Origin of the sequence: Mucilaginibacter achroorhodeus (assembly GCF_007846095.1) — a bacterium.
GTDB lineage: Bacteria > Bacteroidota > Bacteroidia > Sphingobacteriales > Sphingobacteriaceae > Mucilaginibacter > Mucilaginibacter achroorhodeus.
Genome location: NZ_VOEI01000003.1, coordinates 1 through 115343 on the forward strand (window position 1 = coordinate 1; position 115343 = coordinate 115343).

Here is a 115343-nt window from a genome sequence, read left to right on the forward strand (position 1 = left end):
GCAAGAACCGAATGAGCGCATTGAACGCTGTCAGGAACAAGATCGTTCACAGAATATTTGCCGTCATTAAAAAACAGCAACCCTATCAAATCAGTTTGCTTTTGTCATAGAAATCAGACTGACAATAAGTGGCTACTCCAATACCACTTTCTTCAAATACCAGCTATCAGGATCTATTACCGGAATAGTTTTACTGGCAACTGTTTGGCCTTGCGGCGATAACATCATGCGTTGTTTGCCTTTGTCTGTAACCACATCTACCGGCAAAGTCATGCTGATGTTTTGTAGCTTGATTAGGTAGCTGTCGCCGGGGCGGGCTTTCACATCTACTTCTAACTTATCTGTGGTACGCAGGTACATATCAAACAAGGGTTTTAATGATTGGCCGTAGGCTTTGCTAAAGTATTGTTCAACATCATCAGTAACGTTCTGATGGTCGTAAGTGAATTGCGGGTCGGTGGCCAGGCCTTTTAACGTTTTAAAGAATAAGGTATCGCCCATTACATAGTGGAGTGTATGCATAAAGAAACCGCCCTTGCTGTAAATATCACCATTGTAAGCTGATGCTTCATCAATGTCCTTACCTAAGACTATTGGTTGTTTATTTTGGATACCATAGGCCGACCTTTTAAAACGATCTATATACGCTTGTCGGCCTTCCAGATCTAATATAGGCAGGGCATCAGCATAGGTGTCAATACCCTCGTGGATCCAGTAATCGGCCCAGTCTCGGGCGGTAACTTTATTGCCCCACCACTCGTGTCCAAATTCATGAAACATCAGCCAGTCAAAGTCCTGTCCACCAACTTTTGTGTACCTGAATTTATTACCGTAAGCGTTCATGCTCTGATGTTCCATACCCAAGTGAGGTGTTTCAACAATACCCAGTTTTTCTTTAGCCCAAGGATATTCGCCAAAATACTTTTCTTTAGCCTGCGCCGCTTTTATCACCATTTCAACCAGGTGAGGCCCTTGTGCCGCATGTTCTTTTAAGACATAAAATTGCACAGGTACTGTGTTGCCTGCAACAGACCTGTATGAACCTTTAGCGACTGTATAATCGCCTGCATTAAAAACCAGGCTGTAATTGTTAATAGAATATTTGGTTTGCCAATGATAGGTAGCTGTACCACCTTTTTTACTTACGCCTTTAAGCAAACCCGGGCCGGCAACTACAAGGTCTGCCGGTACGGTTATGTACATATCAGCGCCTTCGTTAGGTTCATCGCTTGGATGATCTTTGCAAGGGAAGTAGATCTTGCCGCCGGTTTGCTCGGCAGTAACCGCCAACCAGGGGTGACCGGTTGAGTCCTGAGTCCAAGTGAAACCATCGTCCCATGGTGGTCTTTTAGCAATGCGTGGCTTGCCGCTGTAAATTACTTTTATAGCCGCTTTGCCTGCAGGAAGTTCTTTATTAAGGTTGATGGTGATGAGGCCGTTCTTATGTTCAAACGGTTCTTTGTTGCCATTAACCGCTACATCGCTTACACGGAGGGAGTCCAGCAGATCAAGTACCAGCGTTTTTGTTGGCTGTTTCATGATCACATCAACAGTGGTATTTCCATCGATAGATTTCTCCTGGAAGTTGCAATTGATCGCTATGTTGTAATGGCGAACATCCATGATAGCTTGCTCCGGTTTTAGTTTACCGCCGGAGGTTTGGGCGTTTACCTTAAAACAAAAAATGCTTAAGCATAAAGCAAAAGCGTATGTAAACAGATTTTTTTTCATTGTGATTATAATATCAATATTCCCTTACCAACAACCCATCAGCAAAATCGCGCAGGTATTGCTTGTTTTCTTCGGGGAGGTTTAATTTGTCTAAGGCAGCAAAAGCTTTATCGGCATAAGCATGCATTTCAGTTTCTGCATAGTGGCGTATGTTGGCTTTGTTGTAGATAGCGGTAACTGCTGCAACTTTCTCCGCGGCGTCAAATTGTTTGTAAGTAACCCATTGATCGAGTTCCTGGGCATCTGTGCCTTCGACCAGTTCAAGCGCCTTGATCAATAGATACGTTTTTTTGTTAGAGATAATATCGCCGCCCACTTGTTTGCCAAATTTCTCCGGGTCGCCGTAAACGTCAAGGATATCATCCTGTAACTGGAATGCGATACCTAAATTAATGCCAAAATCGGAAAGCAGTTCCGCATCCCTAACATCCGCATTGCCTATCAAAGCACCAATTTTAAGTGCTCCGCCGAGTACAACGGCCGTTTTCAGTCGGATCATGTTGATGTACTCCTTAATGCTGATATCGATCTTTGTTTCAAAGGTCATGTCCAACTGCTGGCCTTCGCAAACGCCAACAGCTGTGTCATTAAAAATATCAAGCACAGTACGCAGGATATTTTCGCGTACCTGCATCATCAGCTTATAACCTTCAATAAGCATCACATCGCCCGAAAGGATGGCTACGTTACTGTTCCATTTTTCATGTACGGTTGTTTTACCTCGGCGTTTTGGTGCATTGTCCATAATGTCATCATGCATCAGCGTGAAGTTATGGAACACCTCAATGGCAAGGGCAGGAGGGAGCGCTTCGTTAACATCGCCCCCGAAAAGGTCGCAAGCCATTAACAGCAAAGCAGGGCGCATACGCTTTCCGCCTAATGCAAGTATGTATTGGATAGGCTCATATAACTCCGCCGGGTATGTGGGGAATTTAAGATCGGCTACGGAATTGGCAATCAGCGATTGCAGTTCGTCGAGTTGTCTCATTCAGGGCGTGATTGGTGAGTAGTTAGCGGAGGAGATAGATCTTTCACCGCTAAGTCACTAAATCATTATAAAATGTTATTCGTTTAACAGGGTAAAGTCTATCTGCTTTTTGGTCAGATCAACATTTTTTACTCTAATTTTTACCTCATCGCCCAGTTGGTATATCTTCTTTTTACGCTGGCCGATAATGGCGTAATTCTTTTCATCTAAGGTATAAAAATCGTCTGTAATATCGCGCAGGCGAATCATTCCCTCGCACTTATTTTCAATCAATTCTACGTACATACCCCATTCTGTTACGCCCGAGATAATGCCGGTAAACACATTGCCCACCTGGTCGCGAAGATATTCTGCCTGTTTGTATTTAACAGATGCGCGTTCTGCATCGGCAGCACGTTTCTCCATTGCCGAGCTATGTTTACAAAGCTCTTCGTAATGGTCGGCATTAGCGCTTTTGCCACCATTAAGGTAGTGGAATAATAGCCTGTGAACCATCACATCGGGGTATCGCCTAATCGGCGAGGTGAAATGCGTGTAGTGAGAAAATGCCAGGCCATAATGGCTGGTAGTTTTAGTTGTGTAGATAGCCTTAGCCATTGACCTGATAGCCAAATGCGTAAGTACATTCTGCTCTTTTTTACCCTCAACATCCTCCATCAGGTAGTTAAGGGACTTAGCTATCTCTTTATCTGATTTAGTGTTGATCTTGTAACCGAACCTTGCTGCAAACTGCGCGAAATTGTTCAATGCATCCGGCTTAGGCGAATCGTGTGCACGGTAAACAAAGGTGTATTTATTTTTGCCCTTGCCCATTTTGCTCACATGTTCGGCAACCTTACGATTGGCCAATAGCATAAAGTCTTCTATCAGTTTATGTGCATCTTTACGTTCCTTTACATAAACGCCAATGGGCTTGCTGTTTTCATCCAGCTTAAACTTAACTTCCGTAGTTTCAAAACTTATGGCGCCGGCTTTAAATTTGCGGTCGCGAAGTTTATGAGCCAACGCATTCAGCTTTAATATTTCTTCAGTATAGTCGCCTTGTTGGGTTTCTATTACATCCTGTACTTCCTCGTACGTGAAACGCCTGTTAGAGTGTATCACCGTTTTGCCAAACCACTCATTGTGAATATTCGCTTCTTCGTCAAGCTCAAAAACAGCTGCAAAACAAAGTTTATCTTCATTAGGGCGCAACGAGCATAATCCGTTTGATAATCGCTCCGGTAACATGGGTATAACGCGGTCGACGAGGTAAACGGATGTACCACGCTCGTAAGCTTCTTTATCCAAAGCAGAATCGGGGATAATGTAGTGAGCCACGTCTGCAATGTGCACGCCAACTTCGTAATTGCCGTTGTTCAGTTTTTTAAAGGATAGCGCATCATCAAAGTCTTTGGCATCGAACGGGTCAATAGTAAAGGTAAGTACATCCCTAAAATCGCGGCGGCGAGCTATTTCTTCTTCAGAGATCACGTCCGGGATTTCTTCGGCCTCATGTTCAACTTCTGCCGGGAAAGTAAGTGGAAAACCATACTCAGCCAATATGGCGTTCATCTCGGTATCGTTCTCGCCCTGCTGGCCCAATACGTGTTTAATACGCCCAACCGGGTTTTTAGCACCGGCAGGCCAGTCTGTTATCTCTGCAACAGCTTTTATGCCGTTTTTGGCGCCATTTAGTTCGCTTAGCGGGATAAAGATATCGTGCATCATCTTCCTGTCGTCTGCAAGGAAGAAGGCATAATGCTCTGATAAACGCACCACACCGGTAAACTCCATTTTGTGGCGCTTCAGTATTTCTATGATCTCACCCTCTTTACGTTTACCACGGCTTTTGGCATAAACGTAAACCTTAACCCTGTCGCCATTTAATGCATTACGCAATTTGCGTGGGGCAACGTAGATATCGCTTTCAAACTCGTCGTCGGTAACAATAAAGGCAGAGCCGTCGTTGGTAAGATCAACTTTACCCTCTACAAAGGTTTTAAGCTCGAGTAATTGGAATTTGCCCGGAGATATTTCCTTAAGCACACCTTTAAAGGTCTCTTCATCGAGGATGTCATTTATAACCGTTCGGGCTTCGGGGTCACGGACGTTTAGTTTTGCGGATACTTGCTTATAGTTAAGTGGCGTGTTGCCGTTCTGTTCAAATATGTCTAAAACCATTTGCGTTAGCACCTGGTCAATAGACGATTTATTTTTCTTTTTCTTTTTTAACATAGATAGTTGTTGCGCTAAGATACTAATCGTATCCGCTAAAAATTACAATGCAAACATAACAGTTTTGAAATGTCTGTTGTTAGCGGAAAAGGCAACTTAATATGACCTGCCGAGATGCTATAAGTACTGATATTTTGTAAAAGCCGAAAATTGCATACTTTTAAAAAGCAATGGAAGCAAAAAATAACCCTAAAACCATCCGCGCCTGGGCCATGTTTGATTGGGCCAACTCTGCGTATAATCTTGTTATCACATCAACTATTTTCCCTGCGTATTATGTAGCTATCACCCAAAATGAAGCCACGGGTAATAAAGTCAATTTTTTTGGATTGAGCTTTGTAAACACCGCGCTCACTGATTACGCCCTTGCTGCCGCTTACCTGATAATGGTTATCCTGCTGCCTGTTTTAAGCGCAGTTGCCGACTACCGGGGCAACAAAAAGATATTTATGCAATTCTTCACTTTGCTGGGCTCCCTGGCTTGCTGCGGATTATTCTTTTTTAAGGCATCAACTTTGGAAGTAGGCGTAATTTGCTTTGCCCTGGCGGCCATAGGTTACAGCGGCGGGTTTGTTTTTTATAACTCCTACCTGCCGGAGATAGCCACCATTGATATGCAGGATAAGGTAAGTGCCAAGGGTTTTACCTTTGGGTACATTGGCAGCGTTTTGTTGCAACTGGTATGCTTCGCGTTTGTATTAAAGCCTGAAATTTTTGGTATAACAGATAAATCGTTACCTGCCCGGATATCGTTTTTATTGGTTGGTATCTGGTGGATAGGTTTTGCCCTTATTCCGTTTAGTATACTGCCAAAGGGCAGTCCTAACGCGCAATCACACCATAAAAATATCATCAAAGGCGGATTTGAGGAGTTAGGTAAAGTATGGCAAAAGGTAAAAACCATGCCTTTACTAAAACGCTTTTTGCCAGCGTTTTTCTTTTACTCCATGGGGGGACAAACCATTATGCTGGTTGCTACAGGCTTTGCCGCTAAAGAATTGAAAATGGAAACCTCTGCATTAATATCTATAATTCTTATTATCCAGTTAGTAGCTATTGTTGGTGCAACACTGATGTCCCGCTTGTCTGATAAATATGGCAACGTACGGATATTGATCTTTGTGGTTTTTATATGGATAGGTGTTTGTGTAGCCGCTTATTTTACTACGAGCTCAACACAATTTTACGTAGTAGCCGTAGTGGTGGGTTTAGTGATGGGAGGGATCCAATCACTTTCGAGATCAACTTACTCAAAATTTTTACCGGAGAATATCACAGATACAGCGTCATTTTTCAGCTTTTATGATGTGACCGAAAAATTGGCAATTGTAGGTGGTTTGTTCAGCTTTGGATTTATAGAAGAGATGACCGGCAGCATGCGAAATTCAACCCTGGTATTAGGGACTTTCTTTGTTGTGGGTTTGTTAATATTGTTTTCGTTGTTGAAGACTGAAAGGATTTTAAAGAAAAATACGGACTTTAGCGCGAGATAATTTCTGCCGATGACCATTGATCTGTTTATTCCGTGTTTTATAGACCAGTTGTACCCCGAAACTGCTTTTAATACTGTTAAGGTGTTAGAGAAGGCGGGTTGCCGGGTAAATTATAACCCCGAACAAACCTGTTGCGGCCAACCTGCTTTCAATGCGGGTTTTTGGGACGATGCCAAAACTGTGGCCAGCAAATTCCTTAATGATTTTAAAGAAGATAGTGTTATCGTATCACCGTCGGCCTCATGTACAGGGATGGTTCGTAATTACTATAACGATCTGTTTACTAACACTACATCGCATAATAAATGCCGCAATATCCAAAGCAATATTTACGAGCTAAGCGATTTCCTGGTCAACATTCTGCAGGTAGATTATTTTGGTGCCGAACTGGATGGCAGGGCAGTATATCACGATAGCTGCGCGGGCCTACGCGAGTGCCACATTAAGGCAGAACCGCGTCAGCTACTGGAAAAGGTACACGGATTGGAAGTAGTTGACCTGCCCGCCGGGGAAACTTGCTGTGGCTTCGGTGGCACCTTCTCTGTAAAGTTTGATGCAATTGCTTCTGCTATGGCGCAGCAAAAAGTAGATAATGCGCTATCTGTTGGTGCTGATTACATTATATCAACCGATGCCTCTTGCTTGTTGCATTTGCAGGGTTATATAGATAAGAATAACATCGCCTTAAAAACAATGCATATTGCAGATGTATTGGCAAACGGCTGGGGAAACATATAAGAGATTTGTACCTCGGCTGATCGCTTACAGATTAGCCCTCATTAACTTAGCGCCTCGAAAGTATTGATCTTGCTCATGTCCAATACGATCCTGCCTTCTTCATCGCGTTGAAACATGGGCACAAATTTAGCGCCCCAGACCATTTCGTTAGCCTGGTAGGCAGTACGCGAATGTACTGTTTGTGAAAAGGTATCATCAAACGCCTTAAGCAGAACTGAAAAGCTTGCTTCGCCTCTTTCAAAATCTTCCCGGGTAATATCTATCAGCGGGCTATCCTGATCCAATGGGTGCACAACCGTCCAGTTAAGCGAGAGCATACTTACATTTTTACGTTCCAGGCTTAGTGGAAAAAATCGCCTCAATGGTTTGCCATCTACCAGTTCGTTATAGGAGAAAACCACTTCAATCTCCAGATCTATCAGCACATTTTTACGGATGTTACAAAGCCTGAACATCAATCCGCGGCGGCCACCATGATAAGGGGCCACCAAAAGATTTTCGCTATACACTATCTTGGCAGTAGGCCTGGAGAAGCGCCCGTAAAGCAAACCTGTTGCCAGCGCAAATGCCAGTAAACCTAACATCGATTCAAATGCGGCAACACTGTTTGCAACAACACCCTGCGGGCTGATATGCCCGTAACCCACCGTAGAAATGGTTTGTGCCGAAAAAAAGAAAGCATCTAAAAAATGGCTCATGCCGTTACCGCCTGAGGTACCATCAAGGCTGCTGTGGCCAATGGCTACATAAATACATGCAAATACGAGATTGGTAAATAAATAGCCGCTGAGTACTACCAACCAGAATTTAGTCCAGCTCATGGTGATAAGCGTATGATAAGTATCAGCCGTATTAAACCGCGACATGCCCTTGCGTTTTACATTCACGGTACCATTTTTATTAAGCAAAGGCTGATTTTTGATCACCGGTTGCGGCCCAAAACCAAGGTCGTTCTCAGGATTTATTTTTTGTTCGCGGATCATTTAATATTTGATGAAAAGACTGATTACAAAGATGCGAATGAATAGCTCAATAATAAAGATAATCGCTCATCCGATATAGCACTCATTCACACATTGTAAAATACCTCTTGCATTTGGTAAAAACAATTTCCATATTTGCCTCACAATAACATGAAAGTACAATTAAACAATAACTGGTGGTGGCTTAACGAATTATCGTAAGGCAACCTCATTTTTTGTTTTTTATAAAGATATTCAGGAAGGGTTGCCACATGGCAACCCTTTTTTTATTACCCAATGAAACAGATACTCAATCATTTATTCGAACATAAGACGTTCACCCGTGAGCAGTCGAGAGATATATTGAAAGACATCGCCACCGGCAAGTTCAACAACTCGCAAATGGCTGCTTTTATGACTGCATATTGCATGCGCAGCATTACCGTTAACGAACTGGAAGGCTTTCGTGATGCCATGCTGGAGCTTTGCTTGCCTATAGACCTGGAAAACGGCGAATTGATCGACCTTTGTGGTACAGGTGGCGACGGTAAAGACACTTTTAATATCTCAACACTTGCATCATTTGTAGTTGCAGGCGCAGGTTATAAAGTGGCTAAGCACGGCAATTATGGTGTATCGTCAGGGTGTGGTTCATCAAATGTGATGGAGCATTTGGGCTACGCTTTTACTAATGATGGAGATAAACTGAAACATAGTATCGATAAAGCAAATATCTGTTTTCTGCACGCGCCATTGTTTCACCCCGCCATGAAAACTGTGGCACCTATTCGCCGGGAGCTGGGTGTAAAAACTTTCTTCAATATGCTTGGCCCGGTGGCAAATCCGGCAAAGCCGCAAAACCAGATGGTAGGCGTGTTTAACCTGGAGCTTGCCCGTATCTATGCATACCTGTACCAAAAATCTGGCGTAAAATACACCATTTTGAATGCCCTTGACGGTTATGACGAGATATCATTAACATGCGATTTCAAAACTTTTTCATCAGAAGGTGAAAGGGTTACGAGTGTGGAATCGCTGGGTTTCGAGAAGCTAAAAGAAGATCAGATAACCGGTGGGCATACGGTTGGTGAATCGGCTGATATTTTTATGAAAGTACTTAATGATGAAGCAACGAGTGCACAAACCAGCGTGGTGTTAAGCAATGCCGCCATGGCCATCAAAACTATTAAACCTGATACCAGCTTTGCTGATTGTTTTTACGAAGCCGAAGAATCATTGGTAAGCAAAAAAGCGCTGAACAGTTTTAAAACACTTTTAGCTAATTAAAATGCACATCAAGGTTTGTGGCTTAAAATTCGAAGATAACATTAAAGCGATAGGCGCTTTAGACCCTGATTATATGGGGTTTATATGTTATGATAGATCACACAGGTTTATCGGTGACCTTAATGAAGAGATCTTATATCACATACCTGCAGATATTATTAAAACCGGTGTTTTTGTTAATGAAGCTGCTGATGTAATAAGCAAACTGATCTATAAATATAAATTTGATGCTATTCAGTTACACGGAAATGAATCGCCTGATTTTTGCGCTTTGTTCAAACACGAAGTTGAGGTTATCAAAGCTTTTGGTATAGATAACGACTTTGATTTTGGGCAGTTGGAAGCATACAAAGAAAGTGTCGATCTCTTTCTTTTCGATACTAAAACATCCGCCCATGGTGGTTCAGGTAAAACATTCGATTGGGACATATTAACTCAGTACAAACTGGATGTGCCTTTCTTTTTATCAGGCGGCTTGAGCCCAGAGAACATCGCCAAGGTAGCAAAAATTAAACACCCAGCGTTCTATGGCGTAGATCTAAACAGCAGGTTCGAGCTATCGCCAGGACTTAAAGATATTGATAAACTAAAACAAGTTTTTTTTGAGGTGAAAAGTAGAAGCTAACATTCACTCAATCACTAATTCAACAATTAAACATGAAGTACGGAGTAAACGAACAAGGATATTACGGAGATTTTGGTGGAGCATACATACCTGAGATGTTGTATCCCAATGTTGAAGAATTACGCCGCGAATACCTGAAAATATTGGATGACCCTGATTTTAAAGCGGAGTTCGACCAATTGATGAAGGATTACGTTGGCCGTCCTTCGCCGTTGTACCACGCCAAGCGCTACTCTGAAAAATATGGTGCAAATATTTTCTTCAAGCGAGAAGATCTGAACCATACCGGCTCGCATAAAATAAATAACGCCATTGGGCAAATATTGCTTGCTAAACGCCTTGGCAAAAAACGCATTATTGCTGAAACAGGTGCCGGCCAGCACGGGGTTGCAACAGCGACAGTTTGCGCATTAATGGGCATCGAGTGCATTGTGTACATGGGCGAGATAGATATGGAGCGCCAGGCACCAAACGTTGCCCGCATGAAAATGTTAGGAGCAACAGTTGTACCTGCTACATCCGGCAGTAAGACGCTGAAGGATGCAACTAACGAGGCTCTGCGGGATTGGATAGCCAACCCTGTGGATACGCATTACATCATCGGCTCGGTGGTGGGGCCGTACCCTTATCCTGAGATGGTGGCCAAATTTCAGTCCATCATATCTGCTGAAACTAAAGTACAGCTGAAAGAACACACCGGCAGCGAACTGCCACAATACGTACTTGCGTGTGTTGGTGGCGGCAGCAATGCAATGGGCATGTTCTATAATTTTCTGGATGACGATGATGTTAAGTTGGTAGCTGTAGAAGCTGCAGGCAAAGGTGTGAACAGCGGGCACTCTGCCGCTACTACTGCGCTTGGGAAAGAGGGTGTATTGCACGGCAGTCGTACTATTTTAATGCAAAGCGATGACGGCCAGGTTATAGAGCCTTATTCTATATCAGCCGGTTTGGATTACCCAGGCATTGGCCCGCAGCACGCGCATTTGTATAAAGTTAATCGTGCCCAATACGTAAGCATTACCGATGAGGAATCATTAAATGCCGGGCTGCTTTGCTGCCAGTTAGAAGGCATTATACCGGCCATAGAGACAGCCCATGCCTTGGCATACCTCGAAAAAATGACCTTTAAGAAAGATGATAACGTAGTTATCTGTATCTCCGGCCGCGGTGATAAAGACCTGAACACATACATCAAGCATTTTGGATTTTAGAGGCTGAAGGATTGGAAATAAGTTGATTACAGACTGTTAGTAAGTTCCTGATCTCTGATCTTAAACCATTGATTAATTGATGCCATTGTATCATAACCGTACACATGCTGTTACACTTGCGTACAGCGTGTACGTTGGATATGTAACATAAATATCTGTAAATCAATTTTTTAAACTTTTGGTATGGCTTTTAACTTCTTTAAGCAAATACCATCACAATGCTGAAAAATTATTTCAAGATCGCGTGGAGAAACATCCTTCGTCATAAGGCTTACTCATTTATCAATATTTCAGGTTTAACAGTAGGCATCGCCGCCTGCCTGATGATCTTCGTAATTCTGCAGTTTGAAACCAGTTACGATAAATTTAATACCAGTTACAAGAACATTTACCACATTATAACCGAGCAAAAGCAGGAAGGTAATGTAAATTATAACCCAGGTGTATCGGTGCCTGGTTTAGAAGGGTTTCGTTTAGATATGCCGCAGGTAAAATTCGCCGCGGTAAATTCAAGCAATGGCAGCCAATTCACTGTGTTAGGTAATGGCGGCAGCGTGTCTGCCAGCGACAAAAAATTCATTGAGCCGATTGGTGTGATGTTCACTGAGCCGCAGTTCTTCGACATTTTTACTGCAAAATGGCTTAGCGGAGATAAAAACGTTTTGTCTCAGCCAAATATGGCAGTATTATCAAAAGCTACTGCTGATAAATATTTTGGCGATTGGAAAGAGGCAAACGGAAAATCCATCAAAATAGATAATTCGATAACCTTGCGCGTGGCGGGGGTTATTGAGGATGTACCAAGCAACACGGACATACCGCTTAAAGTACTGGTATCTTACATCACCTGGAAAAACGCAGGCGACCTATATGGCTACACAACTGAATGGGGATCTCTGAGCAGCAACCACCAGATATTCGCGCTGCTACCTCAAACCATGTCGCAGGATGCTTTTCAAAAGCAGATAGATATTTTTACCAAAAAAGCAACAGAGAAAAAGACAAACAGTACCCGCATACATATAGCGCAGCCGCTTGGCGAACTGCATTTTGATACCAAAGTAGGCAATACCCTTGGCGATCATTTAACCAGTAAAGCAACACTTAAAACCTTAGGTTTCATTGGTATCCTTATTATTTTAATGGCGTCTATCAACTTCATTAATTTGTCAACCGCGCAGTCAGTTGGTCGCTCAAAAGAGGTTGGTATCCGCAAAGTATTAGGCAGTACGCGCTCACAACTAATAGCACAGGTTTTAGGCGAAACTATGCTGGTAATATTATTCTCCATATTACTTGCTTTGGCCCTGGCTAAAATTGCTTTACCACACCTAAAAAACATTGCCAGTGTGCCTGATGATATTGCTTTGCTAAGCACCGGCACAGTATTGTTTTTGGTTACAACATTTATTGTTGTTGTTCTGCTATCAGGTATTTATCCTGCGTTGGTGGTATCGGGCTTTAAACCGGTGCTGGCTTTAAAAAACAAGATCACAGCAGCATCAATTGGGGGTATCCCGTTGCGCAGGGCATTAGTAGTGGCACAGTTTGCCATTGCACAATTGTTGATCATCGGTACTATAGTTGCCGTTAACCAGATGAACTTTGTGAATGAAGCCGACCTCGGTTTTAATAAAGAAGCGGTACTGGTGCTACCAGGGTATACTGATAGCATCAGCTTGAGTAAGATGGAATCATTTAAAGCCAATTTGCTTCAAAATCCTAATGTAAAGTCGGTAAGTTTTGCTTCTGATGCACCATCATCTGAAAACAACTCGGGATCGAACTTTTACTATAATAATTCTATGAAAGATCCCGACTTCAATACTTTCCTGAAGTTTGGAGATAATGATTATTTTAAAACTTTTGGGTTAAAGTTTGCTGCAGGCAAAGGGTTTGATAAAAGTGATACTACAAACCAGTTTGTTGTAAATGAGACCTTTATACACAAGCTTGGTATAAAGAGGGCAGAAGATGCTATTGGTAAAACCATGAAATTGGGCAGCGCCAAAACCTTCTCGCCAATTGTAGGTGTGGTTAAAGATTTTAAAACCAACTCGTTACGCGATGAGGTGAAACCGATAGCAATCTCATCAAAAAGATCAGTTCTATCGCAAGTTGCGGTCAAGATAGAAACGAAAAATTTAAGCAGCACTGCTAAAACAATCCAAAGCCTTTGGGAAAAAACCTATCCTGAGTACGCTTACAATGGCTACTTTCTTGATGAAACCATTGCTCAGTTCTATAAACAAGAAAATCAGCTGGCATTGGTTTATAAGTTGTTTGCTTTTATAGCTGTTTTTATTTCATGCCTTGGTTTGTATGGGTTGGTGTCGTATATGGCCGTACAGCGCACCAAAGAAGTTGGCGTGCGTAAAGTTCTCGGCGCTTCAGTATTCAATATAGTGTTGCTGTTCTCAAAAGAGTTTATGATACTGATAGGTATTTCTTTTGTGCTGGCAATGCCAACCGCCTGGTATATGATGAGCCAGTGGTTGCAAAACTTTGCTTATCGTATTCCTTTAACTGCAGGGGTATTCATCTTAGCGATGGCAACATCCATCATGATAGCATGGCTAACGGTTGGCTATAAAGCAACAAAAGCAGCATTGGTTAACCCCGTTAAAAGTTTAAGAAGCGAGTAATCATGCACAAGTCTTTCTTGAAATTGGGAAATGACTTGTTTATTTAACATTACTTCCATGATAAAAAACTACTTTAAGATTGCCTGGCGCAGCCTGGCTAAGCAAAAGGCTTACTCACTTATCAACGTAATTGGTTTGAGTGTAGGCCTAACGGCTTGTCTGATCGTTTCCACCGTTGTTGTTGATGAGTTGTCTTATGACAAACAATGGTCAAAGGGCAATCGCATTTACCGTGTGCTTTCTGTAAGTAATGTTATCAAAGGCGAGGCACCGCAACCTGCTACTTTCTCAGGGCTTGGGCCTTCATTAAAACGTGACCTGCCTGAAACGGAAGATTATTGCAGGATATCTGTTATTCATAGCCGGCTTAAGCTTACCGCTGATGAAGAAGAAATAAACCTTAAGGTGCTACGTGCCGAACCTACCTTTTGGAATATGTTTGATGTAAAAGCACTTCAAGGGAATCCTGAAAAATTTATAAAGGGCTATACCAATATCGTCATAACCGAAAAGGTGCGCAAGCAATATTTTAAGGATAAGGAAGTGATAGGTAAAGTGATCGTGAATGTTCCTGAGTTCGGAGATCCGCAGAAATACCTTGTTACCGGCGTAATTGAAAACCTGCCGCAAAACTCACATCTACAGGCCGACGTGATCGCGCTTAACGAATATCGGGCTCAGGATAATCGCATACCGGGCATTAATGAAGGTTACACGTTTGAGCCACAATATGTGCTATTAAAGCACGGAACAAACATTGAAGCTTTTACTAAAAAAGTTAATCAGTGGTACGCTGCGAACTACAAGGGCAAGGTGTTAGACTATTTATTCAGATTTCAGCCTTTAAAAGATATTTATTTAAGATCTGATTTCCCTGCAGTGCAGGAAGTGCATGGCAACATCCGTAACGTTTACATTTTTGCGGTAATTGCTGCTTTACTATTAATTATAGCCTGCATTAACTTTGTTAACCTAACCATTTCAAGGGTGTTCACACGTGCACGGGAGACAGGTGTTAGAAAAGTACTTGGCGCGGGTACCGCTCAGATCATCGCCCGTTTTTTAGCAGAATCAATTTTGTTTTTTGCGTTATCTTTTGCAATTGCAGTAATACTATATCCTATTCTGATCAAATACGTTGAGGTTTATCTCGGTCATCCTTTGGTTATCAATCTTTTCAACGGGGCATTTCTGTTTATAGCTATCGCTGGTGTTGCAATGGTAAGTTTGCTAACCGGATTATATCCAGCTTGGTACTTATCCAAACCCAAGCCAACTGTGATTTTTAGGGACAAGCTACCAACAAGCGGTGGTTTAAACTTGCTTAAAAGATCATTGATAGTTGGCCAATTTACCATATCAGCTACTATTATCATTGCCACTCTTGTGGTACGTTATCAAGTTAATTTTATGAGCCAGCGCGATCTGGGTTTCGATAAAAGCAACCTTGTTAATATAGATTTTACAGACTGGGGCAAAACAGGAGAAGGCTTTAAAAATGCGGTAAAACAAATACCAGGTGTTACAGGTGCCAGTATCACCAATTGGTATCCTTCATCAGGGTCGGGTTCAATGTCGCGTGGTGTAAAACTTGACAAAAAAAACGTAACGCTTTATTTTATTCAAGGTGATGCCGATTTGCCTTACATTATGGGCTTCAGGCTCCAGAAAGGTCGACTGTTTGATAGAACTTCAAATGCCGATGCGCTAAGTCAGGATTCGTTAATGGGAGGGGTTATTGATCCTGAAACCAAAAGACTGATAAACAGCCAACCAATTTTAGCAACAGCGTATACAGCCAAATTAATGGGCCTTAAGATCAATGCTCTTGCCGGTAAGTTTGAAGGTATGCCGGTAGGTGTTGTTTCTGATTTTTACAGTGAATCGCTCCACAACAAGATCAAGCCGACCGTGATACAGGCCATAAAGGATCAGCGTTACGGGGCAATGCTTATCAAAACAATCCCGGGTAGCGGCAAGCATGTGCTGGAAGCTGTGAATAAACTCTATAAAAGTTATTACCCTGCAAGACCCTTCAAATACAATTGGGTAAGCGATCTGATTGACAGGCAATACCGCGCTGATTTCAAATTACAGCAACTGTTTACTTGTTTCAGCTTACTCATCATTTTCCTGGCTTGTATAGGTTTGTTTGGGGTTGTTGCTTTTGCCACTGAACAGCGTGTGAAAGAGATCGGGATAAGAAAGGTGTTGGGTGCAAGCGTACAAGATATCGTTACATTAATATCAGTCGACTTCATCAAGCTGGTACTCGTAGCGTTTTTAATAGCTTCCCCGATAACTTGGTACGCTATGAACGCCTGGCTGCAGAATTATGCATACCGTGTTAGTATACCGGTATGGGCATTTGGCTTAGGCGGGGCAAGCATTGTGGTACTTGCATTAATAACCATCAGTTTCAAGTCGGTACGAGCAGCTTTCACCAACCCGGCAGAGAGCTTACGCGCTGATTAAAGATTATAAATTATAGATAGCAATTGCTAAACGCACTTTTAGGATCTAATTATTTTACGATTTACCTCTATGATAAAAAACTACTTTAAGATCGCCTGGCGAAACCTTTGGAAAAACAAGGTATCGTCGGTAATAAACATTGTTGGCTTGGCCGTGGGAATGGCCGCCTGCATTGTGATATTGCTGTTTGTTGCCTACGAAAAAAGCTTCGATAATTTTCATGGTGATAACATTGTAAGAATAAGTGAAGTACAAAAATTTCCGGGCATGGCCGCTTCACAAAAAGTAGGCCTGTCAATGTTTCCAATGGGGCCATCTTTAAAAGCCGATTTCCCGGAAGTGCAGCAATTTACAAGGGTAAAGTGGGATAAAAAATACCAGATGACCAACCGCGACAAGCGGGTGTTTTTACCACAGGTATTTGCGGTTGATTCCTCGTTCCTAAAAATATTCAATTTTAAAGTATTGAAAGGCAACGCGCAGGATGCCCTGGAAAAACCAAACAGCATTGCTATTACACAAGAGACCGCCCAAAAATTATTCGGTAATGAAAACCCGATAGGCAAAACCATAAATCATTACGGCGGCGATACCATAAACTTTATGGTAACTGCTGTTATGGCCAACTGCCCTAAAAATTCTCAATTGCAATTTGATGCGCTTTACTCTTTAGCAGGTATACACCAGAAATGGATGGATAACTGGGGAGGTAACTGGTTAAATACCTATCTGAAATTAACGCCCGGCACCAAACTGACGGCTTTTGAAGGAAAGATGCCGGCATTTTTAAAGAAACACATGAAGGGCGACGGATGGAAATATTATGAACTATTTTACCTGCCGTTAAAAGATATACATGCTGCATCAGCAGATATTGGTTTGGATTATCTCAACTATCAGAAGTTTGATAGAAAAGCTACTAATCTGTTTGCATTGATTGCTTTAATAGTGCTGGCTATTGCATGTGTTAATTCCATGAACCTATCCACCGCCCGTTCTGCTGATAGGGCCAGGGAGGTTGGCATCCGAAAATCGATAGGTGCCAACAGGCCACAATTGGCTATCCAGTTTTTGGCAGAAACGGTATTGCTTTCGTTGCTGGCACTTGTTTTAGCAATTGTACTTGTAGAGATTTCTTTGCCGCTTGTGAATAATTTAAGCCAGCGGGAACTCAGTCTTAATATCACAGGTAATCCCGGCTTTATCTTTTTGCTTATTGCAGGAGCCTTGTTTGTGGGTATTATTTCCGGCATCTATCCTGCGGTTTTCCTGTCATCTTTTCAACCGGTAAAGGTTTTAAAAGGTTCTGTTGAAACTGGCAAAAATAAAGGCGCTTTGCGCAATGTGTTGGTAGTGGCCCAATTTACAAGTGCAGTATTTCTGATGATTGCCACCGTGTTTGTGATTAAGCAGTTGCGCTTTATGCAGGATAAAGATCCCGGCTTCACGCGCGACCAGATTGTGAACATTCCGCTTGACAATATTTCCGGCCGTAATTATGAATTATTTAAGCAGCAGTTACTGGGTAATACTCTTGTAGCAGATGTTACAGGTTCGCAAGATCAGTTAGGTAGCCACCTTGATCAAAATGGCGTTTCCTTTAAATACAACAATGATGCTTTGCGCGAATTAGCTGCTACTCAATTGGTTGTCGATGATAATTATCTGCGCACTTATAACATCAAAATGGTAGAAGGTAAAAATTTCTCCTCTGAGAAATCAGCCAACGGCCACCAATACATTGTGAACGAATCAATGGCGAAAGAATTGCTGAAAGATCATCCCAAAGCGCCTTTATCATCACTGATAGGGCAGCGGTTTGGGTATGACTCTTTGGGCGTTATAACAGGTATTGCCAAAGATTTTAACTTTAACTCGTTGCATTATAAAGTTGAGAACCTTTTTATAGTTAATCAGGATCAATGGGGATTTAATACGGTATCAGTAAAGTTAAAAGCAGGTAAATCAAAAGAAGCTCTTGAGTATATCAAAGCCACCTGGAAAAAGATCAATCCCGATTACCCTTTTGAATACCAGTTTCTTGACGACCACTTTGCTGAAGTGTACCAGGCTGATACACAGGTAAGTAAAATAGTAGGTGTACTGGCCGTGTTAGCCATCATGATATCGTGCCTCGGCTTATTTGGCCTAGCATCATTCTCTGCCGAGAAACGAATCAAGGAGATTGGCGTCCGTAAGGTGCTGGGTGCATCGGTAAAAAGTATTGTGGTATTACTTACCAGCCATTTTGTAAAACTGGTGCTAATTGCTAACCTTATCGCCTGGCCGCTTGCCTGGTACGCTGTAAATCACTGGTTGCAAAGCTTCGCATTCCGCATCAATGTAACCTGGGGTGCATTTGCAATTGTAGCGTTATCGTCCCTGTTTATCGCGGTTGCAACTATCAGTTATCAATCCATAAAAGCAGCTATAGTTAATCCTGTTAAAAGCCTACGAAACGAATAATCACATGTTAAAGAACCATTTTAAAATCGCCTTGCGCAATCTTTGGAAACACAAGGTGTTTTCATTTATCAATATTACAGGTCTTTCGGTAGGTATTACCGCCTGTTTCTTCATTTTTATGTATGTAGCCTTTGAATTGAGCTATGATAAGTTCCATACTAAGGTAGATAATATCTACCGCCTGGTTACGGATATTAAAACCCCGTCAGAAACCATTAATACCGATGCTACATCATGGGCGTTTGCCCCAAATCTTAAACCTGAATTTCCAGAAATAGAGGCATTTGTACGTGTGCAACGAAGCGGTTATCTGATTCGTAAGGATAATATTAAATTTCAGGAAGACAACGCCATGCTGGCCGATTCTAACTTTTTTAAAGTATTCGATTTTAAGCTTTTGAAAGGTGATGTAAATACTGCTTTAACTGCGCCTGCCAGTATTGTATTCAGTGAAACTACAGCTAAGAAGTATTTTGGAGATGCTGACCCGATCGGAAAAACGGTTTTGATGTCTGGTGATGCCGTGCCGGCAGTAGTAACCGGCGTGATGAAAGATATGCCAGGCAATTCGCAAATTCATGCGGATCTTTTGATTTCCATGACTTCACTTACCCAAAAATTTCGTCCGGATATTGATAAACAATGGGGGAACTATGGTGCAAATACTTACTTGTTATTAAAGCCCGGTTCTAATTATAAAGCATTGGAAGCAAAGTTTCCACCGTTCATGGAAAAACATAACGGTAAGGATGCACGTGAAAGTAAGATGTTTGCTAAGCTTTTATTAGAGCCGATGAAAGATGTGTACTTACACACCACCCGCGGCGGGCAGGAAGTAGGTAGCATGAGTAACGTTTATATTTTTAGCATTGTTGCAGTATTTATCTTATTGATAGCTTGTATAAACTTTATTAACCTTACTACAGCGAGGTCTGTTGAGCGGGCTAAGGAGGTGGGTATACGCAAGGTTGTGGGTGCTGCAAAGGGCGAATTGGCCGCACAATTTATCGGCGAATCTGTGGTTCTGTGTATGATAGCCTTTTTCATAACAATAGCCTTATCTGCATTGCTGCTGCCTTTATTTAACCAGCTGGCGGGTAAAACTGTAAGTGAGGGTATCTTTACTACACCTGGATATATTGCCGGTTTGTTTGGCTTATCGGTGGTGATAGGTTTATTAGCCGGAGTTTATCCCGCGCTGGTGTTATCATCATTTAGGCCGGTATCTGTTCTTAAGGGGAGGTTCTCTACCGGCACAAAGGGTAACATACTGCGAAAAACACTTGTGGTTGCACAGTTCAGTATTTCCATTGCACTTATCATCGGCACCATTGTGGTATACGATCAAATGAATTACATGCGCAACCAGGATCTTGGTTTTTCTAAAGACCAGACACTGGTATTGGAAACCGATAACGACCCTGGCCAGGATGCTTTTAGGCAGGCAATCAGCGGTTTGCCCGGCGTAAAGGGAGCTACGTTGTCCTCGAGTGTGCCTGGTGGTGGTGAAAACGGTGCTTATTCCGAGATAGAGAATAGCAAAGGCGACCTGCAGGTAGCTAACCTTGCACTTTATTTTGTTGACTTTGATTACATCAAAAACTACGGCATCAAAATACTTGCCGGAAGGCCCTTCTCCCGTGATTTTATGAATACCGATACTGCCCAGGCCATGATCATCAATGAGGAGGCAGCAAAGCTGTTTGGCTATGCCACGCCCGAAAAAGCGATCGGACGCAGGTTTAAACAATGGGGCCGTGAAGGTAAGATAGTGGGCGTAATGAAGAATTTTCACTATCGATCATTACAGGAAAAAATTGACCCGCTGACCATGCGTGTGGAGATGAAGGCCCTAAACAAGGTATCTGTAAAATTAAGCGCAGCTAACCTACCTTCAACCTTATCTCAAATTGAGTCCAAGTGGAAGCAATACGTACCTAACAAGCCTTACACCTATTATTTTCTTGACGAATTTTTTGACCGCCAATACCGGAGCGAACAACGTTTTGGGAAGTTGTTCTTCAACTTTGCCATCTTAGCAATTGCAATATCTTGTTTGGGTTTATTAGGGCTGGCATCATACGCAACCTACCAGCGTACCCGAGAGATCGGTATTCGCAAAGTATTAGGCGCATCTACAACTGGCATCGTAAATATGCTATCGATAGATTTTATGAAGCTGGTAATAATATCATTCTTAATTGCTACGCCAATAGCATGGTATTTTATGCATAAGTGGCTGGCTGATTTCGCCTACAGGATTGAGATACAATGGTGGGTGTTTGCTTTGGCCGGCACCCTCGCGGTAGTAGTGGCATTAACAACCATCAGCTTTCAGGCCATACGCGCCGCGTTAACTAACCCGGTGAAGAGTCTTCGCTCCGAATAGAGATTGTTGATTAAAGATCAGAGATCAGTTAATTGGAGGTTAGACTTAAAAGTCTAACCTCTTTTAATTTATACGCGCCCCAACTAATCTCTGATCACGCAATCTCTGATCACTACGCTCAACGCGCGCAATACTGTATCATAACCGTACGCATCATGTACATAAGCGTACAGTTAGATGTTAATAAATTCAATATAAAGTATTGAAATACAATTAATTATAACTTTGGTATATAATTCACTTATCAATACCAAAACAGTTTAAGAAATTGCGGGACAAATAACCCATTAATTCATCAATCACAATTAATCAAAAATGTTATCACTGCAGCACATTTCAAAGTATTACCAGGTAGGCGGAAATAAAAACTATGTTATTAACGACATCAGCCTTGACGTTGAAGAGGGCGAGTTTGTTTCGATCATGGGCCCATCAGGCTCAGGCAAATCTACATTGCTTAACATCATAGGCATGTTAGATGAGCCATCAGGCGGCTACCATTACTTTGTAGAACAACCCGTACATCAGCTTAAAGAGAAGCAACGCTCGGCCCTATACAAACAATACATCGGCTTTGTATTTCAGGCATACCATCTTATTGATGAACTTACCGTAGCCGAGAATATCGAAACACCTTTGATCTATCAGGATGTAAAAGGCAGCGAGCGTAAAGCCATGGTTGCCGATATGCTTGACAGGTTCCAAATAGTGGGCAAAAAGGACCTCTTCCCGGCGCAGCTTTCAGGAGGACAACAACAATTGGTTGGCATAGCCCGCGCTTTAATAGCTAAACCGAAATTGATATTGGCTGATGAGCCTACCGGTAACCTTAACTCAAAACAGGGTGAGGAGATAATGGAATTGTTCCGTAAGCTGAATAAAGAAGACGGCGTTACCATCATCCAGGTTACGCACTCTGAAAAAAACGCTGAATATGGCTCGCGTATCATAAACCTGCTGGATGGAAGGGTAGAGTCCATCAAAAACCTCTGAACTATAACACAAAATGCGATACTCTAAATTTTTACTTGTTACCTTAATAGCACTTTCGCCGGCGGTTGTAAAAGCACAAACTGCTGATAGCGTACTTAATCTGCAGCAATGCATAGATATTGCTATCAAAAATAATCTTGATGTTAAGAAAAGCAATATACTGGCCCAATCAGCTAAAATTGATAACAACCAGGCAAAAGAATATTTACTGCCTTCTGTAAACGCACAGGTTGATCATGGTATCAACAATGGTCGTAACATCAACCCGTTTACTAACACCTATGTCAATCAATCGTTAACCTACGGAAACTACAGCCTTAGCGGTGATCTTACCCTGTTTAGTGGTTTGCAAAACCTTAACCGTATCAAGCAGGCATCTTTAGCTTACGAAGCAGGTAAAATGGATTTCCAACAGGCTAAAGATCTGGTAACCATCAATGTTATTACTGCTTACTTGCAGGTGTTGGATAATAATGAATTGTTATCGCAAGCCAAAAAACAACTGGCGGTAGCTAAACAACAGGTAGACCGCCTTGAGATATTAGAGAAGAAGGGTGCTAACAAAACACCATCAGACCTTTACGATCTTAAAGGAACTTATGGCGATAACCAACTATCTTATGTAAATGCGGTATCAACCCTTGAAACCTCGAAGCTTAATTTACTGCAGATATTGAATATACCATATCGCAGAGGTATTACGCTGGCACCTGTTGATGCGCAAAATCTGTCTAAACAAACCGATGCAAGTTCTGAGACTATATATTCAACAGCTTTAAATCAACTGGCTTTGGTTAAAGCAGCCACACTGCGACGCAAAAGTGCAGAAAAAGCAGTTAGTGTTGCCAAAGGTGTTCTATATCCAACAGTATCGTTATTTGGCGGTATATACACTAATTATTCGAGCGCTGCACAGCGCTCTGTATTTAGAGACTCCAGCGTGGTTAACACCGGACAGTATATTAACACGGCAGCCGGTCAGCAACCAGTATTGTCAACGCAGGCAAACTTTGATAACCGCAGCATTGGCTACTATGATCAGTTTAAAAACAACTATAGTACTCAAGTTGGAATAAGCGTCAGGATCCCGATCTTAAATTATTTCCAAAATCGCAATAAAGTAGCTAAGGCTAAACTTGATCTTGAAACTTACAAAGCCGTTGAGGAAAATACACGGATCAAACTTAGGCAGGATGTTGAACAGGCTTACTTGAACATGGAATCAGCATACAACAGGTTTAATGCTTTGCAGGAGCAGGTGAAGGCTTATGCGGAGTCCTTCCGTATTGCCGAGATACGTTTCAATGCCGGTGTGCTTAACTCCGTAGACTATGTGTTAGCTAAAAATTACCTTGACCGTGCAAACTTTAACTTAATAAATGCACGTTACGATTGCTATATCTACAACAAGATATTAGATTACTACCAGGGCCGATTATCACTGTAAACTTAAATAACCTAATAACAATATCGTCCGGATGAGAGATTCACTTGTCCGGACTTTTATATTTATCACAAAAATATTTTATAAATAAAATTGCAACAACAACACAAAATGTTGCAAACTATGTTAAACCCTAAAATCCATAAAACCGATGAAAAAATTATTACTTACCCTCAGCTTATTTGCTGCATTTACCACAATAAGCAAAGCACAATTGCTGCCTAAGGTGCAATTTGGTGCCAAAGCCGGTGTTAACTTATCGAGCCTATCAAACAATAATGGTACTTTTAGTTCTGATAACCGTGCAGGTTACCTTGCCGGTTTCTGGGCGCGTTTTGGTGCTATTGGTTTTAACTTCCAACCGGAGTTATACATTACCAGCAAAAACGTTGACATCAATAACAGTAATGTTAAAATAGGTTCTGCGAAATTCACCAGTATCGACGTTCCTTTATTGTTAGGCGGCAAAGTTGGTGCATTTGGTTTAGGTGGCCGTTTCTACGCAGGTCCGCTATTGTCGTTCGCCATTAATAAAGACAATAACTTTGGTACCGCTGTAAGCCAGGCAACTGCTTTCCGTTATAAAGATTCAAACTTCGCATTAACTGCTGGTGCAGGTGTTGACATCAGAAAGTTTTCGATCGACTTACGTTACGAGGCAGGTTTAACCAAGCAAGAGTACACATATGATGGTTCTACCAACTATAAAACCCGTGTGAGCTTATTTAACCTGAGCTTAGGTTACGCATTCTTGTAAGACATTTACAATCATAAAAAAAGCCGGTGTATTTAATACACCGGCTTTTTTATTATATAAATTTTATGCGTGCTCTATAGCGTGTTTTAAAGCTGCGTTATGCTTGTATTTAAAAACAAATGGAAAAACTACTGAAATGGCCAGGGCATAAAGCGCAAATGTGATCCAGATGCCGTGCCAGTCTTTAGTGTTGTTGGCAAGTGTAAAATACTTATCTATGATAACACCACTTGCAAAGCTGCCGAACAGTGCACCGAACCCATTCACCATCATCATAAATAGCCCTTGTGCGCTGCCGCGTATCTCAGGTGAAGCTTGTGTTTCTACGAACAGGGAGCCGGATATATTAAAGAAATCGAATGCCATACCGTAAACGATACATGACAGGATGATCATCCACAAGCCATTAGCAGGGTCGCCGAAGGCAAAAAGACCGAAGCGAAGCACCCATGCCAGCATGCTGAAGAGCATTACATACTTAATACCAAATTTGCGCAGGAAGAAAGGAATGGCCAGGATAAATAACGTCTCAGAGATCTGGCTGATAGACATGATAATTGCCGGATACTTTACAGCGATAGTATTCTGATATGCCGGTACATTTTTAAAATCATGAATGTAAGTGTCGCCATATGCATTGGTTAATTGCAAAGCAGCGCCTAACAAAAGCGAAAAGGCAAAGAAAATAGCAAAGCGGGGTGATTTGAATAAAGCGAATGCGTTTAAGCCTAATACATCTACCAGCGTTTTTTTGTCTGCTTTTTTGTTAAGCGGCGGGCACTTCGGTAAAGTGAAGGCATAGATCCCTAATGCAAAAGCCACCGCTGCAGATATATAGAATTGATTAGCCGATGTTTCGTTATGGGTTAGGCTTACTGTCCACAATGCAACAATAAAACCAACCGTTCCCCATGTACGGATAGGCGGGAAGGTTTTAACGATATCAATACCCTGGCTTTTTAAAGCCGAATAACCAACGGTAATTGATAAAGATAGTGTAGGCATATAGAAAGCCATATTAACCAGCATCACCCAGAAAAAAGTTACCGGGTTTGTTATCATGGGCAGAATACATAATGTTAAACCGCCTAAGAAGTGCATGATGCCGTATAACTTTTCGGCATTTATGAATTTGTCAGAAAGGATTCCGGTAAGGGTAGGCATTAGGATAGAGGAGATGCCCATAGTAGAAAATATTGCGCCAAATTGCGCACCAGACCATTGTTTATTTTGAAACCAATATGCACCAATGGTTAGCAGCCAGGCTCCCCAAATAAAGAATTGCATAAAGTTCATCAGTATTAAGCGAAACTTAATATTCATAGAGCTCAGGCGGTAAAGTCAGTAATAATCAATGTTTAAACAAAGGCGAAAATTAACGAAATATTATGAAACTGTAATTAACTAATTTTCGATTTACAGATCTGATACTTTATAATTTAAGATGAGAATGTAAGGCAATAAAAAAGGGAAGTGTAAACTTCCCTTTTTTATTTATGATGCTTTACGCTTATTCAATTCGTCCCTTATTTTTGCGGCTTTTTCATAAGCCTCCTCAGCCAGTGCGTCCTGTAACTTTGTCTTAAGTTCTTCTTCACTTAAAGTAGTATAAGATCCTGTTGCAGAGTGTGTTGCGGTCTTATCTTCCGGTGTTTCATTAATGTTTTCAAGGTAAACAAAATCGTTACCCTCTATCACAATGCCTGCCGTTGACAGGATAAACTCGTATGTATAGATAGGACAGTCAAACCGCACAGATACCGCGATGGCATCAGATGTGCGAGCATCTATCTCAACTGTTTTTTTGCCATCAAAGCAAACCAGTTTAGCATAAAAGATACCATCAACCAGGTTGTAGATAATGATCTCCTGTATGTTGATGTTAAACGCCTGGCCAAAGCTTTTAAAAAGATCATGTGTAAGCGGGCGGCTTGGCGTCATCTTCTCAATTTCAATAGCAATAGCCTGCGCCTCAAAACTGCCTATAATAATTGGTAACCGTCTGCGGCCGTTTACCTCGCCCAAAACCAAAGCGTAAGCGCCGGATTGTGTTTGGCTGTAAGATAGCCCAACAATGTCCAGCTCGATCTTTTTCATGTCGTTACCCATCACTGCAAATATACACTTTAAGCTGATGCTTTATACTCCTTTACGGCAGCAATAAGTTTGGGCAATACATCAAAAGCATCGCCTACAATGCCGTAATCAGCTACTTTGAAGAACGGCGCTTCGGCATCTTTGTTTATCACAACAATAACTTTTGACGAGCTGATACCAGCCAGGTGCTGTATTGCCCCCGAGATACCAATGGCAATATAAAGATTAGGGCTTACAGCGATCCCCGTTTGACCAACGTGTTCGCTATGGGGGCGCCAGCCTGCATCTGATACCGGTTTGGAACACGCTGTGGCTGCGCCAAGCAGATCAGCCAGTTCTTCAACCATGCCCCAGTTCTCAGGGCCTTTTAAGCCACGGCCGGCTGAAACAACAATTTCTGCATCAGGTAAGGAAACTTTATCTGTAGATCGAACGATCTCTTTAAGCATCTGCTTAAAATCGGATTCTTTAGTTTCAACGGTAAAATCCTCAACCTGCGCGGTGCCACCTGTTTCTACAACCTTGTAAGAGTTTGGGGTAAGTGCAATAACCTTATTGGCTGAGGTAAGTTCTACCACGGCAAAAGCTTTACCGGAGAAAGCGGTCTTTTTAATTGTGAACTTGCCACCGTTTTGCTCCGGTAAGGCAACAGCGCCATCGGCAACACCGGCTTGTAGTTTAACAGCAACCCGGGGAGCAAGGCCACGGCCACTAAAAGAGTTTGACAAAACAACTATGTCTGCACCTTGCGCTTTCGCTGCTTCTGCAATTACCGATGCATAAGCCTGGTTTACAAAGTTCTTAAGTTTATCGTTGCTTACATTCAACACTTTTTCTGCGCCATATTTGCCAAGTGCGGCCAGCTCATCGGCAGCAACATCACCAATGGAAATGGCTACAAGGTTGGTCCTCTTTTGGTCGGCAATGGCTTTGGCATAAGACACAGCCTCGAATATCGATTTTTTGAATTTGCCATCGGCATTTTCAGCATATATTAAAACTGACATATTGATCTGTTGGTAGTTATAAATAAATTAAATAACGCGGGCTTCGCTGTGAAGTAACTCAATCAGTTTGGCTGTATCATCGGCTGGTACCAAAGTAACCTGTCCGCGTGGCGCAGGCGTTTCATAGCTGATGATCTCCGAAGTTGTAGGCACTTCTACCGGCTCAACAACGGTAAGCGGTTTGGTGCGCGCACTCATTATTCCGCGCATGTTAGGAATCTTTGGCTCGGCAACGCCTTCAGCTGTGCCGGCTACAAAAGGCAGGGGGAGGGTTATTACCTCTTTGCCACCTTCTATTTCGCGCTCAACGGTGGCTTCGCTATCAGTAGCATCCAATTTTTTAATGATGGAAACTGATGGAATGTCAAGTAATTCGGCCAGCATACCTGCAACTTTAGAACCATTGTAGTCAATGGATTCGCGGCCGGTCAGGATCAGGTCAAAAGGATTTTGTTTAACATACTCAGCTATCTGGTAAGCAACGTACCAGGCATCATGCGGTTTGGCGTTGATCCGCACGGCATCAGTTGCGCCAATGGCCAGGGCTTTGCGAATAGTGGCTTCGGTTGAAGCATCACCAACGTTTATCACAGTTACCGAACCTTTACCGCCGTCTGTGAGCTCAATAGCACGCGCAAGCGCAATCTCATCGTATGGGTTAAGAATAAATTGAACGCCGTTGGTATTAAATTGCGTGTTGTTATCGGTAAAGGTTATTTTTGTCGTGGTATCCGGAACGTTACTGATACATACCAATACTTTCATAATATATAATTGGTTTTATAGGTATTTGATTAGGGTTACGGGCAAATTTAGTTAAAAAAGAACGAGTTTGAAATGGACACAAGCAGATTAGAGAAGCTGTTGGCCTTCATAGAAAATGAGCCGAATGATGAGTTTTTAAAATACGCACTGGCAACAGAATATCTGCGTCTAAATGATACGCAGAAGGCTCTGGCTTATTATGAAGACCTGGTACACAACCACCCAAATTATACAGGAACGTATTATCATTTAGGCAAATTGTATGAGGCGCTAAACCGCCGTGATGATGCGATAGCCATCTACCAAAAAGGGATTGAGGTTACCCGTGCTAAACGTGATATGCATGCGTTATCAGAGCTACAGGGAGTTTATAATAACCTCGTGGGCTTCGATGATGATGACGACGATTATTAATCCTGAGTAACAATAAATCTTTTGTTTAAGCTGGCAGATGCATCCACTTAAATAACAAAGTAATAATGCTATTTTACAGCTTTTGAAGCTATATATTGTTGAATATAAAGTTTAACCTCATCCCTTTTTGCACTGTTATCGATAAACTTATCAAGTGATGTCAATCCATTACCAAAGGTGCCTATGAACCTCGATTTATCCATAGTAGTGGTAGAACGCCATTCAGATATATTGACTATAACCTTATTATTAATTGTTTGAGGTTTTAATTTACTTGCATCGCCACCTATTGATTTATAATAAATTTGAACCGATTTATTTGCGTTAAGTTCTTTAAGATTTATGTCATCCAAAAAACCGCTCATTAAACCAAATGTTTTTAATAACGCATAACGAAAACCTTCTCTAACTATATTACTCCTGTTTAATTCAGGTGCTTCTGCTTGATAAAATACGTCAAATGTTGAGCCTATTTTTATCTGATTGAGAACGTGCGTACCATATTTGGCAACAAGTGCCTGAGCACTCAATGTTAAGGCGTCGCACTTAAATTCAGCTGTTAAAAAATTATTTACATTTTGATCGTAAAAGAATTTATATCGCTTATTTATCCAGTAATTGGAATAGTAGCCGTAAACATATTTTTTATCTTCTACTGTAGCATTTGGAAATAAATCTTTTATTGTATTTCCAAATACTTTTAAACCCTGAGTTTGTTCAATAGAGGAAGAAAGCTTCTCTGATAAATCCACAGCACTTTCGGCCTCAATTATATTCCAAGAGCCTTCTGTGTTAGTACCGATATCAACTCTATAAGGATTACCGGTATCATAAGCAGACATATTAACAACGCTTGCCCTTACAGATGCTTCATCCTGAAATTTATCAGTGACATCATATCCAAACCCCAAAAAATTATATTTTTCAGACCAGGGATACATTGGTGCTTTTACTTCGTTCGTTCCGTTAACAATAACTGTTATGTCCTTTGGAAGATTCTCCGCAACGTTGATAGGTTTGGTCTCGTTTTGATTTTTTTCGCAGGAAGTAAGGAGGGCTAAAGCAGCAATAATTAGTAGAGTTTTCTTCATGAGAAAGACGTGATACTGGTTTAGGTATCTAAGCGCTTCAAATTTACAACAATTACTTTATAGTATTAACTTTTAGATAACTTAATTAGGTAACGCGTTCTTGTAAGGTAAACCTTAAAATGGTGCTTCATCCTCCATATCGTCCATGCGTGACGGGCGGATGATGAAGTTGCTTGGTTTATCAAAATCCTGGTTTGGTGTTAAGCCTGAGAACGCTGCATTCATAGGAGGGAAGCCGTCCATGTTTGTTTCCAGGTCGGTAAACTTAACGTATTTACCAACGAACTTCAACCTTACGCGACCAGTTTCGCCGTTACGGTGTTTTGCGATGATAACTTCACCAACACCTTGGGTAGGATTGTTGTCTTCATCCACATCTAAACCATAGTACTCTGGGCGGTACAGGAACAATACCATGTCCGCATCCTGTTCAATTGAACCGGATTCACGTAAGTCAGATAACATCGGGCGTTTCGATCCGCCTGGGCGGCTCTCTACGGCACGGCTTAACTGCGATAGTGCAATTACAGGTACATTAAGCTCTTTTGCTACGGTTTTAAGCGCACGTGAAATACTACCTATTTCCTGCTCGCGATTACCACCTTTTCCATCGCTTTTACCATGCATCAGCTGCAGGTAGTCAATAATGATCAGTTGGATATCGTGCTGAGATTTTAAACGACGACATTTAGCGCGGAACTCAAATATGTTAAGGGATGGGGTATCATCTATGATAAGCGGGGCCTGCTCCAACCTGCCTATCTTTGAGTGCAGTTGCTGCCATTCCCACTCTTCTAACGTACCCTTGCGGATCTTTTCCTGCTCAATTTCCGTTTCTCCGGAAATTAAACGATTCACCAACTGTACAGACGACATCTCGAGCGAAAACACTACAACAGGCTTATCAAAGTCAACCGCTGCGTTACGGGCACAACTAAGTACGAAAGCCGTTTTACCCATAGCAGGGCGGGCCGCAATGATCACAAGGTCGGATTTTTGCCAGCCAGAGGTCATACGGTCAAGCTCCGTAAAGCCAGAGGCAACACCGGTAAGGCCATCTTGCTTGTCTTTAAGCGCCTCGATGTCACGTAGCGCCTCCTGCATCAGGTCATCCATCTTGCGCGAATCGCGACGCAGGTTATTCTGCGCTATTTCAAAAAGATTTTTCTCAGCCTTGTCAAGCAGGTCGAACACGTCGCTGGTATCTTCGTAAGCATTGGTTACAATGTCAGTTGATATACGTATCAGTTCGCGCTGGATAAACTTTTGAATAATAATACGTGAGTGATACTCAATATTTGCAGCAGAAGCAACCCTGTTGGTTAATTCGGTGATGTAATAAGCTCCGCCTACCATTTCCAACTCACCCGTTTGGCGAAGCTGTGCAGTAACCGTAAGAATATCAACGGGAGACGTTTTTTCGAAAAGATGGGCTATTACAGCAAATATTTTTTGGTGCCTTATATCATAAAACACTTCGGGTTTAAGAACGTCAATTACTGATGAAAGAGCATCTTTCTCCAACATCAAAGCACCCAACACAGCCTCTTCCAGATCAAGGGCTTGCGGCGGTATTTTGCCCATATTATTCTGCGGAAGCGCATTGGTAAAACGTGCTCTGCGCTCGCCGGTGTTGGCTTTGTGATTAGGGGAATCGTTCTCAAAAATCATAGCAAACAAAAATATACAAATTTCATTGGCGCATGCTCATAATTCATCCACATAGTGTATTTAGGTTTTAACAAAAACATTATCAGCGCTATAATTTTCGCGGTTAATAGTTAACACCAAATGTTTAAAACGTGTTAATAACGCCGCAAGTATCTGGTTATTAATTGTGTTGATAATTGTTGGATCATGTTAACAACTCTGCACCTTATGGAAAGGCACGGTTCATTAATGTACTGGTTTAATCAGTTAATATGAGTACTTTTGACGAAATTTTTTTACAGATAATGACGTATAATTCTAAACCTGCACGAGAAAGTAACCAATTGGTTTTTGGCATCAGAGCCGTAATTGAAGCCATAAATGCAGGTAAAGAAATCGAGTCGCTTTACATACAGCGTGGTCTTGGCGGGCCATTGTTAAACGAGCTTAAGGCAGTACTTCAGGAACATCACATTATAGCCCTGCAGGTGCCGGTAGAGAAACTCAACCGCATCACCATGAAGAACCACCAGGGAGCTATTGCATTTATATCGCCGATAACGTATCAAAAGATAGAAGACATAATTCCTCAGATATTTGAAAAAGGAGAGGTGCCACTGCTACTTATACTTGACAGCATTACTGATGTGCGCAACATGGGTGCTATAGCACGTACGGCAGAATGTGCGGGTGTGCATGCCATTGTAATGCCGGCACGTGGTTCTGCGCAGATAAATCCCGACGCTATCAAAACTTCAGCAGGGGCATTGTATAAAATTCCGGTTTGCCGCCATGATAATTTTATGCAAACGGTAAAATTTATACAAGAATCGGGCTTGCAACTGGTTTGCTGTACCGAGAAAACTACCGATTATCTTTACACGCCTGATTATACCGCGCCAACTGCTATCGTAATGGGTTCTGAGGAGGACGGCATCCGAAATGAGATCATCCGTATTAGCGACCATCTTGCCAAAATACCGATGTACGGCGAAATAGAATCTCTTAATGTATCGGTATCAACGGGAATAATTTTATATGAGGCTATAAGGCAGCGCTGCTTCGCCGCAGCTAATTAGATATCTGTGATAAGAGATCAGTTGCATTTTTAACTGATCTCTTGTCACATATCTCTGATCATTATTTATGTAAAGCTATAAGGCAGCGCTTTGCCGCTAAATAGAAACAGGGAATTAAGATTGTGAAACAAGATAAAATAAGAAGGCCCGATCATTAAATTGTCGGGCCTTTATCTTGGTTCTTGATTCTAAAAGTCTTGATTCGCTTATCAAACGTATTTCGTTCCAAACTGCTGTTTCACGTCAGCAACTACTTGCTTTACGCCTTGTTCTTCAGATCTTGGGCTGATCATTAGTATGTTATCAGACTCTACTACAATAAAATCATGCAGCCCTTTGATAATCACCAATTTACCTTCCGGAACATTTACCATACAGTTAGATGAATCGTACATGATCACTTTATCGGCAGGGATAACAGCATTGCCAACGTAATCCTTATCGGCCAGTTGATAGATAGATGCCCAGGTACCCAGGTCGCTCCAACCAAATTCTGAAGGTAGTACGTAAACGTTAGGTGCTTTCTCCATAATTCCGTAGTCAATAGAAATATTGATGCAACGTTGGTAAACCTTATGCACAAATGTTTTCTCTTCATCGGTATTGTAAACAGAACGGGCCTCTGCAAATATTTCGTGCATCTCTGGCAAGTGCTGGTTAAAAGAATCTACAATGGCCTTAGCCGACCATACGAAGATACCAGCATTCCATAAAAAGTCGCCGCTTTGGATAAAGGTTTTAGCCAGTTCCAAGGTCGGCTTTTCTGTAAAGGTCTTTACCTTATGGAAATCATCATTAAGTGTTTGGTCTGTATATTGGATATATCCGTAACCGGTATCAGGGCGAGATGGCTTTATCCCCAAAGTGATCAACAGATCGTTCTCTGAAGCCGTCTTTAACGATTTTTCTATGGCCGTTATAAAAGCTGCTTCATCCAATATCAGGTGGTCTGATGGTGCTACCACAATGGCAGCATCAGGGTTCATGCTTTCAATTTTGAAACAACCGTATGCTACGCAGGGCGCAGTGTTACGCATAACAGGTTCGGTGAGTATCTGGTTATCTGCCATATCCGGCAATTGTTGTTTCACCAGGTCGGTATAGTTTTCGTTGGTAACAACGTAGATGTTCTCTTTCGGACAGACTTTTAAAAAGCGATCGTAGGTATTTTGTATAAGGGTTTTCCCTGTACCTAAAATATCAATAAACTGCTTAGGGTGTGAGGTGCGGCTTATAGGCCAAAAACGGCTGCCGATGCCGCCTGCCATAATGATGGCGTAGTAGTTGTTATTCATTCTAAACGATAGATTTTAATTTGGCAAAATCCGGGCTAAAGATGTACATTAATTTGAGATTTCAAAACATCGAAAAACTAAATAATTTCAGCCGTTTTTTTACTTTTCATTAAATGTTTAAATCAGTAAATTGTTTTCAAAAAGAATAATCATTTCAGTATAATTTTTTGAAATGAACAGCCGTTTATACTTAGAATTTTGTATTTTCAACCGTATTTCCAAAACGCGCAATCAAGCAATGATCGAGACAAAAAAGTCGCTCTTTGATAATCTCCAAAATTTTTTCGGTTTTGATAATTTTAAGGGAGAACAGGAAGCGATAATCACCAATATTTTAGCAGGGAACGATACATTTGTGATTATGCCTACCGGTGGTGGCAAATCTATGTGTTACCAGTTACCCGCACTTATGAGCGAGGGCACAGCGATTGTGATCTCTCCGCTAATAGCACTAATGAAAAACCAGGTAGACCAGCTACGAGCTTTCGGCGGGTCTGATAGTATTGCACACTTCCTCAATTCTTCATTAACCAAATCAGATATATTAAAAGTTAAAGACGATGTATTAAGCGGCAAAACAAAACTGCTTTATGTTGCACCGGAGTCTTTAACCAAGCAGGAGAATATTGATTTCCTGAGATTGAACCATGTGTCTTTCGTTGCCGTAGACGAGGCTCACTGTATATCTGAATGGGGGCATGACTTTAGGCCCGAGTATCGTAAGATACGCCAGGTGATCAGCAATATTGGCGATGACATTCCAATCATCGCTTTAACCGCTACCGCAACGCCTAAAGTACAGCAGGATATTCAGAAAAACCTGCAGATGAATAACGCCACGGTGTTTAAATCATCTTTTAACCGCTCAAATCTATTTTATGAGGTTAGGGCTAAACGCACGGTACTTAAAGAGATTGTAAAGTTTGTAAAGCAAAACCAGGGTAAATCTGGCATTATATATTGCCTTAGCCGTAAAAAGGTGGAGGAAGTTGCTGAAGCGCTTAACCTTAACGGCGTTCGGGCTTTGCCGTACCATGCCGGTTTAGACCCTAAGGTACGTGCCGATACGCAGGATAAATTCCTGATGGAGGATGTGGAAGTTATTGTAGCTACCATAGCCTTTGGTATGGGTATAGATAAACCCGATGTAAGATACGTAATACATCACGATATGCCTAAGAGCATGGAAGGTTATTACCAAGAGACCGGCCGTGCCGGCCGTGATGGTGGCGAGGGCGTTTGCGTTGCTTTCTACTCTGAAAAGGATATTGATAAGCTGCAGAAGTTTATGAAAGATAAACCTGTAGCCGAACGTGAAATAGGCACCCAGATACTTAAGGAAGTTATCGACTATGCCGAATCATCAGTATGCCGCCGTAAGCAGTTACTGCACTATTTTGGTGAGAACTTTAACGAAGCTGGTTGCAACAACATGTGCGATAACTGCTGTGCACCTAAAACTCATTTCGACGGCGAAGAGCATTTGCATTGTGTTTTAAGCCTGATCAAAGCAACAGGAGAAAAGTTTGATGATGCGCACATCATCAACATCCTGATGGGCAAAGATGATGCGCAGGTAAAAAGTTACGAGCACGATAAACTGCAGGCCTTTGGTTGCGGTAAAGAGCGTGGCGAAAACCTTTGGAACTCATTACTTCGCCAGGCTTTATTGAATAACTTTGTTTCTAAAGATATAGATAATTACGGGTTGCTGCATTTAACAAAAGCAGGCAATTCGTTCATTGAAAATCCTTACAGCATCAGGTTCCTGCTTAACCGTGATATGGGCCCTACAGATGCTGATGAAGGCGATGAAGGCCCTAAACATGGAGGTGCAGCGCTTGATACGCAGCTGTTGCAGATGCTTAAAGATCTGCGTAAAAAAGTAGCTAAGCAAAAAGGTTTACCTCCTTTTGTTATCTTCCAGGATCCGTCGTTAGAGGAAATGTGTACGCATTACCCTATCAGTACGGATGAGATGAAGCAAATATCAGGAGTTGGTGCCGGTAAGGCCATGAAGTTTGGCGCGCCTTTCATCGATCTTATCAAGAAATATGTTGAGGATAATGATATTGACCGCCCGGTTGATATGGTGATCAAAAGTGCAGCTAATAAATCGGCACTTAAGGTATTCATTATCCAAAATATTGACCGCCATTTGGCTCTTGAGGATATTGCTGCTTCAAAAGGCCTTACTTATGAGGAGATATTGAAAGAGGTTGAAACCATCGTAAACTCGGGTACCAAGCTTAACCTTAACTATTATATAGACGAAGTGATAGATGAAGACAAGCAGGACGAAGTATTTGATTACTTTAAAACTGCCGAGTGCGATTCCATAGATTCTGCACTTGCCGAGTTAGGCTCTGACGACTACACCCGCGAAGAAGTTCAGCTAATGCGTATCAAGTTCATGAGCGAGTTAGGGAATTAAGTTCTAAATATCAGATAAAAGTAAAAAGCCCGAAGTATTAATGCTTCGGGCTTTTTTAGGTATAAAATGGCCGGTCAGATTAATCCTTCGAAATGATAGTTAAGTATTGTACCGCCCTTTAAAATAACTGTTAATGTTGCTCCAAGCAAAAGGAGTGTCACTGGCCATAATGCAGTCAATAAATACAACAAGCCTACATTCATTGGGTTGTTCTTGTATTTATCCACCAACGAATATATCAGGCCCCTTTTAATATATCGGATATACGCAATATATGTCAAGCCAATCATGGAACCCAACACCGCTATAGTAAGGTAAAACCGATTATAATGGAGATCGTTGTTATAGTACAGTTTATTAATTATCTCACTTATTGGCAAAGTGATAATGAATAACAAGAAAAAATATATTAAACCAATATAGTAAGTAATACTGATATCTGCAGACACACTTCTTTTCTTTTGGTAGTCTTCAAATAGTTTGGCAAAAAAGAAATTCATATTCTATCAAAATGCAATATAAGGTTTGTACTACACTGTTTAAATCTAATTACTTAGCAATTATCATAAACTCTGTTCTACGATTTAACGCACGGTTTTCTTCTGTTGCATTATCTGTTATAGGCTGTGTTTCACCATAACCTTTATAAACCAGACGATCAGCTTTTACTTTTGCTGAGACAAGATATTGGTATACTGAGTTAGCTCGTTTCTCTGAGAGGGTTTGATTAGCGTCTTTGTTACCCACGTTATCTGTAAAACCTGAGATCTCAATTTTGATGGTAGGGTTAACTTCCATAAATTCTACCAGCTTCTGAAGTTCTGCCTTTGACTCCGGTTTAAGATCGAATTTATTGGTATCAAAGAAAATGTTCTTCAAGATCACTTTATTACCCACTTCAATAGGAGATAACGATACGGTTATGTTAAAAGCTTTTTTATCCTTTAAACCAATAAGCGAGAAATTATCCGAATAGAACAGATAGCCCTCCCGCGAAATATTTAAACCATAATTTTTACCGGTTGGCAGCGTAGCTAAAAATTCGCCGGCATCTTCAGAACTGTAATCCTGGTAAACAGGAGAGTCCTTTTGCAGATCAATAATCTCAACGGCAGCTTCCAGTGGCGCTTTTGTCTTTTTGTCCAGTACAGTACCTTTAACGTAAGTGACCACTTTAGGGCGAATACGCTCAGGCATTTCAAAGGTATAGATATCGAAACCACCGTAACCTTTTAACGCATTTGAGGCAAAGAAGGCGTAACTGCCATTTGCAGTGAGTGTTAAACCGTTCTCATCACCAGATGAATTAATAGGATAGCCCAGGTTCTCAGGCTTCTGCCATTTGCCGTCTTTACCTAATCTGCTAACGAAAAGATCCTTAGCACCCAAACCAGGCCAGCCACTGCTGCAAAAGTAAAACGTGCTGTCGTCCGGGTGAATAAATGGCGATTGCTCATCATAAGCCGTATTGATCCCGGGGCCCATGTTCTCAGGCTCGCTCCAGCCTTTATCTGTAAGGTGAGATTTCCAGATATCATAACCCCCGTAGCCGCCTTTGCGGTTACTTACAAAATACATGGTTCGTCCATCTGCACTTATGGATGGCTGCGCTTCCCATCCGCTGGTATTTAATGGCGCACCAATACTAAAAGGCTTGGCCCAATCGTCACCACGTTTTTGGGCAATATAGATATCACACCTGCCTAAACCATCGGGGCGGTTACATCCTGTAAAGAAAAGGTACTTACCATCCTGCGAGATAGATTGCGCGCCCTCGTTATACATTGGCGTATTGATAATATTGCTGAGATAAGTGGCCTTTTGCCATTTATTGTCAGCTTTCATGCTTTTGTAAAAGTCCTCGTTGTTGTTGATTTTACGGGTAAATATCAATTCAGCTTCGTCTGCAGTGGCAACGGGCAGGTACTCATCATCAGCAGTATTGATCTCGGGCCCCATGTTAATCGGCTTAAAAGCTACCGGATGGGCAATGGCCTGTATGCTGAACTTGCAATCTGCAATTAGCTTTTGTGCATAAGAAATATTTTGCGGAGTATTAGTGGTATAGGTTACATACTTTTCGAGGTGATGTAAGGCTGGCTCATACATGGCAAGCGGAATCTCACTATCAGCGATTTTTAGATAGATACCTTTGTTAAACTCCGGATCAAGGGTGATAACTTTCTGGAATTGCTCTACCGCCGGTTTGTACATCCTTCGCATCCGCAGAACATCTCCAAGTTGCGCATGTGCTTCAATAAATTTACTATCGGCATCAACGGCCTTTTGTAGTAAGGAGATAGCTTCATCGTACAGATGGTCATCTATACTTTGGTTAGCAAGCGCAAAATTTTTAATGGCCTCCTGATTGTTGGTGCTATAACGTTTATCCTGCGCAAAAACAGAAACAGCAACCAGGCAAAAAGTGAATATAAGAAAGCAGAATTTTTGCATCATCAACCTATACGTTAATTGATGCGCTATGTTTCAAAAAGACTATGGAATGTTGAGGTATTTATGTGTTTGCAACGAAATTTCCCATTGGGGGTTTGCCATTACGTAATCTACGATCAACGGCGTCATTTCCTGGTGTTTTGACCATTCAGGCTGCAGGTACAATTTACAATCAGGCCCAACCAGGCTGGCATGATGCTCTGCAAAAGCAAAATCAGATTTATTAAAGATGATGACCTTTAGCTCATTGGCCTTGTTGGCAACCTGTTGGGTAGGTGCCTTAAACTTTTTAGGCGAAAGACAGATCCAGTCCCAACTACCTGAAAGGGGATAAGCACCCGATGTTTCTATAAACGTTTTGATGCCGTTCTGTTGTAGTTGGCCGGTAAGATAATCAAGATTATATATCAGCGGCTCGCCGCCAGTAACCACCACAGCTTTGGATGGGTGCTGCATGGCATTTTTAACTATCGTATCTGAGAGCGTAAGCGGATGCAGCTCAGCATCCCAGCTTTCCTTAACATCGCACCAATGGCAACCTACATCGCACCCGCCGAGGCGGATAAAATACGCTGCCTTACCGGTGTTGTATCCTTCGCCCTGTATCGTGTAAAACTCTTCCATTAAAGGAAGCAATGTGCCATCTTCCGGAACCTGGTGTGCCATAATTAAGGGTGCAAAGGTAAGTTTTTTGAAGGTAAAAGGTTAAAGGCGAAGGGTAAAAGCTTTAAAATGATATTATGCAGATAATTTTAAGCTTACACTTGGGCTTTTACCTTTCAGCTAAAATATTTATAATTACAAAAAATACTGCGTATGAGAAAGTTGTACATCCCAATGTTGCTTGTTGCGTTGTTAGGATTAAGCTCATGCGTTGATATTGAGGAACATTACGATTTCCAGGCAGATGGATCATGCAAGGTTGTTTATGGCTTTGATATGAGTAAAGCGGTTTCTATCCTAATGAACCTGGTTACTGATTCGGTAAGGGCTACACCACAGTTCAGCCTTGCTAAAGATACCACGCTTAATTTTTATGATGCACTGCCTGATAGCTCGGCAGCCAAGCTAAATGCGGAAGAGGCTTCTATGGCCAAAAGCAGCGACCTTTCGGTAAAGATGGAGCTAAACAAAGGCCTTATGCAGGTTAGTATGAGCCACGTTGCTAAAACGCCTGCCGAACTGCAATATTATCTTCAGCATATCTCTACAGTTTCCGTAAATACGCCGGCGGTTGATCTGATAGATCCTAAAAAGGCATCTAAAAATACCAATGCTTTTTCTGTACAGCGCTTTGTTGCCGGGCAGGATTATTATGTTTATGAAGTTACGCCGCACAGTTTCTCACGCATAATAGATAAGATCAAATTTGGAAAGTTTTTACAGAAAACTAAATCGACATTCGCTGCTGCAAAGGCTATGCTAATTGATATGCCCTATAAGGTGGTGATGAATTTTGCACATCCTGTAAAAAAGGTAAGCAATCCTAAAGCCATCCTCTCTGCCGACCGGAAGCAGGTAACGCTTATCACCAACATGGACGACATCATGAAAGACCCTTCATTGATGAACCTTAAAGTTGATTATTAGGGGGATGAAGTGGTACGTAGTTCCTAATATAAAACAATCATCTGAGCCATTTATTAAGAAGGTTAAAGTCGGCGGTAAAAACATCTGTATTGTCAATTACCAAGATTCTCTTTACTGTGTTGGTGCCATTTGCCCACATGCCGGCGCTGAACTAAGCGGTGGCTGGTGTAAGGATGGCAAGATCATTTGTCCGTTTCACCGCTATGGTTATGATTTGCAAACGGGCAAGGGTAATCCAGGGCAGAATGATTTTATTGAAACTTATCCTATTGAAGTTAGAGATGGTCAACTATACGTTGGCATCGAATCTTTCTGGAACAAAGTGTTCGGAAAATGAATTCTATCAAAATAGATTCAAAAAATGATTTGCCTTTTTCTTAGGAAGTAATGACCCAAACCACTAATTGGCAACATTAATAGAGACAAATAATCATCTATAGGGCATTTGTAATAATTCTGAGCGAATACACCACCGTACCAAACATAATTAGATGAAGAGGTGCCACCTCTAACAGCGCATTCTCTTTTTGAAGTAGGATTTGGATTAATATAACATGCGTAGTTTCCGGGCGGGCTTGAAATATTTCCATTGTAAACCGGCTTGCCTTGTATATCAGCAGCTTGGGTTGTTGGTACAGAGACACCGGTCAGCAAAGTGCCATAAACATTTGGATAAGCCGGTACTGTGCCATAAGGGTATACGATGATGCAACCCTGAGGAGTTTGAGCGAAAGCATTAAAAACAAATAGAACGAATAGAAAAGGAAGAACAATTTTCATGTAACGATTTGATGGGGGATTATCGACCGATAGGTCAAATCATCACTTCGTTTTACGGAAAAACAACTTAAACGGATACAAAAAAAGGCGGATTATATACAACCAAAGCGGTTTTTTATCCCAAAACTCAGTAAATCAAAAGTTTATCAACTTACGCATAACTTCTACTACAACAGTCGCGAGCCGGTTATCACAGGCAGTAATTTATCGATAAACTTCCTTATTCGCAGAAGCCAATGTGTTTTTAAGCAAACCGATGATCGTCATTAAACCAACGCCGCCCGGAACCGGGGTAATCCATGAAGCTTTCGGTGCTACATTTTCAAAATCGACGTCGCCATAAAGTTTAAAGCCTGACTTTGTAGTGGTTGAGGTTTCTCGGTTCATGCCTACGTCAACAATTACTGCTCCGTCTTTCACCATATCGGCAGTGATAAAATTCTTTTTACCGATAGCAACTATAAGTATGTCTGCATCAAGCGTGAACTTTTTAATATCAGGGGTGCGACTGTGGCAAATGGTTACCGTGCAATTACCGGGCGTAGTGTTACGCGCCATCAAAATGCTCATAGGCGAACCTACGATATTGCTGCGGCCAACTACCACACAGTGTTTGCCTGCGGTTTCAATACCATATTCCTTAAGCATTAAGGTAATGCCATAAGGTGTAGCGGGGATAAACGAAGGCAGATTGCGTTGCATACGGCCAAGGTTCACAGGATGAAAACCGTCTACATCCTTTTTCGGATCAATGCGTTCGGTTACCTTTTCAGGGTCGATATGTTTTGGAAGCGGAAGTTGAACAATGATACCATCGATATCGGCATCTGCGTTAAGCTCTGCTACTTTTACAAGCAGCTCTTCTTCAGATACCGTATCCTCGTAACGCACTAAAGTAGATTTAAAACCTACTTTTTCGCAATTTTTCATTTTGCTGGCAACGTAGGTTTCGCTTCCGCCATCATGGCCTACTAAAACCGCCACCAAGTGAGGCTTACGGCCGGTACGCTCTAAAATTTTAGCTGCCTCTTCGGCTATTTCACCTTTAAGTTTTTCCGATACGTATTTCCCGTCAAGTAATTGCATTTTGTGAATATTGATAAAAGACGAAGGACAAAAGAAAATCCTTTGTCCTTCGTCGATAAGTTCTTAGTCTAATTTCAGTACCGCCATAAACGCGCTTTGTGGTATCTCTACGTTACCTACCTGGCGCATGCGTTTTTTACCGGCTTTTTGTTTCTCTAATAATTTACGTTTACGCGAGATATCACCACCGTAACATTTGGCAGTTACGTCTTTACGCATAGCTTTTACCGTTTCCCGGGCTATGATCTTTGCACCGATAGATGCCTGTATAATGATCTCGAATTGTTGGCGGGGCAGAAGCTCCTTTAACTTTTCGCAGATCTTTTTACCAAAATCATATGAGTTACTACGGTGTATCAATGATGATAATGCATCAACCGGTTCGGCATTCAAACGGATATCCAGTTTCACCAGGTCACTCTGGCGGTAACCTATCTGATGATAATCAAACGAAGCATAACCTTTAGAGATAGTTTTTAATTTATCATAAAAATCAAATACGATCTCGCCCATTGGCATCTCAAAAACAAGCTCAACCCGATCTGAGGTCAGGTACGACTGATTGATGATCATACCACGTTTCTGTATACACAATGACATTACCGGGCCAACAAACTCCGATTTAGTGATAATAGTAGCCTTAATGTAAGGTTCCTCTACAAAATCCATTTTGGATGGATCCGGAAGATCGCTTGGGTTATTTACAAGCAGTTCTTCACCCTTAGTAGTATAAGCAATGTAAGATACGTTGGGAACGGTTGTAATAACCGTCATGTTAAACTCGCGCTCTAAACGCTCCTGGATGATCTCCATGTGTAGCATACCCAGGAAACCGCATCGGAAACCAAAGCCTAAGGCTGCAGATGATTCCGGTTCAAAAACCAGTGAAGCATCATTAAGCTGCAACTTCGCCATCGACTCGCGAAGCTCTTCGTAATCTTCTGTATCAACGGGATAAATGCCCGCGAATACCATAGGCTTTACCTCCTCGAAACCTTGTATCCCGGCAGCGCAAGGGCGATCAACATTGGTAATGGTATCACCAACTTTTACTTCTTTGGCTTCTTTGATGCCTGAGATGATATAGCCTACATCGCCGGTTTTGATAACATCTTTGGCAAGTTGATTCAGTTTTAAAGTACCGATCTCGTCAGCGTTATATTGGCGCTCGGTAGCAACAAATTTAACTTTATCTCCTTTGCGGATCTCGCCATTAACTACTTTGAAGTATGCAATGATGCCGCGGAATGAGTTGAAAACCGAATCAAAGATCAAGGCCTGCAGCGGCGCATCCGGGTCGCCGACAGGGGCAGGGACACGCTCAACAACGGCACGCAGAATATCATGCACTCCCATGCCTGTTTTGCCGGATGCCGCAAGGATATCCTCGCGTTTGCAACCGATCAAATCAACTATCTGGTCTTTAACTTCCTCGGGCATAGCACCGGGAAGGTCCATTTTATTGAGAACAGGAATGATCTCAAGATCATTTTCTAAAGCAAGATAAAGGTTAGATATGGTTTGCGCCTGTATACCTTGTGATGCATCAACAATCAACAATGCACCTTCGCAGGCTGCAATTGAGCGTGATACCTCGTAAGAAAAGTCTACGTGGCCAGGTGTATCAATTAAATTTAAAACATATTTCTGCCCATTAAGCTCGTAATCCATTTGTATGGCGTGGCTTTTAATGGTGATACCACGTTCGCGCTCAAGGTCCATATCATCAAGTAGTTGAGCCTGTGCTTCGCGCTGGGTAATGGTATTGGTGTATTCTAATAACCTATCGGCAAGGGTACTTTTACCGTGGTCAATATGTGCAATAATACAAAAGTTACGGATGTGCTTCATTCAGCCGCAAAAGTACGTTTTTAAGCGGAGAAAATGGCATACCTCTAAGCAGATTTAATTGGTGCTAAATTGAACAAACTGCGGCGTTTCTGTTACCGTAATCTTTAGCTTCCCATCAAGAACGTTTATTTCCTTGCTGTCCATTTTGTCAGCGCCGGGCATTAGTGTATAAAAGTTGATTTTCGAAGCTTTTGCAACAGGCAGAATGTAATCGACAGTTCTGCCTTTTTGATCTGGCACGGTAAGTACATAAATAATGCTCTTATCTGATATGTATTTATCTACCAAAGGATCGGCGTTAATTGTACCAACGTATTTGTAATTGCCCATAAGCTTGCCCGCTTGTAAAATGTAATCGGCCGCAGGGCGACGTTTGGGGCTCTCTGCAAGGCCGGATGTCATGTACTGGCCGGAGTTATTCGGTGCAGCATCAAATAGCTGGTAAAAGAATAAACAATCAATGCCATGTCGCATGTAAAGTAATGCACTGCGTAAAGTCCAATCGGCTTGAGTAAGCAAAGCTGATTTTTTGCCAATTGCCGGTGCGTGCTGGTAACTTTCAGGGTTAATATCATACCCCGTTTCGGTTAACCAAACCGGGCGCTTAACTTCGTTGCCCAGTTTCACAAATCCATCTGCCACACGGCCGGATTCTGTAAGTTCGGGCGCCATACCAGTACTTGCGCGTTGGTGTGTAAAAACACTCCCATTATTGGCGTACAAGTGGTAGTTAATTACATCAAAGCAAAGGTCAACGCTGCCATCCGACTTTACACCACGAAACTTTTTGCACCAGGCGATCATCCGTTTTACATAATTAATGTCGGCAGTAGCTAATCCACCCATTACTACCTTCATATTAGGGTCTGCGGTCTTTACGCCTGCATCTGCGCCAAGCGTGTGTTTATGCCCATCGTAAAAGGCTGAAAGGTTAGCAGCATACTCTTCCGGTGTTTGGGTTGCTTTGTCACCTTTCCACCAGCGGTCGGGCTCGTTGTTGCATTCAATGTATTTGATCAAGCCCAACCCAATCTTAACGGTATTAACTACGTCATTAGTCCAGCGCGGCTTACTATCAACTTTAACTAATTTAGGGTCAACAGCTGTGTTTGAGCCATATCTTGCCGCAAACTGAAACGCTGTGCGCGCCTGATCGATGTAGGACGCAGGCTTACTTCGATCAGCCTTGTAATAAGCCGGTACATTCTCATCGTCGCGATCATCCTCGGGATATGTATTCATCATCCAAACCGGCAGGTTCTTAAGGTCCGCCAAAACCAATATCCCACTGTTCTTGCAGCGCTCATACATTACATCGTAATACCAACTGCCATTGTTTGTTGGATTGTAGGTGTAATTGCCCATCGTGTTTTCTAACTTATTCCAGTTTAAGTAATGCCGCACAGCGCTAAAGCTTTTAATGATGGCCATATTCTCTTCGTAAATATGGTTACGATCGTTTGGCGCTTTGGGATTCTCCTCAAAATTCCATTCGTAAGCGTTAATGCCGAACATGTTTTTTAACGGTGGCTTACCTGCAGTATCTGATGCCGCTATCGGTTTATCGTTGATAACTGTAACGGTATCCTTTACCAATTTAACAGGCTGCTGCGATCGGCATCGCGAGAAGCTCATGAGTGTAACAGATAGCGGGAAAAGATATTTGCAGCAAACAGAAAATGTCATCATTAGGATTTGTTAATTAGCCGGAAAATGCAAATAAAAAGCCATGTGCTGTTTAAGAACATGGCTTTCAAATATTAGTTTATGCTTTAATTTAAAACAACATCTCGTTAGGAGGAGTAACGCCCTTTAAACGCAGGTAAGGCGTCGTTTGGCCACGGTGGTGTGTTTGGTGTTCAAAGGCTTTGGCCAGTAAAACACCCTTTGTGGTTTTTATTTTACCCATGCTAACTTCTTGTTTAAATTGATCCTCCGTCATGCCCTGTATGGCGTTGACAGCAAAATCATAGCTATCATTAACTGCTTTGGTAACCGCCTCTTTAGTAGGTTGGGTGTTTTTCTCAAGATCATTTTTCATATCTACAGGTTTACCTGCAATAGTGCTTAAGAAAAAATAATTGGCGTTTGCCAGGTGCAGCATCTGGCCTGCGAATGAGCGTACCTCAGGCGTTGGTTTAAATGTGTAACCATCTGCGGGCATAGCATCCAGATAGGCTTGGGTGTATTTTTTAGCGCGCTGCCACTCAGCCACTATCTGGTCTTTGGTCATTTGCGCAAACGAGGTGCAGGCAAAGCATAGCATTACCAGCACAAGCGATAATTTTTTCATGATCGTTGGTTTGTTAGGTGAATTTAGTTTTCGTTTACTAAGATAACAACAATCCCCTGAAACTTATTCGTTTTTTGTGCCGTAGCCAAACAGGTTTCTCATTTTTATCATGGCCGAAACTTCTACCGGCATGAAATCTTCCCAACCTGCCTGATTGGCTTTAACCATCTCCAATACGCTATCTGTTTCTACCTGCAAATTATTCTTATTATAATTTTCAATGTCCTCAATTTTATTGTTGACAAGCAGATATTCGTAAAGATCTATGAGGTGTGGCGGTAAGGAGAATTTTTTACTATTCCATATCTCGCCATCGCGAAGGGTGGGATAGATGAACAATTTAACATCCCGACTGAATAATGTTGCGAATGCCTGTAAAATACCGCCTGGGAGGTTTTTGTAATGGTTTTCTGAAAAGATATATTCAAGGTTGGGGTAACCTAAAACTACGCCCAACTTCAGCTTTGTAATTTTCGATAGATAAGAAACCAGCTTGTAATATTGATGAAAGTTGGAGATCAATACCGTTTGTCCCAAAGAACAAAGGATGTCTACACGATCAAGAAAGTCTTTTTCGTCAATTTCAGCACTATCATCTGCGTCGCGCTCTTTTAGGGCCTGCAGCGTAAGTTCAGTTATCAAGGTAACTTTATCCCTGTCTATGTCCGGCTCTGACATGAATTTTTCTACTCCGGTGTTAATCATATCCAGATGCACGTTGATCAAAGGCCTGAAACGGCCGCGAACAACTACCACATGTTTTTTGTACAGTACTTCTGATGGTTGCAGGTTTTTACCATCCGGGCCAAACAATGCAGCATCAGTATAACCTAATGTAACTAAATGCAAGCTCATCAGGCGGTTATCTATCTTATTAAAGCCAGGCCCCTCAAAGCGGATCATATCGATCTGTATACGATCCCTGCTCAAATCATCCATCAATGATTCAAGGAAAACGGTTGGGTGGTCTTTATAATAAAAGCAGGCGTACATTAAGTTAACGCCTAATATCCCGGCTGCCTGCTGCTGCAGATTGTTGTCGTTATCTAACAAATTAACGTGGATGATCACATCATGAAAATCACCATTTGACTCCATCTGGAAGCGCAGACCCATCCACCCGTGGCCATCATTAGTTTTATGATAATTGAGCGCAGCAAAGGTTGCCGCAAAGGCAAAAAAGGTAGTGGTTTCGCCACGCATGGCAGATAGCCTTTCCATCACCAGGCTATATTCATGGTTAAGCATCGATATCAGGCGAGATTCGCTTACATACCTGCGGGCCTGCTGAACCCCATAAATGGAGTCGGAAAATATCATGTCATAAGCTGACATGGTTTTGGCGATGGTGCCTGCTGCAGCACCCGCTTTAAAAAAATGCGCAGCAACGTCCTGCCCTGCGCCTATCTCCGCAAAGGAGCCATATATTTTGGGGTCGAGGTTAATGGTTAGCGCTTTTTGCTTCGTACTGATGTCTTTTCTGTGGATATCGTTTGTAGCGGATGTAGCCATAATGCAAAGTTACCAAAATAAAAAAGCCCGATATTACTACCGGGCTTCGCAGCCAAATGTTTTATTTATTCGCCTCGTTTTAAACCAAACTTCTCTATCTTGCTATACAGGTGGCTCCGTTGTATATCAATATCATCAGCGGTTTTGGATACGTTCCAGTTGTTTTTCTCCAGCTTAAATTTGATGTATTCGCGTTCTGCGTAATCTTTATATTCCTGGAAGTTAGTGAACTTATCATAATCTGTCTGCGGTGCAGCTGCAGCAGATTCGGCAGCGGCAGAAGCGGTGACCGGGGCAGAAGGGTTAGCAAAAGCCCTAACGTCGCCATCAGTAATGGTCTTATCGCTAAGGATAATTAAACGCTCTACCATGTTCCTTAACTCGCGTATGTTACCTGTCCAAGGCAATCTCTTCATCTCCTCAAGGGCAGCTTCCGAGATCTTTTTAGTAGGCATGCCGTACTCGTTACATATTTCGTCAAGGAAGCTTTGCGTAAGCAATGGGATATCATCTTTACGCTCCACCAATGGCGGTACGTGTATAAGAATAACGCTTAAACGGTGATACAAGTCCATACGGAAATTACCGTCTTCAATCTCCTTAAGCAGGTCTTTGTTAGTTGCCGCAACAACGCGTACATCTACATCTATTTCTTTTTCGCCACCCACACGGGTTATTTTGCTTTCCTGCAAAGCGCGCAATACTTTCGCCTGTGCAGATTGGCTCATGTCGCCAATTTCATCGAGGAATAGCGTTCCACCGTTTGCAGATTCAAATTTACCAATGCGTTGCTTGATAGCTGACGTGAACGAACCTTTCTCGTGTCCAAATAATTCACTCTCGATCAATTCTGATGGAATAGCAGCACAATTTACTTCGATGATAGGCCCGTTTGAACGGTTCGATTTTTCGTGCAGCCAACGGGCTACAAGCTCTTTACCACTACCATTGGCACCGGTAACCAGTACCCGTGCATCTGTAGGGCCAACACGTTCAATAGTTTCTTTGATGCGTAATATAGCCTGAGATTCGCCAAGGATAGGGCGGACCTTTGATACACGGCGTTTTAACGTTTTGGTCTCAACAACCAAACTACCGCGGTCTAATGCATTGCGTACGGTGATTAAAAGACGGTTAAGATCTGGTGGTTTAGAAATAAAGTCAAACGCACCTTTTTTGCTGGCTTCAACAGCAGTTTCAACCGTGCCATGGCCTGATATCATTATAAAAGGCAGATCTGGTTTAATGAGCAGGCCTTCGGTCAATACCTCCATGCCGTCCATCCGGTTCATTTTAATATCGCACAGTACAAGGTCGTAGTCATTCTTGCGGATCAGCTCAAGACCATCAATCCCGTTGTCTATATCTTCAACTGTGTAGTCTTCGTATTCAAGTATCTCGCGAAGGGTGCTGCGGATAGCCCTTTCATCATCGATGATTAAGATTTTAGCCATGTGTTGTAAACTGTTTTTTAGGCGTAATGTTTTGCGGCTAATATAAAAAATGTATAGTTTTTTAAACACCGTTTATTTTACGGCTTAAAAACAAAAAAGCACCGCAAAAATGCAGTGCTTTTTATGAAGATAATCCAAATCTTAAGTGGTATAACCTAATATCTTCAATACTTGTTTGCTGTTCTGTTCTTCGCCAAAAACCTCAAAATTAAAGGTTTCATCACGATTGCGGCGTATAATTACATGCTTAGGAGATGGCAGCAGGCAATGGTGTATACCACCATAACCGCTCAATACTTCCTGGTAGGCACCGGTGTTAAAGAAACCAAGGTACTGCACCTTACGTGTCTTAGGCATGTACACGCTGTTCATATGTGCTTCCTGGTTATAATAATCCTGCCCGTCGCAGGTTATACCACCGAGGTTAACGCGCTCGTATTCACTATCCCAATTGTTGATTGGTAACAGAATGTATTTTTGATTTAACGCCCAAACATCAGGCAGGTTGGTAATGAACGAGCCATCCAGCATCAGCCATTTCTCTCTGTCGTTCTGTTGTTTACGACCAAGCACTTTATATAAAATGCCGGAAGCCTCTGCAACAGTATATTTACCGAACTCAGTAATAATATCCGGTTCAATAGTGTCATGTTCGGCGCAGATCTCTTTAATACGGCTCACGATCTCGTTGATCATGTACTCGTAATCAAAATCAAACACCAGCGAGTCTTTAAAAGGCATGCCGCCACCAATATCCAAAGTATCCAAATGCGGATTAACCTTTTTGAATTTACAGTAAAGCGTTACATATTTCTCCAGCTCGTTCCAGTAATAAGGTGTATCTGAAATACCTGAGTTGATAAAGAAGTGCAGCAACTTAACCTGGAAATTTGGGTTGTTTTCTATTTTGTTGTGATAGAAATCTATCACATCTTCCATACGCACACCAAGGCGCGAAGTGTAAAACTGCGAATCAGGTTGTTCCTCAGCCGCTATGCGTATACCCAGGTTACATGGCGTATCTAATTCGACTTCATCATCGTAGAGATTAAATTCTTCCTTGTTGTCCAAAACAGGTATAATGTTATGGAAACCATCGTGGAGCATATCAATAATGTACTGCTTGTATTGGAAAGTTTTAAAGCCGTTACAAATAACAGTCATGTCTTTTGTTAAGGCGCCTTTCTTCTCCAAAGCATCTATCATCGGCATATCAAAAGCTGATGATGTTTCCAGGTGGATATCATTGCGCAGCGCTTCTTCTACGATATGCTTAAAGTGCGAGCTTTTGGTACAGTAGCAATACTTATAGCTACCGCGATAGTTGTTTTTTATGATAGCCTGCTGAAAAAGCAGTTTAGCCTGCTGTATCTTCTTGCTGATCATGGGCAGGTAAGTGAAGCGCAGGGGAGTGCCGTACGTTTCAATCATCTCCATCAAATTGAGGTCGTTAAAGTATAATTCGTCCTCTATTATCTCAAAACCTTCCTGTGGAAAACCAACACTCAGATCAAGAAATTCCTGGTAACTCTGCATTCTCTGATTTTTTTGGCAAAAATGTAATTTTTTAACGGATTATTTGCCAAAAAATTTGCGACAAATTATAGGTACAATGTAATTTATTAAGGATGGAAATTTACGTTATTAGTTTAGTAACCTGGCGCCTTAATAAAGGTATTGCGAACGCAAAGGCGCAATTTTTTTTACAGACTTATAATAACCTTATTCAATTGAAGGCAAATGCACCTCTGCCATCATACACCTGGCGCTTCCGCCACCATTGGTTTCAATGGTACTGATATCAGCATAAACCAACTTGCCATATTTTTCAAGAGCGCTTTTTTGTTCCAAAGTCAACGAATCAAATGCAGCCTTTGACATCACGACAAGCGTATCGCCGGATGTGTTTTTCACTTCCAGCATATTACCGGCAAAGTGGTTCATCTGGTCGAAAGTAATATTGATAATTTCCTTTCCCGCATCTTGTAGTGATTTTATAACAAGTTCTTTTTCAGAGGTATCACTGATGCTATCTAAACAAATAACTGCGAACGTTGATCCCAAGGCCATAAGCACATTGGTGTGGTAAATGGCTTGTCCATTCTGGTCAAAGGCGTCAAAAGTTACCGCTTTATAGCCAGTATAATCACAATATGCTGTTAGCACTTCCGCGTTAGTACGTGGCGATAAACAGGCGTAAGCAATTTTATTTGGCCTGTCTAACACCATGCTGCCCGTGCCTTCTAAAAACTCATTCTTTTGTTCAAAACGACTAAGATCTATCACGTGTTTAGCTGCAAAGCTTTCCTCTAATTGCCCGATGATATCCTCGCGGCGCTCCAACCTCCGATTTTCGGCTTGCATTGGGTAAAGGATAATATCGCCATTATCGTGAAACGAGACCCAGTTGTTGGGAAATATGGAATCAGGTGTATGCGGTTCAGGCGTATCATTTATCACAATAACATTTACGCGGTTGTCTTGAAGTATCTGTACGAAGTTGTCAAACTCAGCTATCGCTTTTTGCTGTACTGCCTGCTGGTCATCATCCCTATTTTGGAAGGCGTTACTTTCTGCCGTTTGAGCATTAAAACCGAATGCTACCGGACGGATCATCAATATGTTGGATGTACTTTGGCTCATTACTTCATTTGTTTATTGGTGTATTAGGTTAATAGCATTTTGAAAAGACCAATGAACTATTGAACCAGTGAACCAATTATTAAATTGCTTCTCTCGTTAATGGCATACTCATACAATGGAAACCACCGCGTGCACGCGAAAGTTCTGCAGAGGGCATTAGTATCAGCGTGTCTTTCATTGTAGTAGGATCAAGCTCATCGTTCTCCAGCTTTTGTAAAACTGATTTTACATTGAGCACTTTAAAGCCATTCTTTTTAAAAGCTTCAACAGTTTTGTTATTACGATCGTAGCCTAATACAACGCCGTCTTTTAACGCCAGCAAATTACAGCTATCTGTCCATTGCTCACGGGCATCAAAAGGAAACTCGTTGTTACCGGAATAAATAAATTTCACATCGCCGGCGCAGCCCAGGTCATTTTTACTGATGTCGATCAAAAGCTCTTCGAGGGTGTCGAAAGTGTGTGGCTTTTGGCCGTTCTCAAATTGCACTATTTCCGGCTTATCTTTATCTTTTTTGTCGGCAAACCAATTGATCGGTTCATGTTCTGATTGTGCAGGCTCAGTAATAGATAAAGATTTTAGCATTACCCATGTGTTACGTTTAACCTGAGTAAACACCGTATCAATATGCATGTAATCGCGTTTGTGCGGTATTTTTACAACGGTAACCTTGTTTACCACGTTATTCGCAAATAGCAGTTTTATAGCTTCATTGGCACCGCTTATTGAGGTACGCTCGCTACAGCCTATCAACAAATGCTGCGGACTAACCATCATTACGTCGCCACCCTCAAGTGTGGTTTTTTGCTCTTGTTCTTCGCCCGGGCGTAAAAAATGCTGCACGGTGTCAGGTATTTCCAGTATGTTATCACGATATGCTGCAAACAACGGGTGGTTAAAGAAAATATAGCGTACCAGCAAAGTTTCTCGTGAGCGGGCCTTTTTCGCCGGCTTGTTCAGCAACATAAAATTGTTGATGGCAATGCCAATGTCCCGTGTAAATATCAAGTTAGGGATAGGCGCAAAGATCATGGTATCATCGTTTAACGAACCGGAGATAAATATCTTGGCCAATTCAACGGGATCGGTATCTATTAATTGCAATTGCAAACGATAGGTGCAATTCTCTATCGCGCAGACCGAAGCCACCAATTTCTTGCGGATATCAACCTGTTGCAGTATATCGCTCAGCAAGGTTTGTATCTCGATCACCTTATCAGAATTGTGAAAACCGGCATTGTCCGGCTTAAAAAAGGCCCTATCGCTCGCAGCGCTGTCGATTTCGCTCAGTTTGCCTTTAATCTTATCTGGGTCAAGGAAATACATCAATAACTTAATGTAATAATCGTACTCCTTGCGGCGCATAGTTTCCAGGTGAACAATGTCTTCAAACAGCCAATCCTGTGCTTTAGACGGTACCACTTTACCAAGGCCGCTATCAGGGCTGTGTACAAGCAATGCTTTAAGGTTACCAATTTCAGAAGTTACATCAAGTTTAAAGTCGTTATTTACAGGCAGCATAAATAGGTTATGTTCACTAACAAAGTTAGGAAATTTTGCCGAGAGGATAGTTGTTTATAGTTGATGGTTCGTTGTTCATAGCAATGCATTGTCACGTTATCTTAGCCATGAACTATTATCAATGAACCATGAACCAAACAAATTATTAATTTTGCGCGATGGATTTTATTATTGAGGCCGTTATTAAAGCCGTTAAGGACCTGTATCAAACCGATATTGATGCTAATGCTGTAAACCTACAGGAAACCCGCAAGGAGTTTGAAGGGCAGGTGACCGTAGTTACTTTTCCATTTACAAAAGTATCGCGCAAAGGACCTGAGCAAACCGGTACCGAGATAGGTGAATATCTAAAAGCTAACGTTAACGAAGTAGCATCTTTCAACGTTATAAAAGGTTTCCTTAATATTTCCGTAGCCGATGAGTACTGGCTGGCACAGCTAAACAATACTATCCTTACCAAAGATTTTGCAGTTGCAAAACCGAACGGCAGAAAGGTAATGGTTGAGTATTCATCGCCAAATACCAATAAACCGCTGCACCTTGGGCACATACGTAATAACCTGTTAGGTTTCTCTCTTTCTGAGATACTGGCTGCGGCTGGTTACGAGGTGGTGAAAGCTAACCTGGTTAATGACAGGGGTATCCATATCTGTAAAAGTATGTTGGCCTGGCAGCAGTTCGGGAATGGTGAAACGCCACAAAGCTCGGGCTTAAAAGGTGATCATCTTGCCGGTAAATATTACGTATGGTTCGATAAGGCTTATAAACAACAAATAATCGAGCTGATTGAAGAAGGGCAGACTGAAGAGGAAGCTAAGAAAAATGCCCCTTTGATAAAGCAAGCGCAGGAAATGTTGCAAAAATGGGAGGCTGGAGACGAAGAAGTGATCAGCCTTTGGAAAACGATGAATGGCTGGGTTTACGATGGTTTTGCTGAAACCTACAAAGCCTTAGGCGTAAGCTTTGATAAATATTATTACGAAAGCGATACTTACCTTTTAGGTAAAGATATAGTTGAAGAAGGCCTCCAAAAAGGTGTTTTCTTTAAAAAGGAAGATGGCTCTGTTTGGATAGATCTTACAGCGGATGGCCTTGATCAAAAGCTGGTTCTTCGTGCTGACGGTACTTCGGTTTATATTACCCAGGATCTGGGCACCGCACAACTTAAATACAACGACTTCCATATGGATGAGTCTATTTACGTGGTGGGCAACGAGCAGGATTACCATTTTAAAGTACTGTTCCTCATCCTTGATAAATTAGGTAAGAGCTGGGCAAAAGGGTTGTACCATCTGTCATACGGCATGGTCGATCTTCCGTCAGGAAAAATGAAATCCAGGGAGGGAACAGTTGTTGATGCAGACGACCTGATGGCTGATATGTACAGCACGGCCAAAGAACAAACGGATGCAGCAGGCAAAGTTGAAGGTTTATCAGACAGTGAAAAAGATGCCTTGTACCATACCATAGGTATGGGTGCTCTAAAATATTTCCTGCTAAAGGTAGATCCTAAAAAGCGCCTGTTATTTGATCCTAATGAGTCTGTGGATTTTCAAGGTCATACAGGGCCATTTATCCAATATACGCACGCACGTATCAAGTCTGTTTTGGCTAAAGCAGGTTACACCGGGGCAACGCCTACGCTAACCAACGAGTTAGATGGTGTAGAGCGTGATCTGATCGTTAGCTTAACAAAGTTCCCGGAAACTATAATAGAGGCAGCTAAGGGGCATAGTCCGGCTGTAATTGCTAACTATGTTTATGAGGTGGCTAAAAACTATAATAAGTTTTACCATGAAAAATCAATAAACCAGGCCGAAACAGAAGATCTTAAACAATTTAGGATGCAATTATCTGCAGCAACGGCAACCGTTATTAATCGAAGTATGAAACTTTTAGGAATAGAAGTACCAGAACGAATGTGATTTTATAGATTCAAGAAAAATAAGACAATAAAAAAGTCCTTCGCGGTAAGCAAGGGACTTTTTTTTAAAAGTTAAAATTTTGACTCTAACTCTTTATCTCGTACAAATTATCTCCAGTGTCCTCTGCGCCAGGCATAACCACGATTGCTGCGGTACCAACTGCCTTGTACATAAACACGGTTAGGGTGTGGGCGGGTGTAGTAACCGTTTACGTATACATACCTGTTACGGCGGTATGCCCATTCTCCGGGTACCCAATAAGCACCGGCATAAGGTGGAGCGGGGCGTACATAAACTGGCTCAACAGGCTGATCGGCTACATAATAGTCGCTGGCACATGATGACAAGAACAGCGACCCCGCTATTGCTGCCACAAATCCAAATTTTTCTATCGTCTTCATCTGTGATGTAATTTGAATGTAAGACGTTTAAGAAATAAAATGGTTTAAATTGATAGCTGGGATTTAAAGTTAACAAGCAGGAATCAAAAATAGCCAGCAATTTGTTACGGGAGGCATCATTAAAACGGCAATTATCGATTTAAGATACTTTGAATTTTGTTATCACCGCGCGGTTAATGCTACTTATGCAAATTTCTCAGCTACTACAAGTTCTTTACTACCTGCGATATATCCGTAAAAACCGCTTCCACTTTTAACACCAAGGTGGCCAGCGGTAACCATGTTCACAAGAAGGGGACAAGGCGCATATTTTGGATTGCCAAAACCGTTGTACAACACTTTCAATATGGCAAGGCAAACATCGAGGCCAATAAAATCAGCCAGTTGCAGCGGGCCCATAGGGTGAGCCATACCCAATTTCATTACTGTATCTATCTCATTTACGCCAGCCACGCCTTCAAATAAGGTGTAGACGGCCTCGTTTATCATCGGCATCAATATCCGGTTGGCCACAAAGCCGGGGTAATCATTCACCTCAACAGGGTCTTTACCCAGTTGGCGCGATAATTCCATTATGGTTTTGGTCACAGCATCAGTTGTAGCATAGCCGCGTATCACCTCTACCAGTTTCATCACAGGCACCGGGTTCATAAAGTGCATACCAATTACATTAGCAGGATTGCTGGTAACTGCAGCTATTTCGGTAATTGATATGGATGATGTATTTGACGCCAGGATAGCTTCGGGCTTACAAGTTTCACTAAGCTGTTTAAAAAGTTTGAGTTTTATATCCCGATTTTCGGTTGCAGCTTCAACAACTAGATCGGCATGAGCAGCGCCTTCTGCCACATCAGTATAGGTTTTGATGTTAGCGAGTGTAGTGGTTTTTACTCGTTCATCTATAGTCCCTTTTTTAATCTGGCGATCAAGGTTACCGGCAATGGTTTGCAGCGCTCTTTGCAGGGCAACTTCATTGATATCTACAAGCGACACGCTGAAGCCATTTTGCGCAAATGTATGCGCAATGCCGTTACCCATAGTGCCCGATCCGATAACTGTAATGTTTTTCATGCTCATCATTGGTTTACACAAACATCCTTAATTTATAACGAAATGTAGTTCCCTGCATCAATTATTGTAAGCTTATCGATGGTTTCCAACGAAGGCACACGACCAAGATGGGGCAGACCCGTGTAATCAATGATGTAATCTTCCGTAGATGCATTTTCTTCACCATTAAAAATAATGCCTTTTATGTTGATATTTCTGTTTTTCAATGCCTCGACAGACAATAAAGTGTGGTTAATGCTGCCCAGGTAATTTTGAGAAATCAGTATCACTGATGCATCCAATTGTTTTATCAGATCAATGATCATGACATGGCCATTCAGCGGCACCATTAAACCGCCCGCGCCTTCTATCAGCAAGGGGTTTTCAGTTTGGGGGGCAATAATAGTTTTTTCGTCAATAGTTATCCCATCCAAAGCCGCAGATTTATGGGGTGAATAGGGTTGCGTTAAGCGATAAGCCTCGTTATGAAAAATCGTTTTATCATTACTTACCAGGCTTTTTACTTTTAGCGTGTCTGAGTCATGCAGATCGCCGGATTGTATCGGTTTCCAATAGTCTGCCTTTAGTTTCTCAACTAAAATGGCAGAGATCAACGTTTTACCGATCCCGGTGCCAATGCCGGTCACAAATATTTTATTGCTCATTTATAATAATATTTATAGCTGATGCTAACTGGATTATCTCTTCTGCAGTGTTGAAGGCATGTAGACAAATACGTATGCGTTCTGCGCCAACTGCTACGGTTGGGCTCACGATTGCCCTCACATCAAAGCCTTCGTTTTGTAAAGACATTGCGGCTGCTTTTGCCTTATCATTACTGTACAAAACAATACATTGTATCGCACTATTACTTTCTATAAGTGCCGAAGAAAAAACATGTTGTTTAAACAAAGCAATGTTAGCTTTTAAACGCTCCACCGTTTCTTCTGATCGATTTAAAAGCTCATAGGCCATTTTTATAGACGCTACCTGATGAAAAGAAGCGGCAGTTGTGTAAATAAAAGATCGTGCAAAGTTGATCAAATAGTTTCGCATCAGATCACTCCCTAATACAACGGCTCCGTGTACACCCATTGCTTTACCAAATGTTATGACACGTGCGAATACTTTATCATCCAAACCCAGATGGCTTACTAAACCGGCAGGATAAATACCAAAGGCATGCGCCTCATCAACAATTAAATTGGCTTGGTATTTAGCTGTCAATTCAATAATCTCTTGTACTGGCGGCTCATCACCATCCATAGAATAAACGCTCTCGACTACAACATAGCAATTTCCTTTGGCCACCTTAAGCTTTGCTTCAAGGCTATCAACATCATTATGCTTAAAGCTGTACCGATTGGCCAAACTTAAGCGGGCACCATCAATTATAGAAGCGTGGATAAGCTCGTCATGTATAATGGTATCACCCTTTTGAGGCAGGGAAGAGAATAACCCTAAATTGGCATCATAACCTGAATTAAAAATTAAGCCGGCTTCAGCGTTATGAAATTCTGCGATCTCCTTTTCGAGGTCTTGGGTATATTTTAAATTACCGGATATTAAACGAGAACCCGTTGAACCGTTTAAAGCGTTATTAGCGTCTGTCTCTTTTCTGATCAACTCCTTTAATTCTAAGGAGCGTGCAAAACCCAGGTAATCATTAGAGCAAAAATCTATCAGACTGCTTTCGGACTTTAGCGAACGTAATGAACCCATGGCAGCGCGCTGCTCCAATTTGGACTGCATATATGTTAACGCTTTAGACAAAATCTTTTTAAAATTTGTGCTAAAATAAAAAAAGCGGCACTAAGGCCGCTCTTTATAAGCTAATTTAATATTAGTTGGACTGACCGCCACCATTTTGCATACGGGCTCGGCGCTCATCCATTTCTTTTTGCCATGCTGCAGCTTGCTCCGGGGTTAAAATGGCTTTCACTTTATCGTTAGTAGCCTGCATCATTGGGCGCATTTGGCTGCGCATATCACCACCCGCATTACGCAAGCTATCCATTGATTTTGCCTGTGCCTGATAAATGGCGGTAATTTTAGTTGTCTGGTCGTCAGTAAGGTTTAATTTTTCTTTCATTTGCTTAACACGCTCCTCAGGGCTCATTCTCATACGGCCTTGAGCGTGGCTAACTGCTGATACACCTAATACCAGCAAGCAAATCATCATAATCTTTTTCATCTCTATGTTTTTTGTTTTAAATGATAGTATGATAAAGATAGCGGGCATTAGTCTAACCTGTGCTGTTGTAACTTAATTGTTGCTGTAATTAGTTAACATCCTTATTGTTAAGATTTGCTATTGAGCGTTGCATCTGCGCCATCATGCTGGTGAGGCTTTCCATGGTTGGCTCCGGCGTAGGCTGAGGCAAATGGGTAGAGATATAGGCTTTGGCTTTCCAAACCTCCAGCAGGTCTTCTGCATCTATCTCGTAAGGATCATACACAGTGTTATCTGATATCAGCTTCAGCTTGCGGCCTTCCTTATATTTATTACCCGCACGTTTGTAAACCACACCATCACTTTTAGTAATGAATACATAGGTTTCGCCAACCTTTACATCAGACCAGTTCTCCTGGTATTCGCCGACGATAATAGTGCCTGACTGTAAAGGCAGCATTGAATCACCTTTTATTTCAAAAGCCCGGTACGTGCCTTGCTTAAACATTGGCAGGTAGAACTTAGGCAGCTGCGCTACAAATTCCGGATCGGCATAGCCATTAAGGTAGCCGGCGCTCGCCTTCATAGGCACAAGCTCTATGTTCTCATTGTCATCTTTATCTACAGAAATGCTTAGCACTCTTAGGTTTGCGGGATTGCCTTTTGGTTTTGGCGCCCACTTATCATCGATGGTTTCGTTGATAAAATCATCAATTGATACGTCAAAAAATATTGCTAATTGTTTTAGTAATTCATATTTAGGCTCTGCACGCTCTTCTTCATAAGCACCTACTAATGAACGTTTTATACCCACCTGATCAGCAAATTGCTGTTGTGTTAGCCCTTTCTTTTTCCTAAGAAATTTAATATTTGATGAAATTTTTGACATAAAAATTTGGAAATGCTAAAATGTTTAGTAATTTTATGCTCATAAAGTTAGCAATTATTTTACAACCAGCAAATTTTTTTATCAAATGAAGAGGTTCGTATATATCATCACAGACAGAAACCGTAAGAATTTACACGTAGGAATGTGCACAGATCTTTTAAAAACCATTAAATTTTACGGTGATATGCCAACCTTGTTTTTTGACAGCGCTCAACAGCTAAATAGATTAGTATATTTTGAAGAGATAAACACCGAAGAACAGGCTATGGAGCGCTTTAAGGTAGTAAGTACTTTTACACGCCCGCAAAAAGAGAAAATGATCCGCGCTGTAAATACTGATTGGATAGATCTTACTGCAGGCCTTAAATACGAAAGCGGACAAAGAACAAGGCCAACGCTTTACAGCCGCCCCTCTATACAACCGAGCAGAAGAGCGGTAGCGTAATTCAATAATTTATTGATCTACACGGTACCTAAAATAAAAAAGGCGATCATGATGAACGCCTTAACTATATAAAATGCTTTATAACTTTCTACCAACCAGGTGTGAAGTTTAAGCCGAATACGCCACCTTTAATATCGGTACGGTTAAATGGTATGGCATAATAAGGTTCAAGTATTATTGCGCCAAACAAATTCACCCTTAGTGAGATACCTGCGCTTAATGCGGGCACACGCTGATTAGTATTGTATATAGTCTGCGTTAATACATTACCATTGGCGTCTTTTACCGGATTACCATTTTGATCAGTAAGCGGCTGTTGACCTATCGCATCTGGCCCGCGCTGAAACTTGATCTCGTTACCACCATTCCATGCTAAACCTGCATCAAAGAACAGGTTAAGGTCAGTCAATAAAAATTTGGATTTTATTGCTGCCAATTTCTCCGGACCTGTAAAAGGCAAACGCATTTCAAAGTTTGCAACTGCAATTCTACTACCAGATAATTGATCTATCGTAAATCCGTTGGTATTTGGTTTGTTTGAGTTATAAAATGTCTGCGATTCATAACCTCGTATCAAAAAAGGATAACCTAAATACAGCGGATACAAATTATTGCTTGTGTTTCCAAAGCGCCCATAGCCGTACAGCCTTGCAGCAAAGGTAACCGGCGCTACCCGCACATATTCTCTCAGGTCTACGGTAGGCGAGAAGAATTTGTAAGTACCTACGTTATATTCAGCCTCAAGCCGGAAACGGTGGCCACCCAGCGGCGCGGCTATGCCGAAATAGGAATTATCGCCAACTAATGCAGCACTTGCAGCATAGATCTGGAAAGCCCTTAGATCAATCCCATTTTCTGACAGGAACTCTTCGCGGGAAATTTTTCGCTTTTGGAAATCTACCTGGTTGCCGATGGTGGTGAACTGATTGCCATTAGCATCCTGACCGGTCACGTAGCTGTAGTAGCTGCTGTACCTGTCAACACGGTATGAATAACGTGATGCGGTTGCACCAAATTCGGCTCGTAAAGTTCTCGAGAAAGGGTAGGAGGCCACACCTTGCACCGCATCTTCAAATGTGCGAATGATATCTGTTTTTTCTTCGTAAACAGGAACGTCCTTACCATTTATGGAACGGGTTGTAAAATCATAACCGTAAAAGCCGGATTGATACGGGATGTGTGACACGCCCGCACCAAATGTCCAGCGGCCTTTTTGGTGTAAGTATAAAAATGAAGCTCCAAAATCATATATGGTACCATTAACGGCAGCACCTGCGTAGATCTGGTTCCTCCCTAAAATATCACTGAACACACCTTGTATGCCGCTTGATAGACCGGCGCCGTAAACGCTGTTTACGCCCACACCAACACCACTGCTGGCCAAAGCATCAAGTTTAAACTTAGGGCGGTAAGGAATAGACTTTATTGAATCCACCGGGATCTTTCGGTAAGCTAAATAATTATTCAGGTTACTGTTTATCAGGTCAACACCTACAGCTTTGGGAGGTGGAAGCAAAGCTGCTGTAAAATCCATGCTGTTTGGATCAACCGTTACCGGTTTAAAATCCGATGCCTTTGCGTTGTAAACTGAATATTTTTGAGCCCGGTAATAAGAATAAACAACATCATTGTTGTTAGAAACACTCAACGCAGGCGAAAACTCTGTGATACCGCAGATACCGGTAAACAGTTCGGTAAGCTGTTCAACTTTGCCGTTGGCGAAGGTGTAACGGTAAAGGTTGCGGAAGCCATCGCGGTTGGATAAAAAGTATACCTGCGAACCATCAGACGAGTATTGCGGGTTAAGATTGTTGGCACCATCAAATACCTTGATGTTGGTCACTTTGCCGGTAGCAATATCCAGTTCTGCTAAGTCAAACGTTATAGCCTGCGATAACGACTTATCATAAGTTGCTCTATCACTGCTGAAAATTATCTTTTTTCCGTCCTTAGAAAAATTGGGCTGATAATCAGAGTATTTGTCGTTGGTAAGCTGTTTAACCTGTTTGCTATCGAAATTATAAAGATAAAGATCGCTCTGCCCTTCAGACATACCCTGGAAAACTACGTTCTTTCCGTCCGGCGACCATGAAAGGTTACTGAATTGTTCGGCTTTCCCCATCGATACATCGTCAATTGTGCGGCCATCAGGCACACTTACCACAAGCATCCTGTTTCGGCCTTTGGCAAATACACTGAACGCAAATTTACGTCCGTCCGGCGACCAGGTACCGGCAGATTCTATAAAGTTAAATTCATCAATATGCGTGTTTGATGTTTTACTGGTGAGCTGTTTTATTATGCGGCCTGTTTTTGCATCCGCCAGGAAAAGTTCGATACTGAACAGGTTTTTTGAAGAAAGGAAGGCCAGGTATTTTCCATCCGGACTTACCGACGGCGCAACGGTAAGATCGCCGCCTACCTTATCATCTATGATTCTTAAACCAACAGGTTTCTGAACTGTATCTTTCAATAATGGTTTGTAGGTATTGGTAATGGAATTTTGCCACAATTTAGAAAGCGTTTTATCATCGTAACCAAACGTGCGGCGTATACCGTATTGCAAACCAAAGCGGGCAACATTTTTAAAAAAAGGAACAATGATAGTATCCCCATAAGTAGAACCAAGGAATGACCAAAAAGCTTCGCCGTAACGATACGGGAAATACTTGTTACTCTCGGTAAGGGCCTTAACGGTAGGGATATCATTATTAAGATAGGCATCGCGCATCCACATGGCTGTATAGGCATCCTTTTTACCTATTGAAAGGTATTCGGCCATACCCTCAACCATCCATAACGGCAGGTTGCCGATATTTTCGGCATTTGATGAATCGCGGCCTAAGAGGATATGGTATTGAAAGGCGTGCACCAACTCGTGCCCTAAAACGTGCCGCGTGGTTTGGTTGGTTTCCATTATCGGCATTACTACACGGTTCTTTAAACCTTCGGTAACGCCACCGGTACCAACACCAATTTCCCCGTCAATAGCGGTGGTTTGCTGAAAATCAGGGTGATTAGCGTAAAGAATGATAGGGTTTGGCCTGTTAAATGTATCCCTGAATATTTGTTGATGCAGAGTGTACCACAACTCGCTTTCCTGTGCAAACCGCTTAATGAGGCTATCATTTTTCATGTAATAATAGATCTCGAAATGCGGGGTCTTATAAACCTTGAAATCCAGGTTTTTATAGCGGACTTTGTTTTGTCCAAAGTATTGCGCTTTTGCCGAGTTGCAAAAAAATGCTGCCATAAACAGGCACAGCAATGCTATAATATGTTTAACGCTCAACAGATAGAGGTAACGTTTATTCATACAGTGAGTTAAGGATCCGGTAAATTTATTAAAACGCAACTGGTAATTAAACCCTGCTTACTAATTAGATTGTGGGGGATTGCTTTCAGGTGCAGTTTCTTCGGGAGCCGGTGTTGTAACAGGTGCTGCTGTTGTGTCCATAGGCATTTCCGTACTATCGCTTGTCGTTTCTTCCTCGCGTATAATTGGTGAAGGACAATTATACTCCTTAGTTATCTTTACCCAAGGTTTTGGGAACGGCCCATATGTGTAACCCGAATTTGGGTCAGCGTATACCTTCTCCATAAAAGCGCCAAAAATTGGTAGTGCGGTATGTGAACCTTCGCCCGTTTCTGATGAGGTGAAGTGCACGCTCCGGTCATCAGCACCTACCCAAACACCGGTTACCAGGTCTTTGGTGATACCCATGTACCAGCCATCTACATAATCTGATGATGTACCTGTTTTACCGCCTATCTGGTTGTTTTTCTTCCACAGGCCAGGATATTCCCAAAGCGCCTGCGAAGTACCGCCCGGTTCTTCCATACCACCGCGGAACATGTAAAGCATCAGCCAAGCCGTTTCTTCGCTTAGTACACGCTCAGATTTAAGCTTAAATTCTTTTATCACATCGCCGTCTTGGTCTGTTATTTTCTCAACGAGGATAGGATCAACTTTTTCTCCTTTGTTCAGGAACGTGCTGTAAGCGCGTACCATTTCGTAAACAGACACATCGTTTGAACCCAAAGAAACCGATGGTACTGATTTAAGGTAACTTTCAATACCTATCTTATGCGCATACTGCACAATTTTATCCCAGCCCACATGTTCGGTAACCTGTGCGGTGATAGAGTTTACAGATTTACCCATTGCCCAACGTAAAGACATCTCGCGGTAGGAGAAATGGAAATCAGCATTTTTAGGTTCCCATACATCATCTTTGCCCTCATCCTTAAATTTGATGGTGACGGGTTTGTCGGTAAATTTATCGCAAGGGGTAAAGCCGTTATCAAGCGCGGTTACATAAGCGAAAGGCTTAAATGTTGAACCTGCCTGGCGTTTAGCCTGGTTAACGTGGTCATAGTTAAAGTATTTATGGTTAATACCGCCCACCCAAACTTTAATTTTTCCGGTTGATGGTTCCATAGTCATCATGCCGGTATTCAGTATTTTAGCGTAATATTTTATCGAGTCGACAGTTGAGAAAGTGGTGTCCTGGTCGCCTTTCCAGGTAAACACGGTCATGCGCTTCTTTTTAGTGAAATAGTCGTTTATTTTGGTGGTATCGCCGTTGTATTTTTTGCTTAACAGTTTGTAAATAGGCAGGCGTTGTTCATTCTTCAGGATAAAATCCTTTATTTCTACGCCTTTACTATCCCGCCATGGGTTTTTGTTGCCCCAAAGGTTATTGAAACGCTTTTGCAGCATCTTCATCTTCTGATCTACAGCTTCTTCGGCGTATTGTTGCAGTTTAGAGTCGATGGTGGTGTAGATCTTCAATCCATCTTCGTAAAGGTCATAGCCGTTATCTTTACACCACTTGTCCAGCCATTTTTCAACAGCATGGCGTAAATAAGAATCGCCTGCGCCTGTGTTGTCAATATAACTCAGATCAAGACCGATAGGTTTGGCCGCTTCGGCTTTGTAATCCTCTGGTTTTAGATAGCCATACTTGGTCATCTGGCTCAAAACTACATTGCGGCGTTCCAATGATCTCGCTGGGTTGGTACGCGGGTTATAGGTTGATGTAGCTTTAAGCATACCTATAAGTGTAGCAGCCTCTGCCGGGGTAACAGCATTCGGCATCTTATTGAAATAGCGTAAAGTAGCCGTCTTAATCCCGAACGTATTGTTACCGAAAGGGACGGTATTCAAATAAAGCGTTAAGATTTCTTCCTTGCTGTACTGGCGCTCTATCTTAAACGCTGTAAGCCATTCCTTACATTTAAAAACAATGGTTTTAAGCACGGGTACGTGCCTTATAATACCTTGCGATTTGCGTTTGCGGGTACTAAAAAGGTTTTTGGCTAACTGCTGTGTAATGGTACTGCCACCACGGCGGTCGCCTTTTGCAGTTGATAGTAAACTGCCGAAAAAGCCAATAAAGTCTACACCATTATGCTTGTAAAAACGCGCGTCTTCAGTAGCTACAAGGGCGTGGATGATATTGGGTGAAATAGCTTTGTATTCAACAGGAGAACGGTTCTCTTTATAAAACCGGCCGATCAATTTCCCGTCGGCGGTGTAAACTTCTGAAGCCAGCGACATAGAAGGTTGTTTGATGTCCTTCATATCGGGCGAGTAACCAAACAGCCAAAGAAAGTTCAGTTCAATAGCACAGAAAAATATAATGATAGCGTAAACAAAGATTGCGAAATATCTTAAGTACCGGTTCTTTATTTCTTTGAACATTGGATAAAGATGTAAAATAATACGCCCAATTCATAGCCAGGGCGGCTGCCAAAAGTAAACAACGCAATTTTAACAAGTAAATTTTAAGTTAAGGATTTTGAAAGGAAAAAATGTTTTGAGCTCAGCAACTGCGATTAAGGCGAAACCAAATGCTGGTTTTCATAGTATTAATCAGTATGAAACGTACAATCCTCTCCATGATACTTTCCGCCTCTATTGTAGCTGCTAACGCCCAACAACTGATCGAGGTTGCCCAGTTCGGTAAAAACCAGCCCATAGGCGTTACCGTTGCTCCAAAAAGTAACAGGCTGTTTGTTTCTTTCCCTCACACCGAGCCGTATTTGTATGGCTTGACGGAAATAGTCAATGGACAACGTGTGCCTTTCCCAAATGAAGAATGGAACAAGGTTGATACCGCACAAACCGAGACGCATTTTGTGAATGTACAGGATTTGTACGCCGACAATATGAATAACCTTTGGGTGCTTGATTCTGCACCAGGCGGAAGTGCGGCTGTAATTGGCGATAACAAAAAGAAGGAAGGTAGATTCAAACTGATCAAGATATCGCTGGATGATAACAAAGTGCAGCGCATATATGATTTTGATGATCTGCCAAAAAGCGAAAGTGCCCTAAATGATATGTGCATCGATAACAGCAAGCAATTAGCTTACCTGTCTGATCCCGGTTTAAAAGCTATTGTAGTGCTCGATCTCAACACCGGCAAAAGCCGCATAGTTTTACGCAACGATAAAAGTACTCTTGCAACGCCCGGATTCAAATTGCACCTTGATGGAAAAGATGTAGTTGATGATAGCGGCAAGCCATTTGTATCGAATGTTAATGGGATTGCGCTGACGCATGATAATAAGTGGTTTTATTTTAGGGCAATCAACCAAACCAAATTATATCGCATAGCTACTGAATACCTGGCTAACATTACGCTTTCAGATGCCGATCTGAGCAGCAAGGTTGAAACGGTTGCGGAGACTGGCGTTTGCCATGGTATGATCGCTGATAGCAGGGGTTATATCTACCTGAGTAACTCCGTTGATAAGTCCATTCAATATGTTAAACCGAACGGTGAAGTGAAAACAATGGTAACAGATAGCCGGTTGATATGGCCGGATTCCTTTGGTATAGGCAATGATGGTTATTTGTATCTGAGCGCTTCGCAGATGAACCGTTTGCCAAAGTACAATAACGGCAAAAATATGGTATCGTATCCTTTTAGGGTTTACAAGGTTAAGCTACCTAAATGGCAGGGTTGGTATTAATTATAAAACGATCATCGGTATGCATCGATAAAACCGTAAGTTCATCGCCAACATGGATAACACCCGTATCAGTTAAGGCAATATTTTGTCCGAAAAGGATTTTGTTGTCTTTACGCCGATATTTAGCGAGGGTTTTTAGCGGCTCTTTGCCTTTGGCTAAAGTTTGCTGATCAATAGTGGTCATAATACAGCGTGCGCAAAGTTTAACTCCGTAGAAATTCAAATTGTTAATTTGGATGTGGTTCATCAAGTCTTCGCTGTAGGGTGAACCGCCGGTAAACACGATATTTGGTCGGAAACGGTTCATTGGCAGCGGTTCTTCTAAACGTGTGTTCAAGTCATCTAAAGCAGACTGGCCTATTAATAGGAGGGGATAGGCATCAGAAAATGAAGTTACCATACCTTCACCGGTATAGCGTAGGTCTGTCTGCCTGTGGGTTTCATCAGGCATATAAATTAACCTGCATCCCTTGCGCAATTTTTCTGTAAACCAACTATCAACTTCATCGCTAACCAACTGACCGATACACGTATCATCCCAAATAGTTACCTCAAGCGTATCCTGTTTTAACGGTTTAAAGGGTATAGTTATAAATGATTCGTCGGGCGTGTAAGTAACTTTGAGACCATCATGTTCGAGACTCACTTGGCACAGGGCAAGTTGCGCATATTCACGTTGCGAAAGAAAACGATTATCATCATCGATCAACATCCAGCGGCGGTCGTGCTCCAGGCCGCGGTCGGTTACTTTGGCACTGGTTAATTCAATGCCTCCTAATGACTTAATTGGATAGATGATAAGACGTGAAATGCGATGCATAAACAAAACTACAAGAAGGCATCAATATCATCAAGAACGATAATTGTTTATTTAACAATTGATTTATTGGCTTTTAATTGATAGTATTGTTTTAACCAATTCACACACCGGTATCTGCAAGCCGGTTTTAAACCCTAAGTAATGGAAAATAATTCTGCTAACCTCAATTTAAAAGCTGCTGCCAATAACACTTATGATGCCATTGTAGTAGGATCGGGCATTAGTGGTGGCTGGGCTGCAAAAGAACTTACCGAACTTGGCCTTAAAACCATCATGCTTGAGCGCGGCCAAAACTATGAGCACATCAAAGACTACAAAACTGCGCAAAAGGCACCATGGGAGTTTGAACATCGAGGCAATGTAACTCTTGCTCAACGTAAAGAACGCCCGGTAATATCACGTAACTGGGGGGCTTACGAACCTATTATGGATGCCTGGGTTGACGAGAAGCAGGCACCTTATACAGAGGTGAAGCCATTTAACTGGTGGCGCTCTTACCGTTTGGGTGGCCGGTCTATTTTGTGGGGCCGCCAAAGCTACCGCTGGAGCGATTTAGATTTTGAAGCCAATGCAAAAGACGGCTGGGCCATAGATTGGCCCATACGGTATAAAGATATTTCACCATGGTATGATCATGTTGAGAAATTCATCGGTGTTAGCGGCTCCTTGGAAGGGATACCCAACCTGCCCGATGGCCATTTCTTACCGCCAATGGATCTTAACGTTGTAGAAAAAGATGTTGCAGCGAGCATTAAAAAGAAATTTGGCAGACACATGATCATCGGCAGGTCGGCAAATATTACTGTCCCTTACAATGGCCGTACAAATTGCCAGTACCGTAACAGGTGCTGGGAAGGTTGCCCGTTTGGTGGATATTTCAGCACGCAGGCTTCTACTTTGCCTGCCGCTATGAAAACCGGCAACCTGACGGTTAGGCCGCAATCCATAGTAACCAAGGTTTTGTATGATAAAAACACCAAAAAAGCTAAAGGCGTAGAGGTGCTTGATACCGAGACCAACAAAACTTACGAGTATTACGCTAAGATCGTATTCCTTAATGCATCGGCTTTGAATAGTGCCTGGGTGCTCATGAATTCGGCTACCGATATCTGGCCGCAAGGTTTGGGCAGTAGTAGCGGCGAATTGGGGCATAACATTATGGATCACCATTATAACCTTGGCGCAAGCGGACTGATGGAAGGCTATGAGGATAAATATTATTTCGGCCGTAGGGCAAATGGTGTTTACGTTGCCCGTTTCGCCAACGTAGGTAACGATAAACGCGATTACCTGCGTGGTTTTGGTTACCAGGGTTCGGCGGGCAGGCAGGGCTGGAGCAGAGAGATAGCCGAGTACGGTATTGGCACCAAATACAAAGATGCCATTGCAGAACCGGGCGCATGGACAATGGGAATTGGTGGCTTCGGCGAGCTTTTGCCATACCACGAGAACAAGATAACGCTTGACCCTAAAGTGAAAGACAAGTGGGGTTTGCCAGTGCTTTCAATGGATGCTGAGATCAAAGATAACGAGCGTAAGATGCGCATAGATATCGTGCAGGAAGCAAAGGCAATGCTTGAGGCAGCAGGTGTTAAAAACGTAGAAACGCATGATAGCGGACATAACGTTGGTGATGGCATCCACGAGATGGGTACCGCTCGTATGGGCCGCGATCCAAAAACCTCTGTGTTAAACATGCATAATCAGGTTTGGGATGCTAAAAACGTATTTGTTACAGATGGCGCCTGCATGACCTCATCTGCCTGCCAAAATCCTTCACTCACATACATGGCACTTACCGCCCGCGCTGCTAATTTTGCAGTGCAGGAACTGAAAAAGGGCGGAATAAGTTAATTTGTTATTGGTTGATTAGAGATTAGTTTTCGTCAATTTTTAAATTCAGGGATGAGAGTTTGGATTCCCTTTGTGATTAAAACACACTATGAAGAAATATATTTTATCATTTGCTTTATCACTGGTTACTGCCATCACTTTTGGTTTCGCTAAGCCACGGGTGCTTATATTTTCTAAAACTGCAGGCTTCCATCATGAGTCTATAGCGGTTGGAATACCGGCGATCATGAAAATGGGCCAGCAGAACAATTTTGATGTGGACACCACTACAAATGCTACACTATTTACGCTTAACAATCTAAAAAAATATAAAGCAGTTATTTTTTTAAGCACAACAGGCGACGTCTTAAACCCCGAGCAGCAATCAGCTTTTGAACAATACATCAAACAAGGTGGTGGCTTTGTGGGCGTTCACGCAGCAAGCGATACCGAATACGACTGGCCATGGTATGGCAACCTGGTAGGCGCTTACTTTAAAAGCCACCCCAGCAAGCAGCAGGAGGCTAACTTAGAAGTTGTAGACAGAAATTTTATCGCAACTAAACATCTGCCAGCAACCTGGCGACGTTTGGATGAATGGTATAATTACAAATGGATAGCTGACGGTTTGCATGTGCTGATCAAGATAGATGAGAAAAGCTATACCGGTGGCGAAAATGGGGATAACCACCCAATGGCCTGGTATCATAGTTATGATGGTGGCCGGGCTTTTTATACAGCGCTGGGTCATACAGATGCATCATATAGCGAGCCGCTGTTTTTACAGCACTTGCTGGGAGGCATAAAATATGCAATGGGAGAAAAATAGCAATTAAACCCCTTTAAATAATAAAGCCCGGGCCGTATCACGGCTCGGGCTTTATGTTGATGTTTCAATTATATTATTCAAAACCACCATGGCGGTTAGCTTTAGCAGGCTCGGGCCATTTGATGGTTTGGCCGCTGCTGTCTGTAGCTTTATCGCGTGGTAATTTGTTCGGATCTTCCGATGCCATGTACACCAATATGGCGGTTAAGATGGCATTGCTGCGCAGATCATCAAAAACTATCTTGTCATAAGTATCGCGGTTAGTATGCCATGTATAGTTACCATACGACCAGCTGTTTGAACCCAAAGAGAAACCGGGAGCACCTACAGCAACAAAAGAAGCAAAATCAGAACCACCACCACCCGGTGCGCCAGGAAAATTCGTTTTTATTTGGTGACGGATGGTATCAGGAACAGCATCAAGCCACTTGCCTATAAAATCCGCTGCTTTGGCAAAACCTTGTCCACTAATGTTTACTACGCGGCCGGTACCATTATCCTGGTTAAACAAAGCCTGCAGGTTAGCAACTATCTCGGGGTGATCTTCCACAAAAGCACGTGAACCATTAAGTCCCTGCTCTTCGCTCGACCAATGGCCAACCAAAATGGTACGTTTAGGCTTTGGATAGGCTTTCTTCAAAATACGCATAGCCTCCATCATGGTTAAAGTGCCGGTACCATTATCGGTGGCGCCTGTACCGCCATCCCACGAATCGAAGTGTGCCGATAGCATTACGTATTCGTTAGGTTTCTCGGTACCTTTTATTTCACCAATAACGTTAAAGGTTGGTTTTGCACCTAACTCTTTCGACTCTGTATGGATGGTAATGCGTGGTTTCTCATTTTTTTCCGTTAAACGATAAAGCAAACCGTAATCTTCAAGCGCTATGTCAACCGTAGGAATGGTTTTAGTGTAAGCAGCGAAGATCTTATCTACACCAAAACCTTGTGACCAATAATTGGTGATAATACCTGCGGCACCGGCTTTTTCTAAAGCAAGTGGTAATGTTCGGTTGGTGTAACCTGTTTTTTTAATGCGGTTGCGCCATGCATCAGATTGTGCGGTGCGTTCAGCCTTCATTTTGTCGAAAGAGCCGCTTAAGGCAAATTCCTTCCAATTATCATCAGGGCGGCCGCTAACCGGGTTCATGGAGATCATTACAAATTTCCCCTTTACTTTAGGCAGCCAATTTGCAAATGCAGTGGAGTCGGCTACATCGGCAAGCAGGATGGTTTCGGCAGTAACAGGCTTTTTCATGCCGGGGCTCCAGGCCAGTTGTGTGCCTTCAATGGTATGAACACGCGGGTATACCATATCAATATGTGATATGCCGCGTTCCCAACCACGCCAATCACCCCATTTTTCCTGACGGGCAGTAATACCCCAGGCTTTGTACTTTTCCAGCGCCCATTTACCGGCCTGGTCAAATTGAGGGGTACCAACCAGCCTTGGGCCAACGCCGTCTAATAGCTCGTGGGCAAGGGTTTGAAGCTGCGAGTTCTCTGTAGCTTCTTTTACGATGTTATCAACCACCGCATTTTTAGTCTGCCCAAATGCAGAACTGCTTATGCAAAGGGCTGCAGCAATAAAGAGTTTGTTAAAGTTTTTCATATCGTTTGATATAGGGCTTAGTTATAGCTACGAATGTAGCAAATTACAGTCGATGGTTGTTGTAACATTACTGTAGTCCAGACGACGTAAAGAGAAAACACGGATGTATAACACTGTCCACCTGAAATCAGGAATATATTTAAGTATTTGTAAATCAATTAATTATCATGATTTTACAAAGTACGTGTTTGCATAAGGAAATGGCGTAATATTATGTTTATCAATTAGTTATGTAACTTAAGCATCACATCTCATGTGTTTTGGCGTGGTTTATGATAAGGTGTTTTAAACTAAATCACAAACAATGGCACAATTAGATGTACAGCCTAAAAAGCATAGCTCTGCCTGGCTGTTGATCATATTTATTATTCTTGCTGCAGGTGCGGCAGTTTTACTATATAAAGGTTGCAATAAAAGCTCACCATTAAAGGCTGATCAAAGCGACACAACAAAAACGGATACTACAAAACTTGATAGTAATGCAATAGCAACCACCCCGCCCGACTGGAATTCGATAGATTTTAAGATTCCAAGATCTAATTATGATGAGGTGACTGATACAGCTATTATCGTTAAGGCTAACGACCGCTACACCATTTATAGCATTGGCGAAGATGTGCTTTTTAAGAAAGGCGAAAGTAAAATAATGCCTTCAGCAGAAGCTACGTTGCGGGAGGTGTCAAAGTCGATACTAAAGCGATATAAGGATGCCAACGTTGGTGTTTATAGCCACATTGATTCTACCGGAGGCGCTGCAGCAGATAAAAGCCTTAGTGCAGCAAGGACTCTCGCGGTAAAGGATTGGCTTACAAAAGTTGGCCGTTTGCCTGAAGACCAGATCTCAGTACATTCGGTGGGCGAGCAACAGCCCTTGGGTACTAACGGAGCAAATAAAGCCGGGGTTTTAAACCCTACTGTTGAAATTGTTGCTTTTCCCGGTAAAGCATTACAGTAAAATTTAATTATCACAGAAATGGATTTTGCAGACAACACAAATGATTACGATTATCTCGAAGAGTTAACCAATAGCGATTTTGAGGTAGCTGATAACCAACCAAATATTTTAGGCTGGGATGTGCATGATACTCATCAAAATAAAGTTGGAGAAGTCTCTGATTTGCTATTTAATTCAGAAACCCGCAAGGTGCGTTATATCATCTTAGATATGGAAAGTAACGATGTAGATCTTGATAACGGCCGTGTGATAGTACCTATAGATATTGCAGTGTTTGATGAGAAGAAAGATATTGTAAAACTACCTGGCGTGAGCACCACAACTTTAGAATATTTGCCTTTATATGAGCGTGGCCGTTTTATAAATAAACATACTGATGATGACATCAGGCGGGCGTTAGATATTCCTGAGCGTGATGCGCCTATAAAACCCGGCTCACTGAATGTTTCCCAAACTAAAATATTCTCTAAACGAGAGCCCGATCTATCTTAACACGCTATCAGTGATCTTGGCGAGATCAACTGCTACCTTATTGATAAATCCTAATTGCTCTTTCATTAGGTTCTCATCAGCTGTTAATGGCTGCGGTAAAATTTCCTGTGGATGATTTGAAGGTTTACTTGGTTCATCTGCGGGTTTGATTTCTTCAACTTTTCCGGCCATACGGTTGATAGCTTCCCGTAACACTGCAATACTTTTTTTTACTGACTTTTGCATATCAGGATGCAGGTTTTGCGGGCGGTTGATAACCAATGCGGATGCTATGTTGGCTGTGTATGATGCCAAAATGTGATTAAGTACAACAAACTTGTGCAGGTCTTTGATGTTCCGCTGCATGCGCTTTGGTTCAGAGGTCATTCGCTCAAACACCGCCGATAGGTTGGCAGAATTTACATAAACATCTTTACGGGCCAATTTATACTCGGTGACAGAAACCTCACGGCCTGATAAACTGTCGGATACCTTGCGCAAATAATTGATGTTCGCGGTAAGCACATGCTCGAGACTTTCCTGCACCAATTGAAACTCCCATGTCGGGAAAATGAGGTAGCTGGCAATAAAAGCAATGCCGGAGCCTATCAGCGTATCAACAATACGTTCCTGCACAATATTAAGGTGGCCAAGGCCAAGGAATTTGAACAGGATAAGCACATAGGGTGTCATAAATATTACCGACACAATATAGTTAAGCCTTAAGAAGCTGTAAGTGCCGATCATTAGGCCAACCAAGATCCAGAATTGTGCATTTTTGCCCGGCACAAAGTATAGGATTACTATCCCTATTACTCCACCTACGATAGTACCGATCAGCCTTTGATAATTGCGTTGTTTAGATAAGCTGAAGCCAGGCTTTAATATCACTATAATGGTCAACAAAACCCAATAGCTATGGCCACCAAGCGAAAAATTCTTTGCAGTAATAAAACCTACAAGGCATACCAATGATACCCGTAAAGCGTGCTTAAATGCACCGGAGCTTAAGGTTAGATTATCAAAAAATATATGGGGCGCAAAATCCTGGTGTGCTACAAATTTTGAATACTCAACATCATTTATCTTTTGCACCAAATCATCTGATGCTTTTGAATGATAATATTTATATATGTTGGTGATGGTCTTACTTAGATCGCGCAGATTGATCAGAATCTTTTTAAGGATCAGGTTGCTGCTTACATTTTCATCTGCGCCAACCTCGTCTATCTTCTTTTTTAAAACCTCAAGGCGTAGATCAAAGTTATGCAGTTTCTCGGGTCTTGTGTTAGCTAATATGGCATACCCTATATTGTCAAGATCATCGGCAACTAAATGCAAAAACGCATTAATGTCAGCTAAAACACCGGTGTTCTCAAAATTCTCACGGATCTTATTGTAATCGTAATGGGTAGCCATTATTTGCTCAAACATGTCCACCAGATCATTAAAGGTGATCACCAATACACGGCTTGCAGCAGTAGATTCCTTTACCAATACACGGCTTTTAAATAGTATCTCTCGTACGGCATCTTGATGGTTGCTTACCTGTATCTGGCTCAGCACAAGTTTGCGGTAATTCTCGTCAATATCTGTGCGGCTATCATAGAAATCGGCTTTAATACGCAAAAAATTAGCCACATCAGCAATACTCTCGCCGAGTGTTTGCTGGGCGGCGCGGTAAGGGCGTATCCCAAAAAATACTATGGCAAACAACATGTACCAAACGCCGCCGGCTAAAACCGTAAGGCAATAGACCGGCACTTGAGGTGGCGGCACATGCCTGTCCATCATAAATATCATGATTAGCAATCCGCAGGTGCCAACAGAGGCAGCTCGGTTACCATAAACCGTGAGCAGCGAAAACAGGAATGCAAAGAGTGTTATTTCAAAGCCAAGGGCGATCAGGTTCAGCCGGGCATACCCGGTTATCATGGCAACCACAAATAGTATGGCATTCCCCATGAGCATTCCGTTGCGCTTGTGGGCCAAAGGCCCGGGGCTATCTATGGTGCAGATACAAAGGGCACCTAAAGACATGGTAAGCCCCTCATCAAAATGCCCTAACTTAAGCATCAAGAGGGCAGGTGCCAGGATACCTATTGACATGCGCAGACCATCAGAAAAATACTGGCTGTAGAAAAAGCTTTTTATTTCCCGCTGATGGCTTTTCATTTACTTATTGTTGGGCACTATATTTATGCTGCAAAATTAAACAAATAAAACGGCTAAGGTTTTGCAATAATCAATATTGCATTAAAATAACCTTAACATTATAAATTTTGCAGTTTTTGAGATAATTTAAGTTTGGATTATTAAATTGACCCCGTTAATACCAAGTAACACTATAAACCTGTACCATTATGCCATCAACGCTTAGGCTTAGTCAGAAAGAATCCGTTTTTAATCAGGAAGTTGTAAAACGATTTGAGCTTTACAACAGTTTGTTCCAAACGCTGCCTTTCTACCAGGTGAAGGAGATAGGGCAGTTGCTCCCTTTTTTTAGTGCCCATTGCGAAAAAGGCGCCGCTGAACAGCAATCGCCGGGCGATATTATCAACTCATTCTTTAAAAAATATGTTCCGGGAGTAGATCACCGGGAAGAACTAAATCGGTTATTTAGATTTATACAATACATTGAAAGACAAGTTGTTTTGTTTGATGCCATTGAGGATTCATCTTTTGGTAAGATCACTAACAAGGATGATACCGGCAGCCTGCAAAGCCTGATACAGCAAGCCGCACAAAGCGAAGGCGCAAGGGCAAACATCAGCAAACAGCTACAGGATTTTTCACTGCGGTTGGTGCTTACCGCACACCCAACGCAGTTCTATCCGGATTCGGTATTAGGCATCATGACGGATATGATAGAAGCTTTAAGAAGTAATGATATCGCTACCATAGACGTACTGTTGCAACAATTAGGTAAAACGCCTTTCTTCAATAAAAAATCACCCACACCGGTTGACGAAGCCCGCAGTTTGGTGTGGTTTCTTGAGAACATATTTTATCATGCCTTATCATCGATCCAGTCTAAACTGGAAGATGAGTTTGATATTGAGGGCAACCCGAATGTGCTTGAGCTTGGCTTTTGGCCGGGCGGCGACCGCGATGGTAACCCCAACGTGACTACGGATACCACGCGTGAGGTTGCCACCTTGTTAAGGCAGATCATCTTCCGTTGTTATTATCGTGATTTCAGAAATCTGAAACGCCGGATTACCTTCAGGGGCTTAACAGATACCATTACTTCGTTGGAAAAAGTGCTTTATGATAATGCATTTAATCAACAAGAAAACCCCGAAGACCTGCAACCATATTTGTTGCAAACACTTCGCGAAATGCGCGATACGCTTATCAATAACCATGATGGGCTGTTTGTAAACATTGTTGAAAGTATGATAGAAAAGGTTAAGCTATTTGGATCATACTTTGCCACTTTAGATATACGGCAGGATAGCCGTGTATTGCGTGATGTGTTTAAATATACCACTGAGAAGGTTTACACCGGTGTACCAAAGAACTACGCCGAAATGGACGAGGTGGCCAAGCTGAAAAGCCTCCCATTTAACCAGGCCGATTTTAAATGCCCGGATAACGCTGAACCTTTGATACAGGATACCCTGAACACCATCAGGCTGATGAAACAGATACAGCACAGCAACGGCGAAAAAGGTTGCCAGCGTTTCATCATCAGTAACTGCCAGCAGGCATCAGATATACTTCAACTGATCGCTCTCCACCTTTGGAGTGGCTGGGAAAAGGATAAGCTAAGCATTGATTTTATGCCATTGTTTGAGACCGTTAACGATCTTAAACATGCCAGCGAAGTAATGGAGCGCTTGTATACCCATCCGTTCTACAAAAGCCATCTGAAGAAACGCGGCAACAAGCAGATCATCATGCTTGGATTTAGCGATAGCACTAAAGATGGTGGCTACCTGATGGCCAACTGGAGCATTTATAAAGCTAAAGTAGAGCTAACTGCAATGGCGCGCAAACATGGCATTCAACTGGCGTTTTTTGATGGCAGGGGCGGCCCGCCTGCACGTGGTGGTGGTAAAACACACAAATTTTACGCATCAATGGGTAAGGAAATTGCTAATGACCATATCCAACTTACCATACAGGGCCAGACCGTGAGCTCACAGTATGGTTCGGTTGAAACGGCAAGATTTAATACAGAGCAATTGATCAGCGCAGGTATAACATCAGCATTGCATCCAAATCACCATGATCTTTTGGATAGCAAGCATAAGGCGCTGATAGCTGATATGGCAGAAACCAGCCATAAGCTGTTTTTAGATCTGCGGGAGCATCCGCTATTCCTCGAGTATCTGGAAAAATATAGTCCGTTGAAATTATTATCCCATATCAATATCAGCAGCCGGCCAACTAAGCGCAATGCGGGTGCAAAATTGAAACTGGAGGACCTTCGCGCAATCAGCTTTGTTACATCATGGAGCCAGTTAAAACAAAATATTCCCGGCTTTTATGGCGTAGGCACCGCTTTAAAAAAGATGAAAGATAACGGCAGTTGGGAAGATGTGCGCGATCTCTATTATAAATCAGGTTTCTTTAAAACTATGCTGGATAACTGTATGATGTCGATGTCTAAGTCAGACTTCAGGGTAACAGCTTACATGGAGCAGGACAAGAAGTTTGCCAAGTTTTGGAAAGGCCTTAAAGCAGAATATGAACTAACTAAACAAATGCTGTTAGAACTAACCGAAACGAAGGTTCTGATGGAGGAATTCCCGGTTGACAGGCGTTCTATTGCCGTGCGCGAACGTATTGTGTTACCGCTGGTTATCATCCAGCATTATGCATTGCAATGCATTAATAAAACTGACGATGAAGAATTAATAGGCATATATAACAAGCTGGTTATTCGTACGGTGTATGGTATAGTTAATGCCGGCCGCAACTTGGCTTAAAATTTTTCCAATTAAAATATATAGCCAACCGCTGAAACTGTATAGCGCCTTTATTGTTACGTAGGTAGTAAATAAAACCTGCATGAGAAGATTAGGCGCTGTACTTGTTTTGGTTACCATCATCCAGATTCTGGCTTGTAATGAGCGTAAGGGCAAAAATTACAACAAAGAAGCTATCAATGATAACGAACGCGTGTTTATGCAAACCGCTCATGAGGATGGCCTTGCAGAGATTGCGATCTCTCAACTGGCACTTAAGAAAACTAAAGATACTTCGTTAGTTTCGTTGGCTAAGCATATCATTGCCGACCATACAGATGCAGATGCCCAGCTAAAAAAAATGGCCAAAGCCGATAAGATCACTTTGAGCGATACGCTAAGCAGCATTCATAACGATGCCGTAAAAAGTTTATCAGCTAAGAAGGGCAAGGCTTTTGATAAAGCATATGCTCAGGTTATAGTTAATTACAATGAAAAGGCTATAAAGTTATTTAAAGCCGCTGCCGAAACCACCGATGGTGACGTGCAGGATTTAGCCAAGCAAACACTACCCAAACTGCAAAGCCATTTCCAAAAAGCAGAGAATATTTGTACTGATCTTAAATAATGCCCTTGGGTGTTATATTAACGTAGCCTATTTGTTTTTGCCCAAGCTCAATATACTTCGAAAGCATATTTTACGTCACTCCAAAATTCATCTAAGGCTATAATACGAGGTTTAAAAAAGGATATCAACTCGGGCCAGTTTTCTTGTTGATAGATGTTTATGGGGGATAGCTCTTTAAAAATCCGGCTTACGGTTTTACCGTATTCATCAACATCATGCAGGTGCCAGTTCCACTCCTCGCCGAGGGTGCCATGCAATGTAGCTTTGTAACTCTCAAGTTGCTCATAGTAGAGTTCCTGCAGTTCTATATCAGGGTGGGTAATATCTATCGACATAGAAGCGCTCTTATTATCGGCTTGCATCCTGAAGTAGATATGCTTTGCACCTGTTTTATAATTAACCCAGTTTGCACGCAACCCTTCGGCAGATAATATGGGCGACATGTACTGCCCAAAAGCCGTCCAGAATGCCTGTCTTAACTGAGATGCTTGTTCTTTACTATACATGTTTTAAAAGGGCGGCTAACATAAAAGAAAATGCCCGTAATGCCAATTATTTGCCTTTAAATGTTACTTTAGCGCATCAACCCTTATTTTTTATATCCTGCTATGAAATCTTTATTTGCGCTGTTATTGTTGCTGCCTTCGTTGATTTTTGCCCAACCTGCTCCCAAGCCTTTTGGTCCGTTGCCTTCAAAAGGGCAGTTGAACTGGCAAGAAATAGGTATGTATTGCATTGTACATTGGAGCACAGCTACTTATACAGATAAAGAATGGGGTTATGGCGATGAAGATCCAAAGATCGTTAATCCGTCAAATTTTTCTGCTATGCAAATTGTAGCCGCAGCTAAAGCAGGCGGTTTTAAGGGTATCATAGTTGTAGCAAAACACCATGATGGCTTTTGTTTATGGCCGACAAAGACTACCGATCATAATATTTCAAAAAGTCCGTACAAGAACGGTAAAGGCGACATTGTGCGCGAATACCGTGAGGCTTGCGATAAGCTGGGCATGAAGATGGGCGTTTACTGCTCGCCATGGGACAGAAATAGCGCCCTTTACGGCAAACCAGAATACGTTACAGAAGTTTACCGCAAGCAATTACAGGAGCTGTACACCAATTACGGCCCGCTGTTTATTACCTGGCATGACGGTGCTAACGGCGGCGACGGCTACTACGGCGGCGCAAGAGAAGTAAGAAAGATAGACCGTTCTAACTACTATGGATGGGATACTACCTGGGGTATTGCCCGCAAGCTGCAGCCAAACGCCGTAATATTTGGCGATGTGGGCCCGGATGTACGCTGGGTTGGTAATGAAGAAGGTAAAGCCGGCGAAACTTGCTGGGCTACCTACACACCCCATGCACCCGAGCCAGGTAAAAAGCCGGGAAATGGTTTTGTTAAAGATGCGGAAGGCACCGAAGGCCAACGCGATGGTAAATACTGGATGCCGGCTGAGTGCGACGTAGCGCTTCGTCCCGGATGGTTTTATCACAAACGCCAAGATGATTCCGTTAAAACCCCCGAAAAGCTATTAGATCTTTTCTACAGCAGCTATGGCCGTGGCGCGGCATTTGACTTAGGCTTGTCGCCCGATAAAACAGGTCAGCTTAGCGCCAATGATGTAGCTTCGCTAAAAACATTCGGCAATATCATAAAAAATACATTCGCAAAAAACCTGGCCCAAGGTGCTACCATTACTGCAAGTAATGTACGCGGTAAAAATGCTGCGAAATATGGTTCAAAAAATTTGACTGATGCCGACCGTTACACCTATTGGGCTACCGACGATGATGTAAAGACCGGTAACATAGTTGCTGATATGCATAAGCCCATTACTTTCGACGTGATACGCCTGCGCGAAAACATCAAGCTTGGACAGCGTATTGATGCCATTGCAGTAGATGCCTGGGAAGATGGGAAATGGAAAGAAATTGCCACTGCAACCAGCATCGGGGGTAACAGATTGATAAAGCTTGATAATAAAGTTACTGCCCAAAAGGTACGCGTTAGAGTAACTAAGGCGGCAGCAAGTATTGCTTTAAGCGATTTTGGGCTATATAAGGAAGCATCTAAAATTTAATATGCGTTTGCTCATTTGGTTGTGTTGCTGCCTAAGCCTGCAGGCATTTGCGCAACCAAGTCATTTGTTTGATGTTACCACCAAACCGCAGTTGATATCCAGGCAATTTGAATTTACCGAAGGCCCTTCTGTTGACAAGCGCGGTAATATCTTTTTTACTGACCAGCCAAATAACAAGATCTGGGAATACGACATCAACGGCAAGCTATCTCTCTTTATGGATAAAGCCGGCCGGGCAAATGGTACCTACTTCGATAGTAAAGGCAACCTTGTAGCCTGCGCGGATGAGCATAACCAGCTATGGCAGATCAATCCGAAGAAAAAAGTAAAGGTACTGTTGCGAAATTACGAGGGTAAATTATTTAACGGGCCTAACGATCTCTGGATAGATAAAAACGACAACATTTATTTTACCGACCCATATTTTCAGCGCGATTACTGGACACGTAATAAGTCAGAAATGAGTGGACAAAAATTATTTCTTTTGAGTAAAGGAATAAGCAAGCCCATTGTATTGGATAGTTTGGTAAAGCCTAACGGTATTGTAGGCACACCGGATGGCAAACATTTGTTTGTAGCAGATATTGGTGCTGGTAAGGTCTATAAATACGAAATCAAAGCAAATGGCACCATTACCAACAGGCAGCTTTTTTGCTCCGAAACAACGGATGGTATAACTTTAGACGAACTTGGCAATCTCTATTTGGCAGGAAAGGGTGTAACCATCATCAGCCCGAAAGGTGAGCAGATAGGTCATATTGATATCCCAGAGCCATGGACTGCTAACCTGTGCTTCGGCGGCAAAGACCGAAAAACGCTTTTCATCACCGCATCGAAGGCTATTTATATAATGAGAATGAAAGTAAGAGGAGTGGAGTAGTTTTAGCCTGGAGAAACAACCCTGTACAAATCTTTACACTTCTATTAACAAGCAGTATTTACTCAGCTATCAACTAATCTTTAAAAATCTTATCTTTGCGGCTTCCAAATGAATAAGAAAGTCGCATTTTATACACTTGGCTGCAAGCTCAATTACTCCGAGACTTCGTCTATCGGCAGGTTATTTACCAATGCTGGTTACGATACGGTTGAGTTTACTGACACGCCCGACGTTTTTGTGATCAACACCTGTTCGGTCACTGAGAACGCAGATAAAAAGTGTAAGAAAATAGTAAAAGAGGCGCTTAAAATATCGCCTTCGGCATTCGTTACCATTGTTGGTTGCTATGCACAGCTTAAGCCTCAGGAAATTGCCGAGATACCGGGGGTTGATATGGTGCTGGGAGCTGCAGAGAAATTTCAATTGGTAGATCATATTACCGATCTAACCAAGAAACCTAAAGCTATTGTTTATAACCAGCCGGTAACTCAAGCAAATGAGTTTGTGCCATCATTCTCTTTCGGTGACCGTACACGTACCTTCTTAAAAGTGCAGGACGGCTGCGATTATTCGTGCACATTTTGCACCATACCTTTAGCCCGTGGTTCAAGTAGAAGCGACACTATTGAAAATGCTGTTGAACAAGCCCGGGAAATTGCTGCATCGGGTGTTAAAGAAATTGTGTTGACAGGTGTAAACCTCGGCGATTTTGGCATCCGTAATGGCCAGCGGGAAGACAGGTTTTTTGACCTGGTTAAAGCTTTGGATGAGGTTGAAGGTATCGAGCGCATCCGCATCTCGTCTATTGAACCAAATCTACTTAGCGATGACATCATCGAGTTTGTTTCTACATCAAAGCGTTTTGTGCCGCATTTCCATATTCCGCTGCAATCTGGCAACAACAAAATTTTAGGCTTGATGCGCCGCCGCTACCGTCGTGAGTTGTATGCAGAACGCGTTGCTAAAATAAAAGAGCTGATGCCGCATTGCTGCATTGGGGTTGACGTTATAGTAGGCTTTCCCGGCGAAACGCGTGATGACTTTATCGATACTTATAATTTCCTGAACAATCTTGATATCTCTTACCTGCACGTGTTTACCTACTCTGAACGCGAGAATACACCTGCTGCTGAAATGAGCGGAGCTGTACCGGGCTCAACCCGTGCGGAAAGAAGTAAAATGCTGCACATCCTCTCGGATAAAAAGCGCCGTGCCTTTTATGAGACCCAATTAGGAAAAACTGACATGGTGTTATTTGAGGGAGATATTAAAGACGGCTACATGCACGGGTTTACGCGCAATTACGTTAAGGTAAAAGCCAAGTACGACCCTGTGTTGGTTAATGAGATAAAGGCCGTACACTTAACAGCAATTTCACCGGATGGTGATGTTGAAATAACAGAAAGCGAAGAGATATTAGTGCATTAACTATTATATTCGCCTCCAAACTTAAGCTCCTATGTTCCCAAATCTTTATTTCCTTGTTGAGTATTTAACAGGGTGGCATCTCGAATTTCTGAAGATCGTACAAACTTTTGGTTTCTTTGTTGCCATTGCCTTTATGGGAGCTTATTGGGCCTTTACGCAGGAGTTTAAACGTAAAGAAGCCTTGGGTTATATTCACCCATTCCAAAAAATAGTCACAGTTGGTGCCAGGATAACTACGTTTGAGCTCATAAGTAACGCCATATTTGGTTTTATTATTTTCTACAAGATATTTGATGTTGCGCTAAATTTTAGCGCGGCGGTAAACGACCCTCAGGCGTTTTTGCTTTCAACACGTGGCAACCTGATCGGTGGTGTTTTAGGTGCTGCTGTATTTGCCTATTGGGCATATTACGAGAACAAGAAGCAGGTTTTACCAAAACCCGAGCAACGTGCTGTAACTGTACATCCGTACGAGCTGATGGGTAGCATTTTACTTTGGGCGGCCATTTTCGGCTTTGCAGGTGCCAAGCTTTTTAATGCCCTGGAGAACTGGGACGCCTTTATGAAAGATCCCATTGGTATGCTGGTTGGCTTTAGTGGATTAACCTTTTATGGAGGCCTGATATGTGGCGGTGCAGCCGTACTTTACATAGCTAATAAGAATGGTGTAAAACCATTTACGATGTTAGATATTGGCGCAGCTGGTATGATGTTATCATACGGGCTTGGCCGTATTGGTTGCCAAATGGCTGGTGACGGTGATTGGGGTATACCTAACCTTAAGCCAAAACCAAATTGGTTAAGCTGGGCACCCGATTGGATTTGGAGCTTTAAATACCCCCATAATGTAGACCAATCTGATTATGACAACCGTATCCCCGGCTGCATAGGCAAATATTGCAATGAGCTTAGGCTCCCTGTTTTCCCTACACCATTTTATGAAACAGTAGTTTGCTTAATACTTTTCTTAATCCTTTGGAGAATACGCCACAAGATAAAAGCACCTGGAGTTTTCTTTGGTATTTACATGATCATGGCTGGTGTTGAGCGTTTCTTTATCGAGCTGATACGCGTTAACACCAAGTACAAAGTTGCCGGTATCTCATTTACCCAGGCCGAGATGATATCAGTAATTATGGTTGTGGGAGGCTTATTACTTATTTACTTTGGTAATAAACGCTACGAGAAAACCGGCGCAACAAACGCATAATTTTACATTTACCATAACATATGAACTTCAATCAAATTATTGATCGGGTTATAGATGTTTCTAAAGAAGCCGGTCAGTTTATACGTGATGAACGCAAAACTTTTGACGCCGACCGTATAGAATATAAAGGGCTTAACGACCTTGTATCCTATGTAGATAAAACCGCCGAACAAAAGATTGTTGCAGGCTTGGAATTAATTTTACCAGAGGCCGGCTTTATTACAGAAGAGAAAACTACAACTAAGGTAGGAGAGCGCTATAATTGGGTAATAGATCCGCTCGATGGCACAACAAACTTTATACATGGCTTGCCAAGCTTTTCGGTAAGTATAGGTTTGCAGGAATATGATACTCCTGTTTTAGGCGTAGTTTACGAAGTGAACCTTGATGAATGTTTCGCTGCCCATCGCGACGCTCCTGCATATTTAAATGGTAACGAGATAAAGGTGAGCAATAAACCTAAAGTTGCTGACAGCCTGATAGCAACCGGTTTCCCATATTATGATTTTAGCTACCAGGAACGCTACATTAAGCTATTTACCGAACTGATGCGTAACTGCCACGGGTTACGCCGTTTGGGCTCCGCTGCTGTAGACCTTTGTTATACAGCCTACGGCAGGTTCGAAGCGTTTTACGAGTACAACTTAAATGCCTGGGACGTAGCTGCAGGCATTGTTATTGTTCAGCAAGCCGGCGGCGAGGTTGTTAACTTCCATGGTGGTAACGAGGTATTGAAAAAGCGCGAATTAGTGGCTACAAATGGCAAGATCACTAAGGAATTGCTGGATTATATTGATAAGCACTTTAACCTTTAATTATAAGAATTAGCGTTCACGGTGTTCACAAGTGTTCATGGCGTGAACGTGAACACTATTAACGAAAAAGCCAGCTGTACAGCTGGCTTTTTTGTTAACATAGGTTTTTCACGACGTTATTTCTTCATCACTATTTTAACGATATCATTACCAAAAGCAAATACCATCAAGGAGATCAGTAGTACAAAACCTACTATCTGAGCCCGTTCCAGGAATTTATCGCTTAACGGCTTACCCTTTACCATCTCTATCAATAGAAAAACGGTATGGCCACCATCCAGGCCCGGTATAGGCAACAAGTTGGTTAACGCCAGTACCATTGACAGGAAGCCTACCAAACTCCAGAACCTCACCCAGTCAACCGTGCCGCCAAATTTTTCGGCAATACCCAGCGGACTTGAGATAGCTTTGGTAGCTTTAACCTGGCCTGAAAATATCTTTTTGATGCCCTTGGCATTATCAGCAAACATACTCCATGCCTTTTTAGCACCAACCGGGAATGCCTGAAAGAAACCGTATTTAATGGTCTTCAGATCAGGCAATATTTCTTTACGCGGACGGAAGAAACCCAAGTGACCTTCTTTGTCAATATTGGCTTTAAGGTCTAAAACGCTATCCGCACGTTTAACAGACAGATCAACCGTTTTGCCTTTGTTAGCGCTTAATTGCGTTTGCAACTGATCGTAGAACACTGTAGGGACTTTGTTCACAGCTACAATGCTGTCACCTCTTTTAAGTCCGATACGTTTCGCCTCTCCAATCACCGAATCAACGCTGAACTTACCGCGCGGCACAAGGCTTATAAACTCCTCTATTCCATAATCAGATATCTCATTGAGGATAGTAGGAGGAACGGTAACATCAAAAGTAGAATCGCCACGTTTAACCGTAAAAACGGTATTGTCCAGCAATACTTTTGAACTTACCAAGTCCTCAAAACGTTGCAGTTGTTTACCGTTTACAGCCGTTATTTTATCACCAGCTTTAAGGCCTATTTTCTGGCCTATCTTGCCCGGCACAATACCATATTTAACGGTAGACATCGGCGTGTAGCTTTCGCCGTAACGCACGGTAAGCATCCAGAAAATGAAGATACCGACGATGATGTTAACAATGATACCGCCAAGCATTACAATCAATCGCTGCCATGCCGGTTTTGCCCTAAATTCCCATGGTTGGGGAGGTCCTGCCATTTGCTCTGTATCCATAGATTCATCTATCATACCGGCAATTTTTACATAGCCACCCAATGGCAACCAGCCAATACCATATTCAACACCTTTGTAGTTGAATTTGAACAGGCTAACACCCCAGGCATCAAAGAACAGGTAAAACTTCTCTACTTTTATTCCGAAAGCACGGGCTGCCAAAAAATGCCCGAACTCGTGTAGTATCACTAAAATTGAAAGGCCCAATATAAGTTGGCCTGCCATCACCAAAACGCTCATCCGTAGTTATTAAATGTTAAGCCTTTAACGGCATTCTTTGTATTAAATTTTGCGCAAATATGCGTGTTTCTTTATCAGTATTCAAATAGTCCTGGAGTGTAGGCTCCTTTACGAAAGGTATTTGCTGCATGCAGGTTTCTATAAGGTCGCTCATAGCCAGGAAACCTATCTCGTTCTTTAAAAAGGCCGCTACGGCCACTTCATTTGCAGCGTTGATGATACATGGCATATTACCGCCCTTTTTCATTGCTTCAAAAGCCAATTTTAAGTTCCTGAAGGTGTCCATATCAGGTTGTTCAAACGTTAAGCTTCTGTAGTCGGCGAAGTTGAAGCGTTTAAAATTAGTTTTTACGCGTTGCGGGTAAGTAAGCGCGTACTGTATGGGTAGTTTCATGTCCGGTAAACCCATTTGCGCCTTAATAGAACCATCCTCAAATTGAACAAGGGAGTGAATGATAGATTGTGGATGCACCACAACTTCTATCTGGTCAGGCCGCAGATCAAACAACCATCTGGCCTCGATAACTTCAAGCCCTTTGTTCATTAACGAGGCTGAATCAATGGTGATCTTTGCACCCATTACCCAGTTGGGATGTTTTAGAGCATGTTCGCGGGTTACATCAGCCAAAAACGCTACCGACTTGCCGCGGAAAGGCCCACCGGATGCGGTAAGAATGATCTTTTCTATAGCGTTATCCTGCTCACCCGCAAGGCACTGGAATATGGCTGAGTGCTCGCTATCTACAGGCAATATCTTTACGTTATGTTCCTTTGCTAAAGCAGTTACCATGTCACCCGCAACAACTAAGGTCTCCTTATTAGCCAGGGCAATGTCCTTGCCTGCTTTAATGGCATTGATTGTTGGTTCTAAACCTGCAAAACCAACCATAGCGGTTAGCACCACATCAATATCTAAGTGGGTAACATGTTCTTTGATTGCCTCATAGCCGGCCAATACGGTGATAGGTAGGTGGGCTAAAGCCTCTTTTATCTCTGAGTATTTTGTCTCGTCGCAAATGATAGCATAGGCGGGCACAAACTCTAAAGCCTGCTGTATAAGCAGGTAAGCGTTAGAATGTGCAGTTATCATAAAAGCTCTAAATAGCTGCTTGTTATCACGTATCACATCAAGTGTTTGTGTACCAATGCTACCTGTAGAGCCAAGGATGGCGATGTTTTTTATATTGTTATCCAATTAATATTCTGTTGGCGTATTGCTTGTTTTGCAATGCCGCATTTAGTACTGTATATAAGCTTTCAGTTCGTCCGCGATCTTTCTGTCGTTAGATAATCGCGGTACTTTATTTTGCCCGCCCAGTTTACCCTGACTGCGCATGTAATTAATGAAAGCGTCTTTTTTTAAACTTCTGACAATCAAAGGCTGTAAAATGTTACCCTCAATTAGGTCAAAATAGTAAATATTTTTCTGTTGTAAAGCCTTATCTACTTTAACTGCAAAAGCGGCAATATCTTTAGGCTCGGTGCCGAACTCAATAAACCACTCGTGGTAAGGTAATTGACCGCTCTCTGGGGCAACTTGCGGCGCTACCGTAAATTCTATAATATCGATACCTTCTTCGGCAGCAACACTTAACAAAGCTTGTTCTACCTCTTCGCCAATAACGTGCTCTCCAAAAGCCGAGATATAATGCTTTATGCGACCCGTTACCACTATCTTGTATGGGTTCTTCGATACAAATTTTACCGTATCGCCAATACTGTAACCCCAAAGGCCGGCGCTTGTGTTTAGGATAAGTGCATAGTTTTTATCAAGTTCCACATCTTTTAAATTGATACGGGTTGGGTTTTCGTTGTAATATTCTTCGCTTGGGATAAATTCATAGAAAATGCCAGCATCAACCATTAGCAGCAAGCCTTTCTCTTTCTGCGAATCCTGGAAAGCGATAAAGCCTTCTGAAGCAGGATAGGTTTCTATGCTATCGATATCAAACCCAATGCTTTCGATCATGCGCGCACGATACGGCTGATAATTGACACCACCATGTACATACAACTTAAAGTTTGGGAAAATGTCTTTGATCTTCTTTCCGCCTGATACCCCAGATAACCTGTCAAAATACATCTGGCACCAGGGCGGTATGCCCGAAATAAGGCGCATATCCTCATTCCTGGTTTCCTCAACAATGGCATCCACTTTTTCTTCCCAATCTTCAATGCAATTGGTTTGGTAGGATGGAAGTCTTTTTTTTTGTAAGTAGCCTGGCACATGGTGTGCTACAATGCCTGATAACCTGCCGGTTTGTATACCGTGCTTTTCGTCCAATACAGGGCTGCCCTGTAGAAATATCATCTTGCCATCTACAAAATCGGCCTCGCCGGTCTCATGGATATAACTAAGTAAGGCGTTGCGGGCAGCTTTGATGTGCTCCGGCATGCTTTCTTTCGATATGGGAATGTATTTAACGCCGGACGTGGTGCCCGATGTTTTAGCCAAATATGCAGGTTTACCCGGCCATGTTACATTTTCTTCACCGTTTACAACACGTTCTATGTACGGTCGTAGTTCTTCATAATCGCGTATAGGTACGTGTTTTTTAAAATCTTCGTAATTCGCAATTGTGTCAAAATGATGATCGGCACCAAAGACGGTATTTTTAGCTTCATGTACTAAATGGCTAAATGTTTTTTGTTGCAAAGCAAGCGCATTTCCGCGCATGTAATTAAGCCGCCGGTTCACATACCAGGCAAAAACCTTACTTAACGATGCTTTGATACCCATTTACAGCTCAATCAGTTTCGTTAATTTCATCATCAACATCCTGGTGGCTGTAAATGAGTTTGCGATAAGTAACGGCAAGTATGATATTTACAAATGGATAGGTGAATAAGATAAAGATTGATATAATTGGATAGTACTGAGACAGTTTAGCCGGTAGTGCTATCAGTAAAATTATGATCAATAAGATCAATACAACCTTGAAAAGATAACCCTTTGTCAACTGGAAACTTTGTTTGATAGATTCGATCGGGCCAGAATCATCGTCGACAATAAAGGTATTAAAGAACATTACCCTTAAGGCAAGATAAAGCCCAACTATACCTGCTAATAATTCGATTGCAAACTGCAGGTTAGGCTTATCATCAAGGTAATCCACAGCTATGCCAAGATTAGTAACTAAAAATGCAAATATGAATACAACAACCAGGTAACTTACAACCATTTTAGCTTTTGGTATAACCTGCATAAATTCGAAATCGTAATATTTACTGTCGATAACAGTGAAGATAAGCTTGTAAAGCCCCAGTGTTGTGTATGCTTGTAACCATATTAAAACAAAGGTTACCACCATCGCTGCCCAATAATTTTTAGGATCGTAAATAAAACCAGCTACGAGGCTTAATATACCGAGTAAGAAGAAAGCTATAACCGAGTAAACGATAATAGTAACGAAATTCTTTCTAAAGATATCCCATGAAGATTTTACGGTCTCCACAACCGAAAACGGGTGATACATACTAACCTACTACGACCTTTTTAAAATAACACGTTTCCAAAAATCCTGCATAAAACCTAAGCCATAAGCTACCAGTTGAGTTAACGCAGCAATGATGCTCAAAAATGCGATTTTTAGCGACTTATTCTTAATAAGAGAGTGAAAAAATATTAACAAAATGTAAAATGCCAACAGCGTATTACACAGCAGGGCAATGCGCCAGGCGAATACATTAGCTATTATCGTAAATAAGATGCCAAGTGTTACAACAGACGGAAAAAAATGTACCAGTTTTAACTGCGAAGGGAAGAACTTATAAATATTGATTCGCGCCCTACCAAAGAAATGAAGCTGCTTGTAAAACTTTATAAAATCTGTGCGGCGTTTGTGATAAACTACAGCCTCCGGTATTAAGCCTATCTTATAACCTGATGCGTGTATGCGGATGCTGTACTCAATATCTTCACCCAGGCGGGTGATAATAAAACCTCCAACTTTTTCCCATACGGCGCGCGATACCCCCATATTGAAACTGCGCGGATGGAACTGGCCAATTCTTTTTTTGTTGCCGCGTATACCGCCAGTGGTAAAGGGCGAGGTCATGGCGTAGCTGATAGCTTTTTGTGTAGGGGTGAACGACTCGTGTGCGCCATCAGGGCCGCCATAAGCATCAAGCCAATTATTTTTGAGGTGATTGTTTACTATCTCAAGATAGTTCTCGGGTATCAGGCAATCTGAATCGAATATCACAAAGTAGTCGCCCTTTGCACGCTCAAAACCAAAATTACGAGTAAATCCCTGGCCTTCATTCTGTTTTTCAAAGTAGCGCAGATCAAGCCTGTCAGTATATTTTTTTACTATCTCATCTGCTTTATTAACAGAGCCATCCTCAATCACCAAAACTTCAAATTGCTTGTAAGTTTGGCGGGTAAGTGTCTCCAGTAATTCATCAATTTCCTGGGGGCGATTATATAAAGGTATGATGATGGAAAAAAACATTTCGTAAATAGATGTGAGATGCGAGACTTGAGATATGAGAATTAATTGAAATGTCTAATGCAGGATACCTTAACAATCGGTATCTAAAATCTCATATCTATATCGTTTCAGCTATTTGATAATTATTTCTGTCGTTTGAGTTGCGGGATACCAATTCGGCAACAAAGCCGGTAAGAAAAAGTTGCGAACCGAGTATTATTGCAACCAAAGCAATATAAAACAATGGGTTGGATGTAACATCCCGATAAGGCAGGTGATGAGCTATAAGATAAACCTTTTCCACAAGCATCCAAACGGCAATTATTATCCCCGCAAAAAAGCTAAGCGTGCCCATAGACCCAAAGAAGTGCATAGGGCGTTTGCCAAATTTACCAACAAAGAATATCGACAACAGATCTAAGAAACCATTGATAAACCTGCTCCAACCAAATTTGGTTTTACCGTATTTACGTGCGCGATGCTCAACTACCTGTTCGCCTATTTGTGTAAACCCGGCCCATTTGGCTAATACAGGTATATAGCGGTGCATTTCGCCATACACTTCAATGTTTTTTACAACGGTGTTTCGATAGGCTTTAAGTCCGCAATTAAAATCATGCAGGTTTTTGATGCCACTCATTTTGCGGGTAGCCGCGTTAAAAAGCTTGGTTGGGATGGTTTTAGAAATAGGGTCGTAGCGTTTAGCTTTCCAGCCTGATATCAGGTCGTAGTTTTCTTCTTTTACCCGACGATAAAGTTCAGGGATCTCATCAGGGCTATCCTGCAGGTCAGCATCCATGGTAATAACCACATCGCCAAGTGCTGCATCAAAGCCGATATTTAAAGCTGCTGATTTACCATAATTGCGCCTGAATCTGAAGCCCCGGATAAACGGATTTCCATCACGCAGTTTCATGATCATGCCCCATGAACCGTCGGTACTGCCATCGTCAACAAGAATGATCTCGTACGTAAATCTATTTTCTGTCATTACGCTGCTTATCCATGAGGTAAGCTCCGGTAACGATTCAATTTCGTTATATAAAGGTATTACTACTGATATATCCATTTAAAAGAACCTTGCGGTAAGGTTAGCTGCAAAAATATAAAAAAATAAGAAGGCTGCTTTACGGCAGCCTTCTTTATATATATACAAATATTTTGTTCAATCAGATCAATCCTAAAACCTTGCTCGTGCGTTCCCTCGTAGCATCCGCCAAGGCTTCGTCATCAACCAATGATTGTCCGTAAGACGGGATCATCTGCTTGAATTTATCCTGCCATTGCGGCGTATTGATAAAGTTTTTAAAGCAGCGGCTTATCAAAGTTATCATAATAGGCACTGATGTTGATGCACCAGGTGATGCACCCAACAATGCGGAAATGCTACCGTCGGCACTGGTTACTACTTCAGTACCAAACTCAAGTACGCCTGTACGCTTAGGGTCTTTTTTGATGATCTGCACACGCTGACCGGCAATGTCCAGATCCCAATCCTCTTTTTTTGCTTCAGGGAAGTATTCCTGTAAAGCTTTAAGGCGGTCATCAGGAGATTGAAGTACCTGCGATATAAGATATTTGGTAAGTGCCATGTTATCACGCCCTACGGCTAATAACGGCAATATGTTATTTAACTTTATGGATTTGAAAAGATCAAGCAGGGATCCTTTTTTCAAAAACCTGGTTGAAAAACCGGCGTAGGGCCCAAATAGCAATGATTTTTTGCCATCTATCATCCTGGTATCCAGATGCGGAACCGACATTGGCGGCGAACCTACTGATGCTTTTCCATATACCTTAGCATTGTGGCGTGCTACAACATCAGGTTTGTTGCATACAAGCCATTGCCCGCTTACCGGGAAACCACCAAAGCCTTTACTTTCTGGTATGCCCGATTTTTGAAGCAGTGTTAAGGCACCACCGCCCGCACCTACAAACACAAATTTAGCGTCAAGTTTTCGCTGACCGCCATTTAAACGATCGCTCACTTTAATGCGCCATGAATTGTCTTTGTTGCGCTTTATGTCTTCAACCTCATGGTTAAGGCTGAGCTTAACACCAGGTTTTTGTTCTAATTTACTGATGAGGCTACGGGTTAGGGCGCCAAAGTTTACATCAGTACCCATATCCATAAAAGTGGCAGATACTTTCTGAGTTTCGTCGCGACCATCCATTACTAGGGGGATCCATTTTTCTAACTGGGCATGGTCTTCAGAGTACTCCATACCTTTAAAAAAGTGGTGCTTTACTAAAGCCTGCTGGCGTTTTTTCAAATATTCAACATTTTCGTCGCCCCAAACAAAGCTCATATGAGGTACTTTACGGATAAAGCTCTCAGGACTACTCACATAGCCCTGCTCTATAAGGAATGACCAAAATTCTTTAGACAGTTCAAATTGCTCGGCAATTTTTATGGCTTTAGTAATTTCTATCGAGCCATCTTTAAGTTGGGGGGTGTAATTTAATTCACAAAAAGCAGAGTGACCTGTACCGGCGTTGTTCATGGCATCAGAACTTTCAGCAGCAACGGTATCAAGGCGCTCAAATATTTCTATTGACAGATCAGGCTGTAACTGCTTAAGCATAACGCCAAGCGTAGCGCTCATAATACCTGCGCCAATTAAAACTACATCAACCGTACTATTTGATCCGATATTGCTGTTACTCATGATAGTTTATAAATGCCGACTAAATTTCGGCTCTGCACCTTAAAAACGGATAGTATTTATTAAAGTTTATGACAGAAGTAATTTATGCTAAGCTTTTTAATACAATCAGGCAATTTTAATAAATTTAACAGAATTTTTCGCTTAAGGATTGTAATTTTTTAATGAAAATGGCTTCATTTTATAGTTTCTTTAAAAATAGTAAAGAATTATTAATTGATACTACTACACGGTTAAAACACACAATTACTGGCCATTAGCGTTTATTGTTGAAACCATTGTAGCCCATGAAAAACATATTGCTGTTCTTTGCCGCTTTGATGAGCACATGCATATTTGCCTGTGAGCAGCAAACATCACCATCTAATAACAAAGACACTACTCAAACAACACTTGCCATCAAGAATAAAAAGGTAGCGGTAATCAATAATCCCGATAAGAATTACTCCAAACTTGCAACTGTACCAGACCCATGCATTAAATGCCTGATAGGAGTGGTACAAAAAACAGATGAATTTAAAAAAACTGGCTTAGCTGCTAACTCTTCTGATGTGAAATATGAGATCAATTGGGTGACCGCCCAAACCTCGGCGGATTCTACCAGTAAACGCAGCCCAACAAATGCGGTGAGGTTGGATGTTATGAATAAAAATAAATCAAATAATGCACTGGCCTCTTTTATTTATGATAACACAAACGGAAACCTTTACTTTTTAGAAAAAAACAGCAAAAAAGAGATTATTGCGAACGCTAACGACTCGAAAGCGATACGAAGAACGTGTTATTGGGGCGTGGCATCTGCAAAGTAAGTAAAATCACTTGTTAAGAATTTAGATGATAATTGAAATGCTATGTTAGCATAGTAAGATGTACGTATTTTGATACAAAATGATGATTTATTGAATTTTTGAGATTTTTAGTTCCGATTTTTATAAATTTTTTCAAAAAAGTTATTGAATTTATAAAAATACTCTAAATTAGCGGCATAAAGACTGACTGATTTTATAAGGAACTATAATTAAACTTAAAAAATTCAAATTTATCATTAAAAATGGCAACAAAACTCGAGTACATCTGGCTTGACGGCTACAAACCAACTCAAAGCCTGCGCAGCAAAACAAAAATTGTTAAAAGTTTCAGTGGAAAGGTTGAAGATCTGGATAACTGGAGCTTTGATGGTTCATCAACCGAGCAGGCACCGGGCGGCTCATCAGATTGTATCTTGAAACCGGTTTTTACAGTTCCAGATCCACAAAGGAAAGATGCTTATCTTGTAATGTGTGAGGTATTAGACTCAAAAGGTCAGCCACACGAGTCAAACGGCCGTGCACATATTGAGGATGATGATAACGATTTTTGGTTTGGTTTTGAGCAGGAGTATTTCCTATGGGATCCTGCAACTAACAAACCACTTGGTTTCCCTGCTGGTGGTTATCCGGGTCCGCAAGGCCCTTACTACTGTTCAGTAGGTGCAAACAACGCTTACGGTCGTGAGATAGTTGAAGAACACTTAGATGCTTGTTTAGAGGCAGGCCTTAACGTAGAAGGTATCAATGCTGAGGTTGCTGCCGGTCAGTGGGAATTCCAGATTTTTGCCAAAGGAGCAAGAGAAGCCGGCGATCAAATTTGGGTTGCACGTTACTTATTGGAGCGTATAGGTGAGAAATACGGAGTATCAATCAACTGGCATTGTAAACCGCTTGGTCAGTTAGACTGGAACGGTTCTGGTATGCACGCTAACTTCTCTAACACTTTATTGCGTACTGCTAACAGCGAAGAGAAATTCAAAGCAGTTTGTGAGGCGTTCCGTCCAGCAGTTGCTGATTGTATTGCCGTTTATGGTGCTGATAACGATCAACGCTTAACCGGTAAACACGAAACGGCTTCTATCCACGACTTTAGCTATGGTGTATCAGACCGTGGTGCATCTATCCGCATCCCGCTTTACGCTGTAGACCATAACTGGAGCGGTTACCTTGAAGACCGTCGCCCTAACTCTGCTGCAGATCCATACAAAGTAGCTGCAGTTATCATTAAAACAGTAAAATCTGCCAAGATTTAATCTTTGCAAACTGGATATACAGATCCTCCGGTACTTATTTACCGGGGGATTTTTTGTTTAAATACTTTAGGTAATCCCCGCCGGGAATATCGATGGCATGCTCAACGCTTCTATTGTAAACATATACCCAGGCTTGCATAATACCTTTGTTGGTTTTCACAGGGTGTATTTCGCGTCGATAGAGATTAGGGTGCTCTTCATCAGGGCCAACACCTTCGTAGTAGTCCAGGCGTCTGAGTATCTCCGGCTGATCCCTCATTTCAAACACACTTCCATGAACCTCTTGATCGAATTTTGACGATATAACTATGCCAGGATATTCGCCCAGATCGTAAAGTTGTGCTTGTAGATGACCGAGAGTTACAAATGAACAATTTTGTTGAAGGTATGATCCAAATTCGTTGCCAGATTGTAGTAAGGTGCCATATATAAAGAGAAAGTCTGTCATGGTAGAATTCTGATGAGGCTTATACTGATTTTAAGCCCTAATTTATTCCAAATTATCTTAAATTGGCATTTTATACAGCTGAAATGAATACAGACCAGGTTATAGCTCACATTAAAGACAATAATGTTCAAAAAATAAAATTTGCGTTTGCTGACATAGATGGCATTTTGCGTGGTAAGGTGATCAGCAAACAAAAATTTCTGGATGGCTTGCAAGGTGGTTATGGTTTTTGTGACGTGGTTTTTGGTTGGGATAGCACCGATACACCCTATGATAATGTTGAGGTGACCGGCTGGCACAGCGGCTATCCGGATAAGCAGTGTTATATCGATCTGTCGACTTTTCGGATGATCCCCTGGGAAGATAACGTGCCTTTTTTTATAGCTGATTATACAGGTCCTGATAAAAATGCATTAGATGTATGCCCAAGAAGCTTGCTAAAAAAGACAATAGCTGAGTGCGATGAATTGGGCTACGTAGCGCAATTTGCACAGGAATTTGAATGGTTCAATTTTTATGAAACACCGCAGAGCCTTCAGCATAAAGGTTTCAGGAATTTGGAACCATTATCTTCGGGTATGTTCGGCTACTCTATATTAAGGCCCTCTCAAAATAGGTCATTCTACAACGACTTGTTTGATAAGCTTACCCAATACCAAATACCAATTGAAGGCTTACATACAGAAACAGGGCCGGGAGTATACGAAGCAGCTATACACCACGCACCAACTTTAGAAGCTGCAGACATGGCGGTGCTTTTTAAAACTGCGGTGAAAGAAATTGCATCGCAGCATGGCTTAACTGCAACCTTTATGGCAAAATGGAATGAAAATTTGCCTGGCTGCAGTGGGCACATCCACCAAAGTTTATGGTCGGCGGATGGTGGTAAGAACCTATTTTACAATGGTACAGACCTAAACAAGATGAGCGAATTGCATAAACAGTACCTGGCCGGCCAGCTTTATTGTATGCCGCACTTATTGCCAATGTATGCCCCGACCATTAACAGCTATAAGCGCCTGGTAGAAGGTGCCTGGGCGCCAACTACCATCACCTGGGCAATTGATAACCGCACAACAGCGCTGAGGGTTATTAATACAGTTGAGAAAAACACCCGGTTAGAGACCCGCATACCCGGCTCAGATACCAATCCCTATCTCGCTATTGCGGCAGCACTGGCATCAGGCCTATATGGCATAAAAAACAAACTTAACTTGGACATTGCCGCAACAAAGGGTAACGGTTATGAGAATAAATCTAACGGTGTGCTGCACAATAACTTATTTGATGCTGCTACTGCAATGCAAAATTCTCCTGTTGCTAAAGAATTATTTGGCGATGGATTTGTAAAACACTTTACTCAAACCCGCTTGTGGGAACATAAGCAATATGCCAAAAGTGTGAGCGATTGGGAATTGAAAAGATATTTTGAAGGGATATGATCAGATTATTTGTAGTATCTACATTTAAAAACGGTAAACAATAGTATATTAGCCTCATTAACCAATGTATTACTTGGGATCAGGTCGCTCGATCCCGGTTCATAAAATGGACTTTCACCTAATTATAAGATCGGCCTGGGAGGGTTACGATAAATCTAAGACGATCCGCAGCATTGATGATATCAGTGCCATGGTGTCTACCAATCACGTGTACCGCATCACCTTTGATGACGACGATATTGTTATCGCCAAGCTATCATTCTTTGGCAAGTTTGAGCATTTTAAAGAAGATCATCGCATTATACAAGCGCTGTCAAACAACCTGTTGTACCCGTTCGAGAACCTGCTGTCGAAGTCCCTGCTTAAGAATAACAGGGTCTATATCTATCGCTACAAAAGCGGTAAAGATGATGCCTGGGTGGTTTTTTACAACCCAACCCGTATGGCAGAACGTTTGCCCCGCAGGTTAGATGATGATATGATCAGAAAACTGGGTAGCCAGATAGGCAAATTCCATAAAGCCTGCTCAAGGGTTAAGAACGTAGTTCCTAAATCATCAAAAACACTTCGAACAGATATTTACGACCTGCAAAGACAGTTAGATAAAGATGAGCAGAAATTTGGCACCCGTGCACAGGTAGATCTTTTAAAATACCATTGCGAGCAATTCCTGAAAAACCGGTCGCGGTATAACATGAGCTCGTTTGAGATCATACCTGTTTTTATCGACTGGAACATTGGTAATTTCTCGGTCACGGCCGACTTGGAGTTGTTTTCGCGCTGGGATTACGATTGGTTTAGGATGAGTTACCGTTTGCTTGATTTTTACTTTTTCAGCAGGGTAGTATCAGATGCCGGCGACCGTACCGTGTTCAGTTACGTGATAGGCCCAATGATGGAAGACCGGTTTATACTGTTCTTACAGGAATATCACAAAATTAACCCAATAACGGCAGATGAGATACGCTTTTTGAAGGAAGCTTACCGTTTCTTTATTCTTAATTATGTAATAAAAGATGGTAAATACTTTTTTAGCGAGCAATATGCAAAGAAATTACAGGCAGAAGCAATGGAAATATATTTGCCATCAGTAGATAGGGATTTCGATGCCGAAAAAATTATAAAGGCGTTAGGGCTTGAATGAGTGGTTGATTAAGTTAATTAAGTGAGTAGTTAAAATACCCTACACGATGAACTAATGAACCAATAAACTAATGAACAATTGAACTAAAACATGAAACGCATTGAGGATTTCAAATCGATTATAGACCGTTACGACGTTGTTTTTTTTGATGCGTTTGGTGTGCTGAAAACCCATAGTGGCTTGCTGCCGGGTATAGAAAGAACATTTGCCTATCTCGAAGCCCAGGGCAAAGAGTATTACATTGTTACAAACGATGCCTCTCGCAGCCCTGCGCAGCTTGCGGAATCTTATCATAAAAAAGATCTTCACTGCGTATCAGCAGATAGGATAATCTCATCGGGACAGCTTACTAAAGAATACCTGGAATTAAAGGTACATGATGGTTACGTGGCTTATTTGGGTACAGAAGAGTCTGCGCATTATATAGAAAGTGCCGGCTTAAAAACGCTACCGGTACGCGATGTGGACAGTACCAATATTGACAAAGTAAATGCGCTGGTATTTATGGATGACGAGGGTTTCGATTGGTTTCATGATATCAACAAAACCGTTAACCTGTTGCGCAAGCGTACCATACCGGCTATTGTTGCCAATACTGATTACGCTTACCCGGTATCAAAACACGATGTGAGCATTGCCATTGGTGGTATAGCGCAAATGATAGAAACTATAGTGGGCAAAAAGTTTATTCGGTTTGGTAAGCCTGATTCGCAAATGTTTATGTTTGCTTATGACCTTATAAGAGACTACCGTCCGATCAGTAAAAAGCAGATCGTCATGGTTGGCGACACTCTTCAAACAGATATTATTGGCGGTAATAAATTTGGTTTAGATACGATATTGGTATTATCCGGCAATACTTTGCCACAAGATGCAGATAACCGCATACAGGCTACAGGCATTGTGCCTACTTATATTTGTGAAAGTGCAGTTTTAGGGCCTGAGGCTTTGAATTTTTAATCTATGAAAACAGTTGTTATCAGTTGTTTTATGTTGCTTTTCACGCTGATTTCATCAGCGCAACAAAAAACTTTCACAAACCCCTTACTGCCCTCCGGTGCCGATCCTTGGGTAATAAGGCACGGTGATTATTATTACTATACCAATTCTACCGGTAGCAACCTGGCTATCTGGAAAACAAAGAACATGGCCGATCTTGGAAGGGCGCAGAAGCAAGTTGTTTGGACGCCGCCTGCCGGGAAAAGTTATTCAAAGGAACTTTGGGCTCCTGAATTACATTACCTCAGCGGTAAATGGTACATATACTTTGCTGCAGACGATGGGGATAATAATGATCACCGCATGTACGTAATCGAAAATCAATCTGATGATCCAACGAAAGGCACATGGACTTTTAAAGGGCGGGTAGGAGATGCCACTGATAAATGGGCTATAGACGGATCGGTTTTCGAACACAGGGGCCAGTTATTTATGATCTGGTCTGGCTGGGAAGGCGATTTTAATGGTCAACAGGATATTTACATTGCAAAAATGAAAAATCCGTGGACTATAGAAAGTAAGCGTTCCAAAATATCGGGCCCCTTGTTTGATTGGGAAAAAAATGGCGACTTAGGTAAAAATAGTAACCCACCACATGTTAATGTGAATGAAGGCCCCGAGATATTGATCCATGGTGATAAGCTTTTCCTTATATACTCTGCAAGTGGTTGCTGGACTGATTTTTATGCATTAGGTATGCTTACCGCATCTGCCGGTAGCGATTTTTTGGATCCCAATTCCTGGAAAAAATCTGACAAGCCGGTATTTCAGCGTTCAATTGAAAAAAGCGTGTATGCGCCTGGTCACAACTCGTTCTTCAAATCGGCAGATGGGAAAGAGGATTGGATAATTTATCATGCCAATTCAAAGGCGGGGCAAGGCTGTGGCGGTTTTCGTTCGCCAAGAATGCAAAAATTCACCTGGAATGCAGATGGCACACCAAACTTTGGTGAACCTGTCGCTGAAGGGACTGTTTTGAAAGCACCATCAGATAAGTAAATCAGAAAATTAGTAATTCATATTATGACAAACACATTTAATAAAGCAACTTTGGCAGTAATGCTGGCAGCAAGCGTAGCGTTTACGGCTTGTAACCAAGCTGCAAAAAAATCAGAAACAACCATGACAGATAGTACCCAAACCAAACCACAGCTACCTCAGGCTTCGGCATTTGAGAAAACCATTAACGGCAAACAAACTCACCTTTACATCCTGAAAAATAAAAATGGGATGGAGGCTGCGGTAACCAATTATGGCGGGCGTGTTGTAAGCTTATTAGTGCCCGATAAAGATGGTAAGCTAACTGATGTGGTTTTAGGTTTTGAGAACGTTGATGGCTTTATCAATTCAAAGGAACCGTATTACGGTGCAACTATCGGCCGTTTTGGTAACCGTATTGCAAAAGGTAAATTTAAACTGGATGGCAAGGAATATACCTTAGCTATCAACAACGGACAAAACACTTTACACGGTGGTCATCCGGGTTTCCAGGAAACGGTTTGGGATGCAAAACAGATAGATAGTGCAACACTTGAGTTAAGCTACCTTGCTAAAGATATGGAAGGCGGTTTTCCGGGCAACTTAAATGTTAAAGTTACCTATCAGATAACTGATGATAACGCCATGAAAGTGAGTTATTCTGCTACTACGGATAAAAGCACGGTTGTTAACCTAACCAACCATGCCTTCTTTAACTTAAACGGCGAGGGCAGCGGCACTATCTTGGATCACTCGGTACAAATGGCTGCAGATAATTACACCCCGGTAGATAGCACTTTGATTCCTACAGGTAAAATTGAAGCCGTTGCAGGCACACCGTTTGATTTTACGAAACCCACAAAAATTGGCGAACGTATTAATCAGCAAAACGAACAGTTAAAGAACGGCAAGGGTTATGACCATAACTTCGTGTTAAGCAAACATGACATCAGCACGCCGATAGCTACAGTAATTGGTGACAAAAGCGGTATCAAAATGGAAGTGTTTACAGAAGAGCCCGGTCTGCAGTTTTACAGTGGCAACTTTATGCAGAGCCAAAATACGATGAAGCACGGCAAAAAAGATGAATATCGTACATCATTTGCCCTTGAGACACAGCACTATCCTGATTCTCCGAACCAGCCAACTTTCCCTTCAACAGAGTTGAAACCCGGCCAGACTTATAAAACGCAATCTATTTACAAGTTCAGCGTGGTTAAATAACATGCTTTAACTGATCATAAACAAAAAGAGACACGATTTTCGTGTCTCTTTTTGTTTATGGTTACATTACTCTCCCCAAGCTGTGATAACAACGGACCGACTACCACCACGGTCGCGATGTTCACAAAGGTAGATGCCTTGCCAGGTTCCTAAAGCCAAGCGGCCATTGGTGATAGGAATGGTTACCGAGCTGCCTAACATGGCAGCCTTTAGGTGAGCGGGCATATCGTCCGCACCTTCATAATCATGCAGGTAATCAGGGTCGTTCTCAGGCACTGCCTTGTTGAAAAACATTTCAAAATCCTGGCGCACGGTTGGGTCGGCATTTTCGTTGATACAAAGCGATGCAGATGTATGCTGAATAAACACCTGCAGCATTCCTGCTTTTAACTGGCTTATCTGTGGTAAAGCGTTAGTAATTTCTCTTGTGATAATATGGAAGCCACGCCTTGCCTGCGGTAAATGAATAATCTGCTGAAATATTTTCATATTTAATAATACAAACTGATCCTGCATTATGTTCAAATTAAACCGGCCCTTAACGGATATCATAAGCAATGTATCTGTAACATATTGACTGTGACGTAATCAAACAAATATGAAAACAAAAGAGACCTTTAACCTAAATGGTAAAAACCTGGTTAACAAAATAAAAGAATTGATAGAAGAGGGTAACATCACCCGCATCACTATTAATGATAAAGCAGGCAAAGAGCTACTGAGTTTCCCATTAGCGATAGGTGTTGTAGCTGCCGTGCTGGCACCTATATTGGCTGCTGTTGGTGCGTTAGCCTTAGTAGTTGGTGAATGTTCGCTAACGGTTGAACGTGAAGACGGGACTGCTGCCGGCAACGATAATGAACATCCGCTTTAAGCGGATGGAAGGTTAACTGTAAAGGATGATCCGGAACCTATACGGCTGCTTACGGTAATTGAACCATTATTTGCTTCAGCAAACTCTCTGCAAAGCAGAAGACCAAGGCCGGTACCTTTTTCATTGCCGGTACCCCTTGTGCTGATATTACCCAAGTCGAATATCCCATCTAATTTGTCTGAGGCAATGCCAATACCATTGTCTGTAACGGTAATTGAAACCTTATGGTCGTCATGCTTTTCTGCGGTGATTGTTACGTTGCTGTTTTGAGGGCTAAACTTAACAGCATTTGATAGAAGATTCCTGATGATAAACTCAAAGTGATCCGGATCTGCAAAAATGCTTAAGTTCTCCCTTACCTTATTTTCAATAACAACGTCTTTATTTCCTGCAACGCCGCTTAAAAATGTCGCTGCTTTATTCACCAGGTCCCGCCCGTTAAAGGCAGATGGGTTTATCGGTATACCCTTGATCTGCTTTTGCCCCCAACGGAGCAGGCTATCCAAAGTTTCTAAAGATACCGTTGTGTTGTTTTTAAGTTGATTTAATAAATCTTTGCGCTGGCCGGGCTCCAGGTCATCATCATCAACAATATCGAGTAGATTGATCACCGAAATGAAGGGCGATCTCAGATCATGGCCTAATATGGAGAAGAGCTTATCTTTAACCATATTTGACTCTTTTAACTCTGCATTGGTTTTATTGAGTAGATAATTAAGCTTGCGTGTGCGGAAGTAAAAATAAACCAGCACCATCAGGATAATAAAAACTGCTACTATTACGCCATAAGATATACTTTGCTGCAGATCGCGCTTATTGTTATCAAAGCGAAGTTGTTGCTCTCTCGCTTTAGATTGGTTTAATTCGTAGGCATTTTGTAAGCTTACGATCTGCCTGCTCATTTTTTTATAGTAAAATTCGTTCGCTATCTGGTATTGCCTGTTGCGCGCTTTATATGCCTCCGGGTAATTCCTTTGCAATTCATAAATATTGGCAATAGCATTTAGCTCGTCAACCTGCTCTTTGTAAGCTTTACGGCTTTCGGATAGTTGTAAGGCTTCCTGCCAGTACGCCAATGATTTTGCCGGATTAATATTACCATACGTGGTTGCAAGCCCCATCAGCGTCTGTATCTGCCTGATGTAGTTATTTATCTTTCTGGCCTTGGCCAAGGCTGCCTGCTGCAGCTTAATAGAAGTGATAGTGTCGCCTCCTTTTGCATAAACAGATGCTAAAGTATTGGTCAGCGTAATGTTGAGCCCCTGGTATTTGGGTACCTCACTTAATTTCAATCCCTTAAGCAGATAAGGCTTAGCCTCGTTTAACCGGCCGGTTTCACGATAGGAGATAGCAATATCGTTAAAAAGGTTTAGGGAAAGATTAGAAAACGGTAAACCAGCATTTAATTTCTCAGCTATATGGTAGTACTGTAACGCACGGTCATGTTTTTTCTGGCCGGCATAAGCTTCACCTAAAGTGATGTAAGCTTCCATTTGGCCAAATTTGTCGGCAATATGCTGGCTTAGTTCTAAGGCAGTTAAGAAAAATCCGGTTGATCGATCGTACTGACCTTTACGCAGCTCTACTACACCTAACCGGATGTTTTCTGTAGCCATACCTTTACTGTCACCTATAATGCGGTATAGTTCAAGCGCTTGCAAATATTTTTTCCTGGAACTCTCAAATTCGCCAACGTTATCATCTATCATGCCTAACTGGTTAAGCATAACGGCTTGACCCTTTTTGTTGTGGGTAGTTTTGGCTAATTGTAAACCAAGATTGGCGTAAAATACCGCTGAGTCGGGCTTATCGTATCGGTATCTGGAAACCAGTTTATTGTAAAGCTCGATCTTATTGGTATCTGCAGCCGGGGTGATTTTTTGAATAGCCGCAATCCCTTTATTTGCCGATAACGCAAAGAGGATGCTTATAACGCAAAGAAGAAAAATACGCGCGGCAGTATTCACGGTATGTTTAAATGGGAATCAATCAACAGGGCTTCAAATATACAAAATATCTGCTGTTGTAAAGTTCTAACCTTAAAGCATATTACACATTAGTTAAAGTAATTTGTGAACAGATATATCTTGTAATTTAATGCAGCGTTAACATGAATGTTCACATTTTTACATTAAAAATTGAATGTTTAAAAACAACATTTGCTATAGTTTGTCATTAATATATAAATCTTAAACAACATGGTCATCTTAAAGCTTAAAACCGATTCAGATACTGAAAAACACGTAGAAATTGTTGCAGAAAGAGGGGTGTGGGGAAGCGGACTCTATAAGATTTTTTCTTCAAGGTTCCTGGGTAAGTTTACCCATAAAGACATGCTAAACGAGCCAACTGACGAAAACGATCCTAATTTTTTGGGAGAGATCAGTATCGATAAAGACGAAGAAAAGTGGGAGTATAAAGGCACAAAGCTTAAAATACCTGAACTGAAGAAGATAGCAGACTTCATATTTGATTACAAAGCGCCGGACGCGGTGTATTAGCATACAAAAAGAGGCGGATTTTTAAACCCGCCTCTTTTTATTTTATCCTTGTGCTGCCTCTTCAATATTAGCGATAACTATCTTATCCATTTGCATCATGGCGTGCATCACTCTTGCGGCTTTTTCTCTGTCCGGATCAGCGAGAAGTTTTCCTAATATTGGGGTGCAGATCTGCCAGGATAAACCAAATGGGTCTTTAAGCCAACCGCAGCGTGATTTTTTTCCGCCATCAGCGGTAAGTTTCTCCCAATAATAATCTATTTCTTCTTGTGTATCGCAACTGATAAAGAACGATACGGCCTCATTGAATTTAAAATGCGGCCCGCCGTTGAGCCCCATAAAATCCTGGCCGTGCATTCTGAATTGTCCGCTCATCAGGCATCCTTCCGGTCCTGGGCCTTCTTTGCTATAGCTGTTTGTATAAGTGATACTGAAGTCGTCAAAAACAGACTTATAAAAGTCCATCGCCTGCTGCAGGTTATTATCAAACCAAAGAAAAGGGATTATCTTTTTCATAATTTAAATTTATAATCCAAAGATACGGTGTAAACGAATGCCGGGTAGGGGCTGAACGCGACAGAAATAGATGCTGATCAGGCTGTTAGATCCTGCCGAAGAACATGGTCCATTTGCGCATGCGATTCAAAGGCAAGGCATTAAGCTGTTCTTTTGTAAGTTGCCAAGTCCAGTTTTCGGATTGACTGGCCGGCGTATTCATTCGCGCGTTTTCATCAAGGTCAAGCCAGTCTTGTATCGGGATAATTGCTAAATCACAAACTGATGATAATGCTTCTTTTATAAGCACGTTAGTTATATTACTCTCTTTCGGTTTTATGCCGGTGTACCTTTTCAGGTTTTTCATCGATGTTTTATCAGCGTCTTCATTAAACCAGCCTAAGGTGGTGTTATTGTCATGTGTACCTGTATATACTACATCAGTAGGCTTATGCTGATGACTGATATGTGGGGAACTGGCAATGTTATCTCCAAAGGCAAATTGCAACACTTTCATACCCGGCAGATGGTAGCGATCCTTAAGTTCATATACAGGTTTATCGATCTCACCAAGATCCTCTGCCACAAAAGGCGTAGCAGGGAAGGCTTTTTTAAGCTCTTCAAAAAAGTCACTGCCGGGCCCTTTCATCCAAGTCCCATTAATGGCTGTTTGTTCTCCTGCTGGTACGCTCCAGTAGGCCGAGAATGCTCTGAAGTGATCTAATCGCAAAAGATCATACCATTCCAAGTTTTTTGCTATCCTTTTTATCCACCAATTATAACCTGTTTTCTTCAGGTTTTGCCAATTAAAAGTTGGCATGCCCCAAAGTTGTCCTTCCTCATTAAAGTAATCCGGTGGCACGCCGCAAATGCTTGCCATGTTCAGGTCTTCGTCAAGATCAAATAGCCCCGGATTTGCCCAAACGTCTGCGGAATCATGACTGATGTAAAATGGAAGGTCACCAAATATTTTGATGCCCAAATTATTGCAATAGGCCTTAAGCTGGTACCATTGCGTGGTAAATATAAATTGATACCACTTTAATTCAGCCAATCTTTCCTCGTGTTCAACTGAAAGTTTGTTGAGTGTTTTGCTATCGCGAAGTTTAAATTTGTTGTCCCATTGTTGCCATGGCGCATCGTCGTTTATCTCTTTCAGAAGCGAATAGAGTGCAAAATCGTTCAGCCACCATTCTTCCTTTTTACAAAATTCAGCAAATGCAGTTTTATTTTCAACGGATGTGTTGAAATGCTTCCAGGCTAATTCAAGTAATTGAAATCTTGCGCTTTCGGCAGCAATAAAATCAACTTTGCTTCCCGGGATTATTTTAAACTTTTGCAGCTCACTATCATTGAGTAAACCATCTTTTACTAACAACTCCGGGCTTATCAGCAATAAGTTACCAGCCTGGCTTGATGTGCCACTGTAAGGTGAAAAGGCATCCGTTTCGCTTACTGCATTAAGCGGTAGTATTTGCCAGTATCGCTGATTAGCAGCCTTTAGTTGGTTGGCAAAAGCAAAGGCATTGCTGCCAAAGTCGCCGTTGCCAAATGCAGAAGGCAATGATGTAATATGGAGCAATACACCGGCACTCCGTGCACTGTCTGACGGCTTAAGATTTAATACGGTCAGCGGCAGATCGACCAGGATCTTCTTTAGTTTGATCTCTGCTTTAAGCGAGATCTCTTTTCCAGTGATGGCATCACTACAGCGTGGCGGCGCTTCATTCGGAAGCAACACAACGGTGTTGGCCCAATGCTTTGCATCATATTTATCGATGCCGTTCTCGGCAACGTTGGTTAACGTTAGCGGTGCAATTGTGATAATCCATTCGTCTTTAAAAACACGCGCAAACGCAATTACGTCGTTAGCATGTTTGCCTTTGACTTGTAGTGGCAAATAGTTGCCATTAGAGAAATTTCCTATCGACGATCGTAACTTCAGTAGTTTTTGAAGTAAGTGTAGTTTAAAAGAGCCGTCGCTTTGTATCCATGCTTTAGCGCCGAAGCCTTCCTGCAGTAAGTTTTGTCTCAGCTCATAATCAACCGGTCTGCGGTTATCCGGGTCTACCATGCTCAAGTCCCAAAGTTCACAGCCCTGATATATATCTGGTACTCCCGGGCAGGTTAGTTTAAGTGCCACTTGCGCATACGAGTTAATAGCACCATACTGCGCAACCTTTTTATAGAATGCTTCAAAGCTTTTCCAAAATGGTTTTGTATCATCCAAAAGATTTAAGGCAAACGCTTTTGTCGCCTTTTCATAATCTTCGTTTGGCGACGCCCAGTTGGAATGTACTTTCGCTTCCCGTAAAACTTTCTCCAAATAAGCACTTAAGCGCTTTTTGTAGGTTTGCAGGTCTTCAGTGCCTCCTGCGTAAGTGCCGATAAGTGTTTGATATATAAAATACTCGTCGTTGGTATCGGGAGCGTCACCTTGTCTTAAACCGGCATTTATCTCACGCCATTTGTTCACTTTATCAAACCACTCGTCACCAAGATGGCTTAAAACATTTAAACGGGCGCGTGCATCTTCGCCTCGTTTGGTGTCATGGGTAGATGTTCCGTTTAAAGCCAGCGGCCATTGTTGTTGCCGCGCCTGCATCAATTGATGAAACTGATCTGCTGTTACACCAAAAGCGTCGGGTGCGTCGCCAACCTCGTTATGTGCAATAAAGCGGTTGTAGGTATACATCAGCGTATCTTCAACACCTTTGGCCATCAACGGCCCGCTGAATTGCATGCAGCGTTGATAAAACACTAGTAAGTTTTCATTAATATCCGACTCAAACAAGCTAATTTGATCTTTTAAAACGGATGCAAGTTTGTCCTGCTCATCATCATTTAACGGCCACTTATTACCATAAAAACGGTACACGGGAAGATCTATCAACAGATCGGCTATTGAGTTTTTTACATTAGCAAAATTTGACCTATCTCCCAAACCCAATTCAAAATAATAATTGATAAGGTTATCCAGTTCGCCATTCATGTAGGTTGTTAGGATCAGCCTCTTTTTATCGAGTATCTGATTTTCGACCGCTATAGAATCCCCAATAAGTTTTTGGTAGTGTTTGTTAAAAGCTTTTTCCGCTTTTTTATCGGTAAACAAATTATTCACCTGCGCCAAAAAATCGTAGCCACTGGTACCTTGTATAGGCCATTGCGGTAGCTTTTCGCTCTGTTCTAATATCTTTTCAGCTACAATGTAAACATCATCGCCAACAAGTTGGCGCAAACGTTCTGTATATTGCTCGGGATCATACAAACCGTCAATGTGATCTATACGCAAGCCCTGGATGACACCTTCATTTATGAGTTGAACAATAAACTGATGGAAATGATCAAATACTTCCTGCTTTTGGATGTTCAAACAGATCAAACTATTTACCGTGAAAAAACGGCGGAAATTGATTCGGTTATCAGTTTCCTTCCAGCTGCATAAACGGTAGTATTGCTGTGAAGCAAGCTCCACTAAAAGAATTTTATTTTTATTTATGGAGGCAAGATCGGCTTTTTGCAAGCCAGTCGTAGCGGCGTCATTCAACGGCCAGCGCTGGTCTGCATAAGCCAAAAAGAATTCTTCATTTTCGTAAACTACACTTAAGTCGCCATTATCGATCACATTTTGCAGATCATCACCAAGAAACGGTACCATAATGGGGCCTTTAAAGAATGCGCCATCTGCTAAACCCTGGTCGAAATAATCTTTGTATTTTGATTGCGGACCATTCTTTAGCACATCCATCAACCACTTATTATTGTGATGGAATGCCATGTGGTTGGGAACGATATCCTGCAGCCAACTTATACCGGCTTCTTTAAGTTTAAAGCTGATTTCCCTTAACTCCTCAAGGGTTCCTATTTCGGGGTTGATAGATAGCGGATCAGTACCATCATAACCGTGATTACTACCCGGGACCGCATTGAAAATAGGGGAGGCATAAAGCGTTTTTATACCCAGATCTGACAGGTAGGGAATGATGGCTTCAAGGTTCTTGAAAGTGAAATCTTTATGAAACTGTATCCGGTAGGTAGCGATAGGGTCAAACATGATCTTTAGCGTAAATGATTATTGATTCAGGTTTGATTATTTTTGGTTGCTGACCAGCGGATGAGGAAGAGAAAATAATCTTGCCTTCAGATGGTGGTTCAAAGGTTTGCTCTGCTTTGGAGAAATTCATGAAGCAATAAACGTGTTGCTCATCCTGCCAGCGGTGCAATTGTAACATCTGTTTTTGCTCATCGCAGCTCACCTCGAGTTGTTTTCTGTTGTTGCTTTTTAATGCCGGAGTTGACTTTCGTAAAGCGATCAACTGTTTGTAGTAACCAAGCATTTGTTGGTGATCCGCCTCCTCAAGACTGTCCCAATTTAGTTTTGATCTTTCAAACGTCTCCGGCGATTGAGGATCCGGCGCTTCGCCTTCCGCATGGAAAGCTTTAAACTCATTGCGGCGGCCATCTCTTACAGCTTTGATGAGTTCCTTGTCCGTATGGCTAACAAAGTACAAGAAGGGATTTTGCTCGCCGTATTCTTCTCCCATAAACACCATTGGCAAATAAGGGCTTACCATTATCGCAGCAGCCATGAGCTTTTGCATATTAACGCTGAACAAATTGCTTGTTCGCTCGCCGAGCATGCGGTTACCTACGTGGTCGTGGTTTTGAGTAAAAACAACAAACTGTTCGCCGGGGTTATCTGCTTTGGTACCAAATGTTTTCTGGCGGCCCTCCGAATAAACACCATCGTAGACATAAGCATCCTGGTAAGCTTTTGCAAGATGTTTGATGCCTTCAAACTCGGCATAATAGCCGGTTTTATCGCCACCTGCGGTTACACGTAATGCATGGTGAAATTCATCTATCCATTGTGCATCCATCCCAAAACCGTTCTGTATTAGCGGATTGATAAAACGATTGTCGTTTAGATCAAATTCGATGATCAGGTAGTGCTTATTTCCTGTTTCTGCCATCAATCCGTCCACACGCTCACGTATTTCATGCAGGATGTGTTTAGGACCGAAATCTTTTATGGCGTGCACAGCATCTAACCGTAAAGCATCTATCTTGAAATCACTAAACCACATCAAAACGTTTTCTATGATATACTTTCGTACCTCATCAGATCCGGCATCGTCAAAGTTAATGGCATTACCCCATGGAGTATGATATTTATCGGTAAAGTAAGGGCCAAATTCGTTAAAGTAGTTTCCTTCAGGTCCTACGTGGTTGTAAACCACATCCAATATAACTGCAAGACCTTCTTTGTGGCAAGCATCTACCAGGTCGGCCAATCCCTGTGGACCTCCATAAGAACTTTGCGCCGCATACGGAAATACTCCGTCGTATCCCCAATTACGTTCGCCGGGGAATTGTGCAACAGGCATAATTTCAATAGCGTTAACACCAAGTTCTTTCAGGTATTTTAATTTGGTGACAACACCATTAAAATCCCCACAGGGCGTAAATGTACCAGTGTGCAACTCATAAATTATATAATCTGCCAAGGGTATGCCTGGCTGTGCTTGAGTAGGCAATTCTAACTTTACTATTTCAGAATATCCGTGCACGCCTTGCGGCTGGGAGCGAGAGGCAGGGTCTGGAAGTTCCTTTTTACCATCAAGTCTGAATTTGTAAAGGTCGCCGGGTTTAAGTTCATCTGTAATAAGCGTATGGTATCCTCTGGCTTGTTTTTGAAGATCAAAGGACTTACCGCTTTCTAAAACAAGTTCAACATTGGAAGCGTTTGGCGCCCAAAGCACTACAGAAATTTCGCTGTTATTGATAAATTTTATCCCCGGCACCAGATCCTTCCTATTTTTCATAATCAGTTAGCTTTGCTTCGCAGTACTATTACCGAGCGCCCCTCAACGGTGATCACTTCTTTTTTAGCTAAGGGCTGATCGGTGGTTTCATCGTTGCTGGTATCTAAAATGATCTCCCATTTTTTATTCACTAATACATCGGGGATGTGATATTCTAACTGTTCATAATGCGCATTGAAGATCACGTAGAAATCATCATCGGTAACCGGTTCGCCAACATTGTTTACTGTATGCAAACCCATACCATTTAAGAAAATACCCAACGATCTGGCAAAGTCATGGTTCCAGTTTTCTTCCTCCATCTCGTTACCTTCAGGTAAAAACCAGGCAATATCTTCCAGGCCTTTGCCCTTAACCGGCCTTCCCTGGAACCATCTTCTGCGGCGGAACGCAGGATGATCTTTACGTAACTGGATCAAACGCTTTGTAAACTCCAACAGTTCCTTATCAGCAGCAGCCCAGTTTAACCATGATATCTCGTTATCCTGGCAGTAGGCATTATTGTTACCGTTTTGAGTGCGGCCAAATTCATCGCCGGCAACCAGCATGGGTACACCTTGCGATAAAAATAATGTAGTTAACAGGTTGCGTTTTTGACGGGCGCGGAGTTTATTTACTTCCGGGTCATCAGTAGGCCCTTCGGCACCACAATTCCATGATCTGTTGTGGCTTTCGCCATCGTTGTTATCTTCACCGTTGGCCTCGTTGTGTTTTTCATTGTAAGTAACAAGGTCATTAAGGGTAAAGCCGTCATGTGCGGTGATAAAGTTGATACTTGCAGTAGGGCGGCGGTTATCATCCTGGTAAAGATCGGGGCTGCCGGTGAAGCGCTGGCCAAACTCGCCAAGCATACTATCGGCACCTATCCAGTAGTCGCGGATACAATCGCGGAACTTGCCGTTCCATTCTGTCCATCCCGGCGGGAAGTTACCAACCTGGTAGCCGCCTTCACCGATATCCCATGGTTCGGCAATCATTTTAGCCTGTGATATAATTGGGTCCTGGTAAATAATCTCAAAGAAACCACTTAACTTATTCACATCGTGCAACTCACGTGCAAGGGTGGCGGCAAGGTCAAACCTAAATCCGTCAACATGCATCTCTGTGATCCAGTAACGGAGGCTGTCCATAATGTAGCGCAGCACATTAGGCAAGTTGGCATTTAAGGTATTGCCGGTGCCGGTATAGTCGTTATAGTAGCGTTTATTATCATCAACTAACCTGTAATATGATGCATTATCAATACCCTTAAATGATAGGGTTGGCCCCATTTGGTTACCTTCTCCGGTATGGTTATATACCACGTCCAATATTACCTCGATGCCGGCCTTATGCAGTTCTTTTACCATTTGCTTAAACTCCTGCACTTGTTCGCCGCATGGCACGTTGCCTGCATAACGAATATCAGGAGCAAAGAAACCTATAGAGTTGTAACCCCAATAATTTGATAAGCCTTTTTCAAGCAAGTGACGATCATTTACAAACTGATGAATAGGCATCAGTTCTACTGCGGTAACGCCCAGCTCTTTCAGATATTTAATTGATGCCGGGTGACCAATAGCTGCGTAAGTTCCGCGGATCTCTTCAGGTATATCAGGATGCATCTGCGTAAAACCCTTAACGTGCATCTCGTAAATAACAGATTGATAATAAGGAATACGAGGGAACTTATCGTCCCCCCAATCGAATGCAGAATCAATAACAACAGATTTTGGGATAAACGGAGCACTGTCAGTATCACTGTAGCTTAAGTCTTCATCAGCATTACCAACTTCATAGCCAAAAAGCGAATCATGCCAGTCTATCGTTCCTGATAAAGCTTTGGCATAAGGGTCGATGAGTAATTTGTTGACATTAAACCTTTGGCCATTCTGCGGATCGTAAGGGCCGTCAACCCGGTAGCCGTAAAGCTGTCCAGGGTTAACACCAGGTAAATAACAATGCCATATCTGATGCGTACGTTCGGTTATTTTTATTTTCTCCTCGGGGGCATCGCCATTGAAAAGGCAAAGCTCAACGCCTGTCGCGTTATCTGCATACAAAGCGAAATTAACACCGTTGCCGTCCCACGTAGCACCCAGAGGATAAGGTTTTCCAGGATAGATTTTGTTCATGTTCTTTTAAAGGATATTATTCCTGAAATGTTTTTTGCAATCGTGATTTTCTTATTACGAAACAATTGTCGATTGACATTTGCTGCATTATATCAAAACTTTAAGCTTTTTGATAACAAATGATGCTAATGGTTGTTGCAAGGGAAATATTTAAGATATAACAAGCAGTAAATGGAAAAACATACCTACCAAACAGGTATCATAGGCAATTGTGCCTATTTAGCCCACATCAGTACAGATACAAATGTTGAATGGATGTGCTGGCCCCGTTTTGATAGTCAGTTTATTTTTGGTGGTATGCTGGACAGAAATAAAGGAGGCGAATTTTCCATTAAACCAATGGGAGAATATACCACTAAGCAATACTATTTAGAAAACACAAACATATTACGCACAGAGGTTACCTGCGAGAACGGGAAGTATCGTATCACTGATTATGCCCCGCGTTTTCGCAGGCATGACCGTTATTTTAAGCCGCTTATTTTACTACGCAAAATTGAGCCGCTTGAGGGTAATCCACGCATCAGGGTTATCTGCGACCCTGTTTGCGATTACGGTCGCAAGAAATGGACAAGGGCTTTAGGCAGCGATTCAATAGCATATACCAGCTGCGATGAACACATGACGCTTACCTCAAATATCCCGCTAACCTACCTGGATGAGCAGGCATATTTTTCGCTTAACGATACCCGCTACCTGCTGTTAAATTATGGGGTTGAGATAGACCGTTCATTAGTTGGCCTTGCTGAGGAATATTTGCGTGAAACCACTGATTACTGGCGACTATGGATCAAGCACTCATCTATTGCCGGATACTTTCAGCCATATGTAATACGCTCAGCTTTGGCTTTAAAGATCCATCAGTACGAGGATACAGGCGCTATCATCGCGGCAAGCACCA

The 115343-nt window shown here is 42.1% G+C and carries 90 protein-coding genes (1 of these 90 running past the window's edge); 41 read left to right on the forward strand and 49 right to left on the reverse strand.

All coding sequences use genetic code 11. From position 1 onward, the window contains the following. Nucleotides 1–132: 132 nt before the first annotated feature. The 3 genes from FPZ42_RS09795 to rnr all read right to left on the reverse strand — a co-directional run bounded on the left by FPZ42_RS09795 (nucleotide 133) and on the right by rnr (nucleotide 4936). Nucleotides 133–1731, reverse strand: coding sequence for a M1 family metallopeptidase (locus FPZ42_RS09795; RefSeq protein WP_146270849.1), 1599 nt, complete (start codon nucleotides 1729–1731; stop codon nucleotides 133–135). A 13-nt stretch (nucleotides 1732–1744) separates the two neighbouring features. After that, nucleotides 1745–2719, reverse strand: coding sequence for a polyprenyl synthetase family protein (locus FPZ42_RS09800; RefSeq protein WP_146270851.1), 975 nt, complete (start codon nucleotides 2717–2719; stop codon nucleotides 1745–1747). A gap of 75 nt (nucleotides 2720–2794) precedes the next feature. Further along, nucleotides 2795–4936 carry a ribonuclease R gene (gene rnr / locus FPZ42_RS09805; RefSeq protein WP_146270853.1) on the reverse strand — a complete coding sequence of 714 codons (2142 nt, stop codon included), beginning with the start codon at nucleotides 4934–4936 and terminating at the stop codon, nucleotides 2795–2797. A 170-nt stretch (nucleotides 4937–5106) separates the two neighbouring features. Between rnr and FPZ42_RS09810 the strand changes: the two genes are divergently transcribed. Further along, on the forward strand, nucleotides 5107–6429 hold the full coding sequence (locus FPZ42_RS09810; protein ID WP_146270855.1) for an MFS transporter: 1323 nt from the start codon (nucleotides 5107–5109) through the stop codon (nucleotides 6427–6429). 9 nt (nucleotides 6430–6438) lie between these two features. Further along, nucleotides 6439–7167 carry a (Fe-S)-binding protein gene (locus tag FPZ42_RS09815; RefSeq protein ID WP_146270857.1) on the forward strand — a complete coding sequence of 243 codons (729 nt, stop codon included), beginning with the start codon at nucleotides 6439–6441 and terminating at the stop codon, nucleotides 7165–7167. 41 nt (nucleotides 7168–7208) lie between these two features. Here FPZ42_RS09815 and FPZ42_RS09820 read toward each other — a convergent pair whose 3' ends face one another. Next, the gene (locus FPZ42_RS09820) at nucleotides 7209–8150 is read right to left on the reverse strand and encodes an ion channel (RefSeq protein ID WP_146270859.1); all 942 of its coding nucleotides are present in this window, start codon (nucleotides 8148–8150) and stop codon (nucleotides 7209–7211) included. 276 nt (nucleotides 8151–8426) lie between these two features. On the opposite strand from FPZ42_RS09820, the gene trpD reads away from it, so the two are divergent. The 10 genes from trpD (at nucleotide 8427) to FPZ42_RS09870 (ending at nucleotide 24424) form a co-directional block, all read left to right on the forward strand. Further along, nucleotides 8427–9416, forward strand: coding sequence for an anthranilate phosphoribosyltransferase (trpD, locus tag FPZ42_RS09825; protein ID WP_146270861.1), 990 nt, complete (start codon nucleotides 8427–8429; stop codon nucleotides 9414–9416). A 1-nt stretch (nucleotide 9417) separates the two neighbouring features. Further along, on the forward strand, nucleotides 9418–10041 hold the full coding sequence (locus tag FPZ42_RS09830) for a phosphoribosylanthranilate isomerase (RefSeq protein WP_146270863.1): 624 nt from the start codon (nucleotides 9418–9420) through the stop codon (nucleotides 10039–10041). Nucleotides 10042–10073: 32 nt separating this feature from the next. Continuing rightward, nucleotides 10074–11255 carry a tryptophan synthase subunit beta gene (trpB, locus tag FPZ42_RS09835; RefSeq protein WP_146270865.1) on the forward strand — a complete coding sequence of 394 codons (1182 nt, stop codon included), beginning with the start codon at nucleotides 10074–10076 and terminating at the stop codon, nucleotides 11253–11255. Nucleotides 11256–11473: 218 nt separating this feature from the next. Next, on the forward strand, nucleotides 11474–13900 hold the full coding sequence (locus FPZ42_RS09840) for an ABC transporter permease (RefSeq protein ID WP_146270867.1): 2427 nt from the start codon (nucleotides 11474–11476) through the stop codon (nucleotides 13898–13900). A gap of 57 nt (nucleotides 13901–13957) precedes the next feature. Then, nucleotides 13958–16375, forward strand: a complete 2418-nt coding sequence (locus FPZ42_RS09845) for an FtsX-like permease family protein (protein WP_186458736.1) — start codon at nucleotides 13958–13960, stop codon at nucleotides 16373–16375. Nucleotides 16376–16444: 69 nt separating this feature from the next. Continuing rightward, nucleotides 16445–18841, forward strand: a complete 2397-nt coding sequence (locus FPZ42_RS09850) for an ABC transporter permease (protein WP_146270871.1) — start codon at nucleotides 16445–16447, stop codon at nucleotides 18839–18841. 4 nt (nucleotides 18842–18845) lie between these two features. Beyond that, a complete protein-coding gene (locus tag FPZ42_RS09855; RefSeq protein ID WP_146270873.1) occupies nucleotides 18846–21230 on the forward strand; it encodes an ABC transporter permease in 2385 nt (794 codons plus the stop codon). 315 nt (nucleotides 21231–21545) lie between these two features. Further along, nucleotides 21546–22223, forward strand: a complete 678-nt coding sequence (locus tag FPZ42_RS09860; RefSeq protein WP_146270875.1) for an ABC transporter ATP-binding protein — start codon at nucleotides 21546–21548, stop codon at nucleotides 22221–22223. Nucleotides 22224–22236: 13 nt separating this feature from the next. Continuing rightward, the gene (locus FPZ42_RS09865) at nucleotides 22237–23670 is read left to right on the forward strand and encodes a TolC family protein (RefSeq protein ID WP_146270877.1); all 1434 of its coding nucleotides are present in this window, start codon (nucleotides 22237–22239) and stop codon (nucleotides 23668–23670) included. A 148-nt stretch (nucleotides 23671–23818) separates the two neighbouring features. Beyond that, the gene (locus FPZ42_RS09870) at nucleotides 23819–24424 is read left to right on the forward strand and encodes a porin family protein (RefSeq protein WP_146270879.1); all 606 of its coding nucleotides are present in this window, start codon (nucleotides 23819–23821) and stop codon (nucleotides 24422–24424) included. 63 nt (nucleotides 24425–24487) lie between these two features. On the opposite strand, the gene FPZ42_RS09875 is transcribed toward FPZ42_RS09870, so the two are convergent. The 4 genes from FPZ42_RS09875 to FPZ42_RS09890 all read right to left on the reverse strand — a co-directional run bounded on the left by FPZ42_RS09875 (nucleotide 24488) and on the right by FPZ42_RS09890 (nucleotide 28293). Next, nucleotides 24488–25747 (reverse strand): nucleoside permease, encoded by a 1260-nt coding sequence (locus FPZ42_RS09875; RefSeq protein ID WP_146270881.1) that lies wholly within the window; start codon nucleotides 25745–25747, stop codon nucleotides 24488–24490. A 171-nt stretch (nucleotides 25748–25918) separates the two neighbouring features. Next, on the reverse strand, nucleotides 25919–26521 hold the full coding sequence (locus FPZ42_RS09880) for a bifunctional nuclease family protein (RefSeq protein ID WP_146270883.1): 603 nt from the start codon (nucleotides 26519–26521) through the stop codon (nucleotides 25919–25921). 29 nt (nucleotides 26522–26550) lie between these two features. After that, nucleotides 26551–27528, reverse strand: a complete 978-nt coding sequence (locus FPZ42_RS09885; RefSeq protein WP_146270885.1) for an electron transfer flavoprotein subunit alpha/FixB family protein — start codon at nucleotides 27526–27528, stop codon at nucleotides 26551–26553. Between the two features lie 27 nt (nucleotides 27529–27555). Continuing rightward, nucleotides 27556–28293, reverse strand: coding sequence for an electron transfer flavoprotein subunit beta/FixA family protein (locus FPZ42_RS09890; RefSeq protein WP_146270887.1), 738 nt, complete (start codon nucleotides 28291–28293; stop codon nucleotides 27556–27558). 72 nt (nucleotides 28294–28365) lie between these two features. Between FPZ42_RS09890 and FPZ42_RS09895 the strand changes: the two genes are divergently transcribed. Then, a complete protein-coding gene (locus tag FPZ42_RS09895; RefSeq protein ID WP_146270889.1) occupies nucleotides 28366–28707 on the forward strand; it encodes a tetratricopeptide repeat protein in 342 nt (113 codons plus the stop codon). Nucleotides 28708–28775: 68 nt separating this feature from the next. Here FPZ42_RS09895 and FPZ42_RS09900 read toward each other — a convergent pair whose 3' ends face one another. Continuing rightward, nucleotides 28776–29798, reverse strand: a complete 1023-nt coding sequence (locus tag FPZ42_RS09900; protein ID WP_146270890.1) for an MAC/perforin domain-containing protein — start codon at nucleotides 29796–29798, stop codon at nucleotides 28776–28778. Nucleotides 29799–29912: 114 nt separating this feature from the next. Continuing rightward, nucleotides 29913–31469 carry a replicative DNA helicase gene (gene dnaB, locus FPZ42_RS09905; RefSeq protein ID WP_146270892.1) on the reverse strand — a complete coding sequence of 519 codons (1557 nt, stop codon included), beginning with the start codon at nucleotides 31467–31469 and terminating at the stop codon, nucleotides 29913–29915. Between the two features lie 251 nt (nucleotides 31470–31720). Between dnaB and rlmB the strand changes: the two genes are divergently transcribed. Beyond that, complete coding sequence (gene rlmB / locus FPZ42_RS09910) at nucleotides 31721–32527, forward strand: 23S rRNA (guanosine(2251)-2'-O)-methyltransferase RlmB (RefSeq protein ID WP_391561004.1); 807 nt, start codon at nucleotides 31721–31723, stop codon at nucleotides 32525–32527. 209 nt (nucleotides 32528–32736) lie between these two features. On the opposite strand, the gene FPZ42_RS09915 is transcribed toward rlmB, so the two are convergent. Then, on the reverse strand, nucleotides 32737–33822 hold the full coding sequence (locus FPZ42_RS09915; protein WP_146270894.1) for a mannose-1-phosphate guanylyltransferase: 1086 nt from the start codon (nucleotides 33820–33822) through the stop codon (nucleotides 32737–32739). Nucleotides 33823–34063: 241 nt separating this feature from the next. Between FPZ42_RS09915 and recQ the strand changes: the two genes are divergently transcribed. Continuing rightward, nucleotides 34064–36256, forward strand: a complete 2193-nt coding sequence (gene recQ / locus FPZ42_RS09920; protein ID WP_146271570.1) for a DNA helicase RecQ — start codon at nucleotides 34064–34066, stop codon at nucleotides 36254–36256. 549 nt (nucleotides 36257–36805) lie between these two features. On the opposite strand, the gene FPZ42_RS09925 is transcribed toward recQ, so the two are convergent. Both FPZ42_RS09925 and FPZ42_RS09930 read right to left on the reverse strand, forming a co-directional pair. Beyond that, the gene (locus FPZ42_RS09925; RefSeq protein WP_261382269.1) at nucleotides 36806–38713 is read right to left on the reverse strand and encodes an OmpA family protein; all 1908 of its coding nucleotides are present in this window, start codon (nucleotides 38711–38713) and stop codon (nucleotides 36806–36808) included. Nucleotides 38714–38752: 39 nt separating this feature from the next. After that, the gene (locus FPZ42_RS09930) at nucleotides 38753–39376 is read right to left on the reverse strand and encodes a 7-carboxy-7-deazaguanine synthase QueE (protein ID WP_146270896.1); all 624 of its coding nucleotides are present in this window, start codon (nucleotides 39374–39376) and stop codon (nucleotides 38753–38755) included. A gap of 150 nt (nucleotides 39377–39526) precedes the next feature. Between FPZ42_RS09930 and FPZ42_RS09935 the strand changes: the two genes are divergently transcribed. After that, nucleotides 39527–40300, forward strand: a complete 774-nt coding sequence (locus FPZ42_RS09935; RefSeq protein WP_146270898.1) for a hypothetical protein — start codon at nucleotides 39527–39529, stop codon at nucleotides 40298–40300. Between the two features lie 4 nt (nucleotides 40301–40304). Further along, nucleotides 40305–40637 carry a Rieske (2Fe-2S) protein gene (locus FPZ42_RS09940; protein ID WP_146270900.1) on the forward strand — a complete coding sequence of 111 codons (333 nt, stop codon included), beginning with the start codon at nucleotides 40305–40307 and terminating at the stop codon, nucleotides 40635–40637. A 17-nt stretch (nucleotides 40638–40654) separates the two neighbouring features. On the opposite strand, the gene FPZ42_RS09945 is transcribed toward FPZ42_RS09940, so the two are convergent. From FPZ42_RS09945 to FPZ42_RS09990, 10 genes are all read right to left on the reverse strand, one after another. Then, nucleotides 40655–41080: a hypothetical protein gene (locus tag FPZ42_RS09945; RefSeq protein ID WP_146270902.1), complete on the reverse strand. Its 426-nt coding sequence runs from the start codon at nucleotides 41078–41080 to the stop codon at nucleotides 40655–40657. Nucleotides 41081–41284: 204 nt separating this feature from the next. After that, the gene (locus tag FPZ42_RS09950) at nucleotides 41285–42166 is read right to left on the reverse strand and encodes a bifunctional 5,10-methylenetetrahydrofolate dehydrogenase/5,10-methenyltetrahydrofolate cyclohydrolase (RefSeq protein WP_146270904.1); all 882 of its coding nucleotides are present in this window, start codon (nucleotides 42164–42166) and stop codon (nucleotides 41285–41287) included. Nucleotides 42167–42229: 63 nt separating this feature from the next. Next, a complete protein-coding gene (gene lepA, locus FPZ42_RS09955; RefSeq protein ID WP_146270907.1) occupies nucleotides 42230–44017 on the reverse strand; it encodes a translation elongation factor 4 in 1788 nt (595 codons plus the stop codon). Nucleotides 44018–44071: 54 nt separating this feature from the next. Continuing rightward, nucleotides 44072–45706: a hypothetical protein gene (locus FPZ42_RS09960; RefSeq protein WP_146270909.1), complete on the reverse strand. Its 1635-nt coding sequence runs from the start codon at nucleotides 45704–45706 to the stop codon at nucleotides 44072–44074. Between the two features lie 88 nt (nucleotides 45707–45794). Next, nucleotides 45795–46310: a DinB family protein gene (locus FPZ42_RS09965; RefSeq protein ID WP_146270911.1), complete on the reverse strand. Its 516-nt coding sequence runs from the start codon at nucleotides 46308–46310 to the stop codon at nucleotides 45795–45797. Nucleotides 46311–46373: 63 nt separating this feature from the next. After that, the gene (locus FPZ42_RS09970) at nucleotides 46374–47822 is read right to left on the reverse strand and encodes a TonB-dependent receptor (RefSeq protein ID WP_146270913.1); all 1449 of its coding nucleotides are present in this window, start codon (nucleotides 47820–47822) and stop codon (nucleotides 46374–46376) included. 65 nt (nucleotides 47823–47887) lie between these two features. Further along, complete coding sequence (locus FPZ42_RS09975; RefSeq protein ID WP_146270915.1) at nucleotides 47888–49276, reverse strand: sigma-54-dependent transcriptional regulator; 1389 nt, start codon at nucleotides 49274–49276, stop codon at nucleotides 47888–47890. 141 nt (nucleotides 49277–49417) lie between these two features. Next, the gene (locus FPZ42_RS09980) at nucleotides 49418–50812 is read right to left on the reverse strand and encodes an arginine decarboxylase (RefSeq protein WP_146270917.1); all 1395 of its coding nucleotides are present in this window, start codon (nucleotides 50810–50812) and stop codon (nucleotides 49418–49420) included. A 186-nt stretch (nucleotides 50813–50998) separates the two neighbouring features. Then, nucleotides 50999–51919, reverse strand: coding sequence for a citrulline utilization hydrolase CtlX (gene ctlX, locus FPZ42_RS09985; protein WP_146270919.1), 921 nt, complete (start codon nucleotides 51917–51919; stop codon nucleotides 50999–51001). A 79-nt stretch (nucleotides 51920–51998) separates the two neighbouring features. Further along, nucleotides 51999–53441: an arginine deiminase family protein gene (locus FPZ42_RS09990; protein ID WP_146270921.1), complete on the reverse strand. Its 1443-nt coding sequence runs from the start codon at nucleotides 53439–53441 to the stop codon at nucleotides 51999–52001. A 158-nt stretch (nucleotides 53442–53599) separates the two neighbouring features. Here FPZ42_RS09990 and argS point away from each other — a divergent pair, with 158 nt between their 5' ends. After that, nucleotides 53600–55366, forward strand: a complete 1767-nt coding sequence (gene argS / locus FPZ42_RS09995) for an arginine--tRNA ligase (RefSeq protein WP_146270923.1) — start codon at nucleotides 53600–53602, stop codon at nucleotides 55364–55366. Between the two features lie 107 nt (nucleotides 55367–55473). On the opposite strand, the gene FPZ42_RS10000 is transcribed toward argS, so the two are convergent. From FPZ42_RS10000 to FPZ42_RS10025, 6 genes are all read right to left on the reverse strand, one after another. After that, the gene (locus FPZ42_RS10000; protein ID WP_146271574.1) at nucleotides 55474–55767 is read right to left on the reverse strand and encodes a YXWGXW repeat-containing protein; all 294 of its coding nucleotides are present in this window, start codon (nucleotides 55765–55767) and stop codon (nucleotides 55474–55476) included. Between the two features lie 183 nt (nucleotides 55768–55950). Beyond that, nucleotides 55951–56838, reverse strand: coding sequence for a 3-hydroxybutyryl-CoA dehydrogenase (locus tag FPZ42_RS10005; protein WP_146270925.1), 888 nt, complete (start codon nucleotides 56836–56838; stop codon nucleotides 55951–55953). A gap of 32 nt (nucleotides 56839–56870) precedes the next feature. After that, on the reverse strand, nucleotides 56871–57482 hold the full coding sequence (bioD, locus tag FPZ42_RS10010; protein WP_146270927.1) for a dethiobiotin synthase: 612 nt from the start codon (nucleotides 57480–57482) through the stop codon (nucleotides 56871–56873). Continuing rightward, nucleotides 57472–58569, reverse strand: coding sequence for an aminotransferase class I/II-fold pyridoxal phosphate-dependent enzyme (locus tag FPZ42_RS10015; protein WP_146270929.1), 1098 nt, complete (start codon nucleotides 58567–58569; stop codon nucleotides 57472–57474). Before FPZ42_RS10015 ends, bioD begins: the two co-directional genes overlap by 11 nt. A gap of 91 nt (nucleotides 58570–58660) precedes the next feature. Further along, nucleotides 58661–59011: a Spy/CpxP family protein refolding chaperone gene (locus FPZ42_RS10020; protein WP_186458737.1), complete on the reverse strand. Its 351-nt coding sequence runs from the start codon at nucleotides 59009–59011 to the stop codon at nucleotides 58661–58663. A gap of 88 nt (nucleotides 59012–59099) precedes the next feature. Next, nucleotides 59100–59879, reverse strand: coding sequence for an XRE family transcriptional regulator (locus FPZ42_RS10025; protein ID WP_146270933.1), 780 nt, complete (start codon nucleotides 59877–59879; stop codon nucleotides 59100–59102). A gap of 85 nt (nucleotides 59880–59964) precedes the next feature. On the opposite strand from FPZ42_RS10025, the gene FPZ42_RS10030 reads away from it, so the two are divergent. Beyond that, nucleotides 59965–60324: a GIY-YIG nuclease family protein gene (locus FPZ42_RS10030; protein ID WP_261382270.1), complete on the forward strand. Its 360-nt coding sequence runs from the start codon at nucleotides 59965–59967 to the stop codon at nucleotides 60322–60324. An 88-nt stretch (nucleotides 60325–60412) separates the two neighbouring features. Here the strand turns inward: FPZ42_RS10030 and FPZ42_RS10035 are convergent, their stop codons facing one another. Together FPZ42_RS10035 and FPZ42_RS10040 are read right to left on the reverse strand one after the other, a co-directional pair. Beyond that, on the reverse strand, nucleotides 60413–63640 hold the full coding sequence (locus FPZ42_RS10035) for a DPP IV N-terminal domain-containing protein (protein ID WP_146270935.1): 3228 nt from the start codon (nucleotides 63638–63640) through the stop codon (nucleotides 60413–60415). 60 nt (nucleotides 63641–63700) lie between these two features. Beyond that, nucleotides 63701–66031 (reverse strand): penicillin-binding protein 1A, encoded by a 2331-nt coding sequence (locus FPZ42_RS10040; RefSeq protein WP_146270937.1) that lies wholly within the window; start codon nucleotides 66029–66031, stop codon nucleotides 63701–63703. A gap of 176 nt (nucleotides 66032–66207) precedes the next feature. Here FPZ42_RS10040 and FPZ42_RS10045 point away from each other — a divergent pair, with 176 nt between their 5' ends. Further along, the gene (locus FPZ42_RS10045) at nucleotides 66208–67308 is read left to right on the forward strand and encodes a major royal jelly family protein (RefSeq protein WP_261382271.1); all 1101 of its coding nucleotides are present in this window, start codon (nucleotides 66208–66210) and stop codon (nucleotides 67306–67308) included. On the opposite strand, the gene FPZ42_RS10050 is transcribed toward FPZ42_RS10045, so the two are convergent. Beyond that, on the reverse strand, nucleotides 67286–68128 hold the full coding sequence (locus FPZ42_RS10050) for an MOSC domain-containing protein (RefSeq protein ID WP_146270941.1): 843 nt from the start codon (nucleotides 68126–68128) through the stop codon (nucleotides 67286–67288). The two genes, FPZ42_RS10045 and FPZ42_RS10050, sit on opposite strands and share 23 nt — an antisense overlap. Nucleotides 68129–68269: 141 nt before the next feature. Between FPZ42_RS10050 and FPZ42_RS10055 the strand changes: the two genes are divergently transcribed. Both FPZ42_RS10055 and FPZ42_RS10060 read left to right on the forward strand, forming a co-directional pair. Then, complete coding sequence (locus FPZ42_RS10055; protein ID WP_146270943.1) at nucleotides 68270–69982, forward strand: GMC oxidoreductase; 1713 nt, start codon at nucleotides 68270–68272, stop codon at nucleotides 69980–69982. 88 nt (nucleotides 69983–70070) lie between these two features. Further along, nucleotides 70071–70790, forward strand: a complete 720-nt coding sequence (locus FPZ42_RS10060; protein ID WP_146270945.1) for a ThuA domain-containing protein — start codon at nucleotides 70071–70073, stop codon at nucleotides 70788–70790. Between the two features lie 73 nt (nucleotides 70791–70863). Here FPZ42_RS10060 and FPZ42_RS10065 read toward each other — a convergent pair whose 3' ends face one another. Next, on the reverse strand, nucleotides 70864–72402 hold the full coding sequence (locus FPZ42_RS10065; protein ID WP_146270947.1) for a M20/M25/M40 family metallo-hydrolase: 1539 nt from the start codon (nucleotides 72400–72402) through the stop codon (nucleotides 70864–70866). A 304-nt stretch (nucleotides 72403–72706) separates the two neighbouring features. Between FPZ42_RS10065 and FPZ42_RS10070 the strand changes: the two genes are divergently transcribed. Further along, nucleotides 72707–73357 (forward strand): OmpA family protein, encoded by a 651-nt coding sequence (locus tag FPZ42_RS10070; protein WP_146270949.1) that lies wholly within the window; start codon nucleotides 72707–72709, stop codon nucleotides 73355–73357. 18 nt (nucleotides 73358–73375) lie between these two features. Then, nucleotides 73376–73849: a PRC-barrel domain-containing protein gene (locus FPZ42_RS10075; protein ID WP_146270951.1), complete on the forward strand. Its 474-nt coding sequence runs from the start codon at nucleotides 73376–73378 to the stop codon at nucleotides 73847–73849. Here the strand turns inward: FPZ42_RS10075 and FPZ42_RS10080 are convergent. After that, a complete protein-coding gene (locus FPZ42_RS10080; RefSeq protein ID WP_146270953.1) occupies nucleotides 73841–76003 on the reverse strand; it encodes an FUSC family protein in 2163 nt (720 codons plus the stop codon). The two genes, FPZ42_RS10075 and FPZ42_RS10080, sit on opposite strands and share 9 nt — an antisense overlap. A 188-nt stretch (nucleotides 76004–76191) precedes the next feature. Between FPZ42_RS10080 and FPZ42_RS10085 the strand changes: the two genes are divergently transcribed. Continuing rightward, nucleotides 76192–78765 carry a phosphoenolpyruvate carboxylase gene (locus FPZ42_RS10085; protein ID WP_146270955.1) on the forward strand — a complete coding sequence of 858 codons (2574 nt, stop codon included), beginning with the start codon at nucleotides 76192–76194 and terminating at the stop codon, nucleotides 78763–78765. A gap of 82 nt (nucleotides 78766–78847) precedes the next feature. Next, nucleotides 78848–79372 carry a DUF4142 domain-containing protein gene (locus tag FPZ42_RS10090; protein ID WP_146270957.1) on the forward strand — a complete coding sequence of 175 codons (525 nt, stop codon included), beginning with the start codon at nucleotides 78848–78850 and terminating at the stop codon, nucleotides 79370–79372. A gap of 47 nt (nucleotides 79373–79419) precedes the next feature. Here the strand turns inward: FPZ42_RS10090 and FPZ42_RS10095 are convergent, their stop codons facing one another. Then, nucleotides 79420–79878 (reverse strand): DUF4268 domain-containing protein, encoded by a 459-nt coding sequence (locus tag FPZ42_RS10095; protein WP_146270959.1) that lies wholly within the window; start codon nucleotides 79876–79878, stop codon nucleotides 79420–79422. Between the two features lie 102 nt (nucleotides 79879–79980). Between FPZ42_RS10095 and FPZ42_RS10100 the strand changes: the two genes are divergently transcribed. From FPZ42_RS10100 to FPZ42_RS10120, 5 genes are all read left to right on the forward strand, one after another. Next, on the forward strand, nucleotides 79981–81456 hold the full coding sequence (locus tag FPZ42_RS10100) for an alpha-L-fucosidase (RefSeq protein ID WP_146270961.1): 1476 nt from the start codon (nucleotides 79981–79983) through the stop codon (nucleotides 81454–81456). Nucleotide 81457: 1 nt separating this feature from the next. Continuing rightward, nucleotides 81458–82336 carry an SMP-30/gluconolactonase/LRE family protein gene (locus FPZ42_RS10105; RefSeq protein WP_146270963.1) on the forward strand — a complete coding sequence of 293 codons (879 nt, stop codon included), beginning with the start codon at nucleotides 81458–81460 and terminating at the stop codon, nucleotides 82334–82336. Between the two features lie 108 nt (nucleotides 82337–82444). Beyond that, on the forward strand, nucleotides 82445–83764 hold the full coding sequence (gene mtaB / locus FPZ42_RS10110; protein WP_146270965.1) for a tRNA (N(6)-L-threonylcarbamoyladenosine(37)-C(2))-methylthiotransferase MtaB: 1320 nt from the start codon (nucleotides 82445–82447) through the stop codon (nucleotides 83762–83764). A gap of 31 nt (nucleotides 83765–83795) precedes the next feature. Then, complete coding sequence (locus FPZ42_RS10115) at nucleotides 83796–84974, forward strand: prolipoprotein diacylglyceryl transferase (RefSeq protein ID WP_146270967.1); 1179 nt, start codon at nucleotides 83796–83798, stop codon at nucleotides 84972–84974. Between the two features lie 20 nt (nucleotides 84975–84994). Beyond that, nucleotides 84995–85789 (forward strand): inositol monophosphatase family protein, encoded by a 795-nt coding sequence (locus FPZ42_RS10120; RefSeq protein ID WP_146270969.1) that lies wholly within the window; start codon nucleotides 84995–84997, stop codon nucleotides 85787–85789. A 116-nt stretch (nucleotides 85790–85905) separates the two neighbouring features. On the opposite strand, the gene rseP is transcribed toward FPZ42_RS10120, so the two are convergent. The 7 genes from rseP to FPZ42_RS10155 form a co-directional block, all read right to left on the reverse strand. Beyond that, on the reverse strand, nucleotides 85906–87237 hold the full coding sequence (gene rseP, locus FPZ42_RS10125; protein WP_146270971.1) for an RIP metalloprotease RseP: 1332 nt from the start codon (nucleotides 87235–87237) through the stop codon (nucleotides 85906–85908). A gap of 16 nt (nucleotides 87238–87253) precedes the next feature. Then, a complete protein-coding gene (locus FPZ42_RS10130; RefSeq protein WP_261382272.1) occupies nucleotides 87254–88432 on the reverse strand; it encodes a 1-deoxy-D-xylulose-5-phosphate reductoisomerase in 1179 nt (392 codons plus the stop codon). A gap of 42 nt (nucleotides 88433–88474) precedes the next feature. Further along, nucleotides 88475–89977: a GH3 auxin-responsive promoter family protein gene (locus FPZ42_RS10135; protein WP_146270973.1), complete on the reverse strand. Its 1503-nt coding sequence runs from the start codon at nucleotides 89975–89977 to the stop codon at nucleotides 88475–88477. Between the two features lie 7 nt (nucleotides 89978–89984). After that, the gene (locus tag FPZ42_RS10140; RefSeq protein WP_186458738.1) at nucleotides 89985–90713 is read right to left on the reverse strand and encodes a hypothetical protein; all 729 of its coding nucleotides are present in this window, start codon (nucleotides 90711–90713) and stop codon (nucleotides 89985–89987) included. A gap of 9 nt (nucleotides 90714–90722) precedes the next feature. Continuing rightward, the gene (locus tag FPZ42_RS10145) at nucleotides 90723–91691 is read right to left on the reverse strand and encodes a glycosyltransferase (protein ID WP_146270977.1); all 969 of its coding nucleotides are present in this window, start codon (nucleotides 91689–91691) and stop codon (nucleotides 90723–90725) included. A 97-nt stretch (nucleotides 91692–91788) separates the two neighbouring features. Then, nucleotides 91789–92739, reverse strand: a complete 951-nt coding sequence (locus FPZ42_RS10150) for a glycosyltransferase family 2 protein (protein ID WP_146270979.1) — start codon at nucleotides 92737–92739, stop codon at nucleotides 91789–91791. Between the two features lie 100 nt (nucleotides 92740–92839). Then, nucleotides 92840–94339: a malate:quinone oxidoreductase gene (locus FPZ42_RS10155; protein WP_146270981.1), complete on the reverse strand. Its 1500-nt coding sequence runs from the start codon at nucleotides 94337–94339 to the stop codon at nucleotides 92840–92842. Nucleotides 94340–94623: 284 nt separating this feature from the next. Between FPZ42_RS10155 and FPZ42_RS10160 the strand changes: the two genes are divergently transcribed. Together FPZ42_RS10160 and FPZ42_RS10165 are read left to right on the forward strand one after the other, a co-directional pair. After that, entirely contained in the window at nucleotides 94624–95145 is a 522-nt protein-coding gene (locus tag FPZ42_RS10160; RefSeq protein ID WP_146270983.1) for a hypothetical protein, read from the forward strand. 242 nt (nucleotides 95146–95387) lie between these two features. Next, nucleotides 95388–96398, forward strand: a complete 1011-nt coding sequence (locus FPZ42_RS10165; RefSeq protein WP_146270985.1) for a glutamine synthetase beta-grasp domain-containing protein — start codon at nucleotides 95388–95390, stop codon at nucleotides 96396–96398. Between the two features lie 34 nt (nucleotides 96399–96432). Here FPZ42_RS10165 and FPZ42_RS10170 read toward each other — a convergent pair whose 3' ends face one another. Beyond that, the gene (locus tag FPZ42_RS10170; protein ID WP_146270987.1) at nucleotides 96433–96846 is read right to left on the reverse strand and encodes a gamma-glutamylcyclotransferase family protein; all 414 of its coding nucleotides are present in this window, start codon (nucleotides 96844–96846) and stop codon (nucleotides 96433–96435) included. 83 nt (nucleotides 96847–96929) lie between these two features. On the opposite strand from FPZ42_RS10170, the gene FPZ42_RS10175 reads away from it, so the two are divergent. The 5 genes from FPZ42_RS10175 (at nucleotide 96930) to FPZ42_RS10195 (ending at nucleotide 102633) form a co-directional block, all read left to right on the forward strand. Beyond that, complete coding sequence (locus FPZ42_RS10175) at nucleotides 96930–98288, forward strand: glutamine synthetase family protein (RefSeq protein ID WP_146270989.1); 1359 nt, start codon at nucleotides 96930–96932, stop codon at nucleotides 98286–98288. Nucleotides 98289–98394: 106 nt separating this feature from the next. Further along, nucleotides 98395–99432: a hypothetical protein gene (locus tag FPZ42_RS10180; RefSeq protein WP_186458739.1), complete on the forward strand. Its 1038-nt coding sequence runs from the start codon at nucleotides 98395–98397 to the stop codon at nucleotides 99430–99432. A gap of 90 nt (nucleotides 99433–99522) precedes the next feature. Then, nucleotides 99523–100392, forward strand: coding sequence for an HAD-IIA family hydrolase (locus tag FPZ42_RS10185; protein ID WP_146270993.1), 870 nt, complete (start codon nucleotides 99523–99525; stop codon nucleotides 100390–100392). 3 nt (nucleotides 100393–100395) lie between these two features. Beyond that, on the forward strand, nucleotides 100396–101430 hold the full coding sequence (locus FPZ42_RS10190) for a glycoside hydrolase family 43 protein (RefSeq protein ID WP_146270995.1): 1035 nt from the start codon (nucleotides 100396–100398) through the stop codon (nucleotides 101428–101430). Nucleotides 101431–101454: 24 nt separating this feature from the next. Further along, complete coding sequence (locus FPZ42_RS10195) at nucleotides 101455–102633, forward strand: aldose epimerase family protein (protein ID WP_261382273.1); 1179 nt, start codon at nucleotides 101455–101457, stop codon at nucleotides 102631–102633. Nucleotides 102634–102699: 66 nt separating this feature from the next. Here FPZ42_RS10195 and FPZ42_RS10200 read toward each other — a convergent pair whose 3' ends face one another. Continuing rightward, nucleotides 102700–103122 (reverse strand): secondary thiamine-phosphate synthase enzyme YjbQ, encoded by a 423-nt coding sequence (locus FPZ42_RS10200; RefSeq protein ID WP_146270997.1) that lies wholly within the window; start codon nucleotides 103120–103122, stop codon nucleotides 102700–102702. Between the two features lie 109 nt (nucleotides 103123–103231). On the opposite strand from FPZ42_RS10200, the gene FPZ42_RS10205 reads away from it, so the two are divergent. Then, complete coding sequence (locus FPZ42_RS10205) at nucleotides 103232–103507, forward strand: DUF4342 domain-containing protein (protein WP_146270999.1); 276 nt, start codon at nucleotides 103232–103234, stop codon at nucleotides 103505–103507. On the opposite strand, the gene FPZ42_RS10210 is transcribed toward FPZ42_RS10205, so the two are convergent. Further along, the gene (locus FPZ42_RS10210; RefSeq protein WP_146271001.1) at nucleotides 103504–105474 is read right to left on the reverse strand and encodes a tetratricopeptide repeat-containing sensor histidine kinase; all 1971 of its coding nucleotides are present in this window, start codon (nucleotides 105472–105474) and stop codon (nucleotides 103504–103506) included. The genes FPZ42_RS10205 and FPZ42_RS10210 overlap by 4 nt on opposite strands. 231 nt (nucleotides 105475–105705) lie before the next feature. Here FPZ42_RS10210 and FPZ42_RS10215 point away from each other — a divergent pair, with 231 nt between their 5' ends. After that, nucleotides 105706–106008: a hypothetical protein gene (locus FPZ42_RS10215; RefSeq protein ID WP_146271003.1), complete on the forward strand. Its 303-nt coding sequence runs from the start codon at nucleotides 105706–105708 to the stop codon at nucleotides 106006–106008. Between the two features lie 42 nt (nucleotides 106009–106050). Here FPZ42_RS10215 and FPZ42_RS10220 read toward each other — a convergent pair whose 3' ends face one another. From FPZ42_RS10220 to glgX, 4 genes are all read right to left on the reverse strand, one after another. Continuing rightward, nucleotides 106051–106524, reverse strand: a complete 474-nt coding sequence (locus FPZ42_RS10220) for a VOC family protein (protein ID WP_146271005.1) — start codon at nucleotides 106522–106524, stop codon at nucleotides 106051–106053. Nucleotides 106525–106609: 85 nt separating this feature from the next. Next, nucleotides 106610–110557, reverse strand: a complete 3948-nt coding sequence (gene treY, locus FPZ42_RS10225; RefSeq protein WP_146271007.1) for a malto-oligosyltrehalose synthase — start codon at nucleotides 110555–110557, stop codon at nucleotides 106610–106612. Continuing rightward, a complete protein-coding gene (gene treZ, locus FPZ42_RS10230) occupies nucleotides 110550–112328 on the reverse strand; it encodes a malto-oligosyltrehalose trehalohydrolase (protein WP_146271009.1) in 1779 nt (592 codons plus the stop codon). The genes treY and treZ overlap by 8 nt, the downstream gene beginning before the upstream one ends. 2 nt (nucleotides 112329–112330) lie before the next feature. Beyond that, nucleotides 112331–114442: a glycogen debranching protein GlgX gene (gene glgX, locus FPZ42_RS10235; protein WP_146271011.1), complete on the reverse strand. Its 2112-nt coding sequence runs from the start codon at nucleotides 114440–114442 to the stop codon at nucleotides 112331–112333. A gap of 171 nt (nucleotides 114443–114613) precedes the next feature. Between glgX and FPZ42_RS10240 the strand changes: the two genes are divergently transcribed. Then, nucleotides 114614–115343: the beginning of a glycoside hydrolase family 15 protein gene (locus FPZ42_RS10240; RefSeq protein WP_146271013.1), read on the forward strand. Its footprint extends 1055 nt past the window's final position; 730 of the gene's 1785 nt are visible here — the first part of the coding sequence; its start codon is at nucleotides 114614–114616; the stop codon falls past the right edge of the window.

Excerpts from the sequence above, each read along its gene's own strand:
- FPZ42_RS10090 (WP_146270957.1), top strand. The coding sequence starts at position 78,848 with ATGAGAAGATTAGGCGCTGTACTTGTTTTGGTTACCATCATCCAGATT.
- FPZ42_RS09795 (WP_146270849.1), bottom strand. The coding sequence starts at position 1,731 with ATGAAAAAAAATCTGTTTACATACGCTTTTGCTTTATGCTTAAGCATT.
- FPZ42_RS10040 (WP_146270937.1), bottom strand. The coding sequence starts at position 66,031 with ATGTTCAAAGAAATAAAGAACCGGTACTTAAGATATTTCGCAATCTTT.
- FPZ42_RS10095 (WP_146270959.1), bottom strand. The coding sequence starts at position 79,878 with ATGTATAGTAAAGAACAAGCATCTCAGTTAAGACAGGCATTCTGGACG.
- FPZ42_RS10050 (WP_146270941.1), bottom strand. The coding sequence starts at position 68,128 with ATGCATCGCATTTCACGTCTTATCATCTATCCAATTAAGTCATTAGGA.
- FPZ42_RS09885 (WP_146270885.1), bottom strand. The coding sequence starts at position 27,528 with ATGTCAGTTTTAATATATGCTGAAAATGCCGATGGCAAATTCAAAAAA.
- FPZ42_RS10055 (WP_146270943.1), top strand. The coding sequence starts at position 68,270 with ATGGAAAATAATTCTGCTAACCTCAATTTAAAAGCTGCTGCCAATAAC.
- glgX (WP_146271011.1), bottom strand. The coding sequence starts at position 114,442 with ATGAACAAAATCTATCCTGGAAAACCTTATCCTCTGGGTGCTACGTGG.
- FPZ42_RS10065 (WP_146270947.1), bottom strand. The coding sequence starts at position 72,402 with ATGAAAAACTTTAACAAACTCTTTATTGCTGCAGCCCTTTGCATAAGC.
- FPZ42_RS10155 (WP_146270981.1), bottom strand. The coding sequence starts at position 94,339 with ATGAGTAACAGCAATATCGGATCAAATAGTACGGTTGATGTAGTTTTA.
- FPZ42_RS09880 (WP_146270883.1), bottom strand. The coding sequence starts at position 26,521 with ATGAAAAAGATCGAGCTGGACATTGTTGGGCTATCTTACAGCCAAACA.
- FPZ42_RS09915 (WP_146270894.1), bottom strand. The coding sequence starts at position 33,822 with ATGAATAACAACTACTACGCCATCATTATGGCAGGCGGCATCGGCAGC.
- FPZ42_RS09815 (WP_146270857.1), top strand. The coding sequence starts at position 6,439 with ATGACCATTGATCTGTTTATTCCGTGTTTTATAGACCAGTTGTACCCC.
- FPZ42_RS10085 (WP_146270955.1), top strand. The coding sequence starts at position 76,192 with ATGCCATCAACGCTTAGGCTTAGTCAGAAAGAATCCGTTTTTAATCAG.
- FPZ42_RS10000 (WP_146271574.1), bottom strand. The coding sequence starts at position 55,767 with ATGAAGACGATAGAAAAATTTGGATTTGTGGCAGCAATAGCGGGGTCG.
- FPZ42_RS10190 (WP_146270995.1), top strand. The coding sequence starts at position 100,396 with ATGAAAACAGTTGTTATCAGTTGTTTTATGTTGCTTTTCACGCTGATT.
- FPZ42_RS10160 (WP_146270983.1), top strand. The coding sequence starts at position 94,624 with ATGAAAAACATATTGCTGTTCTTTGCCGCTTTGATGAGCACATGCATA.
- FPZ42_RS09990 (WP_146270921.1), bottom strand. The coding sequence starts at position 53,441 with ATGCTGCCTGTAAATAACGACTTTAAACTTGATGTAACTTCTGAAATT.
- bioD (WP_146270927.1), bottom strand. The coding sequence starts at position 57,482 with ATGAGCAATAAAATATTTGTGACCGGCATTGGCACCGGGATCGGTAAA.
- FPZ42_RS09850 (WP_146270871.1), top strand. The coding sequence starts at position 16,445 with ATGATAAAAAACTACTTTAAGATCGCCTGGCGAAACCTTTGGAAAAAC.
- FPZ42_RS10080 (WP_146270953.1), bottom strand. The coding sequence starts at position 76,003 with ATGAAAAGCCATCAGCGGGAAATAAAAAGCTTTTTCTACAGCCAGTAT.
- FPZ42_RS10165 (WP_146270985.1), top strand. The coding sequence starts at position 95,388 with ATGGCAACAAAACTCGAGTACATCTGGCTTGACGGCTACAAACCAACT.
- FPZ42_RS10135 (WP_146270973.1), bottom strand. The coding sequence starts at position 89,977 with ATGGGTATCAAAGCATCGTTAAGTAAGGTTTTTGCCTGGTATGTGAAC.
- FPZ42_RS10115 (WP_146270967.1), top strand. The coding sequence starts at position 83,796 with ATGTTCCCAAATCTTTATTTCCTTGTTGAGTATTTAACAGGGTGGCAT.
- FPZ42_RS10195 (WP_261382273.1), top strand. The coding sequence starts at position 101,455 with ATGACAAACACATTTAATAAAGCAACTTTGGCAGTAATGCTGGCAGCA.
- FPZ42_RS10180 (WP_186458739.1), top strand. The coding sequence starts at position 98,395 with ATGGACTTTCACCTAATTATAAGATCGGCCTGGGAGGGTTACGATAAA.
- FPZ42_RS09980 (WP_146270917.1), bottom strand. The coding sequence starts at position 50,812 with ATGCAGAGTTACCAGGAATTTCTTGATCTGAGTGTTGGTTTTCCACAG.
- FPZ42_RS09895 (WP_146270889.1), top strand. The coding sequence starts at position 28,366 with ATGGACACAAGCAGATTAGAGAAGCTGTTGGCCTTCATAGAAAATGAG.
- FPZ42_RS10005 (WP_146270925.1), bottom strand. The coding sequence starts at position 56,838 with ATGAAAAACATTACAGTTATCGGATCGGGCACTATGGGTAACGGCATT.
- FPZ42_RS09925 (WP_261382269.1), bottom strand. The coding sequence starts at position 38,713 with ATGATGCAAAAATTCTGCTTTCTTATATTCACTTTTTGCCTGGTTGCT.
- FPZ42_RS09930 (WP_146270896.1), bottom strand. The coding sequence starts at position 39,376 with ATGGCACACCAGGTTCCGGAAGATGGCACATTGCTTCCTTTAATGGAA.
- treZ (WP_146271009.1), bottom strand. The coding sequence starts at position 112,328 with ATGAAAAATAGGAAGGATCTGGTGCCGGGGATAAAATTTATCAATAAC.
- FPZ42_RS09935 (WP_146270898.1), top strand. The coding sequence starts at position 39,527 with ATGAGAAAGTTGTACATCCCAATGTTGCTTGTTGCGTTGTTAGGATTA.
- argS (WP_146270923.1), top strand. The coding sequence starts at position 53,600 with ATGGATTTTATTATTGAGGCCGTTATTAAAGCCGTTAAGGACCTGTAT.
- FPZ42_RS10015 (WP_146270929.1), bottom strand. The coding sequence starts at position 58,569 with ATGCAGTCCAAATTGGAGCAGCGCGCTGCCATGGGTTCATTACGTTCG.
- FPZ42_RS10200 (WP_146270997.1), bottom strand. The coding sequence starts at position 103,122 with ATGAAAATATTTCAGCAGATTATTCATTTACCGCAGGCAAGGCGTGGC.
- FPZ42_RS10220 (WP_146271005.1), bottom strand. The coding sequence starts at position 106,524 with ATGAAAAAGATAATCCCTTTTCTTTGGTTTGATAATAACCTGCAGCAG.
- FPZ42_RS09855 (WP_146270873.1), top strand. The coding sequence starts at position 18,846 with ATGTTAAAGAACCATTTTAAAATCGCCTTGCGCAATCTTTGGAAACAC.
- FPZ42_RS09890 (WP_146270887.1), bottom strand. The coding sequence starts at position 28,293 with ATGAAAGTATTGGTATGTATCAGTAACGTTCCGGATACCACGACAAAA.
- FPZ42_RS10215 (WP_146271003.1), top strand. The coding sequence starts at position 105,706 with ATGGTCATCTTAAAGCTTAAAACCGATTCAGATACTGAAAAACACGTA.
- FPZ42_RS09940 (WP_146270900.1), top strand. The coding sequence starts at position 40,305 with ATGAAGTGGTACGTAGTTCCTAATATAAAACAATCATCTGAGCCATTT.
- FPZ42_RS09900 (WP_146270890.1), bottom strand. The coding sequence starts at position 29,798 with ATGAAGAAAACTCTACTAATTATTGCTGCTTTAGCCCTCCTTACTTCC.
- FPZ42_RS10145 (WP_146270977.1), bottom strand. The coding sequence starts at position 91,691 with ATGTTTTTTTCCATCATCATACCTTTATATAATCGCCCCCAGGAAATT.
- FPZ42_RS10185 (WP_146270993.1), top strand. The coding sequence starts at position 99,523 with ATGAAACGCATTGAGGATTTCAAATCGATTATAGACCGTTACGACGTT.
- FPZ42_RS10150 (WP_146270979.1), bottom strand. The coding sequence starts at position 92,739 with ATGGATATATCAGTAGTAATACCTTTATATAACGAAATTGAATCGTTA.
- FPZ42_RS09820 (WP_146270859.1), bottom strand. The coding sequence starts at position 8,150 with ATGATCCGCGAACAAAAAATAAATCCTGAGAACGACCTTGGTTTTGGG.
- trpB (WP_146270865.1), top strand. The coding sequence starts at position 10,074 with ATGAAGTACGGAGTAAACGAACAAGGATATTACGGAGATTTTGGTGGA.
- FPZ42_RS10060 (WP_146270945.1), top strand. The coding sequence starts at position 70,071 with ATGAAGAAATATATTTTATCATTTGCTTTATCACTGGTTACTGCCATC.
- FPZ42_RS09810 (WP_146270855.1), top strand. The coding sequence starts at position 5,107 with ATGGAAGCAAAAAATAACCCTAAAACCATCCGCGCCTGGGCCATGTTT.
- FPZ42_RS09840 (WP_146270867.1), top strand. The coding sequence starts at position 11,474 with ATGCTGAAAAATTATTTCAAGATCGCGTGGAGAAACATCCTTCGTCAT.
- FPZ42_RS09800 (WP_146270851.1), bottom strand. The coding sequence starts at position 2,719 with ATGAGACAACTCGACGAACTGCAATCGCTGATTGCCAATTCCGTAGCC.
- FPZ42_RS09875 (WP_146270881.1), bottom strand. The coding sequence starts at position 25,747 with ATGAATATTAAGTTTCGCTTAATACTGATGAACTTTATGCAATTCTTT.
- FPZ42_RS10140 (WP_186458738.1), bottom strand. The coding sequence starts at position 90,713 with ATGTATCACCCGTTTTCGGTTGTGGAGACCGTAAAATCTTCATGGGAT.
- FPZ42_RS09845 (WP_186458736.1), top strand. The coding sequence starts at position 13,958 with ATGATAAAAAACTACTTTAAGATTGCCTGGCGCAGCCTGGCTAAGCAA.
- FPZ42_RS10030 (WP_261382270.1), top strand. The coding sequence starts at position 59,965 with ATGAAGAGGTTCGTATATATCATCACAGACAGAAACCGTAAGAATTTA.
- FPZ42_RS10170 (WP_146270987.1), bottom strand. The coding sequence starts at position 96,846 with ATGACAGACTTTCTCTTTATATATGGCACCTTACTACAATCTGGCAAC.
- FPZ42_RS09960 (WP_146270909.1), bottom strand. The coding sequence starts at position 45,706 with ATGATGACATTTTCTGTTTGCTGCAAATATCTTTTCCCGCTATCTGTT.
- FPZ42_RS09830 (WP_146270863.1), top strand. The coding sequence starts at position 9,418 with ATGCACATCAAGGTTTGTGGCTTAAAATTCGAAGATAACATTAAAGCG.
- FPZ42_RS10070 (WP_146270949.1), top strand. The coding sequence starts at position 72,707 with ATGGCACAATTAGATGTACAGCCTAAAAAGCATAGCTCTGCCTGGCTG.
- FPZ42_RS09950 (WP_146270904.1), bottom strand. The coding sequence starts at position 42,166 with ATGCAATTACTTGACGGGAAATACGTATCGGAAAAACTTAAAGGTGAA.
- FPZ42_RS10045 (WP_261382271.1), top strand. The coding sequence starts at position 66,208 with ATGAAACGTACAATCCTCTCCATGATACTTTCCGCCTCTATTGTAGCT.
- FPZ42_RS10100 (WP_146270961.1), top strand. The coding sequence starts at position 79,981 with ATGAAATCTTTATTTGCGCTGTTATTGTTGCTGCCTTCGTTGATTTTT.
- trpD (WP_146270861.1), top strand. The coding sequence starts at position 8,427 with ATGAAACAGATACTCAATCATTTATTCGAACATAAGACGTTCACCCGT.
- FPZ42_RS10105 (WP_146270963.1), top strand. The coding sequence starts at position 81,458 with ATGCGTTTGCTCATTTGGTTGTGTTGCTGCCTAAGCCTGCAGGCATTT.
- FPZ42_RS10075 (WP_146270951.1), top strand. The coding sequence starts at position 73,376 with ATGGATTTTGCAGACAACACAAATGATTACGATTATCTCGAAGAGTTA.
- FPZ42_RS09975 (WP_146270915.1), bottom strand. The coding sequence starts at position 49,276 with ATGGCTAAAATCTTAATCATCGATGATGAAAGGGCTATCCGCAGCACC.
- FPZ42_RS10025 (WP_146270933.1), bottom strand. The coding sequence starts at position 59,879 with ATGTCAAAAATTTCATCAAATATTAAATTTCTTAGGAAAAAGAAAGGG.
- dnaB (WP_146270892.1), bottom strand. The coding sequence starts at position 31,469 with ATGATTTTTGAGAACGATTCCCCTAATCACAAAGCCAACACCGGCGAG.
- FPZ42_RS10035 (WP_146270935.1), bottom strand. The coding sequence starts at position 63,640 with ATGAATAAACGTTACCTCTATCTGTTGAGCGTTAAACATATTATAGCA.
- treY (WP_146271007.1), bottom strand. The coding sequence starts at position 110,557 with ATGTTTGACCCTATCGCTACCTACCGGATACAGTTTCATAAAGATTTC.
- FPZ42_RS10020 (WP_186458737.1), bottom strand. The coding sequence starts at position 59,011 with ATGAAAAAGATTATGATGATTTGCTTGCTGGTATTAGGTGTATCAGCA.
- lepA (WP_146270907.1), bottom strand. The coding sequence starts at position 44,017 with ATGAAGCACATCCGTAACTTTTGTATTATTGCACATATTGACCACGGT.
- FPZ42_RS10120 (WP_146270969.1), top strand. The coding sequence starts at position 84,995 with ATGAACTTCAATCAAATTATTGATCGGGTTATAGATGTTTCTAAAGAA.
- FPZ42_RS10175 (WP_146270989.1), top strand. The coding sequence starts at position 96,930 with ATGAATACAGACCAGGTTATAGCTCACATTAAAGACAATAATGTTCAA.
- FPZ42_RS09945 (WP_146270902.1), bottom strand. The coding sequence starts at position 41,080 with ATGAAAATTGTTCTTCCTTTTCTATTCGTTCTATTTGTTTTTAATGCT.
- FPZ42_RS09860 (WP_146270875.1), top strand. The coding sequence starts at position 21,546 with ATGTTATCACTGCAGCACATTTCAAAGTATTACCAGGTAGGCGGAAAT.
- FPZ42_RS09870 (WP_146270879.1), top strand. The coding sequence starts at position 23,819 with ATGAAAAAATTATTACTTACCCTCAGCTTATTTGCTGCATTTACCACA.
- ctlX (WP_146270919.1), bottom strand. The coding sequence starts at position 51,919 with ATGAGCCAAAGTACATCCAACATATTGATGATCCGTCCGGTAGCATTC.
- FPZ42_RS10205 (WP_146270999.1), top strand. The coding sequence starts at position 103,232 with ATGAAAACAAAAGAGACCTTTAACCTAAATGGTAAAAACCTGGTTAAC.
- FPZ42_RS09970 (WP_146270913.1), bottom strand. The coding sequence starts at position 47,822 with ATGGCTACATCCGCTACAAACGATATCCACAGAAAAGACATCAGTACG.
- rnr (WP_146270853.1), bottom strand. The coding sequence starts at position 4,936 with ATGTTAAAAAAGAAAAAGAAAAATAAATCGTCTATTGACCAGGTGCTA.
- mtaB (WP_146270965.1), top strand. The coding sequence starts at position 82,445 with ATGAATAAGAAAGTCGCATTTTATACACTTGGCTGCAAGCTCAATTAC.
- FPZ42_RS09865 (WP_146270877.1), top strand. The coding sequence starts at position 22,237 with ATGCGATACTCTAAATTTTTACTTGTTACCTTAATAGCACTTTCGCCG.
- rseP (WP_146270971.1), bottom strand. The coding sequence starts at position 87,237 with ATGAGCGTTTTGGTGATGGCAGGCCAACTTATATTGGGCCTTTCAATT.
- rlmB (WP_391561004.1), top strand. The coding sequence starts at position 31,721 with ATGAGTACTTTTGACGAAATTTTTTTACAGATAATGACGTATAATTCT.
- FPZ42_RS09965 (WP_146270911.1), bottom strand. The coding sequence starts at position 46,310 with ATGAAAAAATTATCGCTTGTGCTGGTAATGCTATGCTTTGCCTGCACC.